This window comes from Yoonia sp. SS1-5, from assembly GCF_038443705.2.
In the GTDB taxonomy this organism is placed as follows: domain Bacteria; phylum Pseudomonadota; class Alphaproteobacteria; order Rhodobacterales; family Rhodobacteraceae; genus Yoonia; species Yoonia rhodophyticola.
On record NZ_CP151767.2, the window covers coordinates 3,207,918 to 3,323,260 of the forward strand.

Below are 115,343 nucleotides of genomic sequence, written 5' to 3' on the forward strand. Positions count from 1 at the left end.
GTGCATCAGCCACAGGCCGCCGCAGACGGTCCACCGATCTTGCAGGCGTTTATGTATGGCCTTCAAGCGGGGGCGCAGTCGGATCAGACCCGACATTAAGCACCGCCTCGACAATCATATCTGCCGTAAACGGCACACTGACAGACATCGTGGGGAAGCCGGCGTCTACCGGCTCCCCCAGACACATCACGTGGCCGCCACCAGCGACCAGTGATTGCAGGAACGCGAGATCAGTTGGGACGACGAGCTTGCTGTTGATCAGGACGCAGATCAACGCTTGATCACTGATCACAAGACGGCGCGCCTGCGGGACGGATGTCACAATCGAAAGGTCACTTTTGGGGAACACGGTTTTCAATGTGCCCGCCAAATCCATGCTCACGATGGGGTCTGGTTCAATGACAATGAAAGTGCGTTCCACGATATCCTCATTCAACCGTTAACCTTTATCTAATGGCTATCCGGTGGCCGTGCTATAATCTATGACATAGGAGGGAGCAGTAAATTGGCGACGAAATGCGAGAATTGTCCGTTACGCCGCCGCGATGTGTTTGAAGACATGTCCGCCGAAGACGTGCGTTTTATGCAGCGTTTCAAGGTCGGTGAACTGGTCGTGGACCCCGGAACCCCGATCTTGATGGAAGGGTCCAACAGCCCCCAGCTTTTTACAGCCCTGCACGGCATGGGTCTGCGTTACAAATTATTGCCCAACGGCGCGCGTCAGGTTGTCAGCTTGATTTTTCCCGGTGATTTTATCGGCCTTCAGGCCGGCATCATGGGCGAAATGGGCCATTCTGTTGAGGCGACCACCAAAATGACGCTCTGCGTTTTTGATCGCACTGCATTATGGAGCTTTTTCAAAGAGCGGCCAGAGCGGGCGTTTTCACTGACTTGGCTTGCCGCTGTAGAAGAGCATTTCCTGGGCGAGGCGCTGTCAACATTGGGTCAGCGGACTGCATTGCAATCGGTTGCCTGGGCGCTGGCGCGCGTGTTCATCCGCGGGCAGTCGCTGGGCCTCGAGACGGATGGGCAGATGAAATTTCCGTTCAAACAGCAGGACCTGGCCGATGCCCTCGGGTTGTCATTGGTTCATACAAACAAGACACTTGGTCGATTGCGGCAACGGCAATTGGCCCACTGGTCCGACGGTGTGCTGCGCGTAAACGACCTGGCCGGTCTGGCAAAGATCGCCATGCTGGATGATCTGGCACCGCGCCGCCGCCCGATCCTGTAAGCGGGCGATGTATCAGCTGACCGTTTTCAGCCCGAATAGCCGCGAGAATGGGGTGCCACCGCCGGGAATGACGGATTTGCGGCGCGGCTTGGTCGATAAAAGAGGACGCGGCCAGAAAGCTTTGGACATATACCGCCCGCCACTGATGACTGATTTCTTGCGCGACTTCTGCGAGACAAGCTTCATCGGCCAAAACGCACGCGACATGTATCGCCCGCCCGAAATGACCGACCGTTTTTGGCGATGCGCTTTCAGCATGGGCAGGCCAAAGTTCGACGTCACAGGCCCACGGAACTTAAGCTCGTATGGTGAGCTCAGCACACGCGGATGATCTTTCAGGATGCTTTTGCTGTCATGGAACGTTGTTCCCGGAACGAAATAATCCTCCGTCACGCCCGGTGTCTCAACCCCACCGCGCGCTGCCAGCACTTCGCGGGTCAGCTTGGCCGCACCCAATGGCCTGTACGTTGTTCGGACAACCACAAGCGCCTGTCCCCCGTTCAGGGCAGAGACGTAGTGCGATGTGGCGTCATCATTGACCATCGCGCGTTCGAGCCGAGCGGCGTCGACGCCAGCGACAAAAACATCGCATTCCCGCGCCGGGACGCCCTTGAATTGCAGTCTGTCAACCGCATCATGGGCTGACGCTTCGTCCGGAAAAAGTCGGGAAATCACAGTTGTCATGACGTTTCCACTCCTGTTGTTGTCGCGGTGTATGGGGCGGCCACCGAAGTGACAGCGTTTCTGCGGACCAAGGGTATAACGATCAATGCCGCAGCGATGAGGAACAAGATTTCAATCATGAAAACGACGATATAGGGCGTCTCGACCGTGTTTCCAGCCTGCCCCTGAAACCCGACGACGACATCACGCACGATCCCGGCCAGGGCGATACCAATCCCCGCTGCGGTGGCCTGCACGGCACCCCAAGCGCCAAGGGCGAGCCCAATACGGTCCTTGGGGGCTGCGCGCATAGTGGCCGTCAAGGTCGCGTGCCCGAACAGGCCAGCGCCGAACCCTGTGGCAAGGGTTCCTGCAAGAAACAACGCGATGCCACCACCCAATGATGACAAAATAATCGCGGCAAACCCCGGCACGCCAATGATTGTTGCAACCATCGCCAATAGGGCAGGTGATCCGCCATTTCCCAGCACACGCGAGGCAAGTCCGAAGCCCAGCAGCGTGCCTGTGGCAAACAGCGCCGTCAGTTTGGTTGTGTCGGCCACCGACAGACCCAGCGCCTGCCCCCCATAGGGCTCCAGCAGCACATCTGCCATCGCAAAACCAAAGGTCCCCAACCCGATCAGAACCAATAGGCGCATCATGCCCTGACCCCCAAGCAAGGTACGCCAAGCTTGCGAAAAATCGACATGTCGGGCGATCTTCATCGCCTTGGCCCGATCCCTGCAGCGGGCTTCCTGTTTCCACATTGCGGTCAGGTTCAGCAAAGCCGTAACAACCGCGCAGCCCTGAATGACCTGTATCAGCCGCCCAGGGCTGTAATTCTCAAGCAGCGCCCCGAAAACCAGCGCGCTGACAACCATGCCCAGCAAAAGCATGACATACATCAAGCCCACGACCTTTGCCTGATCGTCCTCTGCCACCAGATCCGTGGCCAGCGCCAACCCCACCGTTTGCACGATATGTACGCCGGCCCCCACCATCAGGAACGCCAATCCGGCAGAGCAATATCCGATCCAGCGCGGCGCATCGACCGCGTCGCCGTAACCCGACAACACCAAAAGGGCGAACGGCATCACGGCAAAGCCGCCGAACTGGCACAGCGTGCCTTTCCAGATATAGGGGACCCTGCGCAGCCCCAACGCAGAGACATGGGTGTCCGACTTGTAGCCGATCAACGTGCGGAAAGGGGCAAATACCAATGGAAGCGCCAGCATGCAGGCAACCAGCGTTGCGGGCACTTGTAGTTCGACAATCATGACCCGGTTCAGAGTGCCGATCAGCAACACCAGCGCCATGCCGACCGTCACTTGAAACAGCGACAGCCGTAACAGGCGGGATAGCGGCACGTCATCCGTGGCGACATCGGCAAATGGCAGGTACCTTGGCCCGATAGCTGCCAGCTTGCGGGTCGCAAAGGCGCGATAGTCGAACATCTATCATCTCATTCTCGTGCCAGTTGATGGATTGGCACGCTACGTTCGCAAGAACGGAAAAAAAGGCCCGCCGCAAGATGTGGCGAGCCCGATAAGCATCTATTGGGTGATGGGTATCGCCAGGTTACTGTCATGTGCGGCGGCATGAACCTCGGGCATCTGAAGCACGCCTTTGGTGATTGTTCCATCCGGCAACATGATCGTGACTTCCAGCCCACCATTTTCAAGCGGTGTCACGTAAGACGCGTTTGCCGTTTCCATATCCGGCAATTGCAATTGTGCCGCGGCCATCTTGTCGCCTGTGCCCATTTCGACGCCCGACAGGAAGTCAGACACCCATGATGTGTTGCTGACAACGGCCACATGCACCGCAAATGAACCAAGTGCCACAGCACCAAGGAATACGGGGACGCCAACGCTTGGGTTCACGACCAGCCACATTTTTGCATTATTCATAACTGACCTCCCTTAGCCGAGCCACGGGGTCGCGATTGCGACCAGTACATGAGCAAGCAACGCGATCGCTCCGAAAACGCGGGTGCCGTCGATAAGGTAGCTATGTACCTCTTCGGCCTCCTCCAGGGTCAGGCCTGTTGGCCATACTTTGTCGCCGTCCGCCATGTGAATTCCTCCTACGCGGTGTTTGGTGAAGCGACTCTTCCCGAATCGTCTGGGCCTAAAGTAGCCGCACTGGATCGTCCTATATGCGTCACTGTGTCACATATTATGGACATTATCAACTGTAACACAAAGTTGACACTTTGGCGGATGGGAAGGCGGCGCGGCCGACACCCTTGCCCCGCCTTCGTTACAGCGCCGTCGCTTAATGTCCCGGTTTTTCGCCTTACAAAAATCAGGGGCTATGCCATATGTGTTTTCTCAAGCGCTGATGGGGCGATGGCATGACGAAAAAGTACACAGCGGCGCATTGGGGCGCCTACGAGGCGCGGGGGTTCGGCGCCGATGCGGAACTGGCCCCATTGCCGCGCGATCCGCACCCCTCGACGATTGGCGAGGGCTGGCTGGACGCCATGCAGGACAACGGCGTCAGGATCGCCCGCCCCGCGGTCCGCAAGGGCTGGCTGACAAAGCGGGACAGACAGCGTGCGGGTGACGCGGAATTTGTCGAACTGCCATGGGACGAGGCGCTTGATCTGACAGCGGGCGAACTTCAACGGGTGATTGATACCCACGGGAATGCAGGGATTTTTGCGGGGTCTTACGGTTGGGCATCAGCCGGACGGTTCCACCACGCTCAATCGCAATTGCGCCGTTTTCTCAATACGATTGGCGGATATGTCACGGCGAAGAACACCTATTCGCATGCGGCCGCCGAGGTATTGTGGCCCCATGTGATAGGGCAAACAAACCGGACATTTCAGGATGGCGTGACCAGCTGGCCGCTGGTCGCAGACCATTGCGAGCTTTTGGTCGCATTCGGTGGCATCTCCAAACGGGCGGCACAGGTGGCATCATCTGGCACGACCATGCACCAGACACAGGATTGGCTGGACCGTGCAGCAAAAAACGGATGCCGGATCGTGAATGTCTCGCCACTGGAAAGCGATATGGCGCACCATATGCATGCCGAATGGATAGGGCCGCGGCCGGGGACCGACACGGCGCTGATCCTCGCACTGGCGCATGAAACATTCAGCAACGGCTGGGCTGACCGCAAATTTCTGCAGCGGTGCACCCATGGAGCCGAGGCGTTCGAGGCCTATGTCATGGGCGTTGATGGAACCCCCAAGACGGCTGATTGGGCCGCCACGATCTGTGATCTGCCGGCCGACCGCATTCGGGAACTGGCCGCAAGGATGGCCAAGCACCGCACGATGATCAGCATGTCATGGTCCATGCAGCGTTGCGATCATGGCGAGTTGACGATCTGGGCAGGTCTTTCGCTGGCCTGTGTTCTTGGGCAGATCGGACAACCCGGCACGGGGTTTGCGTTCGGATATGGCTCGACAGAGCCGGTGGGACGTCCGCATCGCCTGATCAACTGGCCGTCCGTGCCGCAGGGGCAAAACCCGGTTGATGATTTCATCCCGGTTGCCCGTATTGCGGATATGCTGGAACAGCCCGGCGGCGCCTATACCTATGACGGGGATCACAGAACCTATCCTGACGCAAAACTGGTCTGGTGGTCAGGGGGAAACCCGTTTCACCACCATCAGGATTTGCAGCGGCTGGACCGTCTGTGGCGAAAGCCCGAAACAGTTGTGGTCATGGATCACAGTTGGACGGCGACGGCCCGCCGGGCCGATATTGTCCTGCCCACGACATCGGCGTTGGAGCGTGACGATCTGATGATCAACCGCCGCGACACGGCGCTTGTCTATATGTCAGCGATCATGCCGCCCTTTGGACAGGCGCGTGATGATTATGAGATTTGTGCAGGCCTGGCCGAACGGATGGGAACACATGCTGCATTTACCCAAGGCAGGACCGCCCGGGACTGGCTGACATGGTTATGGGATGGCTGTGAAAGCGTCGCTACCGCAAATGGGTTCACATTGCCGGATTTCGAAACGTTCCAGCAAAACGGAATATGCGACATCCCTGCCAGCGATGAAACGCGCATTCATCTGTCAGACTTCGTTGCGGATCCCGTCGCGCATCCCTGCAACACGCCCAGTGGCAAGATAGAACTGAAAAGTGAGGCGATTGCAGCGATGCAGCTGGCAGATTGTCCACCGATTGCAGCCTGGCAAGAACCGGTGGAATGGTTGGGCGACGCGGCCCCGGGGCAGCTTCATCTGGTATCGGGACAACCCAATACCCGGCTTCATGCCCAGAATGACAATGGGCGGGCATCGCGGGCTGAGAAAATCCAGGGTCGCGAACCCTGTATCCTGCACCCGGACACCGCCCGGGCGCATGGGGTGAGTGCAGGTGATATTGCGCTGGTCGAAAATGCGCGCGGTGGCTGTCTTGTTGGCGTGACGTTGTCTGAAAAGATCCGGCCGGACTGCATCTGGATCGCAACGGGCGCATGGCTTGACCTGCGGGTCATTGACGGTGCGGCGATCTGCATTCACGGCAACCCCAATATGCTGACATATGACAAAGGATCGACCGGCCTTAGCCAAGGTAACATCGCGCATACGGCACTTGTTAAGTTGCGGAAATGGGACAAGCCGCTGCCGGCCATCACCGTGCACGCGCCTCCGCCACTGTCCTAGATCCTGTCGGCGTCCGCTACGGGTTCAGGGCGGTATACTGCTTGAATTGATCCACGACCGCTTGCGCATCGACGTCGATGCAGACCTTGCACAGGCGTCCCTCGCCATCAGAACGCCGGACCATCTGACCAACAGCCTCGCCCGAGGTGACGACGCCAAGTCTTACGTCCTTGACGCTGAAATGGGCAGGTGTGTCGCAGGCCACGACAGCGGCCGGATCATGCAGGTAACAATGCAGTTTCCCACTGACGGTCTGATAGAACCGCATGTAGAAGTCGCCGATCTGCTGCAGGAATGCGCCGGTTTCGGGGGCTGCGTTTGCAAGATCTGCGAAATCCTGCGGGACAAAGGCGATCTTGGTTGTGACATCCAGCCCGACGACCACAACCTCGCCGCCGCCGGGGGCATTCAGGACGATATCTGCCGCATGGGGATCGTTCCAGAAATTGGCCTCTGCATGGGGGGTGATATTGCCGCCAGCATCAAGTGAACCACCCATGATCACAAGACGTTTCAGGTTTCCAATGAAGTCCGGATCGGCGGTCACCGCCTTGGCGATATTCGTCAGCGGTCCAATCGCGCAGATCGTAAAAACACCCGGATTTTCGCGAGCCATGCGGAGCAGGAAATCAACCGCATCGCCGGCGGGTTCGGGGGGTTCGGTCATGTCCGTCTGAACATCGCCAAACCCGTGTGGTCCATGAACATGGTCGCTTGGACGATTGGGAACGATCTGAAGCGGTTTGTCGGAACCCTGATACACTTCGGTCCTGGCCTTTGACATTTGCGTCAGCCACAATGCGTTCCGGGTCGCGTCATCCGTTGTCACATTACCAAAAACGGTTGTCAGCGCGACCAGATCAATATCCGGATGGGCATGGGCGTAGAAATAGGCCATCGCGTCATCAATCCCGGGATCGGTGTCAATAATCAGCTTCATGCGATGGTCCTTGTCGTCATCTGCGCAGGTGTTGATCTGCTATGTGAACTAATGTGACCCGGCTTTACAGCATGTTTCCACAAAAAAAAACGGATCCCCGTGAGGACCCGGTTTGTTGTTTGTATGGGCGGGTGGTTACCCGCCGCAGTTTATGCCTTGCCTTTCCAAGGCACCAGAAGCCGTTCGGCCCAGCGCATCAGCATGTCGATGCCAAAGCCGATCACCCCAATCAGGATGATCCCGAGGATCACGAGGTCGGTGTTCTGGAAGCGTGAGGCGACCATGATCATCATCCCCGCACCCTGTTCCGCTGCAACCAGTTCGGCGGCAACAACCGTGCCCCAGCAGACCCCCATGGCCACACGGGCCCCGGTAAAGATCTCGGGTAGCGAGTTGGGGATAATCACGTAGCGCATGATCTGCCACTTGCTTGCGCCCAGTGAATAGGCCGCATGCACCTTGGAGATATTAACCCCCGACACACCTGACCGGGCCGCGATGGCCATGATCCACAAGGCCGCGAGGAACAGCAGGATAATCTTGCCGGTTTCGCCGATACCGAACCAGATGATCACAAGCGGGATCAAGGCCAGTGGTGGTACAGGGCGCATGAATTCCACGATGGGATCAAACCATCCCCGGAACCAGTTGCTAAGCCCCATTGCATAACCCAGCGGGATGCCGACCATCGCGCCAAGGATAAACCCGGCGACCACGCGGAACAAAGAGTATCCGAGGTGCTGCAAAAGGGTGAAACCACGGAAACCTTCCTGCACGACAGTGATGGTCCGTGCCCAGACCTCTTCGGGTGGGGGCAGATAAAGTGGTTCCATCTGCCAGCCCCTGTAAGGCGCGATATTCGGCGTTCCCTTGTCAGACAATGTGACAGTCCCGTTCTCGATCTGGACGGTTTCACCGGGTGCGATAGGCTGCCCGTTGATCGCCACAACATTGGCACCTTCGCTTTTCGAGATGTCGTCATTCGCGTCCACCCGGACCAGACCGGTGCGCCATTCAGGAATGGCAGAGGAGTCGTTTTTGGCAAAGCCGTCGCCGGGATCAACCTCGGGCGCGTCAGTATCCGTTTCACGTGGGTGGATCACCACAGTCACGGTCGCGTCGTCAGTTTCGCCATTCGCCTCGGCCGTATAGGTAAATTCCAGCGTCCCCAGAAAAGGTGCCGGGGCGTGCAGGAATTTGGGCAGCAGCGAGGACCCCGTGAACATCCCCCAGATCAGGAAGATTGTCAGGATCGACACGATCCCAGCGATCCGGTTGGGGCGTACCGCGCTTTCGTCCCCGAATGTCACGGTCTTGAGCGATGTGTAATCCTTGACCGTCGCCCGATGAATGACCTTGGTCACGATCAGGAAGGCACCGACAAAGATGGCAATATAAATGAATAGAACGAAAAATCCGGTCATGATGCGTTCTCCGTCCGGCCCATGATTTCCTCTTCCATGTCCCAGATCATCGACAAAATCTCATCGCGTTTGGGTCCGAAATCGGGGTGTTTCTTTACTTCACGCAGGTCAGCGCCTACGCCCATCTCGGCAAATGGCAGTTGGTATTCCTTGTGAATACGTCCGGGCCGGGGGGCCATCACGATCAACCGCTCGCCCAGCAACAGGGCTTCTTCAACCGAGTGGGTGATCAGAATGATCGTCTTGCCTGTCTCTTTCCATAGCTTCAGCACAAGGCTTTGCATCTTTTCGCGGGTCAGCGCGTCAAGCGCGCCAAGCGGTTCGTCCATCAGGATCACGTCCGGATCATTGGCCAGACACCGGGCCAGGGCCACACGCTGTTGCATGCCGCCGGACAGTTCATAGACAGCCTTTTCCTTGAAATCCTGCAGGCCGACAACGTCCAGCAGGTGATCAACGATTTCGCGCTTCTCGCCGTTGGGCATCCCCTTCATGGAAGGGCCAAAGCCCACGTTTTCACGCACGGACATCCATTCAAACAGTGCGCCCTTCTGGAACACCATCCCACGTTCTGCATCAGGACCGGTGATTTCGTGTCCGTTCAGCATCAGTTTGCCGCTGGTCTGCGCAAGAAATCCTGCCAGAATATTCAAAAGCGTCGTTTTCCCGCACCCTGACGGGCCAAGCACGCTCATCAATTCCCCTGGCTTCAAGTCAAGCGAGACGTTTTCCAATGCTTGCACTGCTGACCCGTTGGGCAGGTCAAACCGCATTGATATGTCATGTAAGGAAAGCCCAGACATCTGTTCCCCTTCCATCCCTGTTGTTATGTTTTTTTGGCTAGGTGCATCCGTATTATTCCCGAATGCTGGAAGAAATCGGGCGCGGAGATTAATCCGCGCCCGACCTGGACTTTACATGTCTTTGGCTGCTTCCAGCGGACCGGTATTGATCGCGTCCTCATAGCTGTCGAGCGCGGAGTCGATGGACCCTGCTTCGACGAAGACGTCCGCTACACCCTTCAGGAATGGTGCCGCGTTACCGCCGAACCAACCAGCAGAAAGCTGCTCTTCAATGGTTGGGAACTTCATGGTTGCGATGGCGCCCTTGGCAGCGTCCAGATCCATGCCGGCCTCGTTTGCGATGATGCTCAGCAATTCGTCGTTGGGGTTTGCAGCCCATTCGGCGTTTGCGTCAGCAGTCACTTTGAGGAACTTGGCAACAACATCGCCATTTTCAGCGATGTAGTCGGCAGGTGCAGATGTCACGTCGAACACCAGAATGCCCAGCTCTTCCTTTTCAGGGCCAGTCAAAAGCACGTTGCCATGCTCGCGCATGCTGGTCAGACCACCGCCATAGCCACAGGCAAAATCAACGGCTTTCTGGCCCAGTGCGTTTGCACCTTCTGGCGGAGGCATGTCCACGATGGACAGGCTGGCCAGATCAACACCGAAGTGGTCCATCTGACGCAGGAAGCCGTAATGCGCAGCTGTACCAAGTGGGACCGCAACTTTCTTGCCGGCCAGTTCACTTGCGGAATCCTTGTCGATTTCCAGATCCGAATGCACAACGCAGTTGTCATTGTCAGAGTAGCTGACCGCAACGTCGACGATCTGCAGGTCCTGGCCGCCGGATGTGGCAACAACGAAAGGTGGAACACCCTGCGACAGTGCGATCTGCACGTCACCCGAGGCCATTGCGGCGCTCATCGCGGTTCCGGTTTCGAAGGAAACCCAGTTCACTTTCATGCCAAGCGCTTCGTCATAAGCGCCGGATGCTTTGGCCGCCATCATCGGCATTGGCCATTCCAGGAAGTAGGCAACGGTGATTTCACCGTGGCCATCCGCCGTTGCGGCGGTGCCTGTCATCGCGGCGGCTGCAGCCATAACAAATGCACATGTAGTTTTTTTGATCATTTTTATCCCCTGTTGTGGTGTCGTCCACCTGGTAGTTTCATTTTACGAAACTTGTATTTCGCAAAATGAGATTAGAAATCGAATCACGGCGTCGTCAATCCCTTTTTTGCCGATACCGCTTCGCGACACGACTATGGATGGCCGAAATCTGATTTGAAAGGCAAAATCCTATATTTCTGGATCATCTAAGATGCTGCGATCATGGACATGTGTTGCCGCACGTTGTTTTAAGGTGCGATGTCTGGCCGGTAAAATCTTAGGTTGAAAAGCGTGCCGTTATATAACTCATTTGGTGTGCCGACGACCGCACGCACGTCTGATCCGCGCGGAATCATCGCCTGCAATGATCACGTCATTGTCAGGTGTCGTCCGGGTCTACATAGTTCTGCGGGTCGTAAATGACGAAAAATTCATAGTAGCAATAGGCAGCCACGGCACCAAACATCACGGCCCATCCGGGGTTCCCGTTCAACAGTTCGAACAGCGCCCAGCCGACCGTCACCGCAACGGTCAGAACGCGCCGGATCTGCGGCGCGAAAAAAGGGTGACGCAGGTCGAACAGCTTTCGCATGGGCGGCTTTCATTCTCTATTTGGCGGACCGGGGCTACAGCCCGCGATCTACAAACCCTATCCCAGAACCTCTGAGACCGCCACTGCGCGCCCGGTTTCCACCGATTTGACTGCCGCATCTGCCAGGGCGAGGGCCATCATGCCGTCGTGACCGGTGGGTGTCATGGCACTGCCGCTTTGCAAGGCAGCTACAAATGACGCAATTTCAGCGGCGTAAGCATCCAGATAGCGGGACATGAAGAAATCAAGCAGTGGCGGGGTCTGATATCCCGCTGCATTGGCGATCTCGATCCGCGATCTTTTGTGGTTCTCCACCGAAACGGACCCCTCGGATCCGTGAACCTCGATCCGCTGATCATAGCCATAGGTAGCGCGGCGTGAATTGGTGATTGTGCATTGGGCCCCGCTTGGGGTCGTCAGAACCACGTTTGCACTGTCAAAGTCACCGGCAGCCCCGATGGCCGGATCAACAAGGTTGGATGTGGCCGCATAGACCGTGACGATGTCTTCATCCAGCAACCAGCGGGCCACATCAAAGTCGTGGATCGTCATATCCCGGAATATCCCGCCGGAGCGTTCAATATAGGACACAGGCGGCGCGCCCGGATCGCGTGACGTCAGCGTGACCATTTCAACCTTGCCGATTTCGCCCCGGTTAATGGCCTCTTTCAGGGCCAGAAAATCGGGGTCGAACCGGCGCTGAAACCCAACCATCAGCTTGGCATTCTGTGCCGTGACTGTTTGCAGGCAGGTTTTGACGCGGTCGAGCGACAGATCGACAGGCTTTTCGCAAAAGATCGCCTTGCCCGCCTTGGCAAACTGCTCGATCAGGTCTGCATGCGTGTCAGTGGGGGTGCAGATGACGACCGCGTCAATATCATCTGCCGCAGCGATTGCATCAATTGTGCGGATATCGCCGCCATAGGCATCCTGGACGGCCTTTGCGGCCTGTGCCATCGGATCGGCGACTGCCTGCAATGATGCACCGTCCACGGATGCGATGGCCCGCGCGTGCACCTGCCCAATCCGTCCTGCGCCCAGAACGCCAAATCTGACCGTCATGTCTTGTCTTCCTTATTCTTGATTGTCCGGGTGGGACGCGCCATCAACCGGGCGCGTCACCATCGGGCATTTGGCTGATCGCGATCAGGCGTTTTCCACGTCATATTCAGGTTGCGTTTTTGCACCCGTGATATAGGATACGACATCCTCGCCATTGGTCTCGCTTTTGTGCAGGTTGGCCGCGATACGTCCGCGCCGGAACACGATGATCCGGTCAACCAGATCAAAAACCTGCCGCATGTTGTGACTGACAAGGATCAGGCTTTCGCCCTGTTCCTTGAGGGTCCTGATGATATTCTCAACCTGTGCCGTTTCCTGCACCCCGAGTGCGGCTGTCGGTTCATCCATAATGGTCAGTTTGGACGCAAAGGTTGCTGTCCGCGCGATCGCCACACATTGCCGTTGTCCGCCGGACATGTTGGCGATGGTGTTCTTGATATTCGGGATTTTCACACCGGTCTTGACCAGTCCGGCCAGCGTGTCCTCGCGCATTGACTTGTAGTCGAGCCTGCGGAATGGCCCCAGCCAGTTCCACATCGTCTTTTCGCGGCCCAAGAACAGATTGTCGGGGACATTCAGATCGTCGGCCAGCGCCAGGGTCTGGAACACGGTTTCAATACCTGCCTCGCGGGCCTCAAGCGGGCCAGCAAAGTTCACCTCGGCACCGTCAAAGACAACGGTGCCGCGGGTGCGTTGTTCAACGCCGGTGACCTGCCGCACAAAGGTTGATTTGCCAGCGCCATTGTCACCCATGATTGCCACATGCTCGCCCTTTTGCAGGACGAAATTGGCATCCTCCAGCGCGTGAACACCGCCGTAATGCTTGGTCAGGCCTTTGGTTTCCAAAATGATATCGGACATCTCTGTTGCCTTTCTAAGCCCGCGCCGCTGCGCGTTTTTGCTGCCATTGATCCAGCGCAACTGCGCTGACGATGATGCACCCAAGGACCATTTCCTGATAATACGCACCAAGCCGAAGGAAGGTGAAACCGGATGTAATCACCCCGATAATCAGGGCGCCGATCACCGTGCCGATGATCGAACCGCGCCCACCGAACAGCGATACGCCACCGATCACAGCCATGGCGATGGCCTCAAGCTCGTAGCTTAGCCCCATGCCTGATTGCGCCGTCAGGTTCTTGGATGTCAGGATCACGGCCGAGAGACCCGCAAGCATGCCTGCAATGGCATAGACCAGCACCAGATGGCGCGGCACGTTGATGCCTGACATCCGGGCCGCCGCCTCGTTCGAGCCGATGGCATATGTGTGTTTGCCATAGATCGTGTAATTCATGATCAGATGAAACAAGAGCGCGAGACCAAGAAAGATAATGACCGGGTTCATGCCTGCGCCGATGACTGCGTAGGATTCAGTCGGGAACGAAACCGGGTTGCCGGTTGACCACCACTGGGCCACGCCGCGGGCAAACAGCATCATGCCCAGCGTGGCGATAAAGGGCGGTATCCGCGCAAAGGCAACCAGCACGCCGTTGACGACACCCGCCAATATCCCGCAGCCAAGCCCGACAAGAACAGGGACCAGAACCGGCAGATCAAGGAAGGCGGGGCCAAAGATCGCCTTTGGGTTCGGGCCACCATTGACCTCTGCTATCTGGGCAAAGCTCATGGCGATCATGGCTGTCGCGCCCAGAACGGACCCGGATGACAGATCAATCCCGGCCGTAATGATCACCTGCGTGACGCCCAGTGCGATAATGCCGACAATCGCCACCTGAATGATGATGATCCGCAACCGCGCCTCGTTGAAGATGCTGTCAAAGCGGTCATTGCTGTCAAAAAGCAGGCTTTGCCCCATGAAGATCGCGCCAAGTGCTTCGAAGATGGCGATAATCAGGAAAAGCGCGCCGAGAACATTCAATTCGTTCGGCCATTGTCGCTTTGATTTGTCGAATGTGAGGCCGCCGGTGCCGTGGCTGGTATCTGACATCGTTTCAGCTCCCTCTGATGCGTCAGTTATTGGACGTGTTCCAGGGCGCAGCAGGCTGCGCCCTGGAATGACTTGTGATGATCCAGTTTACTGGACGAAATCACCGATATTTTCCGGCGTTACGAGTTTGAACGGAATGAAGACTGTCTTGTCGACTTCTTCGCCGTTGATCAGCGCGATTGCGGTGTCAATCGACCCGGCACCCTGACCGGCAAGATCCTGGAATACGGTCACATCCAGATCGCCTGCCTGCATGGCAACAAGGGCGTCAGATGTCGCGTCAACGCCGCCAACCTGAACTTCGTCCATCGAGATACCAGCCGCTTTCATCGCCTGGATCGCGCCAATTGCCATTTCGTCGTTATTGGCAAAGACCGCGTCGAACTCTTCGCCGGATGACAGCCAGTTCGTCATCAGGTCAGAGGCCTTGTCGCGGGACCATTCCGCAGTCTGCTTGTCGATCACCGTGATGAAGTTGCACATATCCATGCCCAGCACGTCTTCGACGTCCTTGGTGCGCTGAACGGCGGCCTGGTTGGAAAGCTGGCCCATCAGGATATAGGCTGTCGCACCACCGGATTTGCCTTCAGCCCGCAGGTTTTTGCAGATTTCAAAGGCTTTCAACGTGCCGGACTCGATTTCGTTGGATGCAACAAAGGCCTGACCATCTGGCAGTGTGTCCATGTTGATCGGCTGACGGTTTACATAGACCAGCGGCACATTGGCCGCGGCGGCAGCGGCTGACATGGCCTCGGTCGCGTTGGTGTCTACTGCGTTGACGATGATCGCGTCGACGCCAGATGCAATGAAGTTGTTGATCTGGTCGAGTTGCTTGGCCACATCATCGGTTGCATCTTCGATCTGCAGGCTGACGCCGTCCAGCGTTTCCTCGTGCGCTGTCATGCCGTTCCGCATTACGGTCAGGCCGTTGTCGTCAAAACGTGCAACAGACACGCCGATCTGCTGTGCCATGGCTGTCGTGCCCATCAAGGATGTAAGGCCAGCGGCCAAAAGGATCTTTTTCATTGGTTTCCTCCCAAAACGTGTCCGGCAACACCTACATTAAAACGCCGGAAGCCCAGAAACGGGCGGTTTGCAATGGTTTCAGGCAGCATTTGCCCTCAATCCATTGCGTATGAAATCCATCGAGGCCCGTAGCGCGGGCACGGGGTCTGCGATGGCATGCACATCAGGCGCGAACGCCTCGAATGAAATGGGTCCGTCATAGCCAGCTGCCAGCAACGCCCGGATCTGACCAAGGTTCTCCAGCCTGTCGGCGTCATTGACCAATATGCGGTCTTGATCGGTCATCTCCGGCGTTGAGAGCGCCGGATCGACGACCCCGGACACATGGACGATGCCAGTGTAGCGGGCAAAGCAGTCACGTTCGCCGGCCAGGTGGTGGTGAAATGTATCATGCACAAGCTGCAGGGTGCCGGCCTGATCCAGCGCACTGATTGCATCGACGGCAGGTTGTTTGTGGCGCAAAGCGCAGCTTTCGAAGCCAAGCGGTTCGATCAGGCCCTTCAGCCCGTGACTTTCCAGCATCGGGATCAGCTCGCGCACCGCAACCCGCAGGTTGGCCTGCCGTTCGCCATTGTTCATACCTGCATTGTCGTTGCGGGGGATCAGCCCAATCGCTTCGGCGCCCGCGGCGCGCGCGGTCTGCATCAAGGCAAGCGCTGCGTCGGCGCGATCCGCAGACCAGTCGTTAAAGCGCGGGATTTCCGCGATATTCAGCAGACGTAACCCTTTGTCACGGGCCAGCGCACCTGCATCGACCGGGTCCATTCCGTCAAACAGCGGCTGGGTCAGATCATTTCTGACCTCGACACCGACGCAGCCAAGTGACGCGGCGATATCCAGCAGTTCGACGTAGCTGACCTTAGCCACTGTCATATGATTGAGCGCAAATTGCGGTCCCACGATGTCGTCTTCCCTCCCGACGCTCCCCACGTCGTTTCAAGACGGTGCAAATTTCGGGGGCAACCCGTCAACCTTTCCTTTCGGCGCGCGGACGCTTCAGATCATTTTTGATAGTTTTATTGCGTGGCAATGAGGGCTTTCTATCACGCGATAGATTCAGGCAAAAACAGATTTGGCGATAGAAAATGCTGCGCCGGTGGCATGTCATCGCTGTCCTCAATCACCTTCCGCGCGAGTGCAAAAAGATCGTCACAGACCTGATCCAGGGGTGTCCCGATCACCAGTTCTACATAGCGGTCCGCAAGGGCGCGGCGGCTTTCCGGGGTCAGTTCATTGACAATCAGCGACACCTCTCGCGGTTTTCGGACCTCGCGTAGCGCCGCGATCGCACCTTCCATTCCGCCGCCTGCACAATAGATTGCCACAAGGTCCGGATGCCGGTTCAGCAGGTCCAGCGTGGCCTCGTAGGTTAGCTGGCGAGTTTCCAGATTGACCAATGTATTCAGGATTTCAAACTGCGGTGCATATTCGCGAAAATAGCTGCGAAATCCGGTTTCGCGCAGCTCATGCCCATGCCACCTGTAACCCCCGACAAAGATCGCGACCTTCCCCGACCGGCGCGCTGCAGTTGATGCCATATGCGCAGCGATCCGGCCAACCTGAATGTTATTTAGCCCTATATAGCTGCGTCTGATGCCCTGCGCGAAGTCATTGAGCAGCGCAAAGCAGGGCTTGCCAGCGGCCTGAAAACGATGCACCGCATCGCCCAGATCCACATGCGTGACAGCTGTTGAGGCCAGCGCATGGACATCGGGCGCCAATAGCTCCATTTGTTCGACGAAATCGCCGGGTGTCTGCCCGGATGTGTAGCGAATGATGGCCTTGGCCCGGATACCGGTTGCCCGTGCGGCGGCATCTTCGGCGGCTTTGTGAAACGCCTTGTAAAAGGCTTGCTTCTCTTTTTGAAAGACGAACCCAACCCGAAGTTCCGGCAGTTCCTCGAAAATACGCTGCTCCAACAGCGAGACGCCATGGTACCCGATGGCACGGGCGGCGTCGTAGACGCGCTTGGCTGTGTCCTGTCGCACCTTGGCGCGCCCGTTCAACACACGGTCAACGGTAGCAACGCTGACGTCCGCCTCGCGCGCGAGGTCAGCGATTGTCGGTCTCTTTGCCAAACGGATCTCCACTCGTTTTGATAGAATTCTATCATTTTGAGAGAGTGTTCTGAGGGGTTTTGATCTGCTTGGCAAGCCGCAATATGCGGGTCGTTTGGTGGCTCAGCCCCCGGCCTTGGGACCAAATGTGCAGAATGGCCATGTGTCGCGTGGCCGGTGGTTATTCTCGAGCTTGGCCAGATTCTGGCAGACTGCCCCCTCGGTCAGGGCCATGATCTGAAAACGCGGCAGGGTCCGCAGGTCGGGCGACAGGTAACCGGATTTGACGACCAGCAGGTCAAAATCATCCAGTGCTAGGCCCAGCACCGAAAAGTCGCTGAGATTGTGAAAGGGTCGTCGTCGCGCTGTCAGGACGACGGTCGCTGCCGCTGTCTGAACAATGGCGCAATCACCGACGATCCGGCAGTTTTCGACCGCAAGGGTGACGCGAGGGCCGCCACCGCCAAGGGTGCCGCCTGTTGTTACTTCAACGGCACCATCGGACAGGGCGGCAAACCCTGCAGGGTCTGCGATACCGGCAAAAAGCGCCTGACATGGCGCGCCGCGCTGCACGGCATATAGCACATCGGCGCGGTCGCCCATGCCGCCAGCGGTCGGATTGTCGCCGCTATCTGCCAATATGGCTGGGCGTCCGGCCACCGCGTCAAGTGCTGCAGGCAGGGCTGCTGCCTGCATATCGAACACCAGCCTGTCGCGGACGCCCTGATAGGCCTGTGCGATCTGTTTGGCGCAACGGCGTCCTGCGTCGGGATCCGTTGCGGTCACCACCGCGGCTGCGGTCGCGCGCGGACTGTCCGCCCAGACATAGCCGATCATCAGGTTGCTGTCGCAGATCCCGTCTTTGCGATCATAGGCGGGCAATGTCGCATAAAGAGACCGGCAAGGTTCTACAAAGGTGGACGACATTTCACCGGGTACCAGAATGGGTATCGGCACCCAATGGACGACAGGCCGGGGACCGCCATTGAGCGCATCCGCCAGAATGCGGGCGGCGCGCGCATGGGTGTCGGCCACATCGACATGGGGCGCCGTCCGATAGGCGGCAAAACCGTCCAGAGCCGCGCAGATCTGATCTGTCACCTGCCCATGCAGATCAAAACTGGCGCTGATGATGGCGTCAGGGCCGACGATGTCCCGCACCTTGCGGATAAACACGCCTTCGGGATCATCCACGCCCGGCACAAACATGGCCCCATGCATCAGCAACAGAACCCCGTCCAGCGGCATGGCGGCATGCAGCGCGGCCATGAATTGGTCAAACTGGTCCGCGAATGTGGTGGCTGACACCGGGCCACCCGGCACGGACCGGTCATGGAAGAGCGGCAACAGCGTGATCCCGGCGGCGGCAAAGTCAAAAGGCACCATATCGCGCAGCGCCTGTCCGGTCGTTCTGGTAAAGTCCCCCGCGACCTGCTGCAACGGCGCATAGCTAGAGCATTCCGTGTGCAGGCCGCCGACGGCGACCCGTTTCATAAGCGTGGCACCAGACGCGACAGGGCGGCAAAACGTGGCCAGGATTTTTGTGCCTCGGGGGTCCAGCCAGCCTCGGCCACTGCGGCCAGCCGCGGAAAGGCGATGGCGTTGATGGCGTCGGTTGTGTCGAGGTATTCGCCCCAGATTGCAGCCTGCACCCCGACAAGTTGGCCCGGCCCGTCGGGCAACCCATCGGCGACGGCGTAATCATAGCAGTTTTGCGGCGGCGAGACGCCCGCCCAGGAAATCCCGCGCGCATCCCAGCCGTCAGCCTCGACCATATCAAGGTAATAGGCCTGGCCCGGTGTGGCGACGACGTCGTAGCCCTTTGCCATCAGCTCTGCCGTTTTTTCCTTGGTGCGCCACGCGAAAAGCAGGGCGTTGTCCGGTGCGATCCCGCCGCCTTCGGCGGCTTCATCCCAGGCGGCGATCTTGCGTCCGCGTTGGCGAAGATGGTCCTGCACATGGCGCAGGAAATGCGCTTGCAATTCGTGCGTTGTCGCCAGCCCGTTTGCTGCGGCAAAGCGCTGCGCCAACGGGGATTTGCCCCAGGCGGCCAAATCAACCTCATCTGCGCCGACATGGATGATGTCGAACGGAAACAGGGCGGCGGCCTCGTCCAGCAATGTTTCGACCACATCGTAGGTTTTCGGGATGCCGGGGTTGAGCGCGTTGTTGGTGTATCCCTGCACTGATCGGTAGCAACCATTGGGCTCATCAGGGTCGCGCAGTCCCGGCACCGCCGCGATCAGGGATGCCGCATGGCCGGGCATTTCGACCTCGGGCATGATCGCGATCCCCAACGCGCTGGCGTGATCCAAAACCTGTGCGATGTCGGTTGGCGTATAATGGCCCGATTGTCCGCTCGGCCCGTCGCCATATTGCGGCGGCATCGGCTGGCCCATGCCCCGGCTTGCACCGATTGTGTTGAGTGCGGGATAGGCTGCCGACGGGATGCGGTACCCTTCGTCATCAACCAGATGCCAATGGAACCGGTTCATCCGGAGCCACGCCATCACGTCCAGTACGCGCCTGATGACGCGCACATCATGGAAATTGCGCGATACATCCAGCATCAGCCCCCGCCATTCAAACCGGGGCGCATCAGAAATCTCGCCTGTGCGCGGGAACTGGAATCTGTCATCAATCCGGGCCGCATGCGCCATCTGCGCAAGGGCGGTCAGCCCATATTGCAGGCCTAGCGGGTCGGCATGGTGCAAGGTGATCTCGGCCCCGAATTGCAAGCGGTAACCATGCGGTGGCAGGTCTTGGGTTTGAGACGTATGAACCGGCTGCCCATGGGATAGCGAGATTGCAGCAGGATCAGCTGGAAAAAGGCGCTTTTGCAGCGCGGCCACCGCCTGAAATGGTGCTGGATCGGAACCGGGGGCAGGGCACAGGATCGGGGCCGCGCCCCAGTCTGTAATCGCCACCTCGGCAGGCCATGGCAGCAGGCCCAGCGGTTCGGTAATTTGGCCGGGCGGCCAGTCTTTGCCGGGTCCACGCGGGGCGCCATCCAGTGGCTCCAGATCGCCTATCGTCGCCTCCATGGTTCGCCCATCCGTCGTGGTGATCCAGGCTGTGATCACGCCCTGGGTCCGGTTCGCGGCACCGTAGATCAAGCCTCTCAAACGGACCTGCCACGTACCGCCGGCCGGAATATCGGCGTTCGGGACGATTTCGACAAAGCTGCCATAGCTATTGACCAATGTGCCGCCGGTGACGTCGGTTGTTTCGTCAATGCGGGCCAGCGAGGTGTAGCAGAAACTGGCTGGTCGGATGTCGGTCTCGCCAAGATTATGTAGGGTAAGGTGCAGGCTGCCACATGTGTCAGCAGGCGCCGCCGTCCAGCCTTGGGTCAGATGCAAGGTCATGTGATATCCATCATGCTAAAATCATCACGCAGGCACAGCATGTCATCGACAGCGGTGCCAATGGCGATATCATTGGCTGGCAGCCCCATCACCTTGCGCGGGATGTCACTGACCATCGGGATTGCCATATCAAGCGTCAGGCCCACATGCGTGACCAGATTGCGCAGGCTTTGCACAAGATTAATATGCGCCCCGGCCAGTGATCCTTCGGCATTGACAAGGGCGCCATCCCGGACAGCGATGCGCTGGCCGTAAAGGGTAAAATGATCGGGGCCGCCGACCGTAGCCATTGCGTCCGAAACGGCAAAGGTCAGCCCGGCGCGGGGACGTGCCCGTAACGCAACGCGCACCATGTCCCAATCCACATGAATGCCGTCGACGATGATCCCCGCATAGGCATCGGAATTAAGTGCAGCCCCCAAAATGCCGGGCATGCGCGACGTCATCGGCGGCATCGCGTTATAAAGATGCGTAAAGCATGACAGGCCACGGCCGAGCGCGGCCTTAGTCTCGTCACTGGTTGCGGCAGAATGCCCGCCAGCGACAACCGCGCCGCATGCGACCAGACGCGCGAATAAATCGGGTGCGGCCAGTTCAGGGGCCAGCGTGATCATGACGGGCAGGTCTTTGGCGCGCAGGTCCTCGACCAATGTGACGGTTGCCAGATCAAGTGGCCTAATATGGGCCGCATCATGGGTGCCGCGTCGGTCCGGCGCGATATGGGGCCCTTCGATATGCAGCCCGGCAAGGCCCGGTTCGCCCTTGGTCCGGATCGCCGCATCTGCAGCGCGGGCGATCACATCGGGGCTGTCGGTGATCACGGTGGGCAGGATCGTCCCTGTCCCCTGACGCCGGTGTGCGGCAGCGACCGTCCGGAACCCATCGGGGGTCGGATCGCTGTTGATCATCACGCCGCCGCCCCCATTGACCTGCAGGTCCGTCAGGTACGGCAGGGCCAGCGGGACGATATGGTCGGGTGTATCGTGATCCAGCGGGCGGATCTCCATGATCGTGCCATTCTGCGCAACGATGCCCATCTGGTCATGCAGCAAGCCCTGCTGCCAGAGTTTCGCAACCCCGATCAACATGCGGTCGGGTCGCCGAAATAGGGCAGCAATGCCTGCTGAACATGTGCGACCAGAATGGCCGTCGCCGGGGGCAGATCAAGCGTCCTTGCCCGCGCAAGCGTGGCGGCTGGCAGGTATTGGGCCAGCAGCGGCGCGGGGGCCGGGGCTGCATCAATCCGCGATTTGATATCTGCAACCGCCTGCATCACCGCCTCATTTGTCCAGTAATAGCGGATGCGGTCTGCATACCCAAAATGCCGCATGATCCGCTGGTCTGCGGGTGTCCCGTGATAGTGGCCCTCCCAGTATCCTGGGGTCTTGGTCATGATATCTTCCATGAGCAGCGACAAATGCGGCCCGCCGACCCGCCATATATCTGCATGCGACAGCGCATATACGGCCTCGCGCCAGGCGAATGTCAGCGCGGGACCCACCTTGAGGATCGCGAAGTTGCGCCTGCCCAGTTCTGGAAAAACCTCGGGTTTCTGATAGTCGGTAGAATGGGCCTCGAAACACAGATCGGGGTAGGGGCCAAGCATTGTGGACAGGTCATCAGCGCCGTCCATCGGGAAATGGTCAATATGCGCTGGCGCAAATTCCAGACCCGGTTGTACCACAAGGCCGCGCACGCGCGCAAAGGCATCCTGCAGACCCAAAGCGTCAAATGCGTCCGCATGGGCGCGCATCGTGGCGGCGGCCCGGTCGGGTGGTGTGGGGGCGATCCCCTCATCATCATGGCGCGCGCCCCCCGGGGGCGGGACCTCTGTGCCGATCACGTAACGCAAGGCGCCCGGATCGGGGGCCGCGTCTTCGGCAACCTGGGCAAGTTCAGCCGCGCGTGCCGCTGCTGGCCCGTCTGGCAGCGCCGCCGCCTCGCCGCTGCATCCTTCCGAGCAGTCCAGATGGATCTTGGTGAAACCAGCCTGCACATAGGCCCGGATCATCAGCTTGGCCTCGGCCATGGCCCGATCGGCGGGCTGATCCTTCCACGCTTGTGGCCCAAGATGATCACCGCCGAAAATGAGCCTCTCAGGCGCCACCCCCAGCCCGTCGGACTGTGTGCGCAAGCTGGCGATGAAATCGGCGGGGGTCTGGCCTGTATAGCCGCCGCTGTGATTGACCTGATTTGAGGTGGCCTCGACCAGCAGCGGGCGATCAAGCGTTTCGGCCAGTAGCAGCGCGGCGGTCAGAACATCCGGATGGGCCGAACAAACCGACGGTAGGGCGGGCCCGTGCCCTGCGCGATTGGCGCGGATAATATCATCAAGCATCGTCATTGCCGGGCCGCCACCAGCGCCGCACCACGCGCGCCCGAACTATCGCCATGCCGGGCCAGCACAATGTCAGGCAAGGGCATGTCGCCCAACGCGTGGGATTTCATGGCTGCGGATAACCGCGCCGTGATACCGGGCAGGTTGGACACCCCCCCGCCCAGCACGATGCAATCAGGTGCCAGGGTCAATTGTATGGTCAAAAGGCATTCTCCCGCGATATCGGCCCAGATGTCGATGATGTCATGGTGGCCACCGGCGACCAGATCCATGGCATCCAGCCGCTGACCCAACTTATGCGCTGCAATATTCGAAAGCCCGGTGCCCGAGACGCAGGTTTCCATACATCCCAGGCGGCCGCAGCCGCAGGGCCAAAGCGGCAGGTCATGGCGTGCGATGGCCGCTGCCGGGATACCGACATGTCCGATTTCGACGGCAATTGCGCCATGCCGCGGGGCCAATGCCCGGTTGATGGCGAACCCACCCCCGACGCCGGTACCCAGGATGAGCCCCATAACGGTCTGGTATGCGCCAGCCGCACCGCCATCGGCCTCGGACAGCGTGAAGGCCATGCAATCATTGACCAGCGCAAAAGGTCTGTTGTGGCGCTGGGCCAGATCAGCGGCAATCGACCTTTTGGGGTCGGTCGGAATATTTGCAGCGAACACGATCCCCGTCTCCGGATCGACGATGCCGGGGACGGCGATGCCGATGGGCATTTCGGGGCTGGCTGAGGATGCAACAAGCCAGTCAATTTGTTCGCTCAGCCCGTCCAGCATTGCGTCAAAGCTGGTTGTTGGGGTTGGAATGCGTTGCACTTGCGCGGTGTTTGCGGCCGGACCCTCGAATATGCGGGCCTCGATCTTTGTGCCGCCCAGATCAATGCCGCCGCAAATCATGGCTGCCAATCATAAAGCGTGACACCCGACACCACCCGGCTGAGGTTTTGCCCAAGGAAAGGATCATCAACGTTCAGGCCCAGATGGGCCGACCATTGTGCCGCCCGAATTTGCGCAAGCAGCACATACAAGACCGCATCAGCGCGTGCATCGCCAACGCCCGTCAGCGGCACATCGGCGCCGGGGCCGATTGTTGTCACGGGGACTTTGGGAAATTGTTGCCGGATCTCGGCCGCCACATCGTTGTCATAGCGCGCGGTGTGCGGGTCGGGATGGATCAGGACGTAAACATGTGACCTGTCGTTGACCGCTGCCTTGGGGCCATGCCTGTACCCCATGGGGCTGTCCCATTGGGTGGTTGTCTGCCCGGCGGTCAGTTCCAGAACCTTCAACGCGCTTTCCCGCGCGACGGATTTCAACGCGCCAGAGCCCAGAAAAACGGCCCTTTCGGGGGGCTGTTCGACGGTACTGGATAGCGCCGTGATCAATTGCCGTGCTTGCGCTGCAAGTACATGGATTTTCTCGGGATCAAACCCGGACAGGCACACCAGCGCGGATAACAGCATGGTGGTAAAGCTGGATGTCATCGCAAAGGCCGCATCATGGGTCGCAGCCGGCAGGTTCAGGATGCGCAGCTCGCCCGGTCCGGGTGCCGGTCGGGTGGCCAATGCGCTTTGCGCGTTGCAGGTGATATGCAGCCGATCAATATCGGGGCGGTGCGCATCAAGCAGATCAATCACCCCAATCGATTCCGAACTGTTGCCCGAGCGTCCGAACTGCACCACAAGGATTTCCCCACCTGCGCGCAAAACATCCTGCGGACAGGCCACAATATCAGTGCTGGCCCTGTTTTCCAGTCGCAGGGTCGATGGCCCATCACTGACGATCCCGCCGATAAAATCCGAGGTTCCGGCCCCTGTCAGCCATACCGTGTCGATGCCCCGATCCGCGATCCATGCGCGCATATCGCGCGCTTGGTCCGCCAGCGTGGTTGCCCAATCCGCCCAGATGTCAGGTTGTGCGTGAATTTCGGCCCAAGTGGCTGTCTTATGCAATTTCACGTGACACCTCGTCCGGTGCCTGGGTCGAGACCATGGTGATCCCCTGACCCGCAATTGTCGCAAAATCCGGGTCACCGGGCGCCAGATCGGTCACGATGATATCAACCTGATCCATATCGCAAATCCGGTGCAACGCGGATTTGCGGAACTTCGTGCTGTCGGCCAGTACAATCACCCGGCGCGCCGCTTTCATCATGAAACGGGTGATGTGCGCCTCGTCCTCAAGGAAAGTGGATAGCCCGTGAGAGGGATCAACAGATGCCGTACCCATCACGAAAGTATCAAAATGCATCTGACCAATACTCGTTTCCACCATGCGGCCTGCCATCGACATTGCATTTGGCCGGATCTGACCACCCGTCAGCATGACAGTGTGTTGTCCATGGCTCAATGCGTTCTGGGCAACCCAAATGCCATTGGTCATGATCGTCAATGCCGGAACCTCATCCAGCGCAAGCGCAAATGTCTCGGCGGTTGATCCATTGTCAATCAGCAAGCTTTGATCATTGCGAACAAACTGGGCGGCGCGCTGGGCAATCTGTTGTTTGGCGGCAAGGTTGACCTGCCGGCGATCATTGGCAAGCGGTTCGACAAAACCTTTTGCGCTGCCTTGCCGGGCCAGGGCCAGGGCAAAGTCGATCCTGAAATCCGACAGGCCCGCATACCCGAATGTCTGGCAGAACTTGATCAGCGTTGGTTCAGATGTGTTGAGGGCCGCGCAAATCTCGCGGCTTGTGTTGCGGATGAACTGCTCGGGTGAGGCCATGGCGTAATCGGCGATCCCGGCCATTTTGGGGCTAAGTGTTGCGCGCGCATCCGCAATGGCGGTCACGATGTCCTGTGGTGGGGATTTAGCAGACATGAGGGTCGCCTTCTTGATGCGTTGAGCCAAAAAAATACAGGTTGTAGAGTTTTGTCAAACTAAAAAAGTGGCGGTATTTTTTAGGTAGAATAAAAAAACTGTTGCTATTTTTGATCAGCTGCGCTCAATTTTTAGAAAATCTAAGGAAGAAGATTCCCATGATCGCCGGTCCGATACTAGAGGTGTGTGTTGACAGCCCCGATGGGCTGGCCGCCGCAATATCCAGTGGTGCCGGCCGGATAGAGCTGTGCAGCGCATTGCCGCTTGGCGGCTTGACCCCCGGGGCCGGTTTGATGAAAGCGGCCCGGCAATCAGGTGTCCCATGCCATGCCATGATCCGCCCGCGTCCGGGGGATTTCTGCCTGCGCGACGGCGATATGGATGCGATGTTGGCCGACATTGCGGCCACGCATGCTGCCGGTCTGGCGGGTGTTGTGATTGGCGTTGGTCGAGTGGATGGCGCGCTGGATGACGATGCGATGCGAAGGCTTGTGGCCGCAGCCGCACCGCTGGATGTCACGCTGCACCGGCTGATTGACCTCGCGCCTGATCCAATGCGGATGATTGATCAGGCCGTCGGGCTTGGCATGACCCGCATCCTGACATCCGGGCAGGCCAGCGTCGCCCCCGATGGGATCGCGATGCTGCAAAAGATGGTCACCCATGCGGATGGCCGGATCGAGATCATGGCTGGCGGCGGGGTCACCCCGGCGGCGGCACCTGCATTGCTGGCGACGGGTGTCGACGCGCTGCATGGCTCATTCAGCACACCTGATCCGGCTGACACCGATTGTGGCCATATCGGCATCGAGATGCGGCGGGTCACCTCGGCGGCACAGGTCCGCGCCATGCGGGCGGCCATGACACAAGAGGCGATTTGCGCATGAGGGTGGGGATCATCGGTCTGGGCGCACGGATCGCCAGCCTGGCGCCCGAATTCGCCAAGGCCAATCCTGCCCTTGAATTTACGGCCGTCTGCGATCCGGCCGATGCACGATTGCCGGTTTTGACGGCTTTGGGGGCGAAACCTGATTGGTACGACGACCCGGCTGCAATGTTGGCGGCGCATTCTTTCGATCTGTTATTGGTCGGCTCGCCCAATCACCTGCATCTGGATCATCTGCGCCTGGCTTTGCAGTCCGACGTGCCGCATATCTTTGCCGAAAAACCGTTGGTCGTGTCGGTCGATGAGACACTGGCGCTGGCTCGGCTGATTGCGGCCCATGATGGGGTCCGGCGGATGATGGTTGGGCTGGTTTTGCGGTATTCGCCGCTGTATCGGGCCTTGCGTGCCGCCCAAGCCAAGGGGCTGCTGGGCGAGATCATGTCGATCGAGGCATCCGAACATATAGCACCCTATCACGGCAGCTTTTTCATGCGTGACTGGCGGCGCGACAGTGCCATGTCGGGTGGTTTCATGCTGGAAAAATGCTGCCACGATATTGATCTCTATCAAGGGGTCGTGGGGTCACGGCCCGCGCGTGTGGCCAGCTTTGGCGGGCGTAAGAAATATCTGCCCGCGCACAGGCCGGAACGCGAACCTGCATATCTTGACCGGATGGCCCCGCGTTGGAATGGCACGAATGACGCTTTTTCCGGTGCGGGTGATCTGATCGACTATCAGACCGCAATCGTGCAATACGCCTGCGGCGCAAACCTTGCCTTTCATACCAATCTGAACGTCCCGGACGAATTCCGCCGCTTTGCCGTGATCGGGCGGGACGGCATGGCCGAGGGCGATTTCATCCGCAACAATTTCAAGGTCACCCGGTCGGATGACGGCGCGCAACCGATTGATATTGATAACGTGATTGCCGGACAGGCCAGCAATGATGGCCATTACGGGGCTGACGGGGCAATGGCGCGTGATCTGATGTCTTATATCGCGGGCGATTTGAACAGCTTGCCGCTAAGCTGCATTGACGCGCTCGAGGCCGGGGTAACCGCGATGGCCATGGATCAGGCGATGGCCGCGGGTATGGTCGTTGACCTTGCCGATACATGGGCCGCCTTTGACGCCGCCTTGGCAGGTGAGGTCGCCGCATGACCCGCAGGTTTGATGCATTTCCCTATATGTTGCTGCTGCCCGCCTTTTTCCTGACGGTCATCATCGTCGCCTGGCCCCTGTTCGAGACGTTTCGGCTGTCTTTCACCAATGCCTCGCTCCGCCCGGGCGAAAAATATGTGGGCTTCGAAAACTACGTGGAAATCTTCGAAGATGACTTTTGGGAGGTGATCACCCGGACATTCATCTGGATGTTCTTTGGGGTGCTGATCAAGATCATCCTCGGGGTGACGGGGGCGGTGCTGTTGAACGCGGCCCTGCCCGGGCGCGGCTTGTTCCGGGTTCTGATCATGCCACCCTGGATCGTGCCGATTGCCATTGGGGTGTTCATGTGGTCGTGGATGTATAACGGCCAGTTCGGGATGATTTCCGGGGTGGCCCAAAAGATCGGCCTGCTCTCGGGGCCGTTCGAGTTTCTGGCCTACAAGAATTCATCCTTCATCGCGACGATTGTCACCGATGTCTGGGTCGGCACGCCACTTGTGTCGCTATATCTGTTGGCGGCCATGCAATCGGTCCCGAACGAGCTTTATGAGGCGGCGTGGACCGACGGTGCGGGCCGGTTTTATCGGTTTCGCCGGATCACGCTACCCCTGATCGCGCCGTCGATCTTTACCATGGCGTTGCTGTCGGCAATCTGGACCTTCAACTCTTTCGATATCATCTGGATTCTGACCGAAGGCGGCCCCCGGGGCGCCACGACGACGATGATCATTGATACATACAAAACCGCGATCAGCCGCTTCCGCTTTGGCGAAGGGTCCGCGCGGGCGGTGATGATCCTGATCTGCCTTACGGCATTCTCGGTGGGGTATCTGATCCTGCTGGCCAAGGCCTCGCGCAGGACGGGGGCCAAGGGATGATCCACAAGTACAAATGGTGGGAAAAGATCGGGATGTATCTGGCGATTACCGCCTTTTTGATCTTTATTCTCGCGCCATTTGTCGAGGCCTTCCTTGTGTCCATGCGCCCGCTTGAGGCGGTCTTTCGGGCGCCGCACCGGTTTTTCACCGCAGACATGTCCTTTGCGTCATATGTGAATATGTGGACCAGCGTGCCGATGCTGCCGCGCTATATCTTCAATTCCTTTTTCATCTCCTGCGCGGTGACGGCCCTGGCCCTGGCTTGCATCATTCCCGCCGCCTATTCGCTGTCGCGGTTTGAATACCGGTTCCGGACGGGGATCCTGACGGCCTTTCTTGCGGTCAACATGGTTGGGGCGGCGGTACTGATCATTCCGCTTTACAAGCTGATGTTGGCCATCGGGCTTTTGAATACTTATTGGGCGATGATCATCCCGGGGGCTGCATTTTCGGTCCCAACGGGGATCTTTCTGATGCGCAGCTATTTCCTGCGGATCCCCAAAGAGCTGGAAGAGGCCGCATATGTCGATGGGGCATCGCGGCTATATACCTTGTGGCGGGTCATCCTGCCTGTGTCGCTGCCCGGCATCATCGTGGTTGCGATCACCGTCTTTATCGGGGCCTACGCCCAGCAATTCCTGTTCGCGCTGACGTTCAATTCCATCGACGCCTATAACCCGCTGCCGATGGGGCTGTATCAGTTCTTTGGCCGCGAACGGGTTGTCTATAACGAGCTGATGGCGGCCAGTCTGGTCGGCATCCTTCCCGTTCTTTTCGTCTATGTCTTTTTACAAAAATACATCGTTGCTGGGCTGACCGCCGGCGCGGTGAAAGAATAACGGTCAACCAAAGGGAGTAACGCAATATGACGTTCAAATCAGTTCTATTTGCCGGAACAGCGGCAATCTTTGTGGGGCAGGCGGCGCAAGCCCAACAAACCGAAATCAGCTTTATCAACTGCGGGGCCAATGATGGTGTTGTGCCGGAAATGCAGAATTCCGACATTGCCGAATGGGAGGCCCAGAACCCCGACTACAAGGTCGTGCAGGAATACGTGCCATGGGGCCAGTGTCAGGAAAAGGCAATCACGCTTGCCTCGGCAGGTGATCCCGTCGGGCTTGCCTATCTGGGAAGCCGGACCTTGCCCCAATTGTCGGATGCGGACCTGATCCTGCCCATCGACATGAGCCAGGAAGAACAGGACAGCTACGAGCCATCCGTGCTGGCCACTGTGCAGTTCAATGGCGGTATCTGGGGCCTGCCGCGCGCCTTCTCGACCAAGGGTATCTTTTACAACAAGGCCCTGTTTGAAGAGGCTGGTCTGGATATGCCAAACGGCCCGCAGACATGGGACGAAATGCTCGAAGCTGGCAAGGCCATCACCGAAAATACCGATGCCGCAGCCTTTGGGATGCCCGCGGCCTCGTTTGACAACACGATGCACGCCTTCCTGAACTTCATCTATTCCAACGGTGGCGAGGTGGTGAACAGCGACGGCGAGGTTGTGTTCAACAGTCCCGAAGTGGTCGAAACCTTCCAGTTCTACAAGGACCTTGCCGCCTATTCGCAGGAAGGCCCCGTCGCCTATGATCGCGGCAAGCTGGAGCCGCTGTTCTCCGAAGGTCAGATCGCGATGATCGTGCAAAGCTTTGGTTACCGGTCCCGGACAGGTGACGTGGATTATGGCATCACATGGATCCCCAAGGGCCCAAGTGGCGATCACGCGACATTGCTGATCACCGATAGCCTGGCCGTCTTCAAAGGGTCCGGTGTCGAAGAGGCCGCGATGTCCTTGGCCAAGTTCCTGACCGAAACCGACCGTCAGGCGCGCTTTGACGATATTGCCGGTTGGACCCCGATCCGGGAAACCGACATCAGCCGTGCTTTGGTCGATAAGGATGCGAACTGGAAATACTACCTCGACTCCATCAAGGCCGGTGGCCCAGAGCCGCAGGTCATCGACTATAACGCGCTTCAGGATGTGATGAATGAAGCCATTCAAGGCGTGATCCTTGGCGAGGTGTCCCCCGAGGATGCAGCGGCGGATGTTGCTGACGAACTCGCGGACCTGATGGAATAGGCCACTCATGGCCCTTCAGCGGGGCGGCGCCAACATGCCGCCCCACCCTTATTGGACGGAGCATTCATGGGACATCTGCGACTTTCCGGCGTCACGAAGAGCTTTGGCGCGGCACAGGTCATCAAACCCACCGACCTCGAGATTGAAGAGGGTGAGTTTGCCGTGTTTGTCGGCCCGTCAGGCTGTGGCAAATCCACAATGCTGCGGATGATTGCCGGGCTTGAGGAAATCACCAGCGGCACCATCGAAATTGACGGGCAAGTGGTGAACCATCTGGCCCCGGTCAAGCGCGGGATATCCATGGTGTTTCAGTCCTACGCCCTTTATCCGCATATGAGCGTTTATGAGAATATCGCATTTCCGCTGCGGGTTGCGCGCACCGCGCAGGCCGAGGTGGATCGCCTCGTCAAGCAGGCCGCCGATGTCTTGCAACTGACGCCCCGATTGCAGCACCGCCCGGGTGAATTGTCGGGTGGTCAGCGGCAGCGTGTGGCGATCGGGCGCGCGATTGTGCGTGAACCCAAGATATTCCTCTTTGACGAACCGCTTTCGAACCTGGATGCAGCACTGCGCGCAGACATGCGGGTCGAGCTGTCGCGTCTGCACGGCCAGCTTGGCAATACCATGATCTATGTCACCCATGATCAGATTGAGGCGATGACCATGGCCGACAAGATCATCGTGCTACGCGATGGTGTGATCGCGCAGGTCGGCTCTCCGCTAGAGTTGTTTCACAAGCCCCGAAACCAGTTTGTGGCGGGCTTCATCGGCAATCCAAATATGAATTTCATGCCCGCATCCTGTACCGGGGTGACGGATGCCGGTGTGACGGTCTCGCTGCCGGGTGGCGCGTCTGTCATTGTGCCTGTCCCGGGTGACGGTGTCAGCCCGGGTGACGCCCTGACACTGGGGATCAGGCCGGATGATTTGACGACTGAACCGGGGCAGGTGTCCTTGCCCCTGATGCCAGAGGTGGTCGAGCGGTTAGGCAATCAGACCGTCGTTTACGGCACAACGGAAGGTGCCGGATCTTTGTCAATGATCGCAGGCGGGTCTGCGAATATTCGCCCCGGAACGGCGCTTACGGCGTATTTCGCGGCGACGGATGCGCATTTGTTCAGGGCCGACGGTACCGCCTTTGATCGCGATGTGGATGTGGCGGCGCTGGCCGCACTGGCCTAGCCGATGCGGGTCGTGATCTGCCAGTCTGCGGCCGAAGCCACGGAGCGGACGGTTGCGACGATCACCCGGCAGGTCCGTGCAAAGCCAGACAGTGTTCTGGGTCTGGCAACCGGCGGCACGATGGAGGCGGTATATGCAGGCCTGATCGCTGCGCATCAGGCAGGCCTGTCATTTGCGCAGGTCCGCAGCTTTAACCTGGACGAATATGTCGGCTTGCCGGCGGATCATCCCCATAGCTACGCCATGTATATGCGGGATCGCTTTGTCGATCACGTCGATCTACCTGTGGCACGCTGTCATCTGCCCGCGGGTCAAGGTGATCCTGCGCAGGCGGCTGCTGATTTCGAGGCGCTGATTGCCGCGCATGGCCCGATTGACCTGCAATTGCTGGGTTTGGGTCGCAATGGCCATATCGGTTTTAACGAACCGGCCAGCGCGCTGACCTCGCGCACCCGGGAAAAGGCGCTGAGCCAGACAACGCTTGACGCGAACCGTCGGTTTTTCGGTCCGGGGATGCCGATGCCGCAATCGGCGATCACCATGGGGATCGGGACCATTCTGGACGCCCGCAAGATTGTCATGCTTGCCCTGGGTTCGGACAAGGCAGAGGCCGTACAGGCCATGATCGAAGGCCCGCTGCGTGCCTATTGCCCCGCATCGGCGGTGCAACTGCATCGGCATGTCACGATATTCATTGATCCCGCTGCCGCGGCAGGCCTGACCATGACCGCCCATTATCGCCATGCCGAAGCCCTGCAGCAATTGCGGGATCAATCCGCCCGGTGACCCGGCGGATACTGACGCATCGCCTAAACAATTGCCGCCACCTCTGGTAAGCTCGGCAACAGACCCCTATGTATCGAGCATTCACATTACCCTCAGGCGCGTTTTGCTGCGCCGTTTTGTGCCAAAGGAATGCGCTATGGCAAAAGATATTGCACCCGACCTGACCGGTCAGCTGACATTTGACAATGACAAGGGGGCGGGACGCTCCAAGTGGATTGCTGTTTTTCTTGCTCTGGCTTTGGTGGCCTGGATGGGCAGTGGCTATATCCTGCCATCCGCCCCCGAGGAAGAGACCGCCGAGGCCCAGACCATCAACCCCGTTGCGGTTGCCGTCATGTCCTCAATGGCACAGGATATCGACCTTGTCCTGACTGCCGAGGGCCAATCGCTGCCCGACAGGGCCACAAGCATCGAGGCCAAGGCCTCGGGTCAGGTCATCTCGGTTTCTGTCAGTCGCGGCGATCTTGTCGAGGCGGGCCAGGAGATCGGGCGCATTGATGATCAGACGATTTCGGCGCAATTGGCGCAGGCCAAGGCGCAATGGACCCAGGCCAATGATGATCTGAACCGGGCAGTCACCTTGCAGGAACGCGGGATCGGCACCGAAAATCAGGTGACGCAGGCACGCGCCGCCCGGGCATCGGCTGAGGCGGCTGTCACAGCAGCGCAGGAACAGTTGGACAACACCATCATCCGCGCGCCCTTTGCCGGCCGCCTGAACGAGATGACGCTGGATGTTGGCGAATTCGCCAATGACGGGGATGTGGTGGCGGAAGTGTTGGACAATGACCCGCTGACCGTTGTTGTGCAGGTCCCCCAACAGGCCTTGTCCCGCCTGAAAAAGGGGCAGCCTGCGCAGGTGGCCTTTATCACGGGTGAGACGCATATGGGGCAGGTGGGCTTTATCGGCAGCAATGCCGACAGCCAGACGCGCACCTTCCGGGTTGAAATCATCGTCGATAACCCGGGCAGCGAAATGCCCGCCGGTCTCAGCGCCAGCATCGCCATCCCCACAGGGCAGGCCCGCGGGCATTTTATCTCGCCCGCTATTCTGTCACTTGGGCCGAATGGGGAACTGGGCATCAAAACCGTCCTGGACGACAATCAGGTCGCTTTCCGGCCGGTCATGATCGTGCGGGCGCAGACCGATGGTGTCTGGGTCAGCGGGTTGGAAGAAGAGGCGCAGATTATCACCGTGGGCCAGGGCTTTGTCAGCGCAGGTGATATCGTTGATCCGCGGGTCAGTGCAGATCAGCAAGCTGCGGTGGTCGGCCAATGAACACCCTGATTGATGCAGCATTCAACCGCAGCAAAGTCGCCCAACTGATCCTTGTGTTTCTGCTGGCAGTTGGCGCACTTGCCTATTCCGCGATCCCCAAGGAAAGCAATCCGGAAATCCCGATCCCGATCATCTATGTCTCGACCAGTCTTGACGGGATTTCGCCCGAGGATTCCGAGGATGTGCTGGTCGGCCCGATGGAGACGGAATTCGCCTCGCTGACCGGGCTGAAAACGATGACAGCTCATGCCAGCGAAGGGCATGCATCCGTCCAGTTAGAGTTCGAGCCGGGTTTTGACGCGGACGCGGCCCTCGACAAGGTGCGCGAGGCCGCGGACCGGGCAGAGAATGACCTGCCGCAGGATGCGCGGCTGACCGTGACCGAGATCAACACCGCGTTGTTTCCTATCCTGAATGTCATTCTGTCCGGGCCTGTGCCGGAACGCACGCTGAATTCACTTGCCGACGCGCTGCAGGACGACATCGAGGCGGTCGGCGGCGTGCTTGAGGTTGATGTCGGCGGAAAACGGACCGAGCTGATGGAGGTCCTGATCGACCCCACAGTGTTCGAGACATACAACATCACCTTTGACGAGATCATCGGATCCATCACCCGCAACAACCAGTTGATCGCAGCCGGGGCCATCGAAAGTGAGGCTGGACGGCTGGTTCTGAAAGTTCCCGGTCTGATCGAGAACCTTGAGGATGTGATGGAATTGCCCGTGCTGGTACGTGGCCAGACGGTTGTCACCTTTGCTGATGTGGCCTCTATCCGCCGGACATTCGAGGACCCGACCGGATTTGCCCGGATCGACGGACAGCCGGCGCTGGCTCTGGAGGTCAAGAAACGTGTGGGCGCCAATATCATCGAAACAGTGGCCGAAGTGCGCGAGGTCATCGAAGCCGCACGCGCTGACTGGCCGGACAGTTTGCAGATCAGCTACACGCTTGACGAAAGCGAACAGGTGCAATCCATGCTGGCCGATCTTGAGGCGAACGTGATCGCGGCCATCATTCTGGTGATGATTGTTGTGGTCTATGCGCTGGGCTTGCGGTCGTCGCTTTTGGTGGGGCTGGCTATTCCGGGGGCCTTTCTGACCGGGGTAGCGGGCCTTTATTTCATGGGGTTTACCATGAACATCGTTGTGCTGTTCTCGCTGATCCTTGTGGTCGGGATGCTGGTTGACGGGGCGATTGTCACCGTCGAACTGGCCGACCGTTTTCTGCACGAGGGACATCCGCCCAAGGACGCGTATGCGATGGCAGCCAAGCGCATGGCATGGCCAATCATCGCGTCCACCGCAACGACGTTATGTGTCTTTTTCCCGCTTTTGTTCTGGGAAGGCGTTGTCGGCGAGTTCATGAAATTCCTGCCGATTACGGTGATCATGACCCTTGCGGCATCGCTGTTCATGGCGCTTGTCTTTATCCCGGTCATGGGCGGGCTGATTGGCAAAAGGCAAAGTCAGTCGGCGCAGGCCAAGATCCAGCTTTACGCCGCAGAGCGGGGCGATCCACGGCAGATGACCGGTTTCATGGGGGCCTATGTGCGCCTGCTGCAATGGTCCATCCTGCGGCCATGGATCACGCTAAGCTTTGCTGTCATGGCGCTGCTTGCTTCTTTTGTGGCCTACAGCAGTCTGGGCAACGGGTTGACCTTCTTTCCCGAGGTGGAGCCGGAATATGCCCAGGTCGAAGTTCTGGCAAAGGATAACTTTTCTGTCTACGAGCAAGACGCCCTGGTCCGACAGGTCGAGGCCAAGCTGGCGTCATATAATGAAATTGCCAGTGTCTATGCGCGTTCCGGTGGATCGCAGACCAGTGATACAATCGGGTCGCTTCAACTTGAATTGGCCGAATGGGACACCCGGCGCCCGGTCGCCCAGATTGCCGAGGATATTCGCGCCGACATGGCGGAAATTCCCGGCATTGACGTGCAGGTGCAGACGGATTCCGGCGGCCCCGGTGGCGGCAAGCCGATCAACCTCAAGCTGCTGTCGAACAATAGCGCCGATCAGGCGATTGCGGTCGACATGATCATCGACGAAATGGACCGGCTCGGCGGGTTCATCGACGTGATCGAAACCCAGCCGTCGCCGGGGGTTGAATGGCAGATCAGCGTGGACCGGTCCGAAGCTGCCCGCAGCGGCGCTGATGTGGCCTTGCTGGGGCAGGCGGTGCAACTGCTGACGCGGGGCATCACTGTCGCGGATTACCGGCCCGAAGATGCTGATGGTGAAGTGGACATCGTGGTGCGCTTTCCTGCAGTTGACCGGACATTGGCAGAGTTGGAGGCGCTGCGTGTCCCAACCAATGCCGGGCTGGTGCCGATCTCGAATTTTGTCTCTTTCCAGCCTGCGCCGCGCAGCGGTGTCATCACCCGGATTGATCAGGCGCGGGTCATCGAAATTTCGGCGGATGTTGCCCCGGATGTACTGCCCAATGATCAGACCATTGCCCTGCAGGAAGCGATAGAAACGCTGGAACTGCCCGCATCCGTCAAAGTCAGCTTCGGTGGCGAGGCAGAGGACCAGGAGGAAGCCATGGTCTTTCTGATGGGGGCTTTTGCGTCGGCCATTGGTCTAATGTTCCTGATCCTGTTGACGCAATTCAACAGCTTTTGGCAGGCCTTTGTCGTTATGTCCGCAATTGTCTTTTCGATTGCCGGTGTCTTGCTGGGCCTGATGATTACAGGGCGGCCCTTTGGCGTTGTCATGGGCGGCATCGGTGTGATCGCGCTGGCGGGCATCGTTGTAAACAACAACATCGTCTTGATTGATACCTATAACGGCCTCAAGGCCGCGGGGCAGTCCCCGCTTGAGGCCGCGTTGCGCACCGGCGCCCAGCGTCTGCGCCCGGTCGTGCTGACATCGCTGACAACGGCGCTGGGTCTGATGCCCATGGTGATTGGGTTGAACATCAACTTTTTCACCCGCGAGATCGTCTATGGCGCCCCATCCACCCAATGGTGGACAGAGCTGTCGAGCGCGATTGCGGGTGGCCTGGTCTTTGCGACCGTTCTGACCCTGTTGGTCACGCCTGCCATGCTGATGCTTGGCGAAAGGCGCGCAAATCGGGCCGTCGGCACGCCGGCTGCTGCCGTACCTGCCGAATAGGGCGGACCTAGGGTCCTGACCCTAGCTATCTGGTGTGAATTGCAGATCAAGGACCTGCGTCTGGACCCGTTCTGTGATTGCGAGAAAGTAATACGCAATCCCGGCCTCGCCCAGCATGAGGCCGGGGGTGCCTGCATCACGGACGGACCGGCTGAATGATGTCTGGCGACCGCCATAGGCTGCGCACATCGCATCAGCCGCATCATCCATCGCGGTTTTGCACGATGCAGGGACAGTTTGTGTACAGGCACAGGCCCGCGCCAGCGTCAGTGCGTTGCCCGGCAGCCCGTGGCACAGGCAATGCGCCTCGTCCGGTTTGCCAGCGGTTGCCTTGACGAATGCAGCGGTTGTCCCAAGCGCTGTTTCGGCCTCCGCGCGCAAATCCGGTGTGTCGGCAATGGCACGCATCGCCGCGCGGCCCAATGCAATGCCCGGCGCACCATGGCACCAATATTGCGAAAACTGCGGCGCCGCGCCCGGTTTCCAGTCTCGCAGGTCCTGCCAGTTCTTCCGGTCAGGGTCGTAATGCAGGCTTTCGTATTTCATCGCCCCGGCGGCCAAGGCGGCATGGGACGGATCAAAAGCATAAGTATCCAAACGCGTCAGCACCGCGGCGATCCCCGCGGCCCCGTGTGAATATCCCGTCAGGCCCGGTTGCCCCTTTGGGGCTGTTGCGTCCTTCCAAAATGTCCCCTGCGGCCCCGGATGGGCCATGCTGCGCAGCCTTTCGCCGCAATGTTGCAGCAAGGGCGTGACCGCGGGCCGGTAACCAAGATCAGCCATGGTCATCAGCGCCTGGGCGGCACCTGCCACCCCGACAAGCACGTCGCAGGCGCCGTCATCATACGGGCGGTCGGCAAGCAGTTTCAGCATCTCACGGGCGATGCTGTCCGCCTCATCGCTTTGCAGCCGGGCCGCAATGCACGCGGCGGCCCAGGCGACGCCAACCGGCCCGGCATAACCGCTCAGCGGGGGGGGCGCATCATCATTGGCGCTGATGTCGGCGGCATGGCGCAGCGCGCCGAGTGCCGTTTTTCTGGCCGACGGCTCACCGGATGCGGCTGCAAGCTCTGCAAATACAATCGCAAGGCCTGCCGTGCCATCATAGACGCTGGCGTCCAGCGCCCTGATCCGCCGGTCTGTCATGCTGCGGGCGATCTCATTGGCGGCACCCATCCAGGTACATCGCCCTTGATGCCAGATGGCCCGGCCCGCGATGTCGTCGGCAATTCGGGTGGCAAGCCCCGCCGGATCAGCCGTGGTCGTTCTGGCGCGGGGCAGCTTCGGTGACGCAATGTCCGGGATTGTATCAATCCAATCGCCGTCTGATCCGCTTTTGAGGTAGGGCCGGGCAAGGTTAAGCCCCGCCTGTGTAAAACCTGTCGCAATGGCATCCATGGGATCACTGCCTTCAAGTAGCGCGCTGGCCAATAGCCCACAACGGGCCATCCCAAAGCTCTGCCCGCCGCCGGGGTCTTCGGCGACGGCAAGCCCCTTGGCAAGGCCAAGTGTCAGGGCGGGCCATCCGTCGCGCAAGCTGTCATGAACGGCTTTGTGGATCTGCGGCAGGGCCGGGCCGACAATCGGCATCTGGTCCCGACCGACATATAAAACGGCGGCATCGCACCGGTCGAAATTGGCAGGCCGGTCGATGACCTTGAAATTGAAGGGCACGTTCAGCGGACCAAGTACGCCGGTGACCGCACGGGTCAGTGCGGCGGCGCCGCGGGGCAGGATATGCCAATAAAACCGAATGATGTCGCTGCTATCCAGCGCGGCAGAGGTGCGAAACATGATATGGCCGGGGGATAGTTTTGCATGTGCCGTAGGACTATCAAGCGACAGCATCTGCTGATCGGGGGCAGTTACGGCGTTGCGGGCAGAATATGTTTCGTCATCCAGCAGCACCTGCAAACCGTCACGGGTAATAACCTGACCGCCCTCGACACGGGGGCCCAACGTCCACCGGGTCCGCACGTGGCGACCAAGTTGGTTGGCCCCGAAAATAGCCTGTCGGAATGCCTGCGGATCAAGACCCGCATCAATCACAAAAGGCGCCCGGCGTATCGGGGTTGCGATGCCGGGCAGGTAGAAATTCTCGTAGAGATGCTTTTCAAGGGATGAGCGCAGCACGATGTCACGTGCCTCGGGCGACAGCATGTCAGCGACATGTTTCGGCACCCGGTAGGCGGTCTGCCCGAACCAGCGAAAGGCGATCCCTTTTTGCCGTGTGAAGGCCTGCGTCAGGCCCCTAAGCGTTGCCGTAAAGTTATCGGGCATATCAGGCAGCGCGACGATCCGGTGCAATTGGAAGGGCCAGAAGATGAACCGCCGCCTCTACCGGCCGGGCCAGCAGATTTGCGGCAAGCTGCAGGGTCGGGCCGGTGCCATCGGCTTTGCCGCTTTGTTCCTGCATCGCCTCAAAGCATTTCAAAACAAGGCGCCCGGCGGCGAACTGGATGGCCTTTTGCAGCAAGGTTGCAGCGCGGTTTGCAGGCAGGTCGGCCCGCCCGACATAGCCGGTCCAGAAGGCGCCGACCTCGTCCAGATGGGCCTCTAACGCGTAGTTCATCGCAGCGTCAATGCCTGCCGGATCGGATAGCTTGTGCAGTCCCGTATGCGTCCAGGCATAGAGATATTCCGCAATGATGCTGCCGATATCCCAGGCCCGGTCCCCATGGCCCAGAAACTCCCAATCAAGAAAAACCGGTTGCCTGCCGCCCGGACCGGATGCGTGTTGCCGGAACAGGATATTATCCCATTTGACGTCGCTATTGATCGGCGCGTCCGCACACCATTGATCTGACAATGCATCAAGTGCGTCGCAAAATGGCTTGTGCTGCTGGATTTGTCGGGTCAGGCCGAGCGCTGCGAATGACATGTTCTCTGCCGCCGCAAGTGACGGCAAATGCACGGACAAAAACCAGTCACGGGGCAGGACCGGCAAGGACCCTTCCACGACAGGACAATCATGCAGCGACGCCAGGGACCGCCCGATCATCCGCGCGCGCGACAGGCTGAGCCCCTGGTCACTGCGCGCAATGACACCTGCGCTGATAGCCGGGTCGACCGCTTCGAGAACCAGCATTCCACTATCGGCCGCCCAAAGGTAGCGGCGTGGGGTGACCGGAAAGCCGGGGTAATCGGTGGTGTCCGACAGCCAGTTGTAGGCGCGCGCCTCATGCGTGACCGTGCCAAGGCCGGTCTGCCCATCGGCGCATTTGACCACATATCGGCGCTGGCCGCCGACATGCACAAAATAGTTCCTGTTCCGCCGCGAGATATCGGTGATTTCCACAGATGCCGACAGAAGGTCTGCCCGGTCGATCAGGTCCGCATCGCATAACACGCCGATCAGTTGACCGGCGTGTGACAGGGTGTTTCGCGCAGGCTGATCTGTCGTTGCTGCCCCGTTAGCAGACATTGCAGCTGGGGCCGGATTGACCGCCACCGCTACACAGGCATTGGCTTGTCGCCGAACAGCCATCGGACGAACAGCAGTTGGAATTGGTACTGTCACTGCGCGATGTCAGGATTGTCGTCGTCACGACAATCGTTGCGGTAACACAGGGCAGGGACGTAAATGCAGCCCCCGGTCCGGCGGATAGATCACCAACCGCACGTGGCCCGTCCGGGTTGATCGTTCCGCGCAGGAAATCTGCCCGCATTTTTTGTGTATTGACCTGCCGCCTTGTGACTTCGGCGTCGCTGCTGACCCAGAGGATGGACCCGGCAGGTCCGCCATCACGGCTGTCCAGCTTTTCGCGTTGAACCACCGCGTCGCGGCTTACTTTGGTGTAGCTGTCAAAATTCAGCGATGAATAAAGCCTGACGGCATCCGGATCATCCGGGTCGTCGCCCAGATATCCGCTGATTGCCACAAGATCGCTGTTTTCGTCCGCCTGCATCGCCTTGAGCGGCGCATCCGGTTCCAGATCAATTTTTTCTTTCTTGGTCGCACTGCCCTTGCGGGTCGTTTTCGAAGCTTTGGCCATAATTGCCGTCCTCCCACCGTGCCATAATGGGCAAAGGGTATCACAAGTTGGGTCAGACACCAAATGACCGGTGCCTGACCCAAACCTTTTGGGGGACTATCCTGCCGGTGTCTGCTTTCTGGCGCGCCGCGACCGGTAGCTTGGCAGGATCACAAGAGCTGCGGCAATCACCAACAGGCCCAACGTCATCGGACGCTGCCAGATGAAGGACACACCATCATAAAGCTGCATGGAGCGTGAGAAATTGTCTTCCAGCATCCCGCCCAGAATGAACCCGATCAGCAGGGGGGCAAGCGGGTAGTTGGCAAAGCGCAGCGCTGTCGCACACACGCCAAAGCCCACCAGCAAAAGCAGCTCTGTCGCGTTGTTCTGGCCGATATAGGCACCCATCAGGGTAAAGAACAAAATAAACGGGATCAGGTAGTTTCGCGGCACTGCGAGGATTTTCGCGATATAGGGGATCAGCGGCAGGTTCAGCATCAGCAGGATGAGGTTGCCAATATACATCGACACGATCACGGCCCAGAAAATCTGTGGCTCGTCCAGCATCAGACGGGGGCCGGGGGTGACATTCAGCGCGATCAATGCGCCCAGCAGGATGGCCGTCGTGCCTGATCCGGGGATGCCCAATGTCAGCAAAGGCACAAATGATCCGGTACAGGCCGCGTTATTGGCGGTCTCGGGCGCGGCCAGCCCCTTGATCGAGCCTTTGCCGAATTCTTCCTGCTCGGCCTTGGTGGCGATGTTGCGTTCGACCGCATAGCCCAGAAAGCTTGCAATGGTGGCACCTGCACCGGGCAGAACCCCGATAAAGAACCCTTGCAATGACTGCCGCCCGATCACCGGTGCGATTGATTTGGCCTCTGCCCTTGTGATCCGCAATTCCTTGATCTCACCATCGCTGTTCCCGCTTGGCTTGGGCGGGTTCAGAACCAGAAAGATTGCTTCGGGCAGTGCGAACAGCGCCATGGCAAGCGTGATGAAACCAAAACCGGATTGCAGGTCCATGATGCCCATGGTGAAGCGGGGCAGGTTGAACAAGGCCCCTTCGCCGACGGTTGCCATGATCAGCCCAAGAACTGTCATGACGATTGCCTTGGCGACCTGCCCGGTCCCGGCGAATGCGGCGATGGCCGATAGCCCCACCACCATCAGGGCGAAATATTCGGCGGAATGGAATAGCAGCGCTACCGACGACAGGGCGGGCGCAAAGATCATCAACAAGACAGCGCCAATTGTACCGCCGCAAAAGCTTGCGATTGCGGCGATGGTCAGGGCCTTGCCGGCCTTGCCCTGTTTGGCCATCGGATAGCCATCAAAGCTCGTGGCCACGGTCCCCGCGACCCCCGGCGCATTCAGCAGGATAGACGATGTCGACCCGCCAAAAATGGCCCCATAATAGACCCCGGCAAGTAGGATCAGCGCAGCGGAGGCATCACCGATAGAGATGGCCACCGGGATCATGATCGCGATGATCGACATCGGCCCAAGCCCGGGAAGCATCCCGATGAAGGTCCCGATCAGGCAGCCGCCGATCACCATCAGCAGGTTTTGGATTGAAAAGGCCGTTTGCAGGCCGATCAGAATTCCATCCAGCATTGTTTAGCCCCCCAAAATGCCGGGCAACGGCCGGAGATAGATACCAAGCACCTGTTGAACCAGATACCAGACAATCAATGTTGCAAGCAGCGCAATGGGCACCATGACGTGCCATTTCCGCTCTCCCAGAATAAAGGACCCCAGCACCAGAAAGGCCGTGGTCGAGATCAGAAACCCAACGGGGCGCAGGCAAAGCGCGTAAGCGACCATCAGGGCCAGCAGCAAAAGGGCCAGCACAAGGTGGTACTCTGCCAGCCGGCGATAATCTATCGGGCCGGTTTGCTCTTCGCTTTTTTCCAGTCCCAGCAGGATAATCAGCGTGCCGATAATGCCGATGACGGAAAGGACCTTGGGAAATGTGCTGGGCCAGATCGGGTTGCGGCGCATGAAGGGGGCAAGCCCCTCATCCATCGTGAACCAGGCTGTGTAGCCATAGGCCAGACAAATGCCCAGCAAGATAAGTGCGATCCAGCGATCCAGTGCCATATCTCAAATTCCCAGATTAAGATGGCCGGTGCGCAACCGGCTGTCGGAACAGCGTGACAGGCCTACCCGTCCGCATTCCTGAAAGGCAGAGCGGCCATAAGCGCCCGCTCTGCCAGATATAGACTTACAGGAAGCCCAGCTTGGTCATCAGGTCACCGATGACTTTTTCCTGCTCTTCCAGGAAGGCTTTGAACTCATCGCCCGGGTTGTGGATGTTGACCCAGCCATTGCGCGCACGCACGTCTTCCCATTCGGGGGTGTCATACATCTTGGCGATGGCGTCCTGATAGGCTGCAACCTTGTCGGCGGGCAGATCAGGTGCGCCAAAGAACCCGCGCCAGTTCACGAATGTGGTGTCGATACCCTGCTCTTGCATGGTCATCGCGTCCGGTGCGGCGTCCACACGCTCATCCGCGGTGACCCCAATGATCTTGACCTCGCCTGCGGCAGCCAGATCGACTGCTTCGGAGAACCCTGTGGACAGGGCCGCAATCTCGCCTGACAGCAGGGCTGCCATGGCTTTGCCGCCAGCATCATAGGGGATGTACTTGACGCCAAGCGCATCCTTGCCGGCTGCTTCCATCACCATTGCTGCGACCAGATGGTCCATCCCGCCAGGGACAGAGCCGCCGCCGATTGCCGTTGCCGCCGGATCTGCATCATAGGCCGCCAGCAGATCATCCATGGAATTGATCGGGCTGTCCTTGCCGACAACAATCGCCGCGTAGTCACCGATAGTGCCTGCAACAAGGGTCAGATCACGGAAGTTATGCGGGAACACGCCAGTCAGCGAGCGGATCACGATGGGGGTCGAGTTGACCATCAAGGTGCCATGCTGGCTTTCGGCGTTTTCGATCATGAAACCGATGGCCTTGCCGCCACCGCCGCCTGACATGTTTTCATACGAGGCGCTGCCAACGATCCCTGCATTTGTCAGGGCTTCGCCGGTTCCGCGCGCGGTTCCGTCCCAGCCACCACCGGCGCCGCCGGGGATCAGAAAGTGGATACTGTCAAGAACCTGATGTCCGTCCGACAGCGCAGGTGTCCCCAATGTCATCGCGGCCATGGCTGTTGCCAGCACAGCGCGCCTTCCGATGTTGAATGTCATGATGTTTTCCTCCCATTTGACAATCATCCGCGTCGCGGATCAGCTTGTGCAACCAATCACCCGAAACTGACACAAACCTGTCATGCGCCTAAAATTTAACCAAGAAAAGAAAGTATGACCCTGTGAAGTTCCTGCTTGTCGAAGACAATATCGAGCTGGCCCACGCCATCAGTTCACGGATGCAGCTGGATGGGCATGTCGTTGATCATGCAAGCAGAATTCAGGACGCAACCGCATTTTCGCAATCCGAGGATTATGATCTGATCCTGCTGGATATCATGCTGCCCGACGGGGATGGCACGACGTTTCTGAAACATCACCGGGCCAGCCGCAAGGATACGCCAGTGATCATTCTGACCGCGCGCAGTCAGGTGTCGGACAGAATCAATATGCTGGATCTGGGTGCCGATGATTATGTCACCAAGCCATTTGACCATGCCGAATTGCAGGCCCGTTGCCGCGCCGTTTTGCGCCGCCGGATGGGCACCGCCCAGACGGTGCTGCGGCTGGGCGACGTGGCCTTTGATCCGGTCAAGGGGCAGCTGACGGTCAAGGACCGCGTTGTCAGCCTGCGCAATCGCGAACTGCGCTTGCTTGAGCTGCTGTTCAACGGCCCGGGGCAGATATTTCCCAAGCACAAGCTTTTTGATCGCCTGTTTTCCTATGATGACGATGTGTCCGAGAACGCGATCGAGGTCTATATCGGGCGCCTGCGCAAACATCTCGAAGGGTCCGAGTTGAGCATTACCACCCTGCGCGGGTTGGGTTACAGGCTGGATCATGGCTGAGGCTGTCCGCGTTGCAGGCTCTTTGCGCAAACGGCTTAGCCTGACCCTGATCGGGGGAACGGCCGTCCTTGCGATGATCCTATTCTTTGCCGTGCGCAGCTATGCGGCCCAGATCGCGCAGCAGGGGCAGGACCGTATTCTCGGGGCGTCTGTCACCGCGATCCTTGATGCGGCCACGTTGCGGGATGGTCAGGTTCAGGTCGATATTCCTTACGCGTCATTTTCGATGCTGGGTACAGAGTCCGATGACCGGGTCTTTTACGCGATCTATCAGGATGACCTGTTGTTGTCGGGTTATGACCAACTGCCGGCAGGCAGCATCACGCAAGCCGGTGGCGCAACATATCAAGAGATCAGCGTAGATGGTGCGCAGGTGCGGTTGGCGGCGGCCTCGCGCGTATTGATCGGCGCCAATATTCGCACAACAGTGTCGGTTGGTGTCGGTCAGACCCAGGACGCCCTGTCTGGTACGCTGAACCGCATTTCGCGCAACGTCGCAATTTTTGGTGGCGGGTTCTTTGTGCTGGCGGTTCTGTTGTCCTTTTGGGCCACGTCGAACACGATTGCGCCACTGCAGCGATTGACGGATTCACTGACGCGCCGCGGACCGCAAGACTTAAGCCCCGTGACCCAGCCCGTCCCCTCTGAAATGGTGCCGCTGGTGTCGTCGCTGAATGTGTTGATGGGGCGGCTTGACCAATCCTTGTCCCGATCCGAGGACTTTATCGCCGAAGCCGCGCACCGCGTCCGCACGCCGCTTGCGACGGTCAGGTCCTATGCCGAAACGACCCTGCAACGGGTCAGCAAGGAAGAGAACCGGATGGCCCTGCGGTCAATGATCCGCGCCATTGATGAAAGCTCGCGGGCTGCAGGCCAATTGCTTGATCATGCCATGATCACCTTTCGGGCGGATCATCTGGACCGGCAGCAGATCGACCTGTTTGATCTTGTCGAGGATCTGGTGGTGCGTCTGACCCCGGTTGCAGACATGAAAGATGTGCAGATTCAGTTATCAGGCCCAAAACCGGTGACTGTTGCCGGTGATCCGATCCTGCTGCAGAACGCCCTGCGCAATCTGATCGACAATGCGCTGAAATATGCGCCAGCAGACAGTGTCATTGATATTGCCGTCCATGACGCACCTGGGCAGCATGTTGTCGTCAAGGATCAGGGTCCGGGCTTTCCCGAGGATCAGATACTAACCTTGGCGGGTCGGTTTGTACGCGGCGACAATGCGGCCGGGTCCATTGGGTCGGGGCTTGGGCTGACGATTGCCCATGAGGTCGCAATTGCCCATGGTGGCGCAATGACATTGGCCAATCGGCCCAAGGGGGGCGCATGCGTTACATTTACGCTTTCATCCTAAGCCTGTTGCCTGCAACCCTGACCGCACAGGACTGGGAAGACGAACGGTTTTTCGGTGACCCGGATGCGGCAGTTACGCTGCAGATCGTCTCGAGCACGGACACGACATTTTTCGCGCCGATTATCGACGGGTTTCTGGCCGAAAACCCGGATACTGCAATCGCCTATTTCGTCACTGGCACGGCGGATATTGACCAGATATTCCGGGTCGATCCCAAGGCCTTTGATCTAGTGATCTCCAGCGCCATGGACTTGCAGTTGAAACTTGCCAATGACGGTTTTGCCATGCGCCTTTCGGATATCGTGCATCCGCAATGGGCGCAGTGGCGTCAGAGCGTTTTTGCCTTCACCCGCGAACCTGCGGCCATTGTCCTGAACAAGGCGGCTTTTGCCGGGCATCCGATCCCCAAAACCCGGCAGGACGTGATCACCGCCTTGCGCGACCGCCCCGAGGTGTTTCGAGGCCGCCTTGGCACCTATGACGTCCGCCAATCCGGGGTTGGCTATCTTTTTGCGACCCAGGATGGACGGGTGTCAGAGACATATTGGCGCCTGATGGAGGTTATGGGCGGGCTGAATGCCCGACTTTATTGTTGTTCGGGGCAGATGATTGATGATCTGATGACCGGCAAGATCGCGATGGCCTATAACGTGCTTGGCAGCTATGCGGCGGCGCGCGCCGATGCCTCTGATCGGATTGAGATCATCCTGCCATCCGACTTTCCAACCACCATGATGCGGACGGTCCTTGTGTCCGGCCAGACCCGGGAACCCGACAGGGCAGCCGCGTTTGTGGCATATCTTCTTGATCCGCAAAGCCCCGGTCGGGTGCAGTCCGCGCTACCGGCCTTGGCCCCCGGCGATGATAGCGGGCGTGCGGCCACGATCGCCCTTGGGCCTGCCTTGATGACGTATCTTGATGATCTGAAACGGCGCACTTTCATCGAGGAATGGGAAAACGCGATGATCCAGTAGGGTAGTGGGGTCAGGAAACGCCCCGCCGCATGCGCTGGCAAAGCAGGATGACAGGTATCAACCCGATCCCGGCAATCACAAGACTGGGCACGGCTGCGCCGCTGAGCCGTTCATCCGAGGCCAGTCGGTAAGCCTGCACCGCCAATGTGTCGTAGTTGAACGGGCGCATGATCAGGGTGGCCGGCAGTTCTTTCATCACGTCGACAAACACAATCAATCCGGCGGTCAGCAGGCTTGTCCGCAGCATCGGCATATGCACCCGCCTGACAAGCGCTGGCAGATCAGCACCCAGGGTCCGCGCCGCCGCGTCGATATTTGGCCCGACCGAGGCGATCCCCCCCTCGTATGCCCCGATGGCGGCGGCAAGGAACCGGATCATATAGGCCGCAATCAATAGCCAGATCGACCCCGTCAGCAGCAGCCCGGTCGAGATATCGAATGTGGCGCGCATCCATGCATCAAGCGTATTGTCGAATAGCGCGAATGGGACAAGCAGCCCGACGGCGATGACCCCGCCCGGCACCGCATAGCCAATCCGCCCCAGATAAAGCGAGACCGCAGCCATGCGTGTCCCGTTCACGCGGTTCAGCGTGCCAAGCACCATGGCCGCCCCAACCGTGACAAGTGCTGCGATGCCAGCCAGTGTGATAGAATTTCTGATAAAGCCCAGATAGCGCGGGCTCAGCAGGTTTTGCTCGGATCCAAGCGCCATGCTGAAGAGCGTTATCACCGGAATGATGACGCCCAGGAAGACGGGCAGGAAACATAGGATGAACGCCACGGCCTTGCCCGCCGGGCCTAGTGGAATGCGGTCCATGGGCGGTTTGCGCTGGTTGTCGACATAGGCTGCATTCCCCCGGCTATATCGTTCCATGAAGGCAAGCAGCAGGGCGAAAGCCAGCAACCCCAGCGACAATTGTGCCGCCGCAGCCCGGTCTGCCATTGCAAACCAGCTTGTATAAATTCCAACCGAAAAGGTCTGTACGCCGAAATAGGCAACGGTGCCGAAATCTGCGATTGTTTCCATCGCGACCAGCAAGACCCCTGCCGCAATCGCCGGCCGCGTCATGGGGAGGGACACCCGCAGGCAGGCCATCAAAGGTGATGTGCCAAGCACCCGGGCTGCCAGAAAGGCAGAACCGCTTTGCGCTGAAAAGGCCGCGCGGGCCAGCAGGTAGACATAAGGATACAGCACCAGCGTCAGCATTGCCGCCGCCCCGCCCAAGGATCGGATTTCCGGAAACCAGTAGTCCCGTGGCCCCCATCCCATCAGGTCGCGCAGGCTGGATTGCACGACACCGGGATGGTCCAGAATATGCGTATACCCATAGGCCAGCACATAGGCTGGGAAAGCCAGCGGCAGCGCCAGCGCGATTTCCAGCCAGCGCCGTCCGGGGAACTCTGTCATGGTGACAAGCCAGGCCGCACCGGCCCCGATGACGGCACTGCCAGCCATTACAATGACGACAAGGATCAGCGTGTCGCGCGAATAGCGCCATAAAACCGTCTCTGCCAGATGCGAAAGCGTGTCAGTCGATCCGCTGAGCGCGGCGGCGATCACGCCCAGATAGGGTAGCACGCAAAAGCAGGTCACCAGCAGCGCGATCAAGCCAACAAGGGCGCGCAACACGGGCCGCGTGCGGCGCGGTCTTGATGCGGTCAGTTTCATCACCCTTCGACACTCCGAGATGCGCTGTGGTCCTGGCTGGACAGCGCCTTTTATCCCGGGTCTGTCGAAAGCAAAACCGCAAAAGCCCAACGCGAGTGCGATGGCTTGTGGTGGGTGATTGTCATTGCGCCGGCCCGATGTGACGATTTTCAGGGTCGCTTGAAATACCGGCGCTCATGTCCGAAGGGCGACGGCAGATCAGACGGGGCATCGGTTCGGCGACATGGGTCCCCGGTGCCGAGCAAATTGACAGAAAGGCGGAAGGCCCGGCTCAGAAAATACGCAATTGGCACGGTGCGGCGGGCGCAGGATGCTCTGAACATTTGCTGCAACGGCAAGATCCGGGCGCCTTGTCGACTATACAGGCGGGACAATTTGGGCGCACCAAGACGGACATTCACCGTGGTGCCCTAAGTAATATTGTATCACGAGAGGATGCCCCCAGAAAATTCTTTCCCCCTGATTTGATTTACTTTTTCCGGCGTATTGCATGTCTTGACGGCAATCCTCGTGCGCAAGCAGGACGCGCAAATCTCAAAAAAGCTTTGACTCCATTATGACACCGATGTCATGACATCGGTGTCATTTTGGGCAAATTGCTTCTGCCGCAATGTCCGATGGGGTTTGGGAGGGACACAGATGGCAACAATCTATGACGTTGCACGCGCCTCTGGCGTGTCGCCAAAAACAGTGAGCCGCGTCATCAACGGCGACGGTGCCGTAAAGGCTTCGACCAAGGAAGCGGTCGAAAAAGCGATTGCCGTTCTCGGGTATGTACCCTCGACCGCCGCACGCGCGATGCGGTCGAACAAATCAGGGCTGGTGGGTTTGATCACGGGCGCAATCTCGCTGTCGCACAGTCGCGCGGAAGTGTCCGGCCTGCCGGATCTCTTCATTGTGCAGGGAATCCAGAAGGCCATGGAAACCAGCGGCAAGACGCTGCTGATCGCTGACACGGGCGGCCAGTCTGACAGGGTTCCGCAGTTGATCCGCACGTTTGAGGAACACCGGGTCGAAGGCATCATTTACGTGGCCGATCACCATCGAAAAGTGTCACTGCCGCCTGTATCAAAATCCACCAAGCTTGTGCTGGCAAACTGTTATGATGACGCCGGATCACCGGCGATCCTGCCCAACGATTATCAGGGGCAGTTGACCCTGGTAAACAGCTTGATCGCCAAGGGGCACCGTCGGATTGCCTATCTTTCGCTAAACGCGCGGCTTGAGGCGACAAAGCTGCGCACAAAGGGCTATCAGGATGCCTTGGCTGCTGCAGGGATCAAATTTGATCCGGCCCTCCTGATCCCGGCCGATATCGACACCGCAGACCCAGACACCGAAGTACAACTCCTCTGGGACGCCATCGACCGCATTCTGTCGCTGCCAGAGCCGCCTACGGTGATCTGTTTCGGCAATGATCGAATGGCGATGCGCGCCTATGGAATATTGCGCAGTCGCGGATTGTCACTGCCCGATGATCTTTCGGTCGCGGGCTATGACAACCACCGACTGATCACCGAAACGCTTTACCCGACGCTGATGTCAGCCGAGCTGCCCTATGCCGCGATCGGCATCCGTGCGACCGAGCTGTTGTTGGCGATGATCAGCGGCACAACTGCGGAACCAACCACACCCATCTTAATCGGCGGCCCCGTGACGGCGGGCAATTCCGTCAAGGACCTTCCCGCCCCAATCACCAAACTTTCGTCAATAGGGAGGACGACCAAATGAAACTCACACCAACTATTGCAGGTGCGCTTGTCGCATCGACTGGTCTGGTCAGCGCCGCAGCAGCGCAAACCGAATTGTCCATGTGGTATCACGGCGCCGGCGGTGAAGTTGAAGGCGCGATCATTCGCCAGATTGTCGATGACTTTAACGCCAGCCAATCCGATTATGCTGTCACCCTCGAAAGCTTCCCGCAGGAAAGTTACAACGACTCGATTGTTGCCGCTGCCCTTGCTGGTAACCTGCCCGATATTATTGATGTGGACGGCCCCGTCATGCCAAACTGGGCTTGGGCGGGCTACATGCAGCCGCTGTCCATCGACGAAAGCCTGATCGAAGATTTCCTGCCGGGCACCAAGGGTGTCTGGGACGGCCAGCTTTATTCCATCGGATTGTGGGACGCCGCCGTGGCCCTGTATGCCCGCCAGTCCACATTGGACGCGCTTGGCCTGCGCACCCCAACCCTTGAAGAGCCGTGGAGCGGTGATGAATTCATGGCGGCGCTCGACGCTGCGAAGGCCTCGGACGCCTGCGAATATGCGCTCGACCTGGGCATGGCTTGGACCGGCGAATGGTATCCTTATGCCTTTAGCCCGTTCTTGCAGTCGTTCGGTGGTGATATCGTCGACCGGTCGACCTACCAGACCGCCGAAGGGGCGCTGAACGGCGACGAAGCATTGGCATTTGGCGACTGGTGGCAGTCGTTGTTCACCGAACGATACGCAGAAGGCACATCGCAAGACCCGGCCAGCCGCGACACCGGCTTTATTGACGGCAAATACTGCTTCAGCTGGAACGGCAACTGGGCGGCTGTCGCCACGCTGGATGGTGGCGTTGATGACGTTCAATTTCTACCGGCCCCAGACTTTGGCGGTGGCAACACAATCGGTGCTGCATCTTGGCAGTTTGGTGTGTCCGCCACATCGGACGCGCCTGAGGGCGCGAATGCCTTTATCGAGTTTGCTTTGCAGGACAAGTATCTGGCTGCCTTCACCGACGGCATTGGCCTGATCCCATCGACGCCTTCGGCTGCTGCGATGACGGAGACTTACAAGGAAGGCGGGCCGCTGAACGTCTTCTTTGAGCTGAGCAATCAGCAGGCGCTCGTCCGTCCGGTGTCGCCGGGCTATGTGGTTGCCGCGAAGGTGTTCGAAAAGGCCCTGGCCGACATCGCCAATGGCGCCGACGTTGCCGATACATTGGATGCCGCAGTTGATGAGATCAACACCGACATCGAACGCAACGGCGGCTACGGCCACTAAGCGCGCTTTGCGTGGGGGTGGCGCACATGCCGCCCCCGCGACTTCCGCTGAAGGAGCAAAAAAATGGCATCCAAACTGACAACTTCGAACCGCGCAGGCTGGGCCTTTGCCCTGCCGGGCTTTGGCTTGCTGACGCTGTTCATCGTGGTGCCCTTCTTTTTCGCCTTCTTTCTGTCGCTGACCAATCAGCGTCTGATTTCGCCAAACCCGACGGAGTTTGTTGGCCTCGACAATTATCGCAACCTGCTGAGCATTTCGGTGCTGACAATTGAACCGGCGCGCGACGATACGGGTGCTGTCATGCGCGACGAAGACGGTAATCCGGAATACCCGCGCGTGCGAAGCTTCACCCGCAACAACCCGGACTATCCGCAATATGCGGGCATGCGCGAGTGGTTCCGCTGGCATAGCGGCGACGATGCGAAAGTCGTCGTGGCGACGGACGTGGTGTTTTGGAAGTCCCTGCGCAACACGTTGATGTTTGTGCTGGTAGTGGCCCCGGTGCAGGGGGGACTCGCGCTCGTGTTGGCGCTGCTGATCAACCAGAAATTACGCGGGATAAACATCTACCGCGCGATCTATTTCATGCCTGTTGTGGTCTCGATTGTCGTCGTCTCGCTGTTGTGGCGGTTCATCTATGCCGAAGATGGATTGCTCAATTCCATTCTGAGCGCTTTCAGTTTCGGCATGTTCGAGGGCCCTGATTGGCTGGGCAATGAAGATACCGCGCTTGGGGCGATCAAGGCGATGTCGATTTGGCAGGCCGTTGGATTTCACATGGTGATCTGGCTGTCGGGGCTGCAAACGATCTCGCCCACATTGTACGAGGCGTCGTCCGTCGAAGGCGCCTCCAAATGGCAAACCTTTCGCTATGTAACTTGGCCCGGGCTGCGCAATACGGCGGTGCTGGTGTTGATCGTGATCACCATGCAAGCCTTTGCACTCTTCGCCCAGATCGACGTGATGACCAATGGTGGACCCTTGGACAGCACGACGACGGTCGTCTTTCAGGCGGTCGAGCGGGGGTATGGCAAGCAGGACATCTCGGGCGGTTCGGCGATCTCGGTCATCCTGTTCCTGCTGGTCCTGAGTATCAGCCTGATCCAACGCTACCTGACGCGGGAGAGATAAGATGGCCGGCGTTTCACAAGACAATCAGGGCCTCCGTTTGATCACGCGATATGTCGTCCTGACCCTGATAGCGATCATCTTCGTATTTCCGCTGATTTTCATGGTCATGTCGAGCCTGAAACCAGACTTGCAACTGCTGCGGGATACCTCGAGCATCCGGGCGTTTCTGCCTGTGGGCGATATCAGCCTTAGCAACTACACAGCCGCGTTCAACCGGGCGCCGGTGGCGACATTCATCTTCAACTCTGTGCTGGTCACAGGGATCACCGTGCTGCTTTCGCTGTTGTTCTGTTCCCTGGCCGCATTTTCGTTTGTTTTCCTGAACTGGAAAGGGCGCAACTTGCTGCTGTCCATTGTTCTTGCCACGCTGATCATCCCGTTTGAGACCATCGCCATTCCGCTATTGCTACTGGTAAGCCAACTGCCGTGGATCGGATTGGACGGGCTGCAAACCGGCTGGCTGAACACCTACCGGGTGCAGATCATCCCATGGATCGCGGACGGGTTGACGATCTTTCTTTTCGTGCAGTTCTTCAAAGACTTGCCCCGTGATTTGATCGAGGCAAGCCGGGTTGAAGGCGCTTCGTGGATCCAGATCTATTGCCGCGTCGTGATGCCGCTCGCCGGTCCTGTGGTGGCCACGGCGGCGATCCTGAAGTTTCTGGTGATGTACAACCAGTACCTGTGGCCGTTGATCGTGGTGCAGCAGGAAACCTATCGGCCTGTGATGGTGGGCCTTGGCTATTACTTTCAGCTGAACCCCGCATGGGGGGAGATCATGGCCTATCTGACCGTGATCACGGTGCCTGTTCTGGCCTTCTATCTTGTCCTGCAACGCGCGTTCATCGCGTCGATTGCCTCAACCGGCGTGAAAGGCTAACGCAATGGTTCTCGCCCTCAAAGATTATTTTGTCTGGGATAGCTGGTATGTCCGCGACGGCGACCTGTGGCATGGATTTTTCCTGAAGGCGGCTCGTGCAATCGGGGACCCGGACCTGCGCCACTTCAATGTCAGCTACGGCCACGCGACCAGCACGGATCTGATCAACTGGGATCATCTGGGGACCTGTTTCGAACCCAGCAGCGGCGACAAGTGGGACAATTACACCGTCTGGACCGGATCGGTCGTCCGCGGTGACGACGACCTCTGGCACCTTTATTACACGGGAACCCGCAAGGACGAAGTCGGTTTGCCGCAACGGATCGGTCATGCGACCTCGACGGATCTGCACAATTGGACCCGGGTGGGTGACGGGCTGATCCTCGATCTGACAGGCCCACATGCCCACCACTACGAGGCGGACTTTGCCGAGGGCGTATGGCACGACCGCGCTATGCGCGACCCCTGGGTCCTGCGTGACCCGTCAGGTGACGGCTGGCTGATGTATTTTACCGCCCGCGTTTCCGGCGCGGCCGAGCCCAACAATGGCGGTTGCATCGGTTTTGCCACGTCGCCGGACGGCTACGACTGGACACTTCAACCCCCCGTCTTTGCGGGCGGTTACGGCCAGCTGGAAGTCCCGCAGGTCTTTCAGGCCGACGGTCAGTGGTTTTGCCTTTTCTGCACTTGCGCAGAGCACTTCTCCGAGGCGCAAGCGGGTCTCACAAAACCCGTGTCTGGCAATCACTACCTTATCGGTGAAGGTCCTCGCGGCCCATGGCGCATCGCACCCGGTTTTCTTGACGGTGATGTCCCTTGCCGCCGATACGCGGCGCGGATCCTGCAGACGGACAAGGGCCTTGCGATCCTCGGCTTTGCCGACCGTCCCGACGGCGTCGATTTCGTCGGCCACATCATGGATCCCGAACCCGTGGTCGTCACGCAAGATGGGTTGCTTCATGTCATCTCGAACCTCAACGCAGCGGAGTAAATAATGGCCGACGTCAAACTGCGCGAAATTAGGAAAAGTTACGGTAAGGTCGAAGTCATCAAAGGCGTCGATATTGATATCAAGGACGGTGAATTCGTCGTCTTTGTCGGGCCCTCTGGCTGTGGAAAGTCGACCCTTTTGCGCATGATCGCGGGGCTGGAAGACATTACCGATGGCACGCTCGAAATTGATGGCGCGCGCGTCAACGATCTGGAACCATCCAAGCGTGGCATCGCCATGGTTTTTCAATCCTACGCGATCTTTCCGCACATGACAGTGCGCGAAAACGTGGCCTTTGGGCTGACCATCAACAGGGCAAGCAAGGCCGAGAAGGACGAAAAGGTCGGGCAGGCGGCCCGCATCCTGCAGATGGAACATCTGCTGGACCGCCGCCCGTCCGAGCTGTCCGGCGGCCAGCGCCAACGCGTTGCGATTGGCCGCGCGATTGTCCGCAACCCGAAGGTATTCCTGTTTGATGAACCGCTCTCAAACCTCGACGCCGCTCTGCGGATGGATATGCGCATGGAGATCGGCAAACTGCACCAGGATCTGGGTGCTTCAATGATCTACGTGACCCACGATCAGGTGGAGGCGATGACACTTGCTGACAAGATCGTGGTTCTCAAGGACGGTCTGGTCATGCAGGCTGGTGCGCCGATGGATCTGTATCATGAGCCTGCAAACCTGTTCGTCGCGGGTTTTCTGGGTGCGCCTTCGATGAACTTTCTCGATGTGACGGTGCATGACCTAAACGACAAGACTGTGTCCGTCAGCAACGCGTCGCTCGATAAAATCGAAGTCCCTCACAAAGGGCGCCACTTTGAGGTTGGGCAAACCGCCACGTTAGGCATTCGCCCGCAACACATGCAGCCCGTCGGCGATGGGATGGGGAAGCTTCATGGCAAGGTTATCCTGTCCGAACGGCTTGGAAGTGAAACGGTGATCGACATCGCCTTGGCTGATGGTGGCAAGGTGATCGCAGCGCTGGCCGAGGATTCCATTCAAAAACCCGGTGCCGTCACCAATTTCGATTTTGACCCGAACCAGGCACATATCTTCCCCGAGACGCGATGACGAAACCAGTCCCGATAGATGGCGGCAGAAATCACCGGTCTCGTCGTCTTTCGCCCTCATGTTCAGCGGCTGCACTAGACGGAAAGCTTTCCGCGCCCGCGTGATTTTGGCAAGGTCAGCGGGCCGAAACGCGTTCTTTGGATACGATAGTGCCACTGCTCTTGAATCTAAGTGTCTAGCAGCAACCGCAGCTTGGCAATTCGTCCGCGCAGCTGGTCTTTCGAGCGTGCGGCATTAGCGATGCCTTGACTTGCAGCCATCAATAGCTCGGCGCATTCCTGACTGTCGTGGCGCACCTCGGACAAGCGACGCGCCAGACTTTCGCAGATACTGGAATTCATCCGTTCGAAATGATGCGCACTGACGGCGTCTTTCGTTTGGAACAGCTCTTGAGCAAAATTTGATGTCCGCACCAGCGAATAGGTAAACATATGCTTTGCGGTAACTGCCGCGATGACGGCGTCAACAGGGTCGTCAGTCCCTTTCAATTCAGCCGCAACGATTTCAGTTAAGTCACGGGCGACATTCTCGGCAACTGCGTCGAAGATGGCCGGTTTGTCGGGGAAGTAGCTGTAGAGCGTCGCTTTCGAGATTGATGCCGCATCGGCTATCCCCTCCATCGTTGCACCGCGAAAACCTTGTGCAATGAACACCTCTTGTGCTGTCGCGACCAGCCTCGCGCGGCGCTTGGTCCTTAGCTCGGTCGTGTCTCTCAAGGTTTACACTTCTCCAAAAGTGAACGATATGATATAAAAACGTTCAATTATAGCAGTCATGGATGGACCCATGCGCCTTGTCAGACTTATCGTTTTCGCTTTGATCGGGCTAGCCGCCTTGGCTCTGGTGGTGGTGAAGCTCAATTATGGCGGTGGGCAACCCTACCCAGACGTGTCGACAGCACCTTTGCGCAATGATGTGGAGGTTGCCATCGAATTGCCCTTCCCCCCTGGGATGGTGGCTGTGGGTCCAAAGGGCGAAGTCTATTACACCTATCATCCGTTTCATGCGCCCCAAGACCACACCGACGCACTTTTGTTCGCGTGGCGAGAGGGGCAGTCGCTCCCGGTTGCACAGGCGCTTGGCGATCGTTTGCACGGCATCTTCGGCATCACCGTAGACAGTCGCGGCTGGATCTGGGCCGTGCGACCCGGCGCCATGGAGGGCCGTCCAACTGAAGTTCTGGCGATCAACCCCGCCAGCGGCGAAATCACTTTTGAATTTCAGTTTGCGGATGGCGAGGGCGGCTTCGCACAGGATCTTCGCGTGTCGGATGATCTTCGCCATGTCTATCTGGCTGACACGGGTTTGCTGCGGTTCACGTCCGCTTCGCTTATTGTGCTGAACACACAGAGCCGCAATGCGCGCAGCGTCCTGGTGGATCATGAAAGCACCGCGCCGCAAAACTGGTTGATGCGGCGCACCGACGGGTCACCCTATCGACTGGGATATGGATTGGTCACATTTCAGGTCGGCGTTGACGGGCTAGAAATTACCGATGACGGCGACTGGCTTACCTATGCGACCATGACGCATGACAGCGTTTTCCGGGTGCCGACCGCGCTGCTGAACGATCCGGAGGTATCGCGCGAAGCGCTGGAGGCGGCAGTCGAACGGATCGGGCCGGCTCCGATGAGCGATGGCATTGCCCTCGATCAAAATGGCGCTGTCATCTTGACGGACGTGGAAAATGGCGGGCTGATGCGTCTGGTTGACGGCGCGTTGACGACCTTGGTGCGCGATGATGCCATCGACTGGGCCGACAGTGTCGCGGTCGCCCCAAACGGGGACATCTGGTTCACAGATAGCGCGCTGACAACCCTGTTGGATCAATTCGGCAATCCACCTTCACGCGCCGAAATCGACGCAGCCGCCCCATTTGCAATTTACCGATTGCCAGCGCCGTAAAGGCCCCACTTCGCCGCTGTCGACTTTCGCGCCGTCGACAGCGGGATGCGCTTTTCAACACCACGATATCGACCACGGGGCAAACGGCACCGATGACATGGTCCTGTCCAACCCTGCCGGACGGGGCGACTTCCTGATGTTGGGCACGCAACATCGGTAGGCCCACCATGCGCGTTGGGCGCGATATTGGCTATTCAGAGAGACCACGACAATGAACCGACGAACTTTTGCCACTGCAAGCTTGGCAGCGCTTTTGACGCCTGCGGCCAGTGCCTTGCAAGCACAACAAACAGCGCCGGGTTTGCCCGGCTACCAAATTGCCGAGATCAAGGACGGGCGTCTCACGTCAGGATATGGGGGCGCAGCCACGCCGCAAACTGCCGTAAATGAAGGAACGCTGTTCCAAGTGGCGTCCTGTTCGAAAACGGTGAATGCGCTGGCCGTCATGACGTTGGTGCGTGACGGACGCGTCGCACTTGACCGACCGGCAAATCAGTATCTGCGTCGATGGCAATTGCCCGGCCCCCGCGGTGCCGATGCGACGGTTGCAGAATTGATGTCACATACGGCGGGGACCACTGTTGATGGCTTCGCCGGATATGGACCGAGTGAGAAACTGCCTGATCTGATGGATATTCTCGCGGGACGCACGCCCGCGAACTCTGCTGCTATTCGGACACGTCGCCGGATTTTGGGGGGTTTCAGCTATAGTGGCGGCGGCACGACGGTCTTGCAGGCGATGATCGAAGACGTCACCGGAACAGATTTCGCGGCCTATACGCGGGCGGAGGTCTTGAACCCCGTCGGTGCGCCGCGGGCGACGTTTCAGATAGAACCGTCAGCGGCCTTCGCACATGGGTCATATGGCAACGGTCAGCCGGTCCCCGGCGGTTTCAAACGGCACCCGGAAAGCGCGGCTGCAGGGCTATGGGCGACGGCATCGGATCTGGCGAAGGTTCTGCAGTCCGTTATGCGGTCACTGGGTGGCGGGCCTGACGCGCTTCTTCCTGCGGAGTTGGCACAACGGATGATCACGCCGGTCAGTTGGGGATCGGGTCTTGGGGTATTCGTACAACCCGGCGCGATCATTTCCCATGATGGGCGCAATCATGGGTTTGACGCTGTCATGGCGGCAGAGCTTGGAACCGGCATCGTGCGGGCCGCCGTGACAAACCGAAATGGGGCCATCGAAGGCTTTTCGGAGCGAGTGACGTCGCGCTGACCGGTTACGTATAGAAACCTGCCGACGGAACGCAAAACGGCTGCTCATTCACCAAATGAGCAGCCGTTTCTTTTTTGTGTCCCCAAATTAGAAGGACATTATCAAGCCAAGCCCAACCCCGACCACATCCGACTTATCAACAAGCGGGCTGTCGGCATTGCTGCCCAGATCTTCGTATTCAACGATGCCGACGGCGGAAATGGTTTGCGTCACCGGATAAACAACAGCCAGGTTTGCAAAGGCAGTCGTCGTTTGGTCGGCAGCATATGCTGAACGGGCTGCGGTGGCCTCGGTGGCGGAAACGCCATAGAGATATTGGTTAAGGTCCTTATCCCGGAATCGCGCGCCAACCTCTGCGCTTACCACAAAGCTTCCGGGAGCGATGGCATACCCAACGACGACATTGGCCTCGGTCCCGCCATGCGTGTCTGACACGTCTGTCATCGTGTGCAACGACACGTAAGCATTGCCAAAGTCCAGTTGCGCAGTGATCCCGGCCTCCACCGCGTCGTCGCGCTTGAGACCGTCAAACAACGGGTCCTTGTTCGGAAAGTCCGGGCCGCCGCGGTATCCAAGGGCGAGGCCAACTGTCCCTTGTTGATATTCCAGGACGTTATATGACACGCCGTCCAGACCAACAGACAGCCTGTCGGTCTCGTAGGTCAGAAAAGGTGCGACACCAACAGTGTCATCCTCGCCCACATAGGTGCCGGTCGTGCCGACCCCCAAAATGCCCACGGTCCATTCACCATCGGCGTATGCCCCCGTACCGATACAAATCACCGTGCCTGTGAGGAGTTTTTTAAACATGCGTTATTCCTTGATTGAGACGTTTGTGTCATCTCGATCAGGGAAGACCGTTCTGATGTCGTCCATCTTAGCAGGGATGGACAGATATTTGCGGCGCCGGACCCAGATTGCCCTCTGGTCTCTGAGCATGGTTTGAGACACGTTGCGGCATGGATCAGGTCATCGTTGAAATCACGAGCACGGCAACGATCGCAATCGCGGCGTTCGGAATTGCCTTTTGTCTCACCCAGACAAAGTACTCTTACGTCAGCCGTAGCTTTGCGATGTTTCTGGGGGCGGTGGCCGTCAACAACGTGCCTGACGCCTTTCGACAACTTCTTGAGGGAACGGATGAGTTCTTTGTCCAATTGGCAGAACTATTGATCTGGTTCCCCAGTTCCTTGTGCCTGGCCCCGTTGTTTTGGCTTTATGTGTATTCATTGACGTCACCAACAGACCAACGACCTGCGCGTGTTTATCGCCATCTTTTGCTGCCGGGTTTCGCAGTGCTTGTCGGGCTGCTTATTGCGGTGACCCCAAATGATGTGTGGGTGCTTCTCAACACCGACACGATAGACACAACTTCGGCTTGGTCCATGGTGCTGCTTAGCGTGATGGCCTTGCTACAATTGGTTGTCTTCGTTCAGGTCGGGGTCTACCTACTGCTGATCGTACGACGCTTGACCCGCTACCGTATCAAGCTGCGGGATGTCTATTCGAGTACCGAGGCACATGAATTGCGCTGGATCTATGTGATCGGGGGTCTCGGGGCGCTGTTTTGGCTGGCCTCGGTGTCGATCCAGTTTCTGGTATTGAGCCCGGAGCAGGAAGGTGCGCTGGCCGCTGTTCTGAGTGTTGCCAGCCTCAGCGGCCTCGCGTTGATTGCGACGACAACGCTGTGGGGGCTGCGGCAGCGCCCACCCTTGGTGCCGGATATGGACGATGCGCAGACAGCAGAGATCATGGAAGATCAGCCCGCGGGAAAATATGAAAAGTCTGCACTCAGCGCTGAGGCTTCTGCCCGCATTGCACGCAAGTTACGCGCCGCGATGGACAAGGATCAGTTGCACCGCGATCCGAACCTGTCGTTATGGGCGCTCGCCCGACATGTTGGCGCCTCGCCCAATTACATTTCCCAGACACTCAGCGAGGAAATCGGCGAGAGCTTTTTCGATTTCGTCAACGGCTATCGCATCGCCGAGGCCAAAGACTTGTTGGCAAACACGGACGATACCGTCCTGGCGATCACCTACGAAGTGGGTTTCAACGCGCGGTCGTCGTTCTACAACGCCTTCAAGCGGCTGACCGGTCAAACCCCTACAAGTTATCGAAAAACATTGTCTCAGCGTGCTGGGGTGGACGACTGACACGCGTGATTGCCCGATATGGGTTCCAGCAAAACTGATCTGGAGACACCCAACAGCACCTTACGACCCACAACGACAAACTGCTCACCTTGCCGCAGGTGCCTTACGACGACCTGTTATTGGGCTTCTACGACGGTGCGCCTTGCATTTAACGAGAGAGATACGACAATGAAACGATACCTATTTCTGGCCATCCTCGGCCTCAGCGCCTGCGAAACACCAGCTGAAATTTCAGCCCGCGAGCAAATCGACGCCGCCTGTCTGGCGGGCGACTTGCAAGCATGTGCCGCCGTTCAACAACGAGTGGCCGCAGAAAACCAAGCGCTCGCCACTACTGCGTCCGGGCTGTAGTCGCGCGACCCAGACGGTCAAAGAAAGAAGCATCTGGCAAAGCAAAGGCTGACACCAGCGGAGCGGCGCAACAAATAGAGCTCCCCTTGCTCCGCTCACCCTTTCCGTAAACGCGATAGGGTGCGTCGACCCCCTTAGACGGCCCAAACCGGACCTTCGTGGCCGACCCATGCGCCGCGTTGCGGCCCTACCAGATTGACCATTCGCTGCGATTGCTCGGTTTCAGTCGTGTCCGAGGTCGTGTCTGCGGCCAAATCACGACGTTCATTTTCTGCACCTTCGCATTGGCGGCACATTTACTCCCGACCATATCTCTAAGGCGGGCGACGTCGACGTCTTATCAGCGCTCTACACTGCGTTCCGTCGACGATTTGTCGAGGCTACGTATCAAGCTTGATTGCCTCGTTGCGGAACCGATCGAACCCATACAAAACAGCCTGCTTCGACGGGTCTTCCTACGATTTGGGTTGATAGCGTACCAGCGCGCGTCTTGGCGTCACTTTTTTCAAAACGAAGTTCTCACTTTTGACACAAAAATTACGTCATGGAGTCTAATTATTAATTATATCAGTGAATCTAATTAATCTGCAGGCGGTGGTTGCCTGTACCCATTCGCCAGACGGCGAATGGCATCGAAATTTGCGGCCAAAAACAGGAGATCTCAATATGGGCAGAAAACTCAATAACAGGACCGAGACATTTGAGCGGTGGGGCGCGGACATCGTTGTGGTCGACGAAACGGCGACCCGCAACAACATCGATATCTTCGGGACCAATCGCGATGAAACGCTGATCCTCGACGATCTGAAAAGCTGGGACACGTCGTCGCCCGACAATATCGACATTCAATTCGACGGCGGAGACGGGGACGATCATCTGGCCTTTACGGGCAATGCCAAAGGCATCAACCTTGAACTTAGCGATGACGACAAGTACGACTTCCGGCTTGATGGCGGTCATTCACGCGACGGTGGAGACAAAAAGCTAAGCAGCCTGGACATATCGACAGTCAACGTCGAGACGTTTTCGCTGACCAACCGGGCCGACCAGGTTGACGTCTTTGGCTTTGGCTCGGGCGTGACGTTTTTCCTTAAGCATGGTGCGGATTGGTACAATGGCACCAACTTTGACGACCACGTCGACGGTGGTACCGGCAATGACGAACTCTACGGAAACGGCGGAAACGACTATATCGACGGCGGTCTGGGTGACGACACAATTCACGGGGGTACCGGTGACGACATCATCATCGACCAGGGCGGCAGCAATATCATCTTTGGCGGACAGGGCCGTGATACGATCTATACCACGTCCGACATCAACGCAGACGGCACCACAACTGTTTATGGCGACTTCGTAGACGAAGACGGAAAGGCAGCGGGCGCTTACAACGCGGCAGACACCTTCTTTATCGGCTATGAAACCGAGACATATGTCTACCCGGACGCACTCATCTCGGACGGCGCGGCGCTGTCGTCCGGCGAACAGATCGCGATGGCCGGGGCCGGCATTGGCCAGATCGGTGGCGCCATCATGTATGCTGCAGGCGGCGGCGTCGCGGGCTCTATCTTTAATACGGGCTTTACTGTCGGCAGTGCGATCCTAGGTGAACTAATCGACAAGGGCAACAAAGCCAGTTCTCGCGAGATGACAAGCACGGCCACCACAAACCAGATCCTTATCAAGGACTACGATGCCTGGGCAGACACGGCAGTTGTCGCCCTCGACGCATACGCGGACCTCGTTAACGCGGATATCTCCACCAATACCGCCGGGACCGAGATCAGCTTTACCGTAGGCGGGAGCGAGTTCTTGGGCATCACGCTCGATACCACAATGATGTCAGTCATGGAGGGCAGCGATGAGGATCTGTCTTGGGCCACCTCGACGGTCGGTAAATCGGCAATCCTGAACAACCTACTGATGAACTCTGTCATCGTGGAAACCGACGGGTCGGCCTCTGGTGCGACGATCAAGGCGATGAATGGCCTTAACCTGTCGGTCGGAGGAAAAGAGCAGGACCTTCTGGAAAGCTACTTTTCCGAAGACGGCGAAGAAGATGGCGTCTGGCTTATTGGCGACATCGGGACATCCATCCTCTTTGGGCACAATCTCAGCGCTCTGGCGGGCACACAGTCCAACAACACGATGTATTCCGGATATTACTTCGATGATACCAGCACTTCGTCGTGGTATTCCAGCGCTGCAATTTCAATGCATGGCGGCGCGGGCAATGACGTCATGTTCGGATCCAAGGACGACGGAGACAAAATCTATGGCGGGACGGGCAATGATTTCCTCGCGGGTCATTGGGGCCTAAACGACAAACTGTATGGCGGCGCCGGCACTGATGTTGCCTCTTTTGGTACTGTCAGGAACGGGTCTTTTGTGTTGAACCAAGATCGCGACTCTGACGGCGACGTAAAGGCCGTTGGCGTTTATGCCGATCTTGCGGTCAGCAGCGCTGACGAACCAGGCGCGAGCGCGGGCTATCGCCTATTGGCGGGGCAGGCAGATGCTTACAGGGCTGGCACGCTCGCGACCGACGAGGGCCACGATACCGGCTGGGACATCGGCGCAGCCATGGCTTATCTCTATGACATCGAGGGGCTCTACGGATCTGACTATCAGGACGTGCTTTATGGCGATGGCGGGGAAAATGCGCTCTTTGGCGCGGCGGGCGCTGACATCATCGACGGCCGAAGCGGCAACGATTACATTGATGGCGGCGCCGGCGACGATGTGCTGACGGGAGGCGCCGGTCATGATGTCTTCTCATTCACCGGCGGTTTCGGGAGCGACGTTATCACCGACTTCGCAGATGGCGACACGCTCGTCTTCGAAGGGCTGACGCTGTACCAGCGCGACAGCCTCGCAGCGAGCCTGAACGGGAACGGCTCTACGATCACGATGAAGACCAGCGCAAGCGACGCGACCCCCGAAGAGCTTGTGCTGACGGGTGTCGATGTGACCGGCCTGTTTTCAAGCAGCGAGAAGGTGCAGACGGAGGTGTTCGACGAGGCGACGGGCGAGCTGGTCACGCAAGAGAGCTACACGCATACCATATCGTCCTCGCGTGCTATCGACAGCGCGCCACTGGATGATGCCGAAGCTTGGGTTTACCTTGCGTCCAACCCCGAGCTTATCGCGCGTTACGGCGACAGCATCGACAGTGCCAAGGCGCATTTCGAGGCCTATGGCCGCAATGGTGACACGGCATTGGGCTTTAACGCCGCTCAATACGCCGACAACTATGGGCTTAGCGATGTTGCCAGCGCCGCAGAGCACTTCGTCAAAACGGGTTATGGCCGCGGCTGGTCCGACAAGGCGGACATCACCGATAGTCTTGACGCGTCAGCGGCCACGCAAAGCTCGACGCACGGTGGCGCGGTTGCCGCAAACGCCATCGACAATGACCGCAGCACGATCACCCACGCGGCAACGGACGACTGGACGCCACATCTTAGCATCGACCTTGGCGAGGACTACATCCTTGAGGCCGCAACGCTACAGAACCGCGTGGCGGGCAATCACTGGCTTAACGACCGCTTGATCGGAGCCAAGGTTGAAGTGCGCGATGACGGAGAGGTCGTCTGGACTTCGGATCCGCTCAATGACTGGGTCACGCAGTATCTCGATTTCAATGGCGTCGTCGGGGATGAGGTACGCATCACCCATACCAACCGCAACCTCTCGGTGGCCGAGCTTGAGATCTTCGGCGAGGCCCTCGACAATGCGGTGATCAACCTAACCGATACTCTTGATACCAGGGCCGCCTTCATGACCTCGGAATGGGCAAATGGGCTATACGGCGCCGAGAACGCCCTTGATGGGGATGACAGCACTCTGATCCACTCTCGCAAGAACGACAATCATATGGAATTCTGGCTTGACCTCGGGGATGACGCAAAGATCGAATATATTGACATCGCCAACCGCGGCGACACATGGGCGTCCCGTTTGTCGAACGCAGAGCTGCAGATCCTTCGAGACGGTAACGAGGTTTGGTCACAAGACTTGACCGCCGCCTACGACCAGATGATCAACACCGGCGGCGTGATCGGCGATGAGGTGCGCATCGTTCAAGATGGTGCCGCGCTCCATATCGGCGAGATCGACGTCCTTGGCCAATATCTGCCAAACGCGTTCAACAACCTCAGCCAAGTGCTCATTGCCAGCGATGTCAGCCAAAGTTCGAACCTGACAAGCAACAGTATCGCCTCGAACGCCATCGACGGGGACTACACAACCAGCATGCACACAGGTCATGGCGACCACAGCCCGTGGCTCGAGTTCGATCTTGGCGGGGACGCGTTCTTGAAGGGTGTGCTCCTGCAGAACCGGTATACGGACGAGGATAGCCAGCATTTCCATCTGAACCAGAAGTTGGAAGACGCCAAGATCGAGGTTCTGGACGGCACGACAGTGGTCTGGAGCAGTGACAACCTGTCTGGCGACGTGTCCCAATGGATCGACTTTGACGGTGTGGTGGGCGATAAGATCCGCCTTTCGAGCGACAATCAGTACCTGCATGTGGCCGAGCTTGACATCATCGGTGACTATCTCTCGGGAATGACCAACATCACCGATACGCTGAGCAGTTCCGCCGCAACACAATCGAGCACTTACAACAGTGCTGCTGGTGCGTCGAATGTATTGGACGGCAATTCCAACAGCATAAACCACACCCGACAGGACGCGCCGTCCTGGCTGTCAGTGGATTTGGGCGGTGACGTGGATTTTGAGTTCATCAAGATCGAGAACCGCGACGACCAGTACCACTACGTCAGGAACCGTCTCGACGGCGCGACTGTCGAAATCCTGGATGATGGTCATGTGGTTTGGGAATCCGATCCGATAAACGGTGATCAATTCCACTTCATCGACGCATCGGGCGTGACGGGCGATGAGGTACGCGTGACGTTAGAGGATGAATTCCTGCATATCGCGGAACTCGACGTCTATGGTGCCTTCTCAATGTGAACGTAGGCCTTGAAAGGTCGGCTTGTTCCGGCGCGCAGAGCACCCCGATTGCAGGGGTGCTCTTTTTCGCTCTTGGCGAGCACATTGAGCGGACGAGACCGCGCCAACGCCGATTTCCACTTTCCGATTTATACCGGTTACGACGTGACAAAAGCACAGGTCACAGGTTCTGCAGGCTGAACCTCAACAGCTTCGCTGTAAACACGGCATGTTGCTCAATGTAAGCGTCAGAAAACGGGTCGGCACCAAAGGAATCCGACACGGTCCCGGGATCCATGAACGGGAAATTGATTGCACCATGCATGGCCGGGATCAGATGCGCGACTTCGGTCAAATCATCCCCCTTGTTGGGAAGTAGACCCATCCCCACAAAACCGGCAACCAGCACCTTACTGATCGGAACAATGTAGGTTTCTCTGATCCACTCTGCCCGCGCGCCCCCCTGCCGCATCTCATCCAAAGAGATGTGATGTATATAGGGGCTGTTGGCCGAGGCCCTCACAACGGCGCGGGTGAAAGCCAGAAGCAAATCGTCCGGTTCGGCTTGCCGGGCTGCCATCCCCAGCTTGATCGCCTCATCGCGAAAGTGGTCGAACCCGTAAGCCACGGCTTGCCGCCACAAGTCATCCTTTGACGCGAAGTGATAGTGCACCAGCGGTTTGGCCACATTGGCCGCCTGTGCAATAGCGCCGATGCTTGTCGCCTGAAATCCGGTTTTTGCAAACGCAATAAGGGCCGCGTCCAAGAGTGCCTGCCGGGCGTCGACACCTTCACCGCGCGGGGGCCGCCCGCGAGCGCGTTTTGGTGGAACTTCTGTCAAATTCGAATTCTCACTTTTGACATGATAATTACGTCATGCAGACCAATTTTTAAATATATCGGTCGATCCAATAAATATTGACCAGCAAGGGCAGGACTATGCCCTCTACATCGAAGAACCCATACCACTGAAACACCTTATGCTTCGCCTCATCATGATTGCTTTGATCGCGGTTAATCACTGCGTTCCTCGGCAGGTATGGCCAGATCTTAAGCTGTGGATGTCTCTTGCTAGTGATAGATCGTGGAGCTTTCTTTGATGGGACCGCGCCTGCGATATGCTGCAGATATCTCACGGCGTTTCTTCTAGGTGGCTGCAGCGTCATGTTGCAATGCGTCAACCCGATCCGAGGTTCATAGCGAAACCCAGTATTCCTTGTGCCTTAGGCGTTTCTGCATCGATTTTGGCGGCTGGACAGGTACATGCCGTTTGTTGCCACGCAGGCAGATTTCGGGAACCGATACACGTGGATTCATAAACGCTACTGTAGCAACGCAAATTGCACAAAGCCCTTTTCTGCAGTGTCATTCTGACAAAATAGGGATCAAAAGTGTGGGTGGCGGAGACGAAGGGATTCGAACCCTCGAGACGGTTTCCCGCCTACTCCCTTAGCAGGGGAGCGCCTTCGACCACTCGGCCACGTCTCCGCCGACGGGTGTAGCCGAATAAGCGCCCGGGAAACAAGAGCAAAACAAGCCGCGCGGGCGGAGTTTCGGGACAACGCCTGACATCTGTAATCAAACTGAACTATGACCGAATGAAATTGCCAGCATTCGCACTCAAGCCACACTGAAAACAACGGCAAACCTTGAGTACTGTGGTTCGGATTTCTTGGCCGTCACTAGACAACGATCTGACATTCTACAGCGAAACCGACGACGCAGACCACCTATAGCCCAAGTACCATCTGCAACGACTTAAGCTTCTGGCGCTGCCCATCGGACCAGTCGCCGCGACGGCCGCGAAACAGCGTGGCCTGTGAGGCGTGGATCAGCCCGTCATCGAGAATTTTCAGTCCGTTTGCGCGCAGCGTTTCCCCGGTTGAGGTGATGTCGGCAATCGCCTCGGCGGTTTCGTTCTTGACCGTGCCTTCCGTGGCGCCCTGGCTGTCGATCAGTTGATAGTCGGCGACACCTTTCTCGCGCAGAAATTCGCGGACAAGCCGATGGTATTTGGTTGCGATCCGCAGGCGAAACCCGTGTGCCGTGCGAAAGGCGGCCGCGGCCGCATCCAGATCGTCCAGCGTATCAACATCCACCCATGCCTGCGGGACGGCGATGATCAGGTCGGCACCACCGAACCCCATTGGGGCCATGGCGGTGACCCGCTGCTCCCAATTAGCCAGCTTTTCGCGAACAAGATCCGAACCGGTAACGCCCAGATGAATGTTGCCCGCTGCCAGTTCGCGCGGGATTTCACCGGCAGACAGCAGCACCAGCTCGACGCCATCGATCCCGTCAACCGCACCCGCATATTCCCGGTCAGAGCCCGACTTGCGCAAAGTGATGCCGCGGGTCCCGAACCAGTCAAACGTCTTTTCCATCAGCCGACCCTTGGACGGCACGCCAAGTTTCAGCATCAGGCGATCTCCAGCATCAGATCGGGGCGGATCACGCCGCCGATTGCGGGGGCCGCGCGCCCTTTGCCCAATTGCGCGGTCAGCGCGTCATAGCGCCCGCCGGTGGCAATGGGCGGCAGGTCGGGCCGATTGGGCGCGGTAAACCCAAAGACAAACCCGTCATAATATTCAAGCGTCGTGCGACCATAGGACCCTTCGAAATCGAGCGCCTCGACAGCCACGCCACGTTTGGACAGCGCATCGGTGCGCGCCTGCATCACGGCCACCGCATCGCCAATGGCGGGCATATCGACGGCGATATCGCGTAGCGCGCTAAGCACATGGGGTGTTGTTTCGCGCAGCGACAGGATCGCGTCGAGCAAGGCGATCTCCTCGGCCGCAATAGGGGCCGCAGCGGCGTCCGCACGCAAGGCTGCAATTCGCGCCGCGACCTCGGCCCGGCTGCGCAAGCCGATATCGGGTCCGGCCCCTTCAAAAGGGTCCGCAGCATCAAGCAATGCAGCCCGGGTTGGCGGGATCGTATCCGACCCAAACCGCTTTAACAGCGCCTTGAACCGCCCAGGTCGCCAGATATGACGCAATAAGGCGGCCTTGCGCGCATCGGTGGTGCGCAACCCGCGCACGGCGGCGGTCAGAATGCCGATGTCGCCGGTAATTGCCCGCACAGGCAACTCGGCTAGCGCATTGGCAATGGTTGCAAATACCTCTGCATCGGCTGCGGCCGGGTTTTGGCCGTCAAACACCTCATACCCGACCTGCACGTATTCATTGGCCCGCGCCTCGTCGCTTTCCTGCTTGCGAAAAACCTTGCCTGCATAGGTGTAGCGCGCGGGGTCTGCGTGGCTTTCCATATGCATCTGCACGACGGGCACCGTGAAATCAGGGCGCAGCACCATTTCACCGCGCAAAGGATCGGCCGTCAGATAGGCGCGGGCGCGGATATCCTCGCCATAGAGATCAAGGAGCGTCTCCGCCGGTTGCAGCACGTCTGCCTTGACCACTTGCGCGCCGAGCGCGGCGAACTGGTCGCGCAGATCCCGCGCTTTGGTGAGTGTTTCGGGGGATATCGGCATCAGACGAAGTGTTTCATGCACAAAAAGAAGCCCACAAACATCATGATTATCCCGATGCCAGTGATCATGCCAGCGACGATCATGCCGTCGATCGACTGGCCGTAAATCACTGCGACGAACCCCAACAGGACAAGCACACCGCCGATGACGATCTTGCCGACTTCTGCAACCACTCTGCCCGAAAGCCGGAGGAGTCCTTTGAAAAAACCGGTCATGACTTGTCCAAAATCTCGCGCACCTTCGCCAGCATCTCATCACGCGGCACTTCATATTGGCTGGGCCGGTCTTTCCATTCCTCCAGCGTGGCGTTCTTGGCAATCTCGGCCCCTAGGATCAGGTCCTTGATCTGTACAACACCTTGATCAAACTCATCCCCGCCCGCGATGATCGCGATGGGGGAATGGCGTTTATCCGCATATTTCAGCTGATTGCCAAAGTTCTTGGGATTGCCCAGATAAACCTCCGACCGGATGCCCGCGTTGCGCAATTCGGCAACCATGGACTGATAGTCAGCCATCCGGTCACGGTCCATGACGGTGATGATGACGGGGCCCTGGGCGGTGGTATCGGTGCGGCCCTTGGCGTGGAGCGCGGCCAGCAGCCGGTCAACCCCGATAGAGACCCCGGTGGCCGGCACAGCCTGCCCGGTGAAGCGCTTGACCAGGTCATCATAACGCCCGCCGCCAGCGACAGAGCCGAAATTGCGGGGGCGGCCTTTTTCGTCTTCGATCTCGAAGGTCAATTCGGCCTCGTAGACGGGACCGGTGTAATAGCCAAGACCACGGACGACAGAAGGGTCGATGACGATGCGGTTGCTACCGTAGCTTTGGGCGTCGAGAAGCCCGGCAATATCTTCCAGTTCGGCGACCCCATCGCCACCAATATTCGAACCTTGGACGAGTTGACGCAGACGGCTGACGGTGGCGGCACCTTCGTCGCGTTTGGCATCCATGAACCCCATGATGATGTCTGCCTGTTCGCCGCCGAGCCCCGCACCCTTCGTAAAGTCGCCGCTTTCATCCTTGCGGCCCTCACCGAGCAGCGCACGCACACCCTCAAGGCCCAGCCGGTCCAGCTTGTCAATCGCGCGCAGCACGATCCCGCGTTCGGCCTCTTTGTCGTCGCCGGACAGCCCGGCAACCTCCATGACGCCGTTCAGCACTTTCCGGTTATTTACCCGGATCACGTAGTCATCCTTGTCGATCCCAACGGCTTCCAGCGTATCCGCCAGCATCGCGCAGATCTCGGCATCTGCAGCGACGCTTGCGGCCCCAACGGTATCCGCATCGCATTGATAAAACTGCCGAAACCGGCCCGGCCCTGGCTTTTCATTACGCCAGACCGGCCCCATCGTGTAGCGCCGGTAGGGGGATGGCAGGTCGTTGCGATATTGCGCGGCGACGCGGGCCAAAGGGGCCGTCATGTCATAGCGCAGCGCCAGCCAATCCTTGTCCTCTTCCCAGGCAAAGACGCCTTCATTCGGGCGGTCCACATCCGGCAGGAACTTGCCCAGCGCCTCAACCGTCTCCACGGCCGATGTCTCAAGCGCGTCGAACCCGTAGCGATGATAAACCCCGGCGATCTTGGTCAGCATTTCGGTGCGCGCGGTCACCTCTGCACCAAAATAATCGCGGAAACCCTTGGGCGTTACGGGTTTGGGGCGGGGCTGTTTCTTGTCCTTCGCCATGGTCCTGTCCTTGTCATTCGTGCGCCGTTTAACGCGCCAATGTCACAGGGGCAATGCAGTCGTGTATTTCAGCTCTTTGAGGCTGAAGGACGATACAACCGATTTGACAAGCGGCGAGCGGAGGAGGGTATGTGTCATGAACCCCTCATAAGCCTCAACATCCTTGCAGCGGATTTTCAGGATATAGTCGGCGGTGCCCGATATGGCATGGGCCTCCATGATCTGCGGATACGCGCGGATGACGGTGGCAAAGCCGTTGATCGACGCCTCGGCATGATCGGCCAGACGGACGGTGGCAAAAACACACAGCCGGGCATCGGCCTTGGCCGGGTCCAGCAGGGCGACACGGCCCCGGATCAGGCCCAGCTTTTCAAACTCCTGCACTTTACGCCAAACGGTTGACGTTGCCATACCGGACTGCGCCGCAACATCAGCCAATGACAGGGCCGCATCCGCCTGCAAAACCTGCAGCAACGCCCGCTCTTGATCAGAAAATTTCACAAATAGCGCTCTTTCAATATCATCTTGCCAAAAATACTCAAATTCTGACGGCAAAGGAACAAAAATCCACCTCGGGTGCACGAAACTGATCAAAATGGAGGTCGAACCATGCCCAAAGATACCAGTTACACATCATTGCACCCTGATGAGAACGGATTGTTCCCCTACAGCGCCGATGACGATGCGGTCTGGGGCGAGTTGTTCAATCGGCAGATGGCGTTCCTGCCGGGCAAGGTTGCGCCGGAATATCTGGACGGGGTGGGAAAGCTGGGGCTGACGGCCGACAAGACACCGCAGGTCAAGGATATTGACGCAAGGCTTGGCGCCCTGACCGGGGCAGGGGCCCACGGCGTACCTGCAATCATTCCGCCTTCGCAGTTTTATGATCTGCTAAGCCAGCGCAAATTCCCTGTTGCGACCTTCCTGCGGCGGCGCGAACACATGGACTACATCGAAGAGCCGGACCTGTTTCACGAGGTCTTTGGCCATTGCCCGATGTTGGCACATCCCGACTATGCCGATTTCATCGAAGGGTTCGGCAAACGGGCCATCGCACTCGGCAAGGGATATTCATGGCACATGTTCCGGCTGTTCTGGTTCACGGTTGAGTTCGGGATGATCCGAACAAAAGACGGGCTGCGGGCCTATGGGGCGGGTATCGTGTCGTCACCCAGCGAGGCGGCACATGCGATGTCGGACGCGCCGCTCATGCAGGAATTCGATCTGTTGACCGTCTTCCGGACGCCATACCGGATCGACATCGTGCAACCGACCTATTTTGTGATCGACAGCTTCGAACAGCTTGCACGGGTGCTTGACGCTGATTTCGCGGCCCTGATCGACAAGGCCAAGGAAATGGGCGATCTGCCCGCCCTTTTCGCGGCAGCCAAAGCGGTATAGACAGCGGCGATGGCCGATATCACTGCATTGGAAGAACAGATCGCACACCTCACCCGCACGGTTGAGGAATTGTCGGATATTGTTGCGCGTCAGGAAACAGAACTGGCCATCGCGACCCGCCGCCTTGCCATGCTGATGGAACGTGAGGCGACCCGCGAACTGGATGCAGGCGGCACAGTTCCGCTGGCAGATCAGCGGCCACCGCATTGGTGATTTTCGTCGCGTGAGGCCGCACATATTGGCCCGGTAAAAGACCGCCCGCCGGGGCGTTGCCAAAACATTTCCCTTGCCATTCCGCTCAATGAGCCTCACACGCTAGGGTGCAGACGTTACCAACTCGACCCACTGTTTTCCATTTTGGCCGCAGTCTTTCGATATTGCACTGACGACGCCGGGCTGCCGCAACACCGCGGGCAGCGCAAACGAAAAGGAATACACGATGGCGAATGGCACCGTGAAATGGTTCAATACTACCAAAGGCTTCGGCTTTATCGCACCTGATGGTGGCAGCAAGGACGTCTTCGTCCATATCTCTGCTGTCGAGCGTTCGGGCCTGACCGGTCTGGCCGACGACCAAAAGGTCACTTTTGATATCGAGGCCGGTCGTGACGGTCGCGAATCAGCTGTGAACCTCGCGCTGGTTTAAGTCCGACGCGATGAAGCAAGGGGCGCGCAATTTCATGCGCGCCTTTTTTTTGCGCCATTCATCGCTGATTCTATTACAATTCTGCAATTTTCTTGATTTTGTTGCGGCAGATGGCATTCTGAAGCTGCTCCGTTAATCTATCGACCACTGTCTCCTCTGCGGCCCAGTCTTTCGATCACGTTTGACGCGCCGGCCCGCTGCACTCCCGCGAGCGGAGAATTTGAAGGAAGACAAGGACATGGCTTCAGGCACTGTCAAATGGTTCAACACAACAAAAGGCTACGGCTTTATCGCACCTGATGGTGGCAGCAAGGACGTCTTCGTCCATATCTCTGCTGTCGAGCGGTCCGGCCTGACCGGTTTGAAAGACGACCAGAAAGTCAATTTTGATATCGAAGCAGGTCGTGATGGTCGCGAAAGCGCTGTCAATCTGACACTGGCCGACTGACATAGCGATATCGCGAAATGCAAAAGGGCGCCCTTGGTCGGGCGCCCTTTTGCGTTTGTGCGGATCAGGGGGTGTCAGTCCTGCAGCACGAAGGTGATTTTCAGGACAACCCGGTATTCGTCAATCTTGCCGTCATTGACGGTGACTTTTTGGTCGGAAACCCAGGCTCCGGTGATCCCTTTGAGCGTCTTGGATGCCTTTGCGATCCCGTTTTCAACCGCGTCATCAAAGGATTTTGACGAGGATGAGATGATTTCTGTGACTTTTGCGACGGACATGGTGTCGTTCCTCCCGATTTGTTGAGACGCCTACCCTAGCGCTACGGGCTGTCCCAGTCCACATCATCGGCCTTTTCGACAATCAAGGTTCCGTCGGGTAGGGGGCGCATCAAATCCGATGCCGCATCGTCGTCTTCACCAAGCCAAATGTCGATCTGATCTGCGGTCAGGATCACCCCCATTCGGTGGTGAATATCCCGCACATCCGCCGAGGGCGCGCAGGTAATTGTTGCCACCTGATGCACCAGAATGCCGCCCGGTCCGTTCCAGACGTCAAAGATGGCCGCAAAATACAGCATACCGCCATCCTTGCGGGTGATCCGCCATGGTTGTTTGCGCCGCTTTTCGCCGGTCCATTCATACCAGCCATTGGCCGGCACAATTGCCCGCCCGACATCGGCAAAGGCCGATTTGTCAAACACGGTCTCTGACCGCGCGTTGACAATCGTCTCCATCACCGGCCGGCCGCGCGCGTTGACCCGCCCCACGGGGATCATCCCCCATCGCATATGCCGCACCTCATCGGATACGCGCACGATCACCTCTTGCCCGGGCGCGATATTGCGGCGTGGCGGATCGGTGATCCCAAAAACCGGTCCTGTCAGGAAAAACCGGCCGGGCATCTAGTCGACCCCGTCCAGCAGCGCCAGCACCGATGGCCCGAGTGCTGCGACAATTGCGGCCACCCCTTCCTTGTTGGGATGAATGCCATCGGGCTGCATATAGGCCCCAAATTGATCCTGACTACCTGCGGCTGCCCGGATCCCGTCAAAGAAACCGTCATAAAGCGGAATGTCATAGTCCGTGGCAAGATCGGCGTAATTCGCGTCAAACGCCTCTTTGTAAGCCGGTCCGTAATTCCCGCCGGCCTTCAGCCCGACAAGCAGCATGGCCACGCCCGCATCCCGGCCAGCGGCCAGAATACCATCAAGATTGGCCCGACTGACGGCCGGGTCCAGCCCGCGCAGATAATCATTGCCCCCCAAGGTGACGATCATCGCGTCTACGTCATCGGTCAGTGTCCAGGCGACACGCGACAGCCCGCCTGCGGTTGTATCCCCTGACACACCTGCGTTCAGGACCTTTACATCGGCGCCCTGATCATCCAGCCAGGCCTGCAATTGGGGCACGAACCCCTCATCCTGCGCCAGGCCGTACCCCGCTGTCAGACTGTCGCCAAGCGCGGCGATGGTCACAGTTTCGGCATGTGCAGACCCTGCAAGGGCCAAAACACCGATGCTCAGGTTGCGCATCCGGCGCGCAGCCCCATATCCCAGTGAAAGCATCTGCCCAAAGGTCCCGCCTATGACTGACCCCGTTTTGACAATTACAGATGCCAGCCTGTCGCTGGATGGCAATGCAGGGCGCGTCGATATCCTGCACGACATATCATTGGATGTCGCGGGCGGTGAAACCTTGGGTCTGGTAGGGCCAAGTGGATCTGGCAAATCGTCGCTCCTTATGCTGATGGGCGGGCTGGAACAGGCCACATCGGGTAAGATCACCGCACTGGGGCAGGATCTGACCGCAATGAACGAAGACCAGCTGGCCCGCTTTCGCAGGGACAATATGGGGGTGGTTTTCCAATCTTTCCACCTGATCCCCACAATGACCGCGCTTGAGAATGTCGCAACCCCACTGGAATTGGCTGGCGCGCGGGACGCGTTTGATCGGGCAGAGGCTGAATTGCAGGCTGTTGGGCTTGCCGACCGGATGGATCATTACCCCAGCCAGATGTCGGGCGGCGAACAGCAACGCGTCGCACTTGCCCGCGCGTCTGCGCCGCGACCGCGGCTTCTTTTGGCGGATGAACCCACGGGCAATCTGGATGAGACGAATGGTCAGGCGATCATGGACCTGTTGTTTACCTTGCGTGACCGGCACGGCGCGACCCTGATCATGGTGACCCATTCCGGCGCGCTTGCCCGCCGTTGCGACCGGATCGTCAGGTTGCGCGATGGTCGTATCGACACCGGCGTCGTGCGGGCTGCCGAATGAGCCTGCGGATCGCAACCCGTTTTGCGATGCGCGAGCTGCGCGGCGGGCTGCGCGGGTTTCGCGTGTTTCTGGTATGTCTGGCCCTTGGGGTTGCGGCGATTGCCGCCGTGGGCACTGTCCGTGCCGGTATCGAGGCGGGTCTGAAACGGGATGGTGCCGCCCTGCTGGGCGGCGATGCAGAGGTGGAATTCACCTACCGTTTCGCGCGCGAGGACGAGTTGGCGTGGCTGAACAGCATCGCGTCAGATATCTCTGAGACCGTCGATTTCAGGTCCATGGCCGTGGTGCAGCGGGACGATGCGGCCGAGCGCGGTCTGACCCAGATCCGTGCGGTGGATGACGCCTATCCGCTGGTGGGTGCCGTACGCCTTGACCCCAATATGCCGCTGGATGAGGCTTTGGCTGACCATGGCGGGGTCATGGAACGGGTCCTGGCCGACCGGCTGGGCCTGCAACCGGGCGATACGTTTGCATTGGGCGAGCAGGATTTCACCTTGCGCGCGATCCTTGATCGCTACCCGGACAATGCCGCTGGCGGTTTTGGTCTGGGCCCCCGCACGATCGTGCGCACCAGTGATCTTGCGCAATCCGGCCTCTTGCGGGAAGGCACGCTGTTTTCAACGCAATATCGGTTGGATTTGCCCGATGACGCGGATCTGCAGCAGCTTGAGGATAGCGCAGGGGCCCGGTTCCGCGATAGCGGCTTGCGCTGGCGTGACAGTCGCCGGGGCGCCGGTGGCACAGCTGAATTCGTTGACCGGATCGGCGCCTTTTTGATTTTGGTAGGCCTTTCCGGGCTGGCCGTGGGTGGTGTGGGCGTATCAGCCGCCGTGCGCGCCTATCTTGCGGGCAAAACGGGTGTCATCGCGACGCTCAAGACCCTCGGGGCGACCCGCGCTACAATTTTCCAAACCTATTTTGTGCAGGTTGCGGTTCTGACCCTTTTGGGTGTGCTGATCGGGGTCGTTTTGGGGGCCGGTTTACCGCTACTGCTGGCGCCGGTGATAGAGGCACGGCTGCCGATCCCGGCTGTTTTTGCGATCTATCCGGCACCATTGGTCGAGGCGGGCATCTACGGGCTTTTGGCGGCGATGATCTTTACCCTCTGGCCGCTGGCCCGGACCGAAGACATCAAGGCGGCCACCTTGTTTCGCGATGCGTTTTCCGCTGCATCCAATCTTCCCGCACCGCGCTACCTTGTGGCGATGGCTGTGCTGATCGGGCTGCTGCTGGGGGCGGCGATCTGGTTTTCCGGCACAGCATTTCTGACCTTGTGGACGGCTGGCGGGATCGCGGGGTCATTGTTGATACTGGTTGTCGCGGCGTTGATCATACGCTGGGTGGCCAGACGGTTCCGGCGGCCGGCCCGGGGGCGTCCCGCGTTGCGGCTGGCCTTTGGTGCAATCGGCGCGCGGGGGGGGGAGGCCACATCCGTGGTGCTTTCCCTTGGCCTTGGGCTGACCGTTCTGGCCGCCGTCGGTCAGATTGATGGCAACCTGCGCAGCGCCTTTGCCGAAGACCTGCCCGAAGTGGCCCCAAGCTATTTCTTTGTGGATATCCAGCCCGACCAGATCGACGGGTTCCGCAACCGACTGGACACGGATGATGCCGTCAGCCGGGTTGATACAGCGCCAATGCTGCGCGGGATCATCACCCAGATCAATGGGCGGCCTGCCGAGGAAACCGGTGGCGGGCATTGGGTGCTGCAAGGTGATCGCGGCATTACCTATGCCGATCGCCAGCCCGAGGGTACCGAAGTAACCGAAGGCAGTTGGTGGCCTGATGGTTATGACGGCCCGCCGCAGGTCAGTTTTGCCGAAGAAGAGGCCCGCGAAATCGGTTTGCAGTTGGGTGACATGCTGACGGTGAACGTTCTGGGGCGGGACATCACCGCCGAGCTGACCAGCTTTCGCAATGTCAGTTGGGAGGATGCGGGAATCGGGTTTGTGCTTGCCATGAACGAGGCCGCGCTTGCCGGCGCCCCGCATAGCTGGATTTCCACCGTCTATGCCGAACCGGAGGCAGAGGCCGCCATTCTGCGCGATCTGGCGACGGCCTATCCAAATATTACGGCCATCCGAATCCGGGATGCCATAGATCAGGTGATCGAGCTTGTGGGCGGGATTTCTGCCGCCACACGCTATGGCGCCTTGATCACGCTGATCACGGGCTTTCTGGTGCTGATCGGTGCTGCCGCAGCCGGCGAACGTGCCCGCACGTTTGAGGCGGCAGTGCTCAAGACAATCGGGGCCTCGAGGGGGCGTATTCTGACCAGTTTCGCGCTCCGGGCTGCATTGCTGGGGCTGGCAGCCGGGGTTGTGGCCCTTGGGGCGGGCATTCTGGGTGGCTGGGCTGTGTCCACCTATATCATGGAGACATCCTATCAGATCATCTGGGCCAATGCCTTGCTGATCATCGGGGGTGGTGTGCTGGCCTCGCTCTTGGCTGGTCTCGCCTTTGCCTGGCAACCGCTTGCCGCCCGTCCTGCACAGGTGCTAAGAGCCCGCGAATGAACGATCCGGCATTTTTTGGCTATGGCAGCCTGGTAAACCTCGACACGCATGACTATGCCGACCCGCGTCCGGCAAAATTGCATGGATGGCGGCGCGAATGGCGCCATACCGATCTGCGCGATCTGGCGTTTCTGTCGGTCAGGCAGGATGCCGATAGCGTGATTGCGGGCGTGGCAGCCAAGGTGCCCGGCGGTGACTGGTCCTCGCTTGATTTACGAGAAACGGGCTATCGGCGCCACGATGTCACTGATCAGTTGTCGGTAGACGGGCATCGTGCTGTCACGGCTGTTTATCAGGTTGATCCGACCTATGGCGTGCCGCCTGAACCGCAAGGCATTCTGCTTAGCTACCTCGATGTGGTCGTGCAGGGCTTTTACCGTCTTTACGGCGCGTCTGGTGTCAGCGACTTCTTTGCGACGACAGATGGCTGGCAGGCCCCGATTATCGACGACAGGGCCGAACCCCGCTATCCCCGACATCGGATATTATCGGCGGAGGAACGATCACTGGTGGACCGGCACCTGATGCAGGTCGGTGCCTGCTAGTCGCCTATCGCCGATGATGAAACAGGCTGAACAGCCGGGCCTGTCTGGCGAATGGTTCTTCCTTCGGTGTTGTGCCTTGTTGTGACAGGACCCGCAGCGCCAGTAAAAGTGCGATGCCCGCAAAAACGGCCCCGCCCACATATTGCCCGATCAGCACCCCCGGTGCGCCGAACCACGCCGCGCCGACCAGCACAAACGGAATGGTCCCCAAAGTGTGTCGCCCCCAGTTGACGATGGTTGAATAGAACGGATGGCCCAGATTGTTGAAGGCTGCGTTGGTCACAAAGATCACACCGTTGAAAAAGAACATCAGCGACAATGGCCCCGCGAATAAAAAAACAATGGTCAGCGCCATACCATCAAGCTGAAACAGGCTTTGCAACGCGGGTCTGGCCAGAAAAAACAGCCCCGATACAACCAGCACGACGAGGGCGGTGAACATCAGACCTTCGCGAAAGGCTGCTTGTACCCGGTCAGATAAACCTGCTCCTGCATTCTGGCCGATAATCGGCCCGATGGCCCCGGACAGCGCAAAGATAATCCCAAATCCGACCGGCGTCATCCGCGCCACAATGGCCATGCCGGCCACAGCCTCTTCACCGAATTCAGCCATGGCGCGCGTGACATAGGCCTGTCCGATCGGGGTCGCGAGCTGGGTCAGGATCGCGGGAACGGCGATTGCCAGAATAGGCCGCAAATCAATTGTCAGGCTGGCGGCGGTCGGTCTGTCAAAGCCACCATAATGCCGGATGAGTGGCAGCAGGGCGACATAGGCGATTGTCAGTCGCGCCGCGACGCTGGCAAGGGCTGCACCTGTCAGTTCCAGATCAAGTCCGAAAATCAGAATGGGGTCCAGAACCGCGTTGACGACACCGCCCCAAATCGTCGCCATCATCGCGCGGCGCGCATCCCCATGCGCCCGCAGGATCGCACCACCCACCATGCCCACCATCAGGAACGGCAGTGATGGGACAATGATCTGCAGATATTGCACTGCCAGATCAAGCGTCGCACCCGACGCCCCCAGAAGCGAGACAAGAAAGGCGAGGTTCAGCCAGACCAAAAGTGCAAAGATTGCCCCGAATGCAACCCCGTAGATCAGCGCGTTTGTGGCGCGGCGTCGCGCCTCTTCGGCAGCGCCGGCCCCAAGCGCGCGGGCAACAAGCGCACCTGCTGCAATTGCCATGCCAATCCCAAAGGATGTGGTGAAAAACAGCACGGCACCGGCATATCCGACCGCCGCCGCAAGTTCCGCCTTGCCCAGCGTCGAGATGAAAATCATGTCGACAAAATCGACCAGAAAAACCGCCATCAGTCCGACCGACGATGTCAGCGACATCACCGAGATATGACGAAACAGGCTTCCTTGGGTGAATTTGGCCTGCGTGTCTGTCAACTTTTATCCTAACGTGGGTTTGGTCTGCAAAAGTGGCATGACATCGGCCATCTCTGGCCCGCGCTCGCGACCGGTGACGGCCTTGCGCAGCGGCATGAACAGCCCCTTGCCCTTCCGGCCGGTTTCCTCTTTGACGGCTGCGGTCCAGTTTGCCCAAGTGTCCGACGTGTAGGGCGGGCTGTCGAGCAGAAAGAATGCCTTGGCGATGAAATCGCGATCCTCGTCTGCGACCAGCGGCGTCGCCCCATCGCGAAACAGCTGCCACCAGCCCACCACATCATCAAGCCCGTTGATATTGTCGCGGACCACATTCCAGAACGGTGCTGCCAGATCGTCCGGCACGCCAGCCGACGTTAAAACGTCGGCGACGGCGTCGTGGCCCAGTGTCGCCAGATGCCGTGCCGTCAACGGCCCCAGATCAGCGGCGTCAAATTTCGTCGGCGCAGAGCCGAATTTGGACAGGTCGAACCCGGCCACAACCTCATCCACGGATGCCCGCAATTCAACCGGATCGGATGACCCCAGCCGTGCCATCAGCGACAGGATTGCCTCGGGCGCGATCCCCTGCTTGCGCAGGTCCCGCAGCGCCAATGTGCCCAGACGCTTTGACAAAGCCTCGCCCTGTGGTCCTGTCAGCAAGGAGTGATGCGCAAATCGTGGCACCGCACCGCCCAGTGCCGTGATCATCTGGATCTGGGTTGCGGTGTTCGTCACATGGTCAGACCCACGCACGATATCAGTGATCCCCATGTCGATATCATCGACCACCGAGGCCAGAGTATAAAGGATCTGCCCATCGTTCTTGAACAGGACCGGGTCCGACACGGATGCTGCGTCAATCGAGATATCCCCGATAATCCCGTCGGTCCATTCGATCCGCGCATGATCCAGTTTGAACCGCCAGTGTGATCCCCGGTCGGCCCGCAATTTGTCTTTCTCGTCCTCTGAAAGATCAAGCGCTGCCCGGTCATAGACAGGTGGCCTGCCCATATTGAGCTGCTTTTTGCGTTTCAGATCAAGCTCGGTCGGGGTTTCGAAACACTCGTAGAGCCGCCCCAAGTCGATCAGCCTTCGCTTGGCTGCCAGATACTGGTCCATACGCTTGGACTGAAAGGCGATCTTGTCCCAGGTCAGGCCGAGCCAGGTCAGGTCATCCTTGATCCCGTCAATATATTCGGGCTTGGACCGTTCCGCATCGGTGTCGTCAATCCGCAGGACAAATGTGCCGCCGCTCTGCCGGGCGATGCAGTAGTTGAACAATGCGGCCCGCAGGTTGCCGATATGCAGCCAGCCAGTGGGAGAGGGCGCGAATCTGGTGGTGGTCATGGGATCATCCTTTGTTATGCGGCTTTGAGCATGCGGGCGGGCAGATGTCCAGTTTGCGCCCGGTCCGGTGGCCGTTCACGAAACTGTCGGTTGAAGCTGCGGCCTGTCGTACTACCGTTCTGTCCGCAAACACATGAAAGGTTAAACGCATGACCCTGACACGTCGCCAAACGCTCCTGTCCGGAGCCGCCCTGCCGCTTGCCGCTGCCCCGCAAATCGCCCTTGCCGATGGGCATGCGGCGTCAGCGGCCCCGACCCACCGCCACTTTAACCTTGGCGAATTTCAGGTCACCACCTTGCTTGCCGGTCAGCGCAGCGTCGAAAACCCGCACCAGATCTTTGGGTTGAATGTTGATGACGAGACCTTTGAAACCGTCAGCGCCGACAACTTTCTGCCAACTGACGCGGCCCAGTTCTTTTTCACCCCAACGGTGGTGAATACCGGGGCGGAGGTCATTCTGTTTGATACCGGCACCGCCGCTGCCGGGCTGACTGCTGCCCTCGCTGCCGCAGGGTATGCGCCTGATCAGGTCACCCATGTTGTCATCACGCATATGCATGGCGATCATATTGGCGGGCTGACCGACGCCAGTGGCAACGAAACCTTCGCCAACGCGGCCTATGTGACGGGTCAGGTCGAATATGATGCCTGGGCGCAGGCCGAAAATGAAGGGTTCGAGGCCAAGGTCCGCCCGCTGGTTGAAAAGTTCAGTTTCATCGGTGGTGGTGACGCCGTTCGATCAGGCGTGACAGCCGTCGAGGCCTTCGGACACACGCCTGGCCACATGGGGTATATGCTTGAAAGCGGCGGCAAGCAGCTGTTTTTGATGGCCGACGCGGCCAACCATTATGTCTGGTCGGTTGCCTACCCGGATTGGGAGGTTCGGTTCGATATGGATAAGGCTGCCGCCGCCGCGACGCGCAGGACCCTGATGGATATGGCCGCAGCGGACAAATTCCCGGTGATCGGTTATCACATGCCATTCCCCGGCATGGGCTATATCGACACCCGCGGCGAAGGCGGGTTCCACTACGTGCCGCATAGCTATCAGCTACTTTAGGGTCCTGACCCTAGGTCCCGCTGACCGGCCAGCGGGTTTTGAGATCTTCGAGACCCGCGGCCACCAGCTCTTCGACCACTGCCAGATCCACATCGGCCAGCTTGTTGATGTAAAGGCAGCATTTGCCGGTCTTGCACTTCCCCAGCCGGTCCAGAATTGGGCCGAAATCCTGATATCCGGGCATGATATACAAGACCTGATTGGCCTTGCGCGGGCTAAAGCCGGTGGCCTGACACACGCCGGAATGCCCACTTTCATAGGTATAGGCATATTGCCCATAGCCGATGATGGTTGGGCCAAACATCCGTGGTTTCCAGCCGGTCACCCGCTGGAACATCGCATCAAGCGCGCGTGCATCCGCCTGCCGCACCGGATGCGGCACCGCATTCAGGAAATCGGCAACGGAGACGTCGTTAAACTGTGTCTTGTTCTCGGCCATGCGCAAAACATAGCATGGGGCTGGTCTATTGGGAAATCTGCCCGGCCTGCACAAACCGGTTCCACGCATCCTGCACGTAGTTCCGGCTGAAGGAATGACCGCCTTCGAATTGGCAGAACTCCAGAATGTCGCCGGCAGGATTGGTCCGGCCATCGCAGGACAGGCCCGGGCCGGGGCGGGTATAGGTATCCGTAAACCCGCCAAACGCCTGATAGAACCCAAGTGCTTCGGCCACATCGCCTTGCTTGGTGTTGGCAATCTGGCGTCCGCCCAGCGGAACAGTTGTGTCGCGGTCACCATGCATATGGATGATACTTGCAGCGGGATTTGCGCATGTGTCTGGCGGGGTCAGCCAGAAGGTGCCCGAAACCGGGGCAAAACCACCCGCCAGATCAGGCCGTGCGCAGGCGAGGTTCCAGACCAGCATGCCACCGGCCGAAAACCCGGTGATCATGATCTGATCGCGGCCCAACCCGTATTTCGATGCCAGATCATCCACCACAGCGGCAACATAGGCAAAGTTTGCTTGGCCGTCGGCGGCATTGTCACCCGGGGCGTTGGGCAATTGCCAATCATCACCCGGCCCTGCATCCAGCGCGACAAAGGCCAGCCCCATATCTGTAGCCATGCTGCGAAACCGCCCATTGCGCATCGTGCCTGCAGCTGTCCCGCGATACCCATGCGCAAAGAGTATCGCCCCGGTCGGCCCGCCACCTGGCGTATCAATGCGATATGTTCCGCCTGCGACGTTGCAGTCAGTCTCGATACCGCATGCCGCGCCGGCATTTGGCAGAAAGGCAATCAGGGCAATCGAGAGAAGATATCGGGCAAACTGCATCGGGGCCTCATCTGTCTGGTCGGTCCCAATGTCGGCCCGGATCAGCCGGTAGGCAAATCACGAGCCTGTCAGGTGCTGTCGCGCCACCGGTTGGCGATAGGATAGCGCCGGTCCAGCCAGAAGGCACGCTGGGACAGGCGCGGGCCGGGGGCAGACTGGAACCGCTTGTATTCGCTGATATAGATCAGGTGTTCGACCTTCTTGACGATGTCCCGGTCATAGCCGGCGGCCACACATTCAGCGACCGAAAGCTCGTCATCGACCAGCATTTTCAGGATACCGTCGAGGATATCATAAGGCGGCAGGCTGTCTTCATCCTTTTGATCCGGGCGCAGCTCGGCCGACGGGGGTTTGTCGATAATCGCCGTGGGGATGACCTTGCCCGCGGGGCCTTTCATCCAGGGGCGGTGGTTGGCATTACGCCAGCGGCACGTCGCAAAGACGCGGGTCTTGTACATATCCTTGATCGGGTTGTAGCCGCCTGCCATGTCGCCATAGATCGTGGCATAGCCCACGGCGACCTCGGATTTGTTGCCTGTGGTCAGCAGCATTTCGCCAAATTTGTTCGACTGCGCCATCAGCAGCAAGCCGCGCAGGCGGGACTGAATATTCTCTTCGGTCAGATCGGCAGGCAACCCTTCGAACAGGGGGGCCAATGACGCGGTGACGGCATCGCGCGGGCCGGAAATCGGCACTGTGTCATAGCGGCATCCCAGCGCATCTGCAGCGGCCGCCGCATCATCCAGCGACCCTTGCGAGGTGTATTCAGACGGCAGCATCACGCAGCGCACATTCTCGGCGCCGATTGCATCGGTGGCGATTGTGGCCACGATCGCGCTGTCGATACCGCCCGACAGGCCCAGCAGGACCTTGCCAAATCCCGTTTTGCGCAGGTAGTCGCGCAACGCCTCGACCATGACCCGGTAGTCCTGTTCCAGACTGTCGGGCAGGGTTGCCTTGTCGCCGGGCTGTGCTTCCCAGCCCTGCTTGGTCAGCGTGAAATCAACATGTGCAAGCCCGGTTTCAAAGACCGGCATCTGCAAGGCCAGATGACCACCGCGGTTCAGCACAAACGACCCGCCATCGAACATCTGGTCATCCTGACCGCCCACCATGTTCAAATAGACCAAGGGCACGTCATTCTCGACCACCCTTGCGACCATCTTGTTCATGCGGATGGGGAACTTGTCGCGGAAGTAAGGTGACCCGTTGGGGATCACCAGAATTTCGGCGCCGCTTTCGACCATCGCCTCGCAGACATCAGGATACCAGGCGTCTTCGCAGATGGGGCATCCGATCCGGACATCGTTACCAACCGAAACCGGCCCCGCGATATCGGCGCTTTTGAACAGCCGGACTTCATCAAAGACGTTGAAGTTCGGCAGGAAGTGCTTGCGCATGGTCGCGGCGATCTTGCCGCCCTTGAGGATGAAATAGGCGTTATAAAGCCGATCCTCTTCCCAGAGCGGGCCGCCTATACCGATGGCCGGTCCATCCGCGCAATCCAGTGCAAGGGTCCGGATATGCAGCATCGCCTCGGCGCCAAAGGCCGGTCTGCGGATCAGGTCCTGCGCCTGATAGCCGGTGATGAACATCTCGGGCAGTGCAACCATATCGGCGCTGGCGGCCTTTGCTTCGGCCCAGGCGGCGCGAACCTGTGTCGCATTTCCCACAATATCGCCCACAGTCGGATTTAACTGTGCCATCGTCAGTCGATACGTTTTTGTCATAGTTTTGTCCCAAAGCGCTGCCATGCTTTACCAGAATTGGAATTGAGTGAAAGCCGAATGCGGCCTGAACCTGTGAAACGCATGACCTTAAGCGTTGTCAGGATGCAGACCCTGATCTAGGCTGCTTCAGCGAATAGCCGAGGGGAGAGAGGAATGACGATGTTTGGTGTGAGGCGGGGTGTAGCCATTACCCTTGTGACAGCAGGGTTGGCAGTGGGTGCACAGGCCCAAGATGTCCAAACAAAACAATACGATGACGGTGGCATCTACGAAGGAACCTTCGTCGATGGCAAGCAGGATGGTATCGGGACATATCGTCTGCCGAATGGCTTTGAGTACACTGGCGAGTGGGTCGCCGGAGAGATTCGCGGCCAGGGCACAGCCCGGTTCCCCAACGGCTCGCTATACGAAGGCAGCTTTGTGGCGGGCAAGCCGGAAGGCGTCGGAACCATGACATTTGCCGATGGCAGCGTCTTTGAGGGCGACTGGGTCGACGGCAACATGACCGGTAACGGAAAGATGACCTACACCAACGGTGTGGTGTACGAAGGCGAATTCCGCAACGCGATGCATAATGGCACTGGCACCATGACCAGCCCTGATGGCTATGTCTACGAAGGCGCATGGGTCAATGGCGTCAAGGAAGGCACCGGCAAGATCACTTACCCTGATGGGTCCGTCTATGAAGGCGACATTGTCGCCGGCGAGCGGGACGGAAACGGCAGCATGCAGATGGCTGACGGTGTCATCTATGTCGGCGAATGGGTTGATGGCCGGATCGAGGGCGCGGGCATCCTGACCCATGCCAATGGTGACATCTATGAAGGCCAGCTGGTTGACAGCCAGCGCCAGGGCGACGGCAAGGTCACCTATGTGAATGGCGACACGTATGAAGGATCATTTGCAAATGACCGGCGCGACGGCACCGGAACGTTTCAGGGGACCAACGGATACCGCTATGTCGGCCAATGGGTAGACGGCCAGATCGAAGGCGAGGGCGAAGTCACCTATCCTGATGGGTCCGTCTATGTCGGCACATTTGCCGCCGATGTTGCGGATGGGACCGGCAAGATCACTTATCCGGACGGGTCTGTCTATGAAGGCACCTGGGTTGGTGGCGTGATCAACGGGACGGGCAAGCTGAGCTATGAAAGCGGACTTGTCTACGAAGGCGAGTTCAAGGACGGCAAGACCCACGGCACCGGCACGATGACCTACGCTGATGGCTACGTCTACGAAGGCGAATGGGCCGATGGGCAGCGTAACGGCACCGGCACCGCAACCTATGCTGACGGCACAGTCTACGAAGGGGCCTTCCTGAATGGGCAACGCCACGGCACCGGAACAATCACGATGCCCGATGGTTTCACCTATGTGGGTGAATGGGCTGATGGTGATATCAACGGCCAAGGTGTCGCGACCTATGCCAATGGCGATGTCTATGAAGGCGCATTTGTCCGCAGCCGCCGCGAAGGCGAAGGCACAATGACATTTGCCAACGGTCAGGAAAGCGAAGGCATCTGGTCGGACGGCGCGCTTGTCTCGGAGACAAATGGCGGCAACTGATCGCGGCCATACAACGCATTTGAAACGGCCCCGCCTGTCTCAGGCGGGGCTTTTTCATGCGCTGGTGATGCGGAAAGGCTTTATCATGTCATATTTCAGGACCGGGCGATAAGGCTGGACCATCCGTCTTTGTCCAGTTCCGCGGCGAGGTGATCAAATGTCAGCCGGATGCGCCGGTTGGTCTGGATTTCGCGATGGGTGACAAGCCATGTTTCCATATTAAAGGTCGGTGCATCCGGCAGGATACGTTTTAGTCCAAGGCGGCCCTCGGCAACCACGGTCGGCAGAAAGGCTATGCCGGCACCGTCACGCACAAGCTCGTACATTGTGCTGCCGTTCGAGGTTGTGATCCCGAAATTCTGCTTTGTGACCGGTATACCCATCGCGGTGATCTGCGGGACAAGTCGTTCGGGTTGCTGGTATCCAATGAAATCCGCACCGGCGAAATCAGCAAGAGTCGCCGGTGCGCCCAAGGCATCAAGATACTGCGCCGATGCAAATAGCGATATTTCTATATCTGCGATCCGACGGGCCACAAGATCCGGCTGCGCGGGGCGGACGTGGCGAATGGCAATATCGGCATCGCGCCGTGTCAGGTCGCTTACCTCGTTTGACGGCACCAGCTCAATGCTGATCCCGGGATGGGTGCGCCGCAATGATATCAGGCAGCGCGGCAGCGCATAGGCGGCCATCGCATCGCTTGACGTGATCCGGACGATGCCTTCGACGGATTGACTTTGGCCCGCAGCAACACGCGACACCTGGGTGGCGGCATCCGCCATGCCGCGCACATGCGCCAGCAGTTCTGACCCGGCATCGGTCAGTTGCATGACCCGGGTTCCCCTTTCGAACAGCGTCAGCTGCAAGGCATCTTCCAGCATTGAAATCTGGCGGCTGAGGGTCGGTTGGGTCTGCCGAAGCACGCGTGCAGCACCTGACAGCGACCCTTGTTCCACCGTCGCAAGGAACGCCCTGATATGGTTCCAGTCAAATGAGATCGCATCCCAGTTCATGGTTTTTCGTATATCAATGATCGGAATTTGGTCAATTCCATTCGAAAATAGAATAAACGAGATGTGGCTCCAGTGTAATTTCACCGGAGAGAATGATGTTTCGATCAAACCATCCCGATGATCGCGGGAAAATCCTGTCGCTGTTATGGCTCTTTGCGATCCTCAACATGCTGTTTCGCGATATCCATGAAATGACGATGGCTGCGACCATCAATGAAATCCTGTCGGGTTACGTGAATGGCAACCCGATGTCCGAGAGCGTGCTGTTTTTTGGCGCGTTTGCGGTTGAACTGTTGCTGCTGGTTTTCCTGCTGTCTGGCTTGCTTGCCCCATATTGGGCCCGCCTGTTGAACCTTGTGATGGTACCCGTCGCCATTCTGGGGACGTTTTATATCGCGCCAAACGACCCCGATGACTACTTTTTTGCGGTGGTGGAAATCTGCGCGTTCATCACCATCTTTGTCATGGCCTGGCGGTGGCAGACCGCCCCCCGTGCCACCAGGCAGATCGGAGGTCACCATGCGACCTGAAAGGTTTTTGCCGGATGCGCCGCAGGCCTCCCCACCGTATTTGCCGGTCTACTCGCGGTCATTTGGAAGCTGGAAATTGTCTATTGATCGCCAGCCTTACGATCCCGACATCCTGGCCAGCCGATATGACCGGCAATCCGACAGCTGGCACGCCATGATCCAGCATCACGGGTTCGAGCAAGCCTATGAGCGTCTGATTGCCCGAATATTTCGGCAACCGCGCTATCAGCAGCCTACCGGCAACCTGCGGGTCCTCGATGCAGGCATCGGCACGGGCGCCATGACAGAGGCATTCCATCGCTGTATCGGCAGGCGGTTCGAGGCGGCGGGCGTGGATATTTCGACCGGTATGTTGCGGGCGGCCGCAGCGCGGTTGGGCCAACTGGGCATGGATGTCAGCCTCGCAAAGGCCGATCTGACCGCACTTCCCTATGCGGATGACAGCTTTGATGTCGTTCTTGCCGCACATGTGATCGAACATTTGCCACAGCCGCAGCAGGCCATTGCCGAGATATTCCGGGTTCTGCGCCCCGGGGGGATCCTGATCTGCTGTATTACCCGGCAGTCATCAACCGGCGCCTATATCCAGTTGAAATGGCGCACCCACAAGGCTGATACGCCCACCGCAATCGGCTGGCTACGGCACGGCGGGCTGACATCCGTTCGCGCAATCCCGCTGGACAAGCAATCCGCCACGCGTCGTTTCAGTATCGGCTATGTCGGGCGCAAACCGCTGGTTGATTGATCCGCGGGGTATGTTCTGCCTTAATGTGTCGCCCGTTAGGGCAAACGTTTCCGGGCCATTTCGTCCAGCTTTGCGGCAAAGCTGGACGGGCTCATCCCGTCTGCCAGTGCGCGGTGAAAGAATGCCTGCTGGCTTTCCGGGGCCAGTCCGCCGACCGGCGGGTCGCTGTCAAGATTGGTCGGAAACGCGTAACCCTCGGCAGTGGCGGCGATCAGGGCGGCGACCTCTGCGGGGTCCAGCTGCCCATCTTTCCGGGCCGCGGCAAGGATCGGGTAGATCGTCTTGCACATGCCGTGCCGATCAACCGCTTCTGTGGCGCGCCCGAAGGCGGAAGAGACCTGCAACAGATTGGCCAGCCTGTGGATGTTGCCGGTTTTATTGGCCCCCGCGGCGTGAAACACCGCCGGGTTGAAAAACACGGCATCGCCCTTGGTCAGCGGGATTTGGACCGCGTGCGCATCAAATAATGCGCGAAAGGGGTCTTGCCGAAACGCCACATAGCCGGGGCGGTAGGCCTGCGAGAATGGCAAAAGCTGGGTTGGCCCGCTTTCGACAGGCATGTCGCAATGGGCGATGGCCCCCTGTAGCGTCAGCAGTGGCGACAGATCATGTGCATGAACCGGAAAGTGGGCGGCTGCCGATGCAGACTGAAAGCCCAGATGATAGTCGCGGTGGGCCTGCTGCGCGGCGCCACCCGGATGGACCAGATTGACCTGCGCGGTCATCTGATAGCCCGGGCCAAGCCAGGCTTCGCAAATTGCGGCAATGGCCGGGTTCGCGAAATAGCGCGCGTAGACTGACGGTGCCTGCACGCACAGCTTTTGCAGCGCATTCCAGACCCGGTCATTTGCACCGGCAGCGGCAAAATGATCGCCGCCGGAACCCGATAGCTTTTCAGCCGCAATAATTGCCTCATAGACCTTTGTCGCCTCATCCAACACGCCGGTATCCGCATAGGCCCCCTGCAGCACCACGATACCGGCACCCGACAGCATGACCCTGGCCCATTCGGCCATCAGCGCCTTGCGGCGGGCCGGATCGGCCAGCACATCAGCAAGCGTTTGAACCGCGTAAATCGGAATCTTCTTTTGGATATCAGATGCAAACGGCACCTGTTCGGCCGTCGTATCCTGCGCGATCAGCGCGGCAAATGCTGCGGCATCGCAATCCGCCGGGTCAAAATAGCCCCGCGTCGTTGTGTTATTGTCTTTCATCTGCGTCCCCCCGACCTGCAGCGCAGCTTAGCGGGTCTTGCGTGATTTGTCTGGTCCCTGATGCGACGGTCTTTGATCAGACCGGCGCGCCATCATCCAGTTTCGCCAGCCAGGCATCTGCATCGGCAAGAACAGTGTCTTGACGGTCATCCGCCATCCTGTCCCAGACCCGGTACATATTTCCCATGCGCGGATTGCCCTCGAACCGGTCGCGATGGCGCACCAGAAAGTGCCAATAAAGCAGATTGAACGGGCAGGCATCCGCGCCGGTCTTGTCTTTGACCTTGTAGGCGCAGCCGCCACAATAATCGGACATTTTGTGAATGTAGTTACCCGACGAGATATAGGGTTTGGATGCAATGATCCCGTCATCGGCAAATTGGGACATACCAATCACATTCGGGGCCTCGACCCATTCATAGGCATCGGCATAGACGGCCAAATACCATTCATGCACTTCGGCAGGGTCTATCCCGGCCAATAGCGCAAAATTGCCGGTCACCATCAGACGTTGAATATGATGTGCATAGGCTTCGGCCTTTGTCTGGCCGATTGCCTTTGCCATACAGGCCATCTTGGTGTCACCGCCCCAATACATCGCCGGCAGCTTGCGCATATGCCCTAGGCCGTTGCGCGCGACATAGTCGGGACCTTCGCGAAAATAGATGCCGCGCATATATTCACGCCAACCGATGATTTGACGGATGAACCCCTCAACCGCGTTCAGGGGGGCGTCACCATCGCGGTAGGCCTGTTCGACCTGCCGGCAGACGTCCAACGGATCAAGCAAACCTGCGTTGATATAAAGGCCGATCACCGCGTGATAGAGAAAGGCGTTGTCGTCAAGCATGGCATCCTGAAAATCGCCGAATTTTGGCAGGCCGCGTTTGATCCAATGGGCCAGATGCCGTCTGGCGGACCCGCGATCGGTTGCAAACCAGAAGGGGCGCAGCGTTCCGAAATTATCGCCAAACCGCACCTCGACCAGGTCCAGAACCTGGGCCACGATGTCGTCGGGCTGAAAGGACATCGGCCCGCCAAAATCAACGGCGTCGGGGGGTGGCTTGCGGTTGTCGTGGTCGTAGTTCCATTTGCCGCCTTCGGGCTGGTCGCCATCCATCAACAACCCGGTTTTACGACGCATCTCGCGGTAGAAATATTCCATCCGCAATTGCTTGCGGCCATCCGCCCAGGCCTCAAAATCAGCATGTGTTGCGATAAATCGCGTGTCCGGCAGTTGATGGGTTTTTAGCGGCATCTCACCCAAGGCGGTGATCAGCCGCCATTCGCCCGGTTCGGTAAAGACGACGCCGGCCGCATCATGTTCGGACGCACGCCGGATCAGTTCACCTGTGATAGAGCCGGTATTCTCGGGATCGTCGAGGCGCGTGTAGGCGACCTGCCATCCATCATCGCGCAATTGGGCGGCGAATTTACGCATCGCCGCAAAGGTGAACGCGATTTTCTTGGGGTGATGCGGGACATAGGCCGCTTCTTCGCCAACCTCTGCCATGATAACGATATCATTGGTCTTGTCGGCCTTTTCCAATGCCGACAGGTTTGGCGACAATTGATCGCCCAGAACCAGAACCAATCTCACCAAGGCACCTCTTGACCGGAATAGTCGTAAAAGCCACCGGTCTGCGCAGGGGTCAGCTTTTTCATCACCTTGATCAGGTTTTGCGCGGCCTCTGTCGCCGGGACCGTCTTGTGCCGTCCGGCATAATCTTCGGTGAACTTTGTTTCGACCGTGCCGGGATGCAGGGCCACACAGATGCTGTCCTTATGGGTGCGCGCCAGTTCGATGGCGGCGCCATGCACGATCTGGTTCAGCGCCGCCTTTGACGCCCGGTAGGAATACCATCCGCCGATCTGGTTATCGCCGATGGACCCCACCCGCGCCGACAGCGTGGCAATCACCGCGCGGCTATCCTTGGGCATCAGGCGCGCGGCATGGCGCATGATCAGCGCCGGGCCGATGGCGTTGACCGACATCACCCGCGCCATGTCTTCGGCCTTGATCGCGCTCAGGGTCTTTTCCGGCGACCCCCAGAGTGGGGCCAAAATGCCGATCGCGACAAAGATCAGGTCAAACGGGCCGCTCAGCCGTTCCAACGCCCGATCAACGGAGCCCGGGTTGCCCGCGTCAAACCCGTCTGCGGATCGGGACAAACGCGTGACGTCGACCCGGTCATGTTCCAATTGATCTGCGATTGCACTGCCTATGCCGCCACTCGCCCCGATAATTAACGCTTTCACCGGACACCTCTTTCTTTGACTCTCGGGCACATAGCGCCACCTTGTTGTATGACAAGGAGGTGACAATGCGCGCAATCCTGACTTCGCTTATTGCGCTGGGCACATCCGCGCCCGCGCTGGAACTGACCTATCAGGACAGCTACGACCTCAACAGACCTGCCAGTCTGGATTATGATCCGACATTTTGCGGCCTGTGGATCGCCAATGAAGGCCCCGAGGTCATCCTGGTCACATTGCAAGGCGAGGAACTGCGCCGCTTTGACAGCGACCTGACCCGGATCAAGGCGGTGACGCTGGAAGGGGACAACCTTTTGGTCGCCGATGGGCTTGGCGGTTTTCAACGATTGACCAAGGACGGCACGGCGCTTGCGGATCCTTTCCGGTCAGACCTGCAATGGGCGGATACGGAAGGGTTGGCCATTGATGCCGATGGCAGCGTCATCATGGTCGAGGATGACCCCGAAAGAATGACCTGGCTACGCCCGGACGGGACGGTCATCCGGCAAATCAATACGCTGGACATGGATCCACCCCTGACCGAGGCGCAGGGCATCGCCCGGGATCCACGGACCGGATATCTATTGATTGTGGATGATTGGGAAGGCAGCAACAGCCTTTATGAATTCGACGCAGAAGGGCGTCTTTTGGGGACAACGTCCCTTTTGCCATATGGGCAGGACCCTGAAGGCATCGCTATTCGTCCGGGATCCAACCAGCTGTTCATTGCATTTGACGGTGGCGCAAGTATCGCGTCTTTCGACTACCAACCCACATTGCCACAGGGGGCGCCTGCGCTGCCATCCGTGCCGGATTGCCTGCTCTTCTAGCGTCCTGACACCGGCGACACCGCGCGTCTCGATTTTCAAAAAATGCGCAGCTTAATGTTATTCGTGACTTTTCAATGCGCAAAACGATTGTATAGTCGCGCCCATGATGAACCGCGCACATATCCTGACAACAGCCCCCAACGGGCTGCTTTTGCGCGACATCCTACTTCTTAGCAGCCTCTGAGCGTGCCATTTGGCGCGACCGCTCAGAGGGGACCAGCGCCAGCACAAGCTAAGAAATAAGGAACCAGAAAGATGACAGATACAAACGATGTGTTGATTTTCGACACAACCCTGCGCGATGGCGAACAGTCCCCGGGCGCTACAATGACACATGCCGAAAAGCTGGAAATCGCCGAACTGCTGGATGAGATGGGCGTGGATATCATCGAGGCCGGGTTTCCCATCGCCTCGGAAGGTGATTTCAAGGCGGTCAGCGAGATCGCTGCAGCCGCGAAATCGGCAACCATTTGCGGGTTGGCGCGCGCCAACTACAAGGATATCGACCGCTGCTGGGAGGCCGTGAAACACGCCAAATCCCCGCGCATCCATACCTTTATCGGGACCTCGCCGCTGCACCGCGCGATCCCGAACCTGAATATGGATGAAATGGCCGAGCGTATTCATGACACGGTCACCCATGCGCGCAACCTGTGCGACAACGTGCAATGGTCGCCGATGGATGCCACCCGCACCGAATGGGATTACCTGTGCCGTGTGGTTGAGATTGCGATCAAGGCCGGCGCGAGCACGATCAATATTCCCGATACGGTTGGCTATACGGCCCCTGTGGAAAGCGCCGATCTGATCCGCAACCTGATCGCCACGGTGCCCGGCGCCGATGAGGTGATCTTTGCCACCCATTGCCACAATGATCTGGGCATGGCGACGGCGAACTCGCTGGCCGCCGTCGAAGGTGGGGCCCGTCAGGTCGAATGCACCATCAACGGTTTGGGCGAACGGGCGGGCAATACCGCGCTGGAAGAGGTCGTGATGGCCTTGAAAGTACGCGCTGACATCATGCCCTACACGACCAAGATCGACACGACGAAGATCATGAACATCTCGCGCCGTGTGGCCACCGTGTCCGGGTTTGCGGTGCAGTTCAACAAGGCCATCGTCGGCAAGAACGCCTTTGCCCATGAAAGCGGTATCCATCAGGATGGCATGCTGAAGAACCGCGAAACATTCGAGGTGATGAAACCCGAGGATGTGGGTCTGACCGGGACGTCGCTGCCCCTGGGCAAGCATTCCGGCCGTGCCGCGTTGCGCGCCAAATTATCCGAGCTGGGGTTTGATCTGGCCGACAATCAGCTGAAAGATGTTTTTGTCCGCTTCAAGGATCTGGCCGATCGCAAGAAGGAAGTTTTTGACGACGACCTGATGGCGCTGGTGTCGCAAAATGAGACCGGAGAGGATCGTCTGAAACTGAAATCCCTGCGCGTTGTCTGCGGCACAGATGGCCCGCAGACCGCCGATATGGAAATGGAGATCGACGGGGCCGACGTTAAAACGTCGGCAACGGGCGATGGTCCTGTGGATGCGACCTTCAATGCCGTCAAGGCGCTGTTTGCGCATACAGCCCGTTTGCAGCTGTATCAGGTCAGTGCCGTGACAGAAGGCACTGATGCGCAGGCAACCGTGTCCGTCCGAATGGAAGAGGACGGTCGTATCGCCACGGGCCAATCGGCCGACACAGATACGGTCGTTGCCAGTGCCAAGGCCTATATTAATGCGTTGAACAGATTGCTTGTCCGGCGCGAGCAGTCCGAGCCGGGCTATGACATCAAAGGTGTCAGCTACAAGGACGTCTGAGCCACAGACTCAGCAAGGAATGATATGACGGGCGGACCGCATATGCGGTTCGCCCGTTTTTCCAGCTTCTGCCGCAATGAAATGCTGCGCCACGCGGAAAATATCGGAAAAGTATAAGCAATCTGGGCTTTGCTTTGATTTCGTTCGGACATTTATCGTATTTGTGCAACTAGCGAATTGCTGCCAGTCGCATGAAATCAAGGGGTTCTCTCTCCTCGTCCCGTTCTTTATAAGCAGTTCGGACTGGCGCCCGGGGACGGTGTCAAAATCTTGCATTGGTTATGGGAAGGCCGACATTATGGCAGGCTTTGGTGGTTTGTTTTCGTCTGATATGGCGATTGATCTGGGGACGGCGAACACGCTTGTCTATGTCAAAGGCAAGGGGATCATCCTGTCGGAGCCATCCGTTGTGGCCTATCACGTCAAAGATGGCGTCAAGAAAGTTCTGGCCGTTGGCGAAGATGCCAAACTGATGCTTGGCCGCACCCCCGGCAGCATCGAGGCGATCCGCCCGATGCGTGACGGTGTGATCGCCGATTTCGACGTGGCCGAGGAAATGATTAAGCACTTCATTCGCAAGGTGCACCGCCGGTCGACATTCTCGAAGCCCAAGATCATTGTCTGCGTCCCGCATGGCGCCACACCGGTTGAAAAGCGCGCGATCCGCCAGTCGGTCTTGTCCGCAGGTGCCCGCCGCGCCGGTCTGATTGCCGAACCGATCGCAGCCGCCATCGGGGCAGGCATGCCGATTACCGATCCGACAGGCAACATGGTTGTTGATATCGGCGGCGGCACAACCGAGGTTGCGGTGTTGTCACTGGGTGATATCGTCTATGCCCGGTCGGTCCGGGTCGGCGGTGACCGCATGGACGAGGCGATCATCAACTATCTGCGCCGTCAGCATAACCTGTTGATCGGCGAAAGCACGGCGGAACGGATCAAGACATCCATCGGCACAGCCCGGATGCCCGATGATGGCCGGGGCCAGTCGATGCATATTCGTGGCCGCGATCTGCTGAATGGTGTGCCGAAAGAAACAGAGATCAGCCAGGCTCAGGTCGCAGAGGCGCTTGCCGAACCGGTACAGTCGATTTGCGAGGCCGTGATGACCGCCCTTGAAGCGACCCCGCCCGACCTGGCCGCGGATATCGTGGACCGCGGCGTGATGCTGACCGGGGGTGGCGCGTTGCTGGGGCAGCTTGATCTGGCTTTGCGCGAGCAGACCGGTTTGGCGATTTCGGTTGCTGACGAGTCACTCAATTGTGTCGCATTGGGCACTGGTCGTGCGCTAGAGTATGAAAAACAGCTCCGGCATGTGATAGATTACGAGAGTTAACGACCGAGGGACGCCTTGGCCAAGGATAAGAACAGCGAAGATTTCATCGGCCCGATCCGGCGTTTGCTGGTTGGGGTGCTGGTGCTTGCCTTGCTGGGGTTGTTTCTGGTGTGGCGGATCGACAGCCCGCGGGTCGAACGTTTTCGCGCCATGGCGATTGACAAGGTGGTTCCGTCTTTCGATTGGGCCATGGCGCCGATCACCGGGATGGCAAATCTGATCAGCGATTTTCAGAGCTATCAGCAGCTGGCTGCCCAAAATCAGGACCTGCGCCGCGAATTGCAGCAGATGAAAGCCTGGAAAGAGGCCGCGCTGCAACTCGAACAGGAGAATGCCAAGCTGCTGGGGCTGAACAATGTCCAGCTTGATCCGCAATTCACCTATGTGACCGGCGTGGTGATTACCGATAGCGGATCACCATTCCGCCAGTCGGTCTTGGTGAATGTGGGTGCGCGTGACGGGATTATTGACGGCTGGCCCACCATGGACGGGATCGGGCTGGTGGGCCGTATTGCCGGTGTGGGCCAGGAAACCAGCCGTGTGATGCTGCTGACCGATAGCTCAAGCCGGATCCCCGTGACGATCCAGCCGTCCGGCCAAAAGGCGATTTTGGGCGGCGATAACACGTTGAACCCACCGCTGGAATTTCTTGAGGACCCGGGCACTATCCGTCCCGGCGACAGGGTCGTGTCATCGGGCGATGGCGGTGTGTTCCCGGCCGATCTGCTGGTCGGGCAGGTGGCCCTTGGCACGGATCGGCGCTTGCGGGTGCGGCTGGCGGCGGACTATCAGCGCCTTGAATTCCTGCGGGTCCTGCGCGCCCAGCCACATGAGGATATCAACGACCCCGGCAGTCTGCTCGCCCCCGAGGACGAATATTTCGGCCCCGCCGCCCTGACGGTGTTGGAGAGTGCGGATGGCTGATATCCCCAACACACGCATCTGGATCAACCGGACTGTTTTTGTCCTGATCGCCTTTGTCATCATTGTCGTGCAATTGGTCCCGCTTGATATGCGCCCGGTGATTTGGGCCTGGCCCGATGTCTTGCTGGCCGCAACGCTAGCCTGGGTCGCCCGGCGGCCCGATTATCTGCCCGTGATTGTGATCGCGATTGTTTTTCTGCTGACGGATTTGCTGTTTCAGCGTCCGCCCGGGCTTTGGGCGGCGCTGGTGGTTCTGCTGACCGAGGCTGTGCGCAAACGTGCGCGGGGGATCCGCAATATGCCGCTTTTGCTGGAATGGGGCATGATCGCGTTTGGGATCGTCGGGATTACGCTGGCCAATCGGCTGGTTTTGGCGGTGGTGATGACGCCGCAGGCACCGCTGGGGCTGACCCTGATCCAAATGATTGCCACAATTCTTTCCTATCCTCTGGTGGTGGCAATTGCGCATTTTGTATTTGGTGTGACCCGGCCGGCCCCCGGTCAGGTTGATGGCAGAGGACAGAGGCTATGAAACGCAGCCCCAAGGACGTGATCGAAAGCGCCCGCACGGTCAGCCGCCGTGCGCTGGTCGTTGGTGGCGCGCAGGTGGCTGTGATCGGCGCGCTGGGATGGCGTTTGCAATCCATGCAGGTCGAACAGGCAGATCAGTTCCGTTTGCTGGCCGAGGAAAACCGGATCAATATCCGGCTTCTGCCGCCCGCCCGCGGGATGATCTTTGATCGCAACGGCATTCCGATTGCTGCAAACGAGCAGAATTACCGCGTTGTCATGGTCCGCGAGGATGCGGGCGACATCGGCGAAGTGCTCGCCCGTCTGACCGAACTGGTCGAGATTGATCCCGATGATCTGACCCGTGCCATGGACGAGATGAAACGCCGCTCGCCTTTTGTGCCGGTGACCATCGCGGATCGTCTATCGTGGGAGGATGTGGCCCGGATTAACCTGAACACACCGGCCCTTCCGGGTATTCAGGCCGATGTGGGCCTCAGCCGGGTTTATCCAGCCGGGGCTGATTTGGCCCATGTGGTGGGTTATGTCGGTCCTGTCAGCGATTATGACCTCAGCCGGATCGACGATCCCGATCCATTGCTGCAAATCCCCAAATTTCAGATCGGCAAGACCGGTGCGGAAAACAAGCTGGAACAAACCCTGCGCGGCAGTGCCGGCACCCGCCGCATTGAGGTTAACGCCGCGGGCCGCATCATGCGCGAGCTTGACCGGCAGGAAGGCACGTCCGGCAAGGATGTCCAACTGACCATCGACAGCCGCCTGCAGTCTTATGTGCAGGCCCGGCTGGATGGGGAAAGTGCAGGCGCGGTTCTGATTGATCTGGAACATGGCGATTTGCGCGCCATCGCATCCGCCCCCGCCTTTGATCCCAACCTGTTTGTGCGCGGGATTTCTGTCAGGGACTGGACGGACCTGAACGAAAACAAGTACCGGCCGCTTGCCGCCAAGGCCATTCAGGGGGCTTACCCGCCCGGATCAACATTCAAGATGGTCACGGCCCTTGCCGCCTTTGAGGCGGGTGTGGTTGGCCCCAACGAAACGGTCTATTGCCCCGGGCATACGGATGTTTTCGGCATCCGGTTCCACTGCTGGAAACGCGGCGGCCATGGCAATATCAACCTGCATGAAAGCCTCAAGCAATCCTGCGATTGCTACTATTACGAAATCGCCCAGCGGGTGGGCATCGACAAGATGGCCGAGATGGCCCGCAAATTGGGATTGGGGATCAAGCATGATCTGCCCCTGTCTGCTGTCGCAAGTGGCCTTGCCCCCGACAAGGCCTGGAAATCGGAAGTACGCGGCGAGGATTGGCGGATCGGTGATACGGTCAACGCCTCAATCGGGCAGGGATATGTTCTGGCCTCCCCCCTGCAGCTTGCCGTGATGTCCGCACGGATCGCCACCGGGCGCGAAGTCACGCCGCGCCTTGTCCGGCTGATTGACGGGGTCGAGCAGCCCAGCGGGTTGGGCGAAAACCTTGGGATCAATGAAAACGTGCTGCGCCGGGTGCGCGCCTCAATGAATGATGTCTGTAACCACAGACGCGGCACGGCCTACCGGTCGCGCATTCTGGGGGACGACGTCAAGATGGCGGGCAAGACTGGCACTAGTCAGGTGCGCCGGATTACGCCAGAGGAACGCGCCGCCGGTGTTACCAAGAACGAGGATCTGCCCTGGGAGCGCCGCGATCACGCGTTATTTGTCAGTTTCGCCCCTTTCGACAAACCCCGCTATGCGCTGTCAGTTGTGGTCGAACATGGCGGTGGTGGTTCAAAGGCCGCCGCACCGATTGCGCGTGATATCATGTTGCAGGCGCTTTATGGCGGACCGCCACCGCTTGATGCGTATCCAGAGGCGGACAGAGACCGGATTGCAGATCAGCAGCGCCGGATCGAGGCGCGCATCCCGCCGGGGTCTCGCGGATCGGGCCGCGCATGAGTTATCTTGAGTATAACACCAAATTTGTCCCGACCGGGTTTCGCAAGCTTTGGTATCTGCATTGGCCGGTCATCATGCTGCTGACGGCTGTGGCATGCGCTGGTTTCCTGATGCTTTATTCGGTCGCAGGCGGTGATCCGGCCCCGTGGATGGAACCGCAGATGAAGCGCTTTGCGCTTGGTATGGTCCTGATGGTGATCGTTGCCATGGTGCCGATCTGGTTCTGGCGCAACATGGCCGGTCTGGCCTTTGGCGGATCGCTTCTGCTTTTGCTGGCGGTCGAGTTTTTTGGCGAAGTGAACATGGGCGCGCAACGCTGGATCAATCTGGGCTTTATGCGCCTGCAGCCTTCGGAGCTGACCAAAATCACCTTGGTGATGTTTCTCGCCGCCTATTACGACTGGTTGCCCAATAACAAGACATCGCACCCGTTTTGGGTGCTTTTGCCGGTCCTTTTCATTCTGGCCCCAACCGCACTTGTCCTTAATCAACCTGATCTGGGGACGGCACTTTTGTTGTTGATGGGGGGCGCCACGGTGATGTTTCTGGCCGGGGTTCACTGGGCCTATTTCGCGACAGTCATTGGGGCAGGCGTCGGCGCGGTGGTCGCGGTTTTCCAGACGCGGGGGACGGAATGGCAATTGATCAAGGATTATCAATACAGGCGCATCGACACGTTCCTTGATCCGGCCAACGACCCGCTTGGGGCGGGCTATCACATCACGCAGGCAAAGATCGCGTTGGGCTCAGGCGGCTGGACAGGCCGGGGCTTTATGCAAGGCACGCAAAGCCGGCTGAACTTTCTGCCCGAAAAGCATACCGATTTTATTTTCACCACGCTGGCCGAAGAGTTCGGCTTTGTCGGCGCGTTCACGCTGTTGGGGCTGTACCTGCTGATCGTGGCCTTTTGCGTGATCTCCGCCATGACCAACCGGGACCGGTTTGCAGCGTTGCTGACATTGGGGGTCGCGATGACCTTCTTTTTGTTCTTTGCGGTCAATATGGCCATGGTCACCGGGCTGGCGCCGGTTGTCGGGGTGCCGCTGCCGCTTGTCAGCTATGGTGGGTCTGCCATGCTTGTATTGCTCGTCGCTTTTGGACTTGTACAAAGCGCCCATGTCCATAAACCACGCTAATGATTAACGTTCTCTTTTCCGCCGAACCTGACATGTGGGCCGTTTACGAGGGGCCGCTGAATGCGGGCTTTGTGGCGGCCGGGCTGGATGTCGATCTTGCCCGGGACCATGCCCCGGATGATGTGGACTATATTGTCTTTGCGCCCAACGGGCCGGTTCAGGATTTCCGGCCATACCGCAATGCCAAGGCCGTGATGAGCCTTTGGGCCGGGGTTGAGACGGTGGTGGATAACGCGACCCTGACCCAGCCGCTGTGCCGGATGGTCGATGAGGGCCTGACAACCGGGATGGTCGAATGGGTGACCGCCCATACGATGCGCCATCATATCGGGATGGACAGGCATATCCATGGCCAGGATGGCCTGTGGCGCAACACGGTTTATCCGCCGACCGCCGCCGACCGTCCTGTGACCATATTGGGCCTTGGTGCGCTTGGCGCGGCCTGCGGTCAGGCATTGGTCCATCTTGGTTTTCCCGTGACCGGGTGGAGCAGACGCCCGAAGTCCGTACCCGACATCCAGTGTCTGCATGGAGATGCCGGCCTGACAGAGGCGCTGACGGGCGCGCAAATCGTCATCACGCTGTTGCCGCAAACCCCGCAGACCAATGATATCCTGAACGCCGATACATTGGCGTTGCTCGCCCGCGGTGCGTTTGTGATCAATCCCGGTCGCGGTCCGCTGATTGACGATGCGGCCCTTCTTGCGGCCCTTGACAACGGGCAGGTGGGCCATGCCACGCTCGATGTCTTTCGCGAAGAGCCCTTGCCGGTCGATCATCCCTATTGGGCGCACCCGCAGGTCACCGTGACGCCGCATATCGCCGCGACCACCCGGCCGGAAACGGCCGTGCGCAGCATTGCCGAGAATATTCGCCTTGGTGAGGCTGGCCTGCCCTTGCTGCATGTTGTGGATCGGACGCGTGGATACTGACAATCCGGCCTATATGCGCTGGTACAGCGACATCACGGAACCCGCGCAATTTGTCATCTATCCCGACGGGTGCAGGGACATCATTCTGACCACAGATCGCAATGGTTCTGTATCGGCGGAACTGACATCGTTTGATTTCAAGCCCCGATCCATCACCTTGCATCCGGGGCAAAGGATGACCGGTTTTCGGTTGCGTCCCGGGCTTTGCGTTGATCAGGCCGGTTTGGCCGGGATACGGGATGAAAAAGATGCGACCGACCTGATCCATGATGCGGATACCCGTTTGGCCGAGACAAGCGCGGCCCTCGCAGCCCTTGGCACCGGTGGCGCAACAGTGGCGCAGGTCGCGCGCGGAAGCGGGGTCAGCCCGCGAACACTGCAACGGCGATTTCGAACCCTTGGATTGCCAATGCCCGAGTTCTGGCGGCTATTGGCCCGCGCCCGCCGTGCTGCAATTGATCTGGCATCCGATCATCCACTGGTAGATATCGCAGGCATACATGGATATGCCGATCAGGCACATATGAGCCGGGCCTGCAAATACTGGTTCTCACACACGCCCGGCCAGATCCGCAGAAACCGCCGGATCCTGTCCGATATCAATCAGCCCGCACTGGGAACCTGGACGGGCGAGCAAATCTCGATCAGGTAGCCATCCGGATCGCTGACGGATGCGGTTGTTTGCCCCCAGGGTTCTTCCTTGACCTGATGTTCCAGCGTCGCACCGGCAGACACTGCGCGGGCGAGGTCAGCGGCAATGTCTGATGTCTCGAATGACAGGCCAAAGGCCGGGGTCGCGGGTGACTGTGCTTGTGGCGCCCTGCCTTGCTGCCGGATCAGATCTTTTGCGGCAAAGGCCAGTTTCGTTTCGCCGGTCTTGAGTTCGCCGTAATCCTTGCCCGCATGCAGGAATGCGATCTCGAACCCAAAGGCAGCCTGATAGAAGGTTAGCGAGGCGGGTACATCGGCCACGTAAAGAATGGTGTAGCGAAACTGCATCTGGATCATCCCTGTTGCGTTGGTCCGCGCACCATGCCCGGCATTTGCGCGCTGGTCTTGAATGATTGCGACAGGGTCCTGACCCTAGCGCAGCTTTGGTGGCGTGTTGGGGTCTGTACCCGGCGCGGTGGGGGCTTGCGGTGTGACGGGTTCAGGCAGGTCAAATCGCAAACCGACCTTGGCAAGGTGGGCGGCCATCGGATCACTTGCGCGCACAAAGAGCACGTCCATGACACCGGCCTCGATCCCCGAGAATGTCAGCGCTTCGCCGGCTGCGGATGCAAGCGCATCTTCGGCACCAGGTGCGGCATCGACAAAGGCCAGTATATGCCCCTGCGCCCCATTGTCGTAAGTCGCCGCCGCCAGATAGGCAAAGCGGGCGCGCCCTGCTGCAATCGCCAGTTTGCGGTCCAACCCGGTTACAACAGCCTCAGGCAGGCCCGCAGGCGGGCTGATCTCGGTCAGTCGTGCTTCGGCAGCTTCTGGTCCATGCGATAGTGTTTGCATCAGCCAATCAACCGCCTCGGCCGGGATCAGCATGGCCGATGGCGCAACTTCAAGGTTCAGCGCAAGGCCGACCCCTTGCCCGGTCAGCATCTTGACCAGATCGCGACCGGGCACACCTGCATAAGGGGCGGCGCGCCCGACGAATTGCGCCAGCCGTGCCTCGCGGTCAAAAATCAAGGCAAAACGCTGATCTTCAATCTCGAATAATTCGGGGGTGACCTGATCGCCGGCGGCTTCTTCGCCCAGCAGCATGAACAGTTCGGTATCGGCCAGACGTTCGTAAAACCGCAAACGGGCCACGTCGTCATCAGGTGCAGCATCCATCGCCGCATGCGCAAGATCAAGATCAGTCATGTCACCCGACCTAGGCCGCCAAATCAGGAAAGACAAGTTCGGGGCCACATGTTACGCCATGTGGATGGAAGACCCGGATTTGATCAATGAAATCAATGGTTGCAGATTGTGCGCGGACAGGTTTGCGCAAACGGCCACACAGCACCGTCCGCGCCCTGTCCCATGGTTCGGGCAGGACCCGGCCATTCTGGTCGCAGGCCAGGCCCCCGGCATGCGGGTGCATGTCGAGGGCAAGCCATTCTGGGATCGGTCGGGCGACCGGCTACGCGACTGGATGGGGATTGACCGGGCGACTTTCTATGACCGGGCGGTGGTCTCTGTTCTGCCGACAGCTTTCTGCTTTCCGGGCTATGACGCAAAAGGTGCGGATCTGCCCCCACCCGCAATCTGTTGGGAGACATGGCACGCCAGAGCGCTTGATCATATCGGCACGCCAGGATTGCGGTTGCTGATCGGGGCCTATGCGATCCGCCGGCATCTAGGCCTGCGCGGGTCGCTGTCTGACATTGTCGGGCATTGGCGGGACCACGCGCCGGGGACCTTCGTTCTACCGCATCCTTCATGGCGCAACACCGGTTGGCTACGAAAGCACTCCTGGTTTGAGACCGACCTGCTTCCGGCCTTGCAAAAGGCGGTTCAGGATGCGCTTGAGGTCGCAAAACAGCGCTGAATCGCGCGCCTGCTTCACGCAATAACAGTTTTGTCGCTGTATTCATGCCGTATTTTCGGGATAATATCCGAAAAAACAGGCGATTGTGATCGGGTATTAACCTATTATCGTCATGACAGGCATGGGCCCGCGTGGGTCATATCGGGACGAAAGATGTTAGAATTTGCCGATGTCAGCAAGTCGTTCTGGACTGGAACGCAACGCAAGGTGATCCTTGACCGGGTGTCCTTCCGGGTGGAGCTTGGGCATTCGCTGGGTATTCTGGCGCCAAATGGCACCGGCAAGACGACCTTGATCCGGATGATGGCCGGGCTGGAAAAGCCTGATGAGGGCACGATCACCCGCACCAGCAAAATCTCGTTTCCGCTGGGTTTCATGGGTGGGGTGGTGCCCAAGCTGACGGCGATGGAAAATGCCCGCTACATCGCCCGGCTCTATGATCTGGACCCCGATTATGTCGAGGCGTTCTGCCGCTGGCTATGTGGGTTGGAAGAGTATTTTGACCAACCGGTCGGGGTTTATTCGACAGGTATGGCGCAGCGCTTTACCTTTGCGTTGATGCTGGCGCTGGATTTTGACATCTACCTGATCGACGAAGGCATGCCCAACGCGACAGATGCCGAATTCAATCGCAAGGCGGGCAAGATATTACGCGACCGTTTGGAAAAAACCACGATTATCATCGTGTCACATCAGGCATCGACGCTGGAAAGATTTGCGCGGTCTGCGGCGGTACTGCGTCACGGCAAGCTGCATATGTTTGACACCTTGGAAGAGGCGAAAGTTCTATATGACTACGAAACCCAAGGTTAAGAAGTTCCGGATCAGACGGGGCAACGCCACGCCTGCCGCGCCGCCGGTGGACGATGTGGATGACGTTGAAGAAGGCGCCACGCCGCTGGAACGCGAGCTTGCCGAAATCGCCGAAGAGGGCCTGACCGGGCGGCAATTGCGCATGGCCCGCCGGGTCGCGCAGAAACATGGTCTGAACGTCATCAATGACTTCGACGCCGTCCGGCAATTGCGGGCGGCAGGTGTTGATCCGTTTCAGCGCAATTCGGTGCTGGAGCTTGTGGCCCCACAGGCCGGATCGAAGGGTGGTACCGACCTGCTGCAAACGGCGGCGGGGGGCGGGCGTGCACTGACCACGCCCAAGATGCCCGACCAGCCGATGAATGAAATTCGCAAGATACAACGCGATATTGCCCGCAGACGGCGGCGCAAGCTTGCGCTTTTGTTCACCCGCCTGTCGTTCTTTGTGTTGCTGCCGACGGTTGTTGTCGGTTGGTATTACTTCAAGATTGCGACGCCCATGTATGCGACCAATTCAGAGATTGTGATCCAGCAGGCCCAATCCCAACAAGCCGCGGGCGGTTTTGCCAATCTTTTCCAAGGCACCTCGATCGCGACCCAGCAGGACAGTATCGCGGTGCAATCCTATCTTGCATCGCGCGAGGCGATGTTGCGTCTGGATCAGGATCATGGCTTTAAGACGCATTTTTCAAATACCGAAATTGATGAAATTCAGCGGCTTCCGGCAGATGCGACAAATGAAACCGCCTTTAAGCTATACGCAGATCATGTCCGTATCAGCTATGACCCGACCGAAGGGATCATCCGGATGGAGGTGATCGCAGCCGACCCGCAAACCAGCGTCCAGTTTTCTGATGCCCTGATCGGTTACGCCGAAGAGCAGGTGGATCAGCTGACCAGCCGTCTGCGGGATGACCAGATGAGTGGCGCGCGCGCCAGCTATGAAGCCGCAGAGGCGCGCAGGGCCGAAGCACTGGCCGCTTGGCTTGCGATCCAGGAGGATGTGCAACAGATCGACCCCGTCAGCGAGACTGCCGCCCGGATGAGCCAGATTGGCGCATTAGAGAGCGAGCGACAGCGGCTGAACCTGGTCCTGCAATCGCGCCTGAATGTGGCCCGCCCCAGCGAGGTGCAGGTGCAAACCCTGCGGGATCAGATTGCGAATATCGACGACCTGATCGACGATCTGCGCCGGGAAATGACCGGCACGGAAAGTGCCAGCGCATCGCTTGCGGCCCGGAACACTGAATTGCGGACGGCCGAGGAAAATTACAGCTTTCAGACGGTGTTGGTACAGCAGGCCCTGACCCAGATGGAAACGGCACGGATTGAAGCAAACCGGCAGGTCCGCTATCTGTCGCAAAGTGTCAGTCCGGTTGCGCCGGACGAACCGACCTATCCACGGGCGTTGGAAAACACAATTCTCGCGTTTCTTATCTTTTCAGGGATTTATCTGATGCTTTCACTTACTGCTTCGATCCTGCGTGAACAGGTCAGTTCCTGATGCATGATGTGACGATTGGCGCGCTGACTGTCAGCAATGATCGCCCATTGCTTGTCATTGCGGGGCCTTGCCAGCTGGAAAGCACCGACCACGCCCAGATGATCGCCGGCCAGATGGCAGAACATTGTGCGGCGCATGGGGCGCAGTTCATCTTCAAGGGCAGCTATGACAAGGCCAACAGGACATCCCTTTCCGGCAAGCGCGGTTTGGGCATGGATGAGGGTCTGAAGGTGATGCAGTCGGTAAAGTCCGCCATTGGGTGCCCTGTTCTGACCGACGTTCATACAACGCAACAATGCGCCCCGGTTGCAGCGGTTTGCGATGTGCTGCAGATCCCGGCCTATCTGTGCCGGCAAACCGATCTGCTGCTTGCCGCGGGCGAAACAGGTGCGGCAATCAATATCAAAAAGGGGCAGTTCCTGGCCCCCTGGGACATGACGAATGTTGTGACCAAGGTCGAAAGCACCGGTAACCGGCGCATCCTGCTGACAGAGCGTGGCGCGACATTCGGCTATAATACGATGGTGGCCGATATGCGGTCTTTGCCGATCATGGCGCGCACGGGCTATCCGGTTGTTATGGACGCGACCCATTCCGTGCAACAGCCGGGCGGGCAGGGTGGATCCTCTGGTGGTCAACGCGAATTTGCGCCCGTGATGGCCCGCGCGGCGGTCTCGTTGGGGATTGCGGCGGTTTTCATTGAAACGCACGAGGACCCGGACAATGCGCCATCTGACGGGCCAAATATGATACCTCTGGCTAAAATGGGCGCATTGGTTCAGAATTTGATGGGTTTCGACGCGCTGGCCAAGGACGCGCCATTGCGGGTCTAGAACCAGGACGGCCTGTTCAGAATTTGCGGATTTGAGAATGCGTTTTTTTGTGTCTTTTCTGTTGTTTTGCGTTCTGGCGCTGCCTGCGCACACGCAGGAAGGGGCCGGACCGATCGCGGCCCAAAGCAGCGATCAGGATGACGCGAATATCGCCACACGGATGCGCGAAATCCTTGCAGAGCTTGGCAACTACGAGGACGTGACAGTCACCGTCAGCGAGGGGGTCATCAGGCTGCGCGGGACCACCACGTCGTCAACCGAAGCACAGGCGCTGGACACGCTGGCCAACCGGATCGAAGGGGTCGTCGCTGTCAAGAATGAGGTCACGCAGACAGCCGATATCAGTCAACGCCTTGATCCCGCCTTGGACCGGTTTCGCGCCCGCCTTGATCAGGTCATTGTCTTTTTGCCACTGGCCGCCATCGCGGGGCTGGTCTTTGCATTTGTCGTTTTGCTGGGGTTCACGATCGCGCGGATGCGACAACCTTGGGAGCGTCTTGCCCCAAACGCATTTATTGCGGAAATCTACCGGCAATTGCTGCGGATCGCCTTTGTTGTCATGGGGATCGTCATCGCGCTTGATATTGTAAATGCAACTGCGCTGCTCAGCACGATCCTTGGGGCGGCGGGGATCATCGGCCTGGCATTGGGCTTTGCGGTGCGTGACACGGTCGAGAACTTTATCGCCTCGGTCATGCTGTCCTTTCGCCAACCGTTTCGGCCAAATGACACGGTTGAAATCAATGGCGATCAGGGCAAGGTGATCCGCTTGACAAGCCGGGCGACGATCCTTCTGTCATTTGATGGCAACCATATCCGGATCCCCAATGCCACGGTCTTCAAAAGCCGGATTATTAATTACAGCCAGAACGCCGAACGGCGGTTCATGTTTTCGATCATGATCGAACGCGAGGCTGACTTGCAGGCGACCCGCAACCTTGTGGCTGACACCGTGCAAAGCCTGCCCTTCATACTGGCCGAGCCTGCAGCACAGACCTGGATTGAGGCGCTGCATCCTGCAGGGATCGAACTGGTGGTGACCGGCTGGGTTGATCAGAACGAAACCTCGATCGTGCGCGGCAAGGGGGAGGCTCTGCGTCAGGTCAAATTGGCGATCCAGGCGGCGGGCGTCACCATTCCTGACGCAAGCCAGGCCATCACCCTGACAAGGGATATTCAGGTCGCGCCACCGCACCCGGATGAGAGCACGCAGGTCGAAACCGTCGATGCCACCGAAGATCAGGCGCTGGAGCGTATCGTGACTGCCGAACGTGACATGGACAGCGCCGAAGATCTTCTGCGCGAGGATGGCCCAAAGGAATAGGTATTTTTGTTGAAACGGGGCTTGAACCGGTGTCAGCTTCGCAGTATTCAGCGGCTCGCTGCTGGGATGTAGCCAAGTGGTAAGGCAACTGTTTTTGGTACAGTGTACCGTAGGTTCGAATCCTACCATCCCAGCCAGCAATTTCCCTTTTGTGTCGTCCGGCATGAATTGGAACTCGTCCGGCGAGACATGCAACTTTTGTCGGGTAGGAACGCAACTTTCGCCGAATTTGGCAGATTTTGGGTTAAACTCCTCGCCTAGGTGGCTGGTTGCCTCGTTTCCAAGAACTGCCCCCAATAACTGGAGCGTTCCGGGCCTAGATTCGGCACCCAGGGCGGGAAGCGGACTTTAGCCGCGCTTGCAAAGAGCTTATGTTGGTGGTCGTGGAACCGGACATTCGACTCCTTCCGTGTCCGAAACTTGCCACGGTAAAATAGTTCGTCCGGCCAATATGCCGACTTTAGTGAGGGTGCCGTCGAATGCCTCACTTTGCGAGTTCAAGGGATATCAATATCGAACAGTTTCTCACTTGGTTGCAGGAATCCTTCAACAACCGTGAAATTGCAATTGGCCTTTGGATCATCCTTGGCCTATTGTTTTTTCTGTTCAGGGCAGACCTCCGAAGCAGTCTCTGGACCGTTGCCAGTGCACTGATTGCGCCAAAGCTCCTGTTGTTCTTCGGCATAGTTGCCATCAACGTGGTCGCTCTGTGCTGGCTACTGGCAGAAATTGGATTGTGCTCGAAGCCCCAGATGCCACCCACTTTTCGGTGGTTTGCGATGGGCGGCTGCGTTTTTGCAGCTCGAGCATTGCAATCGAAGAAAGATGACCAGTATTTCCGCAACCTGTTTCGCGGCAGCTTGAGGCTCGGCGGCATCTTTGAGTTTATCGTCGTTGCCTACACTTTCAGCTTCGTAACCGAGTTGGTCTTGGCCCCCGTCCTCTTTTTCTTGGCCGCCACTCTGGCTTTTGCAGACACAAAGCCAGAGTATTCGAAGGCAAACACGCTGCTGGAGTTCGTTTTCGCGGCCATTGCCATCGTTTTGGTCTGGAACTCCGTATCCTCGATTTGGTCACAGCCAGACCAGTTCTTCACAACAGATACGGGGCGCAACTTCGTTCTACCGATCCTGCTCACCGTCGGAAGCATCCCAGTTTTCTACCTGCTGTTTTGCTACTCGCACATTGAACAAGCCCGTATTCAGGTTGATCAAAAGACCTTCCAGTCTGACGACCTGAAGGAGTATGCACGTAAACGCTTCTTTCTAATCTTCCCGTTGCGGCCCTGGCTTCTACGGCGGGCAACACGTCAATTCCACGTGCTTCCTGCAAGAACCAATGAAGATGTGGACCAGATCATCTCCGACATACTCAACTACGAGCAAGATGAAGAAGCTCCGCCAATCGTGGACCCGATGGAGGGCTGGAGCCCTTTTGTAGCCAGAGATTTCCTCAGGGAGAAGGGATTGAGGACAAACGATTACCAGAAGGGCTACGATGAATACTGGGCCAGTTCAGAATATGTCGATCTTGACAGCCACATCCTTCCGAACAAGGCGGTGTTCTACATCGAAGGACAGGAAGGCGTTGTTACCATGCTCAAACTGACGGGGAAGTTCATGGATGACTTCGACAGTAGAGAAGCAATCGAAAAGCTCAGAGTGATCGGCGCATTGCTTTGCGAAAAAGCTGTCGGGCATGGCGATGTCGCAATTGGTTCACTCATTCCACACTCCCAAGTATTTGAGAGCGAAATGGTCGTCGATGGCGCGGCAATAAGGGCTTGGGGTGAAAGATATCCGAGCAACGGGGGCTTCGAAGTGTTTCTTACGCTGTCTCGATGAGCAAGTGGAGTCGAATTCCTCTGGACCTGTCCCGTATTTGTGCCGCAAGCACGGGGTCAGCGATGCGACGTTTTGCAAGTGGCGTTCCAAGTATGGCGGCATGGCATATCGACCTCAACCACCACCGACCACATTCCAGCCTTGCTGGAATTACACCAACGGAATACATTATCGGGTCAAGGGAAGGCCACAACCTGAATAGAGCCAACCTAAATTAGCGGACGCTAAGGAGAGCAGGTCAACTGCGACGACGATCAATGCAGGCACGACGACGTGCGGCGCTTGGACGTTTTCCTTTGCTGCCGCCGCCGGAATTAACTTGTCCAAGCTCAAATCAGACACGGCCTTACGCAATCTCTCGTGTTACCGCTGAAGGCGCTTGAGTTCTTTCAATTGGTCTATGCCCGTATCCAGTTGCGCATTATCAATGTTGACCTGAGACCCATTTCTTGCAAGAGTTTCTCGCCAGGTTTTCCTGCACCTTGAAAAAAGTGGCGCCAAATTACGACAGGTCCTCCTTTGGTCTGCCAAGCATCTCAGGTGAATTTGCGAAAGAGTTTGGTTTGATCAAACATGTCTTCAAGCTCTTCAATGCGGGCCTTTGTCTGCGCCCAGTTGAGTGTCTGAACCGCCGAAATCATTGTTTCAAGCAGCAGCATCGTGGTGGTCGCTGAATCCCACGCGGATGGGACGACGATGCGATTGCTGAGGCAGACCGTCGCCATCTGATGGACAGGCGAGCGCCACTGGTCCGTCATCAGAACAATCTCTGCCCCGCGCTGATGCGCGAATTCTGCCAAACGCAGCGTGTTGTTTTCGTACCGCCGGACATCAAAAATGACAAAAACGTCGCCCTCCGCGGCATTCAGCAGATAGTGCGGCCATGTATTCGAGGTTGATTGCACATGGGTCAAATTTGGCCGGATCACCTGCATATGCAAAAACAGATATTCCGCAAGCGTGTGCGTGATCCGTCCCCCAACGATATACAGATGCCGCTTTTCATCGGCGATCAAGGCGCAGGCGTCATCGAATGCTTGCGGGTCAATCTGGCCCAGCGTCAGCCGGATATTGTCAATGACGGCATCGGTGAACCGGTTCAGGATATGTTCGGACGGGGCCGCCTCTGCCCAGGTGTCGTGTTTGGCAATCGGCGTCTTGACCCGCGCCTTGAGCTCCTCGCGCAAGCCCGCCTGAAATTCCGGATACCCTTTATAGCCAAGCTTTTGCACCATCCGCGCCACGGTCGGCACCGACACCCCTGCAGCTTTGGCCAATGCGGTCAGCGGGCCCAGACCTGAGGCCGGGTAGTTTTCAAGGATCGAGAGGGCCAGCTGGCGCTCTGCACGGGTAAGATCGTCCAGCATTTCGTGGATGCGGTCAGAGATCGTTTGTGCAGCCTCAGCCATCATCGCCTCCCATTTGTTCAAAATATTATCACTCTGATATGTCGTGTGATAAATTTTTCACAATTTTGTTGACAGCTGCGCCATATGGCAAGCAGTTTATTCGGAGGGGGCGCGATGGATCACGGGGACTACGATTCCAGCATTGTCGATATCTCTCGCCCGGCGGGTGGATCGCCGGTGGTTTTGATTTGCGAACATGCCAGCAATTTCATTCCCGCGGAGCTGAAAGATCTTGGGCTAAGTGCCGATGCCAAACGCAGCCATGTTGCCTGGGACCCCGGCGCATTGGGTGTGGCGCAGGCGATGTCAGACGGTCTGGATGCCACGCTGGTTGCCTCACGCGTGTCGCGCCTTGTCTATGATTGCAACCGCCCCCCAGACGCCGCCGACGCCATGCCCGCCCAAAGCGAGGCATTCGCCGTGCCGGGAAATAGGGGCCTGACGGACCGGCAGCGACAAGCCCGGGTGACCAGCTACTATACCCCCTTCCGCACAGCCCTCGAGGCCACGCTGGCACAGCGCATAGCGCCAATTTTGGTGACAATTCATAGCTTTACCCCGATCTATAATGGCCAAAGACGGGACGTCGAAATCGGGATATTGCACGATACGGACAGCCGGCTTGCGGATGTCATGCTTGATGTCGCCGATACTTACGATGTGCAGCGCAACGCGCCCTATGGGCCGCAGGATGGTGTCACACACACATTGCGCCATCATGCGGTGCCCGGCGGGCATCTGAACGTCATGATCGAAATCCGCAACGACCTGATCGCGGATGACACCGCACAGGTTGCAATGGGCAAGACGCTGACATCTTGGCTTTTGCAGGCGCTAGACCGGCTGGAGGTCACCGCATGCAGGGCGTAATGCGCGGATATATTCGGGGTGTCGATGCGGTCAATTACCGGCTGGGCCGGGTGATGATGTACGGCATCTTTGTCCTGATGGGCATCTTGTTGTGGTCGTCGATCAGCAAAACCTTCTTTCTGCCGACGCTCTGGACGCTGGAAATGGCCCAATTCGTGATGGTTGGCTACTACATCCTGGGCGGCCCATATTCATTGCAGTTGGGGTCAAATGTGCGCATGGACCTGCTCTATGGCAGTTGGTCGTTGCGCCGGAAGGCATGGTTTGACGCGATCACCGTGTTGTTCCTGATCTTCTATCTTTGCGTCCTGCTCTACGGGGCGGTCAGTTCGACGGCCTATTCGCTGGGATACTGGAAGGATGCGCCGTTCTCTTACCTGCTGGGTGTTGTGATCGGCACCGAAGAGGTCGGGCGGCTAGAGCAATCATCATCTGCATGGCGCCCGTATATGTGGCCTGTCAAACTGGTGATGATTATCGGCTTCTTTCTGATGATCCTGCAATGTGTGTCGGAATTGTTCAAAGACATCCTGCGTCTCAAAGGTGCTGATATCTGATGCCTTACGAGATGATCGCGACCCTCATGTTTTCGACCATGATGTTGATGCTGCTGACAGGGCAGCGG

At 58.7% G+C, this 115,343-nt stretch carries 109 protein-coding genes and 2 tRNA genes (2 of these 111 cut by a window edge); 57 read left to right on the plus strand and 54 right to left on the minus strand.

Annotated features, from left to right (window positions below; translation table 11 throughout):
- A protein-coding gene (locus tag AABB31_RS17245) for a phage holin family protein (protein WP_342076973.1) crosses the window boundary here: on the plus strand, positions 1-99 show its final stretch. It extends 234 nt beyond the left edge of the window; the window shows 99 of its 333 coding nt (coding positions 235-333); its start codon lies off the left edge, out of view; its stop codon occupies positions 97-99.
- Here the strand turns inward: AABB31_RS17245 and AABB31_RS17250 are convergent.
- Positions 50-421 (minus strand): hypothetical protein, encoded by a 372-nt coding sequence (locus tag AABB31_RS17250; protein ID WP_342076972.1) that lies wholly within the window; start codon positions 419-421, stop codon positions 50-52. The genes AABB31_RS17245 and AABB31_RS17250 overlap by 50 nt on opposite strands.
- Positions 422-505: 84 nt before the next feature.
- Between AABB31_RS17250 and AABB31_RS17255 the strand changes: the two genes are divergently transcribed.
- Positions 506-1,234: a Crp/Fnr family transcriptional regulator gene (locus AABB31_RS17255; RefSeq protein WP_342076971.1), complete on the plus strand. Its 729-nt coding sequence runs from the start codon at positions 506-508 to the stop codon at positions 1,232-1,234.
- A 12-nt stretch (positions 1,235-1,246) separates the two neighbouring features.
- Here AABB31_RS17255 and AABB31_RS17260 read toward each other — a convergent pair whose 3' ends face one another.
- The 4 genes from AABB31_RS17260 to pufB all read right to left on the minus strand — a co-directional run bounded on the left by AABB31_RS17260 (position 1,247) and on the right by pufB (position 3,972).
- The gene (locus AABB31_RS17260; RefSeq protein WP_342076970.1) at positions 1,247-1,918 is read right to left on the minus strand and encodes a hypothetical protein; all 672 of its coding nucleotides are present in this window, start codon (positions 1,916-1,918) and stop codon (positions 1,247-1,249) included.
- Complete coding sequence (locus tag AABB31_RS17265) at positions 1,915-3,351, minus strand: PucC family protein (protein ID WP_342076969.1); 1,437 nt, start codon at positions 3,349-3,351, stop codon at positions 1,915-1,917. Before AABB31_RS17265 ends, AABB31_RS17260 begins: the two co-directional genes overlap by 4 nt.
- 99 nt (positions 3,352-3,450) lie before the next feature.
- Positions 3,451-3,807 carry a light-harvesting protein gene (locus tag AABB31_RS17270; RefSeq protein WP_342076968.1) on the minus strand — a complete coding sequence of 119 codons (357 nt, stop codon included), beginning with the start codon at positions 3,805-3,807 and terminating at the stop codon, positions 3,451-3,453.
- A gap of 12 nt (positions 3,808-3,819) precedes the next feature.
- Positions 3,820-3,972 (minus strand): light-harvesting antenna LH1, beta subunit, encoded by a 153-nt coding sequence (gene pufB / locus AABB31_RS17275; protein WP_342076967.1) that lies wholly within the window; start codon positions 3,970-3,972, stop codon positions 3,820-3,822.
- A gap of 281 nt (positions 3,973-4,253) precedes the next feature.
- On the opposite strand from pufB, the gene AABB31_RS17280 reads away from it, so the two are divergent.
- Positions 4,254-6,536 carry a molybdopterin-dependent oxidoreductase gene (locus tag AABB31_RS17280; protein WP_373635065.1) on the plus strand — a complete coding sequence of 761 codons (2,283 nt, stop codon included), beginning with the start codon at positions 4,254-4,256 and terminating at the stop codon, positions 6,534-6,536.
- Between the two features lie 16 nt (positions 6,537-6,552).
- Here AABB31_RS17280 and AABB31_RS17285 read toward each other — a convergent pair whose 3' ends face one another.
- From AABB31_RS17285 to AABB31_RS17370, 18 genes are all read right to left on the minus strand, one after another.
- Positions 6,553-7,476: a nucleoside hydrolase gene (locus tag AABB31_RS17285; RefSeq protein WP_373635067.1), complete on the minus strand. Its 924-nt coding sequence runs from the start codon at positions 7,474-7,476 to the stop codon at positions 6,553-6,555.
- A gap of 149 nt (positions 7,477-7,625) precedes the next feature.
- Positions 7,626-8,900: an ABC transporter permease subunit gene (locus AABB31_RS17290; RefSeq protein ID WP_342076963.1), complete on the minus strand. Its 1,275-nt coding sequence runs from the start codon at positions 8,898-8,900 to the stop codon at positions 7,626-7,628.
- The gene (locus AABB31_RS17295) at positions 8,897-9,703 is read right to left on the minus strand and encodes an ABC transporter ATP-binding protein (protein ID WP_342076962.1); all 807 of its coding nucleotides are present in this window, start codon (positions 9,701-9,703) and stop codon (positions 8,897-8,899) included. Before AABB31_RS17295 ends, AABB31_RS17290 begins: the two co-directional genes overlap by 4 nt.
- 111 nt (positions 9,704-9,814) lie before the next feature.
- Positions 9,815-10,816 carry an ABC transporter substrate-binding protein gene (locus AABB31_RS17300; RefSeq protein WP_342076961.1) on the minus strand — a complete coding sequence of 334 codons (1,002 nt, stop codon included), beginning with the start codon at positions 10,814-10,816 and terminating at the stop codon, positions 9,815-9,817.
- A 358-nt stretch (positions 10,817-11,174) separates the two neighbouring features.
- Positions 11,175-11,387: a hypothetical protein gene (locus AABB31_RS17305; protein WP_342076960.1), complete on the minus strand. Its 213-nt coding sequence runs from the start codon at positions 11,385-11,387 to the stop codon at positions 11,175-11,177.
- A 57-nt stretch (positions 11,388-11,444) separates the two neighbouring features.
- Complete coding sequence (gene iolG, locus AABB31_RS17310) at positions 11,445-12,449, minus strand: inositol 2-dehydrogenase (RefSeq protein ID WP_342076959.1); 1,005 nt, start codon at positions 12,447-12,449, stop codon at positions 11,445-11,447.
- An 84-nt stretch (positions 12,450-12,533) separates the two neighbouring features.
- Entirely contained in the window at positions 12,534-13,310 is a 777-nt protein-coding gene (locus AABB31_RS17315; protein ID WP_342076958.1) for an ATP-binding cassette domain-containing protein, read from the minus strand.
- A gap of 13 nt (positions 13,311-13,323) precedes the next feature.
- On the minus strand, positions 13,324-14,397 hold the full coding sequence (locus AABB31_RS17320; protein WP_342076957.1) for an ABC transporter permease: 1,074 nt from the start codon (positions 14,395-14,397) through the stop codon (positions 13,324-13,326).
- An 87-nt stretch (positions 14,398-14,484) separates the two neighbouring features.
- On the minus strand, positions 14,485-15,423 hold the full coding sequence (locus tag AABB31_RS17325; protein WP_342076956.1) for a substrate-binding domain-containing protein: 939 nt from the start codon (positions 15,421-15,423) through the stop codon (positions 14,485-14,487).
- Positions 15,424-15,501: 78 nt separating this feature from the next.
- Positions 15,502-16,323: a TIM barrel protein gene (locus AABB31_RS17330; RefSeq protein ID WP_342076955.1), complete on the minus strand. Its 822-nt coding sequence runs from the start codon at positions 16,321-16,323 to the stop codon at positions 15,502-15,504.
- Positions 16,324-16,466: 143 nt separating this feature from the next.
- Positions 16,467-17,501 (minus strand): LacI family DNA-binding transcriptional regulator, encoded by a 1,035-nt coding sequence (locus tag AABB31_RS17335; protein WP_342076954.1) that lies wholly within the window; start codon positions 17,499-17,501, stop codon positions 16,467-16,469.
- A gap of 102 nt (positions 17,502-17,603) precedes the next feature.
- A complete protein-coding gene (locus AABB31_RS17340) occupies positions 17,604-18,974 on the minus strand; it encodes a M81 family metallopeptidase (RefSeq protein ID WP_373635068.1) in 1,371 nt (456 codons plus the stop codon).
- Positions 18,971-20,848 carry a beta-N-acetylhexosaminidase gene (locus tag AABB31_RS17345; RefSeq protein ID WP_373635069.1) on the minus strand — a complete coding sequence of 626 codons (1,878 nt, stop codon included), beginning with the start codon at positions 20,846-20,848 and terminating at the stop codon, positions 18,971-18,973. Before AABB31_RS17345 ends, AABB31_RS17340 begins: the two co-directional genes overlap by 4 nt.
- Positions 20,845-21,936 carry an N-acetylglucosamine-6-phosphate deacetylase gene (locus AABB31_RS17350; RefSeq protein WP_342076951.1) on the minus strand — a complete coding sequence of 364 codons (1,092 nt, stop codon included), beginning with the start codon at positions 21,934-21,936 and terminating at the stop codon, positions 20,845-20,847. Before AABB31_RS17350 ends, AABB31_RS17345 begins: the two co-directional genes overlap by 4 nt.
- On the minus strand, positions 21,930-23,192 hold the full coding sequence (locus AABB31_RS17355) for a class II D-tagatose-bisphosphate aldolase non-catalytic subunit (protein WP_342076950.1): 1,263 nt from the start codon (positions 23,190-23,192) through the stop codon (positions 21,930-21,932). The genes AABB31_RS17350 and AABB31_RS17355 overlap by 7 nt, the downstream gene beginning before the upstream one ends.
- The gene (locus AABB31_RS17360; protein WP_373635070.1) at positions 23,189-24,085 is read right to left on the minus strand and encodes an ROK family protein; all 897 of its coding nucleotides are present in this window, start codon (positions 24,083-24,085) and stop codon (positions 23,189-23,191) included. Before AABB31_RS17360 ends, AABB31_RS17355 begins: the two co-directional genes overlap by 4 nt.
- Positions 24,082-25,146: a phosphosugar isomerase gene (locus AABB31_RS17365; RefSeq protein WP_342076948.1), complete on the minus strand. Its 1,065-nt coding sequence runs from the start codon at positions 25,144-25,146 to the stop codon at positions 24,082-24,084. The genes AABB31_RS17360 and AABB31_RS17365 overlap by 4 nt, the downstream gene beginning before the upstream one ends.
- The gene (locus tag AABB31_RS17370) at positions 25,133-26,008 is read right to left on the minus strand and encodes a transcriptional regulator (protein ID WP_342076947.1); all 876 of its coding nucleotides are present in this window, start codon (positions 26,006-26,008) and stop codon (positions 25,133-25,135) included. The genes AABB31_RS17365 and AABB31_RS17370 overlap by 14 nt, the downstream gene beginning before the upstream one ends.
- A gap of 158 nt (positions 26,009-26,166) precedes the next feature.
- On the opposite strand from AABB31_RS17370, the gene AABB31_RS17375 reads away from it, so the two are divergent.
- From AABB31_RS17375 to AABB31_RS17415, 9 genes are all read left to right on the plus strand, one after another.
- A complete protein-coding gene (locus tag AABB31_RS17375; RefSeq protein ID WP_342076946.1) occupies positions 26,167-26,895 on the plus strand; it encodes a copper homeostasis protein CutC in 729 nt (242 codons plus the stop codon).
- Positions 26,892-28,055, plus strand: a complete 1,164-nt coding sequence (locus AABB31_RS17380) for a Gfo/Idh/MocA family oxidoreductase (RefSeq protein WP_342076945.1) — start codon at positions 26,892-26,894, stop codon at positions 28,053-28,055. The genes AABB31_RS17375 and AABB31_RS17380 overlap by 4 nt, the downstream gene beginning before the upstream one ends.
- The gene (locus AABB31_RS17385; RefSeq protein WP_342076944.1) at positions 28,052-28,936 is read left to right on the plus strand and encodes a sugar ABC transporter permease; all 885 of its coding nucleotides are present in this window, start codon (positions 28,052-28,054) and stop codon (positions 28,934-28,936) included. The genes AABB31_RS17380 and AABB31_RS17385 overlap by 4 nt, the downstream gene beginning before the upstream one ends.
- Positions 28,933-29,775, plus strand: a complete 843-nt coding sequence (locus tag AABB31_RS17390; RefSeq protein ID WP_342076943.1) for a carbohydrate ABC transporter permease — start codon at positions 28,933-28,935, stop codon at positions 29,773-29,775. The genes AABB31_RS17385 and AABB31_RS17390 overlap by 4 nt, the downstream gene beginning before the upstream one ends.
- A gap of 26 nt (positions 29,776-29,801) precedes the next feature.
- Positions 29,802-31,016 (plus strand): sugar ABC transporter substrate-binding protein, encoded by a 1,215-nt coding sequence (locus AABB31_RS17395; RefSeq protein WP_342076942.1) that lies wholly within the window; start codon positions 29,802-29,804, stop codon positions 31,014-31,016.
- Between the two features lie 66 nt (positions 31,017-31,082).
- Positions 31,083-32,198, plus strand: coding sequence for a sn-glycerol-3-phosphate ABC transporter ATP-binding protein UgpC (locus tag AABB31_RS17400; RefSeq protein ID WP_342076941.1), 1,116 nt, complete (start codon positions 31,083-31,085; stop codon positions 32,196-32,198).
- 3 nt (positions 32,199-32,201) lie between these two features.
- The gene (nagB, locus tag AABB31_RS17405) at positions 32,202-32,984 is read left to right on the plus strand and encodes a glucosamine-6-phosphate deaminase (RefSeq protein ID WP_342076940.1); all 783 of its coding nucleotides are present in this window, start codon (positions 32,202-32,204) and stop codon (positions 32,982-32,984) included.
- Between the two features lie 136 nt (positions 32,985-33,120).
- Positions 33,121-34,263, plus strand: a complete 1,143-nt coding sequence (locus tag AABB31_RS17410; RefSeq protein WP_342076939.1) for an efflux RND transporter periplasmic adaptor subunit — start codon at positions 33,121-33,123, stop codon at positions 34,261-34,263.
- Positions 34,260-37,379, plus strand: coding sequence for an efflux RND transporter permease subunit (locus AABB31_RS17415; protein WP_342076938.1), 3,120 nt, complete (start codon positions 34,260-34,262; stop codon positions 37,377-37,379). The genes AABB31_RS17410 and AABB31_RS17415 overlap by 4 nt, the downstream gene beginning before the upstream one ends.
- A 21-nt stretch (positions 37,380-37,400) precedes the next feature.
- On the opposite strand, the gene AABB31_RS17420 is transcribed toward AABB31_RS17415, so the two are convergent.
- From AABB31_RS17420 to AABB31_RS17445, 6 genes are all read right to left on the minus strand, one after another.
- Positions 37,401-39,659 carry a lanthionine synthetase LanC family protein gene (locus AABB31_RS17420; protein WP_373635072.1) on the minus strand — a complete coding sequence of 753 codons (2,259 nt, stop codon included), beginning with the start codon at positions 39,657-39,659 and terminating at the stop codon, positions 37,401-37,403.
- A gap of 1 nt (position 39,660) precedes the next feature.
- On the minus strand, positions 39,661-40,803 hold the full coding sequence (locus AABB31_RS17425; RefSeq protein ID WP_342076936.1) for an aminoglycoside phosphotransferase family protein: 1,143 nt from the start codon (positions 40,801-40,803) through the stop codon (positions 39,661-39,663).
- Positions 40,793-41,374 carry a hypothetical protein gene (locus tag AABB31_RS17430; protein WP_342076935.1) on the minus strand — a complete coding sequence of 194 codons (582 nt, stop codon included), beginning with the start codon at positions 41,372-41,374 and terminating at the stop codon, positions 40,793-40,795. The genes AABB31_RS17425 and AABB31_RS17430 overlap by 11 nt, the downstream gene beginning before the upstream one ends.
- A gap of 96 nt (positions 41,375-41,470) precedes the next feature.
- Positions 41,471-42,973 (minus strand): tripartite tricarboxylate transporter permease, encoded by a 1,503-nt coding sequence (locus AABB31_RS17435; RefSeq protein ID WP_342076934.1) that lies wholly within the window; start codon positions 42,971-42,973, stop codon positions 41,471-41,473.
- Positions 42,974-42,976: 3 nt separating this feature from the next.
- Positions 42,977-43,459: a tripartite tricarboxylate transporter TctB family protein gene (locus AABB31_RS17440; RefSeq protein ID WP_342076933.1), complete on the minus strand. Its 483-nt coding sequence runs from the start codon at positions 43,457-43,459 to the stop codon at positions 42,977-42,979.
- 124 nt (positions 43,460-43,583) lie between these two features.
- Positions 43,584-44,567, minus strand: a complete 984-nt coding sequence (locus AABB31_RS17445; protein ID WP_342076932.1) for a tripartite tricarboxylate transporter substrate-binding protein — start codon at positions 44,565-44,567, stop codon at positions 43,584-43,586.
- 122 nt (positions 44,568-44,689) lie between these two features.
- Between AABB31_RS17445 and AABB31_RS17450 the strand changes: the two genes are divergently transcribed.
- Genes AABB31_RS17450 through AABB31_RS17460 form a run of 3 tightly spaced genes read left to right on the plus strand, consistent with a single transcriptional unit; the run spans position 44,690 to position 47,695 of the window.
- A complete protein-coding gene (locus tag AABB31_RS17450; protein ID WP_342076931.1) occupies positions 44,690-45,355 on the plus strand; it encodes a response regulator transcription factor in 666 nt (221 codons plus the stop codon).
- The gene (locus AABB31_RS17455; protein ID WP_342076930.1) at positions 45,348-46,721 is read left to right on the plus strand and encodes a sensor histidine kinase; all 1,374 of its coding nucleotides are present in this window, start codon (positions 45,348-45,350) and stop codon (positions 46,719-46,721) included. Before AABB31_RS17450 ends, AABB31_RS17455 begins: the two co-directional genes overlap by 8 nt.
- On the plus strand, positions 46,694-47,695 hold the full coding sequence (locus AABB31_RS17460; protein WP_342076929.1) for an extracellular solute-binding protein: 1,002 nt from the start codon (positions 46,694-46,696) through the stop codon (positions 47,693-47,695). Before AABB31_RS17455 ends, AABB31_RS17460 begins: the two co-directional genes overlap by 28 nt.
- A 10-nt stretch (positions 47,696-47,705) precedes the next feature.
- Here the strand turns inward: AABB31_RS17460 and AABB31_RS17465 are convergent, their stop codons facing one another.
- Entirely contained in the window at positions 47,706-49,364 is a 1,659-nt protein-coding gene (locus tag AABB31_RS17465) for an iron ABC transporter permease (RefSeq protein WP_342076928.1), read from the minus strand.
- 639 nt (positions 49,365-50,003) lie between these two features.
- Here AABB31_RS17465 and AABB31_RS17470 point away from each other — a divergent pair.
- From AABB31_RS17470 to AABB31_RS17495, 6 genes are all read left to right on the plus strand, one after another.
- Positions 50,004-51,095, plus strand: a complete 1,092-nt coding sequence (locus AABB31_RS17470) for a LacI family DNA-binding transcriptional regulator (RefSeq protein WP_342076927.1) — start codon at positions 50,004-50,006, stop codon at positions 51,093-51,095.
- Positions 51,092-52,354, plus strand: a complete 1,263-nt coding sequence (locus AABB31_RS17475; RefSeq protein WP_342076926.1) for an extracellular solute-binding protein — start codon at positions 51,092-51,094, stop codon at positions 52,352-52,354. The genes AABB31_RS17470 and AABB31_RS17475 overlap by 4 nt, the downstream gene beginning before the upstream one ends.
- Before the next feature lie 63 nt (positions 52,355-52,417).
- Positions 52,418-53,485: a sugar ABC transporter permease gene (locus AABB31_RS17480; protein ID WP_342076925.1), complete on the plus strand. Its 1,068-nt coding sequence runs from the start codon at positions 52,418-52,420 to the stop codon at positions 53,483-53,485.
- A 1-nt stretch (position 53,486) separates the two neighbouring features.
- Positions 53,487-54,365, plus strand: coding sequence for a carbohydrate ABC transporter permease (locus AABB31_RS17485; RefSeq protein ID WP_342076924.1), 879 nt, complete (start codon positions 53,487-53,489; stop codon positions 54,363-54,365).
- Positions 54,366-54,369: 4 nt separating this feature from the next.
- Positions 54,370-55,356 carry a levansucrase gene (locus AABB31_RS17490; protein WP_373635075.1) on the plus strand — a complete coding sequence of 329 codons (987 nt, stop codon included), beginning with the start codon at positions 54,370-54,372 and terminating at the stop codon, positions 55,354-55,356.
- Positions 55,357-55,359: 3 nt separating this feature from the next.
- Positions 55,360-56,430 (plus strand): sn-glycerol-3-phosphate ABC transporter ATP-binding protein UgpC, encoded by a 1,071-nt coding sequence (locus AABB31_RS17495; RefSeq protein ID WP_342076922.1) that lies wholly within the window; start codon positions 55,360-55,362, stop codon positions 56,428-56,430.
- Between the two features lie 167 nt (positions 56,431-56,597).
- On the opposite strand, the gene AABB31_RS17500 is transcribed toward AABB31_RS17495, so the two are convergent.
- Positions 56,598-57,146, minus strand: a complete 549-nt coding sequence (locus tag AABB31_RS17500; protein WP_342076921.1) for a TetR/AcrR family transcriptional regulator — start codon at positions 57,144-57,146, stop codon at positions 56,598-56,600.
- A gap of 70 nt (positions 57,147-57,216) precedes the next feature.
- Here AABB31_RS17500 and AABB31_RS17505 point away from each other — a divergent pair, with 70 nt between their 5' ends.
- Positions 57,217-58,335 carry a hypothetical protein gene (locus AABB31_RS17505; RefSeq protein ID WP_373635077.1) on the plus strand — a complete coding sequence of 373 codons (1,119 nt, stop codon included), beginning with the start codon at positions 57,217-57,219 and terminating at the stop codon, positions 58,333-58,335.
- A 211-nt stretch (positions 58,336-58,546) separates the two neighbouring features.
- Positions 58,547-59,557 (plus strand): serine hydrolase domain-containing protein, encoded by a 1,011-nt coding sequence (locus AABB31_RS17510; protein WP_373635078.1) that lies wholly within the window; start codon positions 58,547-58,549, stop codon positions 59,555-59,557.
- A gap of 87 nt (positions 59,558-59,644) precedes the next feature.
- Here the strand turns inward: AABB31_RS17510 and AABB31_RS17515 are convergent, their stop codons facing one another.
- Positions 59,645-60,367, minus strand: coding sequence for a MipA/OmpV family protein (locus AABB31_RS17515; RefSeq protein WP_342076917.1), 723 nt, complete (start codon positions 60,365-60,367; stop codon positions 59,645-59,647).
- A gap of 149 nt (positions 60,368-60,516) precedes the next feature.
- On the opposite strand from AABB31_RS17515, the gene AABB31_RS17520 reads away from it, so the two are divergent.
- The 3 genes from AABB31_RS17520 to AABB31_RS17530 all read left to right on the plus strand — a co-directional run bounded on the left by AABB31_RS17520 (position 60,517) and on the right by AABB31_RS17530 (position 67,047).
- Positions 60,517-61,713 (plus strand): AraC family transcriptional regulator, encoded by a 1,197-nt coding sequence (locus AABB31_RS17520; RefSeq protein WP_342076916.1) that lies wholly within the window; start codon positions 60,517-60,519, stop codon positions 61,711-61,713.
- A gap of 168 nt (positions 61,714-61,881) precedes the next feature.
- Entirely contained in the window at positions 61,882-62,064 is a 183-nt protein-coding gene (locus AABB31_RS17525) for a hypothetical protein (protein ID WP_342076915.1), read from the plus strand.
- Positions 62,065-62,730: 666 nt separating this feature from the next.
- Entirely contained in the window at positions 62,731-67,047 is a 4,317-nt protein-coding gene (locus AABB31_RS17530; protein WP_342076914.1) for a discoidin domain-containing protein, read from the plus strand.
- Positions 67,048-67,207: 160 nt separating this feature from the next.
- Here AABB31_RS17530 and AABB31_RS17535 read toward each other — a convergent pair whose 3' ends face one another.
- The 7 genes from AABB31_RS17535 to AABB31_RS17565 form a co-directional block, all read right to left on the minus strand.
- Positions 67,208-67,867 carry a TetR/AcrR family transcriptional regulator gene (locus AABB31_RS17535; RefSeq protein ID WP_373635080.1) on the minus strand — a complete coding sequence of 220 codons (660 nt, stop codon included), beginning with the start codon at positions 67,865-67,867 and terminating at the stop codon, positions 67,208-67,210.
- A gap of 557 nt (positions 67,868-68,424) precedes the next feature.
- Positions 68,425-68,514: transfer RNA gene (locus AABB31_RS17540), tRNA-Ser, on the minus strand.
- 242 nt (positions 68,515-68,756) lie between these two features.
- Entirely contained in the window at positions 68,757-69,449 is a 693-nt protein-coding gene (hisG, locus tag AABB31_RS17545; protein ID WP_342078952.1) for an ATP phosphoribosyltransferase, read from the minus strand.
- Positions 69,446-70,519 carry an ATP phosphoribosyltransferase regulatory subunit gene (locus AABB31_RS17550; RefSeq protein ID WP_342076911.1) on the minus strand — a complete coding sequence of 358 codons (1,074 nt, stop codon included), beginning with the start codon at positions 70,517-70,519 and terminating at the stop codon, positions 69,446-69,448. The genes hisG and AABB31_RS17550 overlap by 4 nt, the downstream gene beginning before the upstream one ends.
- A complete protein-coding gene (locus AABB31_RS17555; RefSeq protein ID WP_342076910.1) occupies positions 70,519-70,734 on the minus strand; it encodes a hypothetical protein in 216 nt (71 codons plus the stop codon). The genes AABB31_RS17550 and AABB31_RS17555 overlap by 1 nt, the downstream gene beginning before the upstream one ends.
- Positions 70,731-72,206, minus strand: coding sequence for a histidine--tRNA ligase (hisS, locus tag AABB31_RS17560; RefSeq protein ID WP_342076909.1), 1,476 nt, complete (start codon positions 72,204-72,206; stop codon positions 70,731-70,733). Before hisS ends, AABB31_RS17555 begins: the two co-directional genes overlap by 4 nt.
- Positions 72,207-72,248: 42 nt before the next feature.
- Positions 72,249-72,707 carry an Lrp/AsnC family transcriptional regulator gene (locus tag AABB31_RS17565; protein ID WP_342076908.1) on the minus strand — a complete coding sequence of 153 codons (459 nt, stop codon included), beginning with the start codon at positions 72,705-72,707 and terminating at the stop codon, positions 72,249-72,251.
- 108 nt (positions 72,708-72,815) lie between these two features.
- Between AABB31_RS17565 and phhA the strand changes: the two genes are divergently transcribed.
- From phhA to AABB31_RS17585, 4 genes are all read left to right on the plus strand, one after another.
- Positions 72,816-73,607, plus strand: coding sequence for a phenylalanine 4-monooxygenase (phhA, locus tag AABB31_RS17570; protein ID WP_342076907.1), 792 nt, complete (start codon positions 72,816-72,818; stop codon positions 73,605-73,607).
- Between the two features lie 9 nt (positions 73,608-73,616).
- Positions 73,617-73,820 carry a SlyX family protein gene (locus AABB31_RS17575; protein WP_342076906.1) on the plus strand — a complete coding sequence of 68 codons (204 nt, stop codon included), beginning with the start codon at positions 73,617-73,619 and terminating at the stop codon, positions 73,818-73,820.
- A 226-nt stretch (positions 73,821-74,046) separates the two neighbouring features.
- A complete protein-coding gene (locus AABB31_RS17580) occupies positions 74,047-74,253 on the plus strand; it encodes a cold-shock protein (protein WP_342076905.1) in 207 nt (68 codons plus the stop codon).
- A 238-nt stretch (positions 74,254-74,491) separates the two neighbouring features.
- A complete protein-coding gene (locus AABB31_RS17585) occupies positions 74,492-74,701 on the plus strand; it encodes a cold-shock protein (RefSeq protein ID WP_055291916.1) in 210 nt (69 codons plus the stop codon).
- Positions 74,702-74,775: 74 nt separating this feature from the next.
- Here the strand turns inward: AABB31_RS17585 and AABB31_RS17590 are convergent, their stop codons facing one another.
- From AABB31_RS17590 to AABB31_RS17600, 3 genes are read right to left on the minus strand one after another with little or no spacing between them, the layout of a single operon-like run.
- A complete protein-coding gene (locus tag AABB31_RS17590; protein ID WP_342076904.1) occupies positions 74,776-74,979 on the minus strand; it encodes a dodecin family protein in 204 nt (67 codons plus the stop codon).
- 41 nt (positions 74,980-75,020) lie between these two features.
- The gene (locus tag AABB31_RS17595; protein WP_342076903.1) at positions 75,021-75,602 is read right to left on the minus strand and encodes an SOS response-associated peptidase; all 582 of its coding nucleotides are present in this window, start codon (positions 75,600-75,602) and stop codon (positions 75,021-75,023) included.
- Entirely contained in the window at positions 75,603-76,265 is a 663-nt protein-coding gene (locus tag AABB31_RS17600; protein WP_342076902.1) for an arylesterase, read from the minus strand. It abuts the gene before it with no gap.
- Positions 76,266-76,284: 19 nt separating this feature from the next.
- Between AABB31_RS17600 and AABB31_RS17605 the strand changes: the two genes are divergently transcribed.
- Genes AABB31_RS17605 through AABB31_RS17615 form a run of 3 tightly spaced genes read left to right on the plus strand, consistent with a single transcriptional unit; the run spans position 76,285 to position 80,035 of the window.
- A complete protein-coding gene (locus AABB31_RS17605; RefSeq protein WP_342076901.1) occupies positions 76,285-76,977 on the plus strand; it encodes an ABC transporter ATP-binding protein in 693 nt (230 codons plus the stop codon).
- A complete protein-coding gene (locus AABB31_RS17610; protein WP_373635083.1) occupies positions 76,974-79,490 on the plus strand; it encodes an ABC transporter permease in 2,517 nt (838 codons plus the stop codon). Before AABB31_RS17605 ends, AABB31_RS17610 begins: the two co-directional genes overlap by 4 nt.
- On the plus strand, positions 79,487-80,035 hold the full coding sequence (locus AABB31_RS17615; protein ID WP_342076899.1) for a gamma-glutamylcyclotransferase: 549 nt from the start codon (positions 79,487-79,489) through the stop codon (positions 80,033-80,035). The genes AABB31_RS17610 and AABB31_RS17615 overlap by 4 nt, the downstream gene beginning before the upstream one ends.
- 4 nt (positions 80,036-80,039) lie before the next feature.
- Here AABB31_RS17615 and AABB31_RS17620 read toward each other — a convergent pair whose 3' ends face one another.
- Together AABB31_RS17620 and gltX are read right to left on the minus strand one after the other, a co-directional pair.
- Entirely contained in the window at positions 80,040-81,374 is a 1,335-nt protein-coding gene (locus AABB31_RS17620; protein WP_373635814.1) for an MATE family efflux transporter, read from the minus strand.
- A gap of 60 nt (positions 81,375-81,434) precedes the next feature.
- Positions 81,435-82,757, minus strand: coding sequence for a glutamate--tRNA ligase (gene gltX / locus AABB31_RS17625; protein WP_342076897.1), 1,323 nt, complete (start codon positions 82,755-82,757; stop codon positions 81,435-81,437).
- 149 nt (positions 82,758-82,906) lie between these two features.
- Between gltX and AABB31_RS17630 the strand changes: the two genes are divergently transcribed.
- Positions 82,907-83,818, plus strand: coding sequence for an MBL fold metallo-hydrolase (locus AABB31_RS17630; protein ID WP_342076896.1), 912 nt, complete (start codon positions 82,907-82,909; stop codon positions 83,816-83,818).
- Between the two features lie 10 nt (positions 83,819-83,828).
- Here the strand turns inward: AABB31_RS17630 and AABB31_RS17635 are convergent, their stop codons facing one another.
- The 3 genes from AABB31_RS17635 to AABB31_RS17645 all read right to left on the minus strand — a co-directional run bounded on the left by AABB31_RS17635 (position 83,829) and on the right by AABB31_RS17645 (position 86,825).
- Positions 83,829-84,257 carry a DUF1801 domain-containing protein gene (locus AABB31_RS17635; RefSeq protein ID WP_342076895.1) on the minus strand — a complete coding sequence of 143 codons (429 nt, stop codon included), beginning with the start codon at positions 84,255-84,257 and terminating at the stop codon, positions 83,829-83,831.
- 25 nt (positions 84,258-84,282) lie between these two features.
- Positions 84,283-85,095 (minus strand): dienelactone hydrolase family protein, encoded by an 813-nt coding sequence (locus AABB31_RS17640; RefSeq protein ID WP_342076894.1) that lies wholly within the window; start codon positions 85,093-85,095, stop codon positions 84,283-84,285.
- 68 nt (positions 85,096-85,163) lie between these two features.
- The gene (locus AABB31_RS17645) at positions 85,164-86,825 is read right to left on the minus strand and encodes an NAD+ synthase (protein WP_373635085.1); all 1,662 of its coding nucleotides are present in this window, start codon (positions 86,823-86,825) and stop codon (positions 85,164-85,166) included.
- 153 nt (positions 86,826-86,978) lie between these two features.
- On the opposite strand from AABB31_RS17645, the gene AABB31_RS17650 reads away from it, so the two are divergent.
- Positions 86,979-88,391, plus strand: a complete 1,413-nt coding sequence (locus AABB31_RS17650) for a 2-isopropylmalate synthase (RefSeq protein WP_342076893.1) — start codon at positions 86,979-86,981, stop codon at positions 88,389-88,391.
- A 95-nt stretch (positions 88,392-88,486) separates the two neighbouring features.
- Here AABB31_RS17650 and AABB31_RS17655 read toward each other — a convergent pair whose 3' ends face one another.
- Entirely contained in the window at positions 88,487-89,404 is a 918-nt protein-coding gene (locus AABB31_RS17655) for a LysR family transcriptional regulator (protein WP_342076892.1), read from the minus strand.
- A gap of 95 nt (positions 89,405-89,499) precedes the next feature.
- On the opposite strand from AABB31_RS17655, the gene AABB31_RS17660 reads away from it, so the two are divergent.
- Both AABB31_RS17660 and AABB31_RS17665 read left to right on the plus strand, forming a co-directional pair.
- Positions 89,500-89,934 carry a DUF6326 family protein gene (locus tag AABB31_RS17660; protein WP_373635086.1) on the plus strand — a complete coding sequence of 145 codons (435 nt, stop codon included), beginning with the start codon at positions 89,500-89,502 and terminating at the stop codon, positions 89,932-89,934.
- A gap of 76 nt (positions 89,935-90,010) precedes the next feature.
- Positions 90,011-90,679, plus strand: coding sequence for a class I SAM-dependent methyltransferase (locus tag AABB31_RS17665; protein ID WP_342076890.1), 669 nt, complete (start codon positions 90,011-90,013; stop codon positions 90,677-90,679).
- A 35-nt stretch (positions 90,680-90,714) separates the two neighbouring features.
- Here AABB31_RS17665 and AABB31_RS17670 read toward each other — a convergent pair whose 3' ends face one another.
- From AABB31_RS17670 to AABB31_RS17680, 3 genes are all read right to left on the minus strand, one after another.
- Positions 90,715-91,893 carry a phytanoyl-CoA dioxygenase family protein gene (locus tag AABB31_RS17670; RefSeq protein ID WP_342076889.1) on the minus strand — a complete coding sequence of 393 codons (1,179 nt, stop codon included), beginning with the start codon at positions 91,891-91,893 and terminating at the stop codon, positions 90,715-90,717.
- A gap of 76 nt (positions 91,894-91,969) precedes the next feature.
- The gene (locus tag AABB31_RS17675) at positions 91,970-93,493 is read right to left on the minus strand and encodes a cryptochrome/photolyase family protein (RefSeq protein WP_373635087.1); all 1,524 of its coding nucleotides are present in this window, start codon (positions 93,491-93,493) and stop codon (positions 91,970-91,972) included.
- The gene (locus AABB31_RS17680) at positions 93,490-94,152 is read right to left on the minus strand and encodes an SDR family NAD(P)-dependent oxidoreductase (RefSeq protein ID WP_342076888.1); all 663 of its coding nucleotides are present in this window, start codon (positions 94,150-94,152) and stop codon (positions 93,490-93,492) included. Before AABB31_RS17680 ends, AABB31_RS17675 begins: the two co-directional genes overlap by 4 nt.
- Positions 94,153-94,217: 65 nt before the next feature.
- On the opposite strand from AABB31_RS17680, the gene AABB31_RS17685 reads away from it, so the two are divergent.
- The 9 genes from AABB31_RS17685 (at position 94,218) to AABB31_RS17725 (ending at position 104,243) form a co-directional block, all read left to right on the plus strand.
- Positions 94,218-94,979 (plus strand): hypothetical protein, encoded by a 762-nt coding sequence (locus AABB31_RS17685; RefSeq protein WP_342076887.1) that lies wholly within the window; start codon positions 94,218-94,220, stop codon positions 94,977-94,979.
- 255 nt (positions 94,980-95,234) lie between these two features.
- Positions 95,235-96,794: a 2-isopropylmalate synthase gene (locus AABB31_RS17690; RefSeq protein WP_342076886.1), complete on the plus strand. Its 1,560-nt coding sequence runs from the start codon at positions 95,235-95,237 to the stop codon at positions 96,792-96,794.
- A gap of 298 nt (positions 96,795-97,092) precedes the next feature.
- Positions 97,093-98,130, plus strand: coding sequence for a rod shape-determining protein (locus tag AABB31_RS17695; protein ID WP_342076885.1), 1,038 nt, complete (start codon positions 97,093-97,095; stop codon positions 98,128-98,130).
- A 15-nt stretch (positions 98,131-98,145) separates the two neighbouring features.
- Positions 98,146-99,054, plus strand: a complete 909-nt coding sequence (gene mreC / locus AABB31_RS17700) for a rod shape-determining protein MreC (RefSeq protein WP_342076884.1) — start codon at positions 98,146-98,148, stop codon at positions 99,052-99,054.
- Positions 99,047-99,586, plus strand: a complete 540-nt coding sequence (locus AABB31_RS17705; protein WP_342076883.1) for a rod shape-determining protein MreD — start codon at positions 99,047-99,049, stop codon at positions 99,584-99,586. Before mreC ends, AABB31_RS17705 begins: the two co-directional genes overlap by 8 nt.
- Positions 99,583-101,523, plus strand: coding sequence for a penicillin-binding protein 2 (mrdA, locus tag AABB31_RS17710; RefSeq protein WP_373635089.1), 1,941 nt, complete (start codon positions 99,583-99,585; stop codon positions 101,521-101,523). The genes AABB31_RS17705 and mrdA overlap by 4 nt, the downstream gene beginning before the upstream one ends.
- Positions 101,520-102,659 (plus strand): rod shape-determining protein RodA, encoded by a 1,140-nt coding sequence (gene rodA, locus AABB31_RS17715; protein WP_342076882.1) that lies wholly within the window; start codon positions 101,520-101,522, stop codon positions 102,657-102,659. Before mrdA ends, rodA begins: the two co-directional genes overlap by 4 nt.
- Positions 102,659-103,591, plus strand: coding sequence for a glyoxylate/hydroxypyruvate reductase A (locus tag AABB31_RS17720; RefSeq protein ID WP_342076881.1), 933 nt, complete (start codon positions 102,659-102,661; stop codon positions 103,589-103,591). Before rodA ends, AABB31_RS17720 begins: the two co-directional genes overlap by 1 nt.
- Positions 103,581-104,243 carry an AraC family transcriptional regulator gene (locus AABB31_RS17725; protein ID WP_342076880.1) on the plus strand — a complete coding sequence of 221 codons (663 nt, stop codon included), beginning with the start codon at positions 103,581-103,583 and terminating at the stop codon, positions 104,241-104,243. The genes AABB31_RS17720 and AABB31_RS17725 overlap by 11 nt, the downstream gene beginning before the upstream one ends.
- Here AABB31_RS17725 and AABB31_RS17730 read toward each other — a convergent pair.
- Positions 104,195-104,590, minus strand: a complete 396-nt coding sequence (locus tag AABB31_RS17730; protein ID WP_342076879.1) for a VOC family protein — start codon at positions 104,588-104,590, stop codon at positions 104,195-104,197. The genes AABB31_RS17725 and AABB31_RS17730 overlap by 49 nt on opposite strands.
- Before the next feature lie 84 nt (positions 104,591-104,674).
- Positions 104,675-105,451 (minus strand): SseB family protein, encoded by a 777-nt coding sequence (locus tag AABB31_RS17735; RefSeq protein ID WP_342076878.1) that lies wholly within the window; start codon positions 105,449-105,451, stop codon positions 104,675-104,677.
- On the opposite strand from AABB31_RS17735, the gene AABB31_RS17740 reads away from it, so the two are divergent.
- From AABB31_RS17740 to AABB31_RS17775, 8 genes are all read left to right on the plus strand, one after another.
- Positions 105,450-106,121 (plus strand): uracil-DNA glycosylase family protein, encoded by a 672-nt coding sequence (locus AABB31_RS17740; protein WP_342076877.1) that lies wholly within the window; start codon positions 105,450-105,452, stop codon positions 106,119-106,121. The genes AABB31_RS17735 and AABB31_RS17740 overlap by 2 nt on opposite strands.
- Before the next feature lie 153 nt (positions 106,122-106,274).
- Positions 106,275-106,934, plus strand: coding sequence for an ABC transporter ATP-binding protein (locus AABB31_RS17745; RefSeq protein ID WP_373635090.1), 660 nt, complete (start codon positions 106,275-106,277; stop codon positions 106,932-106,934).
- Entirely contained in the window at positions 106,912-108,438 is a 1,527-nt protein-coding gene (locus tag AABB31_RS17750; protein WP_342076875.1) for a capsule biosynthesis protein, read from the plus strand. Before AABB31_RS17745 ends, AABB31_RS17750 begins: the two co-directional genes overlap by 23 nt.
- Positions 108,438-109,271 carry a 3-deoxy-8-phosphooctulonate synthase gene (gene kdsA / locus AABB31_RS17755; RefSeq protein WP_342076874.1) on the plus strand — a complete coding sequence of 278 codons (834 nt, stop codon included), beginning with the start codon at positions 108,438-108,440 and terminating at the stop codon, positions 109,269-109,271. The genes AABB31_RS17750 and kdsA overlap by 1 nt, the downstream gene beginning before the upstream one ends.
- 37 nt (positions 109,272-109,308) lie before the next feature.
- Positions 109,309-110,595: a mechanosensitive ion channel domain-containing protein gene (locus AABB31_RS17760; RefSeq protein WP_342076873.1), complete on the plus strand. Its 1,287-nt coding sequence runs from the start codon at positions 109,309-109,311 to the stop codon at positions 110,593-110,595.
- A gap of 62 nt (positions 110,596-110,657) precedes the next feature.
- Positions 110,658-110,732: transfer RNA gene (locus AABB31_RS17765), tRNA-Gln, on the plus strand.
- Positions 110,733-111,074: 342 nt separating this feature from the next.
- A complete protein-coding gene (locus AABB31_RS17770) occupies positions 111,075-112,439 on the plus strand; it encodes a hypothetical protein (RefSeq protein WP_342076872.1) in 1,365 nt (454 codons plus the stop codon).
- Positions 112,440-112,443: 4 nt separating this feature from the next.
- Entirely contained in the window at positions 112,444-112,641 is a 198-nt protein-coding gene (locus AABB31_RS17775; protein ID WP_373635092.1) for a transposase, read from the plus strand.
- Between the two features lie 334 nt (positions 112,642-112,975).
- On the opposite strand, the gene AABB31_RS17780 is transcribed toward AABB31_RS17775, so the two are convergent.
- The gene (locus AABB31_RS17780; RefSeq protein WP_342078951.1) at positions 112,976-113,848 is read right to left on the minus strand and encodes a MurR/RpiR family transcriptional regulator; all 873 of its coding nucleotides are present in this window, start codon (positions 113,846-113,848) and stop codon (positions 112,976-112,978) included.
- A gap of 84 nt (positions 113,849-113,932) precedes the next feature.
- Between AABB31_RS17780 and AABB31_RS17785 the strand changes: the two genes are divergently transcribed.
- The 3 genes in view from AABB31_RS17785 to AABB31_RS17795 are tightly spaced (each overlapping or abutting the next) and all read left to right on the plus strand, a layout consistent with a single transcriptional unit that may run on beyond the window.
- On the plus strand, positions 113,933-114,718 hold the full coding sequence (locus AABB31_RS17785) for an N-formylglutamate amidohydrolase (RefSeq protein ID WP_373635093.1): 786 nt from the start codon (positions 113,933-113,935) through the stop codon (positions 114,716-114,718).
- A complete protein-coding gene (locus AABB31_RS17790) occupies positions 114,706-115,275 on the plus strand; it encodes a TRAP transporter small permease subunit (RefSeq protein WP_342076869.1) in 570 nt (189 codons plus the stop codon). Before AABB31_RS17785 ends, AABB31_RS17790 begins: the two co-directional genes overlap by 13 nt.
- Positions 115,275-115,343, plus strand: the 5' end (the start) of a protein-coding gene (locus AABB31_RS17795; RefSeq protein ID WP_342076868.1) for a TRAP transporter large permease subunit. The gene runs 1,257 nt beyond the window's last position; the window shows 69 of its 1,326 coding nt (coding positions 1-69); its start codon is at positions 115,275-115,277; its stop codon lies beyond the right edge, outside the window. Before AABB31_RS17790 ends, AABB31_RS17795 begins: the two co-directional genes overlap by 1 nt.

Bases quoted from the DNA above. Each gene is read 5' to 3' on its own strand.
- AABB31_RS17760 (WP_342076873.1), top strand. From the start codon at position 109,309: ATGCGTTTTTTTGTGTCTTTTCTGTTGTTTTGCGTTCTGGCGCTGCCT.
- gltX (WP_342076897.1), bottom strand. From the start codon at position 82,757: ATGACCACCACCAGATTCGCGCCCTCTCCCACTGGCTGGCTGCATATC.
- AABB31_RS17390 (WP_342076943.1), top strand. From the start codon at position 28,933: ATGATCCACAAGTACAAATGGTGGGAAAAGATCGGGATGTATCTGGCG.
- AABB31_RS17385 (WP_342076944.1), top strand. From the start codon at position 28,052: ATGACCCGCAGGTTTGATGCATTTCCCTATATGTTGCTGCTGCCCGCC.
- AABB31_RS17350 (WP_342076951.1), bottom strand. From the start codon at position 21,936: ATGTTGATCGGGGTTGCGAAACTCTGGCAGCAGGGCTTGCTGCATGAC.
- AABB31_RS17410 (WP_342076939.1), top strand. From the start codon at position 33,121: ATGGCAAAAGATATTGCACCCGACCTGACCGGTCAGCTGACATTTGAC.
- AABB31_RS17525 (WP_342076915.1), top strand. From the start codon at position 61,882: ATGAAACGATACCTATTTCTGGCCATCCTCGGCCTCAGCGCCTGCGAA.
- AABB31_RS17285 (WP_373635067.1), bottom strand. From the start codon at position 7,476: ATGAAGCTGATTATTGACACCGATCCCGGGATTGATGACGCGATGGCC.
- kdsA (WP_342076874.1), top strand. From the start codon at position 108,438: ATGCATGATGTGACGATTGGCGCGCTGACTGTCAGCAATGATCGCCCA.
- AABB31_RS17355 (WP_342076950.1), bottom strand. From the start codon at position 23,192: ATGACGATGCTTGATGATATTATCCGCGCCAATCGCGCAGGGCACGGG.
- AABB31_RS17260 (WP_342076970.1), bottom strand. From the start codon at position 1,918: ATGACAACTGTGATTTCCCGACTTTTTCCGGACGAAGCGTCAGCCCAT.
- AABB31_RS17445 (WP_342076932.1), bottom strand. From the start codon at position 44,567: ATGACATTCAACATCGGAAGGCGCGCTGTGCTGGCAACAGCCATGGCC.
- AABB31_RS17645 (WP_373635085.1), bottom strand. From the start codon at position 86,825: ATGACAAAAACGTATCGACTGACGATGGCACAGTTAAATCCGACTGTG.
- hisS (WP_342076909.1), bottom strand. From the start codon at position 72,206: ATGGCGAAGGACAAGAAACAGCCCCGCCCCAAACCCGTAACGCCCAAG.
- AABB31_RS17585 (WP_055291916.1), top strand. From the start codon at position 74,492: ATGGCTTCAGGCACTGTCAAATGGTTCAACACAACAAAAGGCTACGGC.
- phhA (WP_342076907.1), top strand. From the start codon at position 72,816: ATGCCCAAAGATACCAGTTACACATCATTGCACCCTGATGAGAACGGA.
- AABB31_RS17490 (WP_373635075.1), top strand. From the start codon at position 54,370: ATGGTTCTCGCCCTCAAAGATTATTTTGTCTGGGATAGCTGGTATGTC.
- AABB31_RS17530 (WP_342076914.1), top strand. From the start codon at position 62,731: ATGGGCAGAAAACTCAATAACAGGACCGAGACATTTGAGCGGTGGGGC.
- iolG (WP_342076959.1), bottom strand. From the start codon at position 12,449: ATGACGGTCAGATTTGGCGTTCTGGGCGCAGGACGGATTGGGCAGGTG.
- AABB31_RS17300 (WP_342076961.1), bottom strand. From the start codon at position 10,816: ATGATCAAAAAAACTACATGTGCATTTGTTATGGCTGCAGCCGCCGCG.
- AABB31_RS17615 (WP_342076899.1), top strand. From the start codon at position 79,487: ATGAACGATCCGGCATTTTTTGGCTATGGCAGCCTGGTAAACCTCGAC.
- nagB (WP_342076940.1), top strand. From the start codon at position 32,202: ATGCGGGTCGTGATCTGCCAGTCTGCGGCCGAAGCCACGGAGCGGACG.
- AABB31_RS17740 (WP_342076877.1), top strand. From the start codon at position 105,450: ATGTCACCCGACCTAGGCCGCCAAATCAGGAAAGACAAGTTCGGGGCC.
- AABB31_RS17785 (WP_373635093.1), top strand. From the start codon at position 113,933: ATGGCAAGCAGTTTATTCGGAGGGGGCGCGATGGATCACGGGGACTAC.
- AABB31_RS17465 (WP_342076928.1), bottom strand. From the start codon at position 49,364: ATGAAACTGACCGCATCAAGACCGCGCCGCACGCGGCCCGTGTTGCGC.
- AABB31_RS17360 (WP_373635070.1), bottom strand. From the start codon at position 24,085: ATGATTTGCGGCGGCATTGATCTGGGCGGCACAAAGATCGAGGCCCGC.
- AABB31_RS17280 (WP_373635065.1), top strand. From the start codon at position 4,254: ATGACGAAAAAGTACACAGCGGCGCATTGGGGCGCCTACGAGGCGCGG.
- AABB31_RS17600 (WP_342076902.1), bottom strand. From the start codon at position 76,265: ATGCTTTCACTGGGATATGGGGCTGCGCGCCGGATGCGCAACCTGAGC.
- AABB31_RS17635 (WP_342076895.1), bottom strand. From the start codon at position 84,257: ATGGCCGAGAACAAGACACAGTTTAACGACGTCTCCGTTGCCGATTTC.
- AABB31_RS17690 (WP_342076886.1), top strand. From the start codon at position 95,235: ATGACAGATACAAACGATGTGTTGATTTTCGACACAACCCTGCGCGAT.
- mrdA (WP_373635089.1), top strand. From the start codon at position 99,583: ATGAAACGCAGCCCCAAGGACGTGATCGAAAGCGCCCGCACGGTCAGC.
- AABB31_RS17705 (WP_342076883.1), top strand. From the start codon at position 99,047: ATGGCTGATATCCCCAACACACGCATCTGGATCAACCGGACTGTTTTT.
- AABB31_RS17630 (WP_342076896.1), top strand. From the start codon at position 82,907: ATGACCCTGACACGTCGCCAAACGCTCCTGTCCGGAGCCGCCCTGCCG.
- AABB31_RS17400 (WP_342076941.1), top strand. From the start codon at position 31,083: ATGGGACATCTGCGACTTTCCGGCGTCACGAAGAGCTTTGGCGCGGCA.
- AABB31_RS17780 (WP_342078951.1), bottom strand. From the start codon at position 113,848: ATGGCTGAGGCTGCACAAACGATCTCTGACCGCATCCACGAAATGCTG.
- AABB31_RS17720 (WP_342076881.1), top strand. From the start codon at position 102,659: ATGATTAACGTTCTCTTTTCCGCCGAACCTGACATGTGGGCCGTTTAC.
- AABB31_RS17455 (WP_342076930.1), top strand. From the start codon at position 45,348: ATGGCTGAGGCTGTCCGCGTTGCAGGCTCTTTGCGCAAACGGCTTAGC.
- AABB31_RS17495 (WP_342076922.1), top strand. From the start codon at position 55,360: ATGGCCGACGTCAAACTGCGCGAAATTAGGAAAAGTTACGGTAAGGTC.
- AABB31_RS17345 (WP_373635069.1), bottom strand. From the start codon at position 20,848: ATGACCTTGCATCTGACCCAAGGCTGGACGGCGGCGCCTGCTGACACA.
- AABB31_RS17370 (WP_342076947.1), bottom strand. From the start codon at position 26,008: ATGTCTGCTAAATCCCCACCACAGGACATCGTGACCGCCATTGCGGAT.
- AABB31_RS17655 (WP_342076892.1), bottom strand. From the start codon at position 89,404: ATGAACTGGGATGCGATCTCATTTGACTGGAACCATATCAGGGCGTTC.
- AABB31_RS17505 (WP_373635077.1), top strand. From the start codon at position 57,217: ATGCGCCTTGTCAGACTTATCGTTTTCGCTTTGATCGGGCTAGCCGCC.
- AABB31_RS17660 (WP_373635086.1), top strand. From the start codon at position 89,500: ATGTTTCGATCAAACCATCCCGATGATCGCGGGAAAATCCTGTCGCTG.
- AABB31_RS17415 (WP_342076938.1), top strand. From the start codon at position 34,260: ATGAACACCCTGATTGATGCAGCATTCAACCGCAGCAAAGTCGCCCAA.
- AABB31_RS17290 (WP_342076963.1), bottom strand. From the start codon at position 8,900: ATGACCGGATTTTTCGTTCTATTCATTTATATTGCCATCTTTGTCGGT.
- AABB31_RS17580 (WP_342076905.1), top strand. From the start codon at position 74,047: ATGGCGAATGGCACCGTGAAATGGTTCAATACTACCAAAGGCTTCGGC.
- AABB31_RS17745 (WP_373635090.1), top strand. From the start codon at position 106,275: ATGTTAGAATTTGCCGATGTCAGCAAGTCGTTCTGGACTGGAACGCAA.
- AABB31_RS17770 (WP_342076872.1), top strand. From the start codon at position 111,075: ATGCCTCACTTTGCGAGTTCAAGGGATATCAATATCGAACAGTTTCTC.
- AABB31_RS17610 (WP_373635083.1), top strand. From the start codon at position 76,974: ATGAGCCTGCGGATCGCAACCCGTTTTGCGATGCGCGAGCTGCGCGGC.
- AABB31_RS17475 (WP_342076926.1), top strand. From the start codon at position 51,092: ATGAAACTCACACCAACTATTGCAGGTGCGCTTGTCGCATCGACTGGT.
- AABB31_RS17735 (WP_342076878.1), bottom strand. From the start codon at position 105,451: ATGACTGATCTTGATCTTGCGCATGCGGCGATGGATGCTGCACCTGAT.
- AABB31_RS17620 (WP_373635814.1), bottom strand. From the start codon at position 81,374: ATGTCGCTGACATCGTCGGTCGGACTGATGGCGGTTTTTCTGGTCGAT.
- AABB31_RS17430 (WP_342076935.1), bottom strand. From the start codon at position 41,374: ATGGCCAAAGCTTCGAAAACGACCCGCAAGGGCAGTGCGACCAAGAAA.
- AABB31_RS17510 (WP_373635078.1), top strand. From the start codon at position 58,547: ATGAACCGACGAACTTTTGCCACTGCAAGCTTGGCAGCGCTTTTGACG.
- AABB31_RS17315 (WP_342076958.1), bottom strand. From the start codon at position 13,310: ATGTCCGATATCATTTTGGAAACCAAAGGCCTGACCAAGCATTACGGC.
- AABB31_RS17305 (WP_342076960.1), bottom strand. From the start codon at position 11,387: ATGCGAAAGCTGTTCGACCTGCGTCACCCTTTTTTCGCGCCGCAGATC.
- pufB (WP_342076967.1), bottom strand. From the start codon at position 3,972: ATGGCGGACGGCGACAAAGTATGGCCAACAGGCCTGACCCTGGAGGAG.
- AABB31_RS17440 (WP_342076933.1), bottom strand. From the start codon at position 43,459: ATGGCACTGGATCGCTGGATCGCACTTATCTTGCTGGGCATTTGTCTG.
- AABB31_RS17480 (WP_342076925.1), top strand. From the start codon at position 52,418: ATGGCATCCAAACTGACAACTTCGAACCGCGCAGGCTGGGCCTTTGCC.
- AABB31_RS17470 (WP_342076927.1), top strand. From the start codon at position 50,004: ATGGCAACAATCTATGACGTTGCACGCGCCTCTGGCGTGTCGCCAAAA.
- AABB31_RS17590 (WP_342076904.1), bottom strand. From the start codon at position 74,979: ATGTCCGTCGCAAAAGTCACAGAAATCATCTCATCCTCGTCAAAATCC.
- AABB31_RS17790 (WP_342076869.1), top strand. From the start codon at position 114,706: ATGCAGGGCGTAATGCGCGGATATATTCGGGGTGTCGATGCGGTCAAT.
- AABB31_RS17670 (WP_342076889.1), bottom strand. From the start codon at position 91,893: ATGAAAGACAATAACACAACGACGCGGGGCTATTTTGACCCGGCGGAT.
- AABB31_RS17750 (WP_342076875.1), top strand. From the start codon at position 106,912: ATGACTACGAAACCCAAGGTTAAGAAGTTCCGGATCAGACGGGGCAAC.
- AABB31_RS17420 (WP_373635072.1), bottom strand. From the start codon at position 39,659: ATGCCCGATAACTTTACGGCAACGCTTAGGGGCCTGACGCAGGCCTTC.
- AABB31_RS17395 (WP_342076942.1), top strand. From the start codon at position 29,802: ATGACGTTCAAATCAGTTCTATTTGCCGGAACAGCGGCAATCTTTGTG.
- AABB31_RS17685 (WP_342076887.1), top strand. From the start codon at position 94,218: ATGCGCGCAATCCTGACTTCGCTTATTGCGCTGGGCACATCCGCGCCC.
- AABB31_RS17520 (WP_342076916.1), top strand. From the start codon at position 60,517: ATGGATCAGGTCATCGTTGAAATCACGAGCACGGCAACGATCGCAATC.
- AABB31_RS17425 (WP_342076936.1), bottom strand. From the start codon at position 40,803: ATGTCTGCTAACGGGGCAGCAACGACAGATCAGCCTGCGCGAAACACC.
- AABB31_RS17650 (WP_342076893.1), top strand. From the start codon at position 86,979: ATGACGATGTTTGGTGTGAGGCGGGGTGTAGCCATTACCCTTGTGACA.
- AABB31_RS17435 (WP_342076934.1), bottom strand. From the start codon at position 42,973: ATGCTGGATGGAATTCTGATCGGCCTGCAAACGGCCTTTTCAATCCAA.
- AABB31_RS17555 (WP_342076910.1), bottom strand. From the start codon at position 70,734: ATGACCGGTTTTTTCAAAGGACTCCTCCGGCTTTCGGGCAGAGTGGTT.
- AABB31_RS17375 (WP_342076946.1), top strand. From the start codon at position 26,167: ATGATCGCCGGTCCGATACTAGAGGTGTGTGTTGACAGCCCCGATGGG.
- AABB31_RS17295 (WP_342076962.1), bottom strand. From the start codon at position 9,703: ATGTCTGGGCTTTCCTTACATGACATATCAATGCGGTTTGACCTGCCC.
- AABB31_RS17340 (WP_373635068.1), bottom strand. From the start codon at position 18,974: ATGAAACGGGTCGCCGTCGGCGGCCTGCACACGGAATGCTCTAGCTAT.
- AABB31_RS17485 (WP_342076924.1), top strand. From the start codon at position 53,487: ATGGCCGGCGTTTCACAAGACAATCAGGGCCTCCGTTTGATCACGCGA.
- AABB31_RS17605 (WP_342076901.1), top strand. From the start codon at position 76,285: ATGACTGACCCCGTTTTGACAATTACAGATGCCAGCCTGTCGCTGGAT.
- AABB31_RS17695 (WP_342076885.1), top strand. From the start codon at position 97,093: ATGGCAGGCTTTGGTGGTTTGTTTTCGTCTGATATGGCGATTGATCTG.
- AABB31_RS17550 (WP_342076911.1), bottom strand. From the start codon at position 70,519: ATGCCGATATCCCCCGAAACACTCACCAAAGCGCGGGATCTGCGCGAC.
- AABB31_RS17460 (WP_342076929.1), top strand. From the start codon at position 46,694: ATGCGTTACATTTACGCTTTCATCCTAAGCCTGTTGCCTGCAACCCTG.
- AABB31_RS17265 (WP_342076969.1), bottom strand. From the start codon at position 3,351: ATGTTCGACTATCGCGCCTTTGCGACCCGCAAGCTGGCAGCTATCGGG.
- AABB31_RS17325 (WP_342076956.1), bottom strand. From the start codon at position 15,423: ATGAAAAAGATCCTTTTGGCCGCTGGCCTTACATCCTTGATGGGCACG.
- AABB31_RS17270 (WP_342076968.1), bottom strand. From the start codon at position 3,807: ATGAATAATGCAAAAATGTGGCTGGTCGTGAACCCAAGCGTTGGCGTC.
- AABB31_RS17380 (WP_342076945.1), top strand. From the start codon at position 26,892: ATGAGGGTGGGGATCATCGGTCTGGGCGCACGGATCGCCAGCCTGGCG.
- AABB31_RS17575 (WP_342076906.1), top strand. From the start codon at position 73,617: ATGGCCGATATCACTGCATTGGAAGAACAGATCGCACACCTCACCCGC.
- AABB31_RS17515 (WP_342076917.1), bottom strand. From the start codon at position 60,367: ATGTTTAAAAAACTCCTCACAGGCACGGTGATTTGTATCGGTACGGGG.
- AABB31_RS17640 (WP_342076894.1), bottom strand. From the start codon at position 85,095: ATGCAGTTTGCCCGATATCTTCTCTCGATTGCCCTGATTGCCTTTCTG.
- rodA (WP_342076882.1), top strand. From the start codon at position 101,520: ATGAGTTATCTTGAGTATAACACCAAATTTGTCCCGACCGGGTTTCGC.
- AABB31_RS17595 (WP_342076903.1), bottom strand. From the start codon at position 75,602: ATGCCCGGCCGGTTTTTCCTGACAGGACCGGTTTTTGGGATCACCGAT.
- AABB31_RS17730 (WP_342076879.1), bottom strand. From the start codon at position 104,590: ATGCAGTTTCGCTACACCATTCTTTACGTGGCCGATGTACCCGCCTCG.
- AABB31_RS17320 (WP_342076957.1), bottom strand. From the start codon at position 14,397: ATGTCAGATACCAGCCACGGCACCGGCGGCCTCACATTCGACAAATCA.